The 115,343-nt window shown below is 41.8% G+C and carries 116 protein-coding genes and 1 other RNA gene (1 of these 117 cut by a window edge); 58 read left to right on the top strand and 59 right to left on the bottom strand.

All coding sequences use genetic code 11. The features are described from left to right. Positions 1-469 carry the 3' end of a permease-like cell division protein FtsX gene (gene ftsX / locus PROVRUST_RS08145; RefSeq protein WP_006814294.1) on the top strand. 509 nt of this gene lie to the left of the window's left edge, so only the last 469 of its 978 coding nucleotides appear in the window; its start codon lies off the left edge, out of view; the stop codon is at positions 467-469. A 229-nt stretch (positions 470-698) separates the two neighbouring features. Then, a complete protein-coding gene (gene rpoH, locus PROVRUST_RS08140; RefSeq protein WP_006814293.1) occupies positions 699-1,574 on the top strand; it encodes an RNA polymerase sigma factor RpoH in 876 nt (291 codons plus the stop codon). 76 nt (positions 1,575-1,650) lie between these two features. On the opposite strand, the gene gloA2 is transcribed toward rpoH, so the two are convergent. Both gloA2 and panM read right to left on the bottom strand, forming a co-directional pair. Continuing rightward, on the bottom strand, positions 1,651-2,037 hold the full coding sequence (gloA2, locus tag PROVRUST_RS08135; protein WP_006814292.1) for an SMU1112c/YaeR family gloxylase I-like metalloprotein: 387 nt from the start codon (positions 2,035-2,037) through the stop codon (positions 1,651-1,653). A 1-nt stretch (position 2,038) separates the two neighbouring features. Continuing rightward, complete coding sequence (panM, locus tag PROVRUST_RS08130; protein WP_006814291.1) at positions 2,039-2,449, bottom strand: aspartate 1-decarboxylase autocleavage activator PanM; 411 nt, start codon at positions 2,447-2,449, stop codon at positions 2,039-2,041. A gap of 380 nt (positions 2,450-2,829) precedes the next feature. On the opposite strand from panM, the gene PROVRUST_RS08125 reads away from it, so the two are divergent. The 5 genes from PROVRUST_RS08125 (at position 2,830) to livF (ending at position 7,721) form a co-directional block, all read left to right on the top strand. Further along, complete coding sequence (locus PROVRUST_RS08125) at positions 2,830-3,939, top strand: branched-chain amino acid ABC transporter substrate-binding protein (RefSeq protein WP_039854774.1); 1,110 nt, start codon at positions 2,830-2,832, stop codon at positions 3,937-3,939. A 110-nt stretch (positions 3,940-4,049) separates the two neighbouring features. Beyond that, on the top strand, positions 4,050-4,976 hold the full coding sequence (livH, locus tag PROVRUST_RS08120) for a high-affinity branched-chain amino acid ABC transporter permease LivH (protein ID WP_039854771.1): 927 nt from the start codon (positions 4,050-4,052) through the stop codon (positions 4,974-4,976). Then, a complete protein-coding gene (locus PROVRUST_RS08115) occupies positions 4,973-6,244 on the top strand; it encodes a high-affinity branched-chain amino acid ABC transporter permease LivM (protein WP_006814288.1) in 1,272 nt (423 codons plus the stop codon). Before livH ends, PROVRUST_RS08115 begins: the two co-directional genes overlap by 4 nt. Next, a complete protein-coding gene (livG, locus tag PROVRUST_RS08110; protein ID WP_006814287.1) occupies positions 6,241-7,020 on the top strand; it encodes a high-affinity branched-chain amino acid ABC transporter ATP-binding protein LivG in 780 nt (259 codons plus the stop codon). Before PROVRUST_RS08115 ends, livG begins: the two co-directional genes overlap by 4 nt. After that, positions 7,020-7,721 (top strand): high-affinity branched-chain amino acid ABC transporter ATP-binding protein LivF, encoded by a 702-nt coding sequence (gene livF, locus PROVRUST_RS08105; RefSeq protein WP_006814286.1) that lies wholly within the window; start codon positions 7,020-7,022, stop codon positions 7,719-7,721. Before livG ends, livF begins: the two co-directional genes overlap by 1 nt. A gap of 72 nt (positions 7,722-7,793) precedes the next feature. Here livF and PROVRUST_RS08100 read toward each other — a convergent pair whose 3' ends face one another. Beyond that, a complete protein-coding gene (locus PROVRUST_RS08100) occupies positions 7,794-8,612 on the bottom strand; it encodes a hypothetical protein (protein WP_006814285.1) in 819 nt (272 codons plus the stop codon). A gap of 595 nt (positions 8,613-9,207) precedes the next feature. On the opposite strand from PROVRUST_RS08100, the gene hutU reads away from it, so the two are divergent. The 7 genes from hutU to PROVRUST_RS08065 all read left to right on the top strand — a co-directional run bounded on the left by hutU (position 9,208) and on the right by PROVRUST_RS08065 (position 18,539). Continuing rightward, a complete protein-coding gene (hutU, locus tag PROVRUST_RS08095) occupies positions 9,208-10,875 on the top strand; it encodes a urocanate hydratase (RefSeq protein ID WP_039854769.1) in 1,668 nt (555 codons plus the stop codon). Between the two features lie 57 nt (positions 10,876-10,932). Further along, entirely contained in the window at positions 10,933-12,117 is a 1,185-nt protein-coding gene (locus PROVRUST_RS08090) for a CaiB/BaiF CoA transferase family protein (RefSeq protein WP_039854768.1), read from the top strand. Continuing rightward, positions 12,114-13,250, top strand: a complete 1,137-nt coding sequence (locus PROVRUST_RS08085; protein WP_006814281.1) for an acyl-CoA dehydrogenase family protein — start codon at positions 12,114-12,116, stop codon at positions 13,248-13,250. The genes PROVRUST_RS08090 and PROVRUST_RS08085 overlap by 4 nt, the downstream gene beginning before the upstream one ends. A 273-nt stretch (positions 13,251-13,523) precedes the next feature. Beyond that, complete coding sequence (locus PROVRUST_RS08080) at positions 13,524-14,963, top strand: purine-cytosine permease family protein (protein ID WP_006814280.1); 1,440 nt, start codon at positions 13,524-13,526, stop codon at positions 14,961-14,963. A 159-nt stretch (positions 14,964-15,122) separates the two neighbouring features. Next, positions 15,123-15,878, top strand: a complete 756-nt coding sequence (locus PROVRUST_RS08075) for an electron transfer flavoprotein subunit beta/FixA family protein (protein WP_006814279.1) — start codon at positions 15,123-15,125, stop codon at positions 15,876-15,878. Between the two features lie 15 nt (positions 15,879-15,893). Beyond that, the gene (locus PROVRUST_RS08070; RefSeq protein WP_006814278.1) at positions 15,894-16,844 is read left to right on the top strand and encodes an electron transfer flavoprotein subunit alpha/FixB family protein; all 951 of its coding nucleotides are present in this window, start codon (positions 15,894-15,896) and stop codon (positions 16,842-16,844) included. A 12-nt stretch (positions 16,845-16,856) separates the two neighbouring features. Further along, positions 16,857-18,539 carry an electron transfer flavoprotein-ubiquinone oxidoreductase gene (locus tag PROVRUST_RS08065; RefSeq protein WP_039854959.1) on the top strand — a complete coding sequence of 561 codons (1,683 nt, stop codon included), beginning with the start codon at positions 16,857-16,859 and terminating at the stop codon, positions 18,537-18,539. A 149-nt stretch (positions 18,540-18,688) separates the two neighbouring features. On the opposite strand, the gene PROVRUST_RS08060 is transcribed toward PROVRUST_RS08065, so the two are convergent. Continuing rightward, positions 18,689-19,402 (bottom strand): UTRA domain-containing protein, encoded by a 714-nt coding sequence (locus tag PROVRUST_RS08060; RefSeq protein WP_006814276.1) that lies wholly within the window; start codon positions 19,400-19,402, stop codon positions 18,689-18,691. 284 nt (positions 19,403-19,686) lie between these two features. On the opposite strand from PROVRUST_RS08060, the gene PROVRUST_RS08055 reads away from it, so the two are divergent. Then, positions 19,687-20,937, top strand: coding sequence for a hypothetical protein (locus PROVRUST_RS08055; RefSeq protein WP_006814275.1), 1,251 nt, complete (start codon positions 19,687-19,689; stop codon positions 20,935-20,937). Further along, a complete protein-coding gene (locus PROVRUST_RS08050) occupies positions 20,937-22,067 on the top strand; it encodes a hypothetical protein (protein ID WP_006814274.1) in 1,131 nt (376 codons plus the stop codon). The genes PROVRUST_RS08055 and PROVRUST_RS08050 overlap by 1 nt, the downstream gene beginning before the upstream one ends. 52 nt (positions 22,068-22,119) lie before the next feature. Here PROVRUST_RS08050 and PROVRUST_RS08045 read toward each other — a convergent pair whose 3' ends face one another. Continuing rightward, positions 22,120-23,412 (bottom strand): MFS transporter, encoded by a 1,293-nt coding sequence (locus PROVRUST_RS08045; protein ID WP_006814273.1) that lies wholly within the window; start codon positions 23,410-23,412, stop codon positions 22,120-22,122. Between the two features lie 245 nt (positions 23,413-23,657). Here PROVRUST_RS08045 and PROVRUST_RS08040 point away from each other — a divergent pair, with 245 nt between their 5' ends. The 6 genes from PROVRUST_RS08040 to PROVRUST_RS08015 all read left to right on the top strand — a co-directional run bounded on the left by PROVRUST_RS08040 (position 23,658) and on the right by PROVRUST_RS08015 (position 29,342). Continuing rightward, positions 23,658-24,014 (top strand): YcgJ family protein, encoded by a 357-nt coding sequence (locus PROVRUST_RS08040; protein ID WP_006814272.1) that lies wholly within the window; start codon positions 23,658-23,660, stop codon positions 24,012-24,014. Positions 24,015-24,396: 382 nt separating this feature from the next. Continuing rightward, positions 24,397-25,071, top strand: a complete 675-nt coding sequence (locus tag PROVRUST_RS08035) for a CsgG/HfaB family protein (RefSeq protein ID WP_006814271.1) — start codon at positions 24,397-24,399, stop codon at positions 25,069-25,071. Between the two features lie 6 nt (positions 25,072-25,077). Continuing rightward, the gene (locus tag PROVRUST_RS08030) at positions 25,078-25,434 is read left to right on the top strand and encodes a DUF4810 domain-containing protein (RefSeq protein ID WP_006814270.1); all 357 of its coding nucleotides are present in this window, start codon (positions 25,078-25,080) and stop codon (positions 25,432-25,434) included. Then, the gene (locus tag PROVRUST_RS08025; protein ID WP_006814269.1) at positions 25,431-26,087 is read left to right on the top strand and encodes a DUF799 domain-containing protein; all 657 of its coding nucleotides are present in this window, start codon (positions 25,431-25,433) and stop codon (positions 26,085-26,087) included. The genes PROVRUST_RS08030 and PROVRUST_RS08025 overlap by 4 nt, the downstream gene beginning before the upstream one ends. A 535-nt stretch (positions 26,088-26,622) precedes the next feature. After that, entirely contained in the window at positions 26,623-28,026 is a 1,404-nt protein-coding gene (locus tag PROVRUST_RS08020) for a tryptophanase (RefSeq protein ID WP_006814268.1), read from the top strand. Between the two features lie 149 nt (positions 28,027-28,175). Then, complete coding sequence (locus tag PROVRUST_RS08015; protein WP_230083566.1) at positions 28,176-29,342, top strand: aromatic amino acid transporter; 1,167 nt, start codon at positions 28,176-28,178, stop codon at positions 29,340-29,342. 75 nt (positions 29,343-29,417) lie between these two features. Here the strand turns inward: PROVRUST_RS08015 and PROVRUST_RS08010 are convergent, their stop codons facing one another. Continuing rightward, positions 29,418-29,855: a DUF411 domain-containing protein gene (locus PROVRUST_RS08010; RefSeq protein WP_006814266.1), complete on the bottom strand. Its 438-nt coding sequence runs from the start codon at positions 29,853-29,855 to the stop codon at positions 29,418-29,420. Positions 29,856-30,294: 439 nt separating this feature from the next. On the opposite strand from PROVRUST_RS08010, the gene PROVRUST_RS08005 reads away from it, so the two are divergent. Together PROVRUST_RS08005 and PROVRUST_RS08000 are read left to right on the top strand one after the other, a co-directional pair. Then, positions 30,295-31,875: a methyl-accepting chemotaxis protein gene (locus PROVRUST_RS08005; RefSeq protein WP_006814264.1), complete on the top strand. Its 1,581-nt coding sequence runs from the start codon at positions 30,295-30,297 to the stop codon at positions 31,873-31,875. 302 nt (positions 31,876-32,177) lie between these two features. Beyond that, positions 32,178-32,873, top strand: a complete 696-nt coding sequence (locus tag PROVRUST_RS08000) for a tryptophan 2,3-dioxygenase family protein (protein WP_006814263.1) — start codon at positions 32,178-32,180, stop codon at positions 32,871-32,873. Between the two features lie 112 nt (positions 32,874-32,985). Here the strand turns inward: PROVRUST_RS08000 and PROVRUST_RS07995 are convergent, their stop codons facing one another. The 12 genes from PROVRUST_RS07995 to acuI form a co-directional block, all read right to left on the bottom strand. Next, positions 32,986-34,206: an ATP-grasp domain-containing protein gene (locus PROVRUST_RS07995; RefSeq protein WP_006814262.1), complete on the bottom strand. Its 1,221-nt coding sequence runs from the start codon at positions 34,204-34,206 to the stop codon at positions 32,986-32,988. Further along, positions 34,178-35,344, bottom strand: a complete 1,167-nt coding sequence (locus tag PROVRUST_RS07990) for an MFS transporter (RefSeq protein ID WP_223844722.1) — start codon at positions 35,342-35,344, stop codon at positions 34,178-34,180. Before PROVRUST_RS07990 ends, PROVRUST_RS07995 begins: the two co-directional genes overlap by 29 nt. Position 35,345: 1 nt before the next feature. Beyond that, entirely contained in the window at positions 35,346-36,368 is a 1,023-nt protein-coding gene (locus PROVRUST_RS07985) for a threonine aldolase family protein (RefSeq protein WP_006814260.1), read from the bottom strand. A 306-nt stretch (positions 36,369-36,674) separates the two neighbouring features. Then, positions 36,675-36,971, bottom strand: a complete 297-nt coding sequence (gene fis / locus PROVRUST_RS07980; RefSeq protein WP_004258438.1) for a DNA-binding transcriptional regulator Fis — start codon at positions 36,969-36,971, stop codon at positions 36,675-36,677. A gap of 14 nt (positions 36,972-36,985) precedes the next feature. After that, positions 36,986-37,963, bottom strand: coding sequence for a tRNA dihydrouridine synthase DusB (gene dusB / locus PROVRUST_RS07975; protein ID WP_039854958.1), 978 nt, complete (start codon positions 37,961-37,963; stop codon positions 36,986-36,988). 330 nt (positions 37,964-38,293) lie between these two features. Next, complete coding sequence (prmA, locus tag PROVRUST_RS07970) at positions 38,294-39,178, bottom strand: 50S ribosomal protein L11 methyltransferase (RefSeq protein WP_006814258.1); 885 nt, start codon at positions 39,176-39,178, stop codon at positions 38,294-38,296. A gap of 23 nt (positions 39,179-39,201) precedes the next feature. Next, positions 39,202-40,656 carry a sodium/pantothenate symporter gene (gene panF / locus PROVRUST_RS07965; protein ID WP_006814257.1) on the bottom strand — a complete coding sequence of 485 codons (1,455 nt, stop codon included), beginning with the start codon at positions 40,654-40,656 and terminating at the stop codon, positions 39,202-39,204. Next, complete coding sequence (locus PROVRUST_RS07960) at positions 40,646-40,888, bottom strand: DUF997 family protein (RefSeq protein WP_006814256.1); 243 nt, start codon at positions 40,886-40,888, stop codon at positions 40,646-40,648. Before PROVRUST_RS07960 ends, panF begins: the two co-directional genes overlap by 11 nt. Before the next feature lie 177 nt (positions 40,889-41,065). Further along, positions 41,066-42,412: an acetyl-CoA carboxylase biotin carboxylase subunit gene (accC, locus tag PROVRUST_RS07955; RefSeq protein ID WP_006814255.1), complete on the bottom strand. Its 1,347-nt coding sequence runs from the start codon at positions 42,410-42,412 to the stop codon at positions 41,066-41,068. A gap of 12 nt (positions 42,413-42,424) precedes the next feature. Then, complete coding sequence (gene accB / locus PROVRUST_RS07950) at positions 42,425-42,895, bottom strand: acetyl-CoA carboxylase biotin carboxyl carrier protein (protein WP_006814254.1); 471 nt, start codon at positions 42,893-42,895, stop codon at positions 42,425-42,427. 18 nt (positions 42,896-42,913) lie between these two features. Beyond that, on the bottom strand, positions 42,914-43,378 hold the full coding sequence (aroQ, locus tag PROVRUST_RS07945) for a type II 3-dehydroquinate dehydratase (protein ID WP_006814253.1): 465 nt from the start codon (positions 43,376-43,378) through the stop codon (positions 42,914-42,916). Between the two features lie 234 nt (positions 43,379-43,612). Further along, entirely contained in the window at positions 43,613-44,593 is a 981-nt protein-coding gene (gene acuI, locus PROVRUST_RS07940; RefSeq protein ID WP_006814252.1) for an acrylyl-CoA reductase (NADPH), read from the bottom strand. Positions 44,594-45,203: 610 nt separating this feature from the next. On the opposite strand from acuI, the gene PROVRUST_RS07935 reads away from it, so the two are divergent. The 11 genes from PROVRUST_RS07935 to PROVRUST_RS07885 all read left to right on the top strand — a co-directional run bounded on the left by PROVRUST_RS07935 (position 45,204) and on the right by PROVRUST_RS07885 (position 57,581). Then, positions 45,204-46,247, top strand: a complete 1,044-nt coding sequence (locus tag PROVRUST_RS07935; RefSeq protein WP_039854762.1) for a rod shape-determining protein — start codon at positions 45,204-45,206, stop codon at positions 46,245-46,247. Between the two features lie 83 nt (positions 46,248-46,330). After that, positions 46,331-47,314, top strand: a complete 984-nt coding sequence (mreC, locus tag PROVRUST_RS07930) for a rod shape-determining protein MreC (protein ID WP_006814249.1) — start codon at positions 46,331-46,333, stop codon at positions 47,312-47,314. A 44-nt stretch (positions 47,315-47,358) separates the two neighbouring features. Next, on the top strand, positions 47,359-47,847 hold the full coding sequence (gene mreD / locus PROVRUST_RS07925; protein WP_006814248.1) for a rod shape-determining protein MreD: 489 nt from the start codon (positions 47,359-47,361) through the stop codon (positions 47,845-47,847). 35 nt (positions 47,848-47,882) lie between these two features. Then, positions 47,883-48,470, top strand: coding sequence for a Maf family protein (locus PROVRUST_RS07920; protein ID WP_006814247.1), 588 nt, complete (start codon positions 47,883-47,885; stop codon positions 48,468-48,470). Further along, positions 48,467-49,936 carry a ribonuclease G gene (gene rng / locus PROVRUST_RS07915; protein WP_006814246.1) on the top strand — a complete coding sequence of 490 codons (1,470 nt, stop codon included), beginning with the start codon at positions 48,467-48,469 and terminating at the stop codon, positions 49,934-49,936. The genes PROVRUST_RS07920 and rng overlap by 4 nt, the downstream gene beginning before the upstream one ends. A gap of 23 nt (positions 49,937-49,959) precedes the next feature. Further along, the gene (yhdP, locus tag PROVRUST_RS07910) at positions 49,960-53,754 is read left to right on the top strand and encodes an AsmA2 domain-containing protein YhdP (RefSeq protein ID WP_071599543.1); all 3,795 of its coding nucleotides are present in this window, start codon (positions 49,960-49,962) and stop codon (positions 53,752-53,754) included. Then, positions 53,754-54,593 carry a deaminated glutathione amidase gene (gene nit1, locus PROVRUST_RS07905; RefSeq protein WP_006814244.1) on the top strand — a complete coding sequence of 280 codons (840 nt, stop codon included), beginning with the start codon at positions 53,754-53,756 and terminating at the stop codon, positions 54,591-54,593. Before yhdP ends, nit1 begins: the two co-directional genes overlap by 1 nt. Before the next feature lie 21 nt (positions 54,594-54,614). Next, positions 54,615-56,060 (top strand): metalloprotease TldD, encoded by a 1,446-nt coding sequence (gene tldD / locus PROVRUST_RS07900; RefSeq protein ID WP_006814243.1) that lies wholly within the window; start codon positions 54,615-54,617, stop codon positions 56,058-56,060. 97 nt (positions 56,061-56,157) lie between these two features. After that, complete coding sequence (locus PROVRUST_RS07895; RefSeq protein ID WP_006814242.1) at positions 56,158-56,637, top strand: ribonuclease domain-containing protein; 480 nt, start codon at positions 56,158-56,160, stop codon at positions 56,635-56,637. Between the two features lie 11 nt (positions 56,638-56,648). Continuing rightward, complete coding sequence (locus PROVRUST_RS07890) at positions 56,649-56,930, top strand: barstar family protein (protein WP_039854760.1); 282 nt, start codon at positions 56,649-56,651, stop codon at positions 56,928-56,930. 87 nt (positions 56,931-57,017) lie between these two features. Continuing rightward, positions 57,018-57,581: an RBBP9/YdeN family alpha/beta hydrolase gene (locus PROVRUST_RS07885; protein ID WP_039854759.1), complete on the top strand. Its 564-nt coding sequence runs from the start codon at positions 57,018-57,020 to the stop codon at positions 57,579-57,581. A gap of 42 nt (positions 57,582-57,623) precedes the next feature. Here the strand turns inward: PROVRUST_RS07885 and yjgA are convergent, their stop codons facing one another. Then, the gene (yjgA, locus tag PROVRUST_RS07880; protein WP_006814239.1) at positions 57,624-58,169 is read right to left on the bottom strand and encodes a ribosome biogenesis factor YjgA; all 546 of its coding nucleotides are present in this window, start codon (positions 58,167-58,169) and stop codon (positions 57,624-57,626) included. 163 nt (positions 58,170-58,332) lie between these two features. Between yjgA and pmbA the strand changes: the two genes are divergently transcribed. Further along, positions 58,333-59,673, top strand: a complete 1,341-nt coding sequence (pmbA, locus tag PROVRUST_RS07875) for a metalloprotease PmbA (RefSeq protein ID WP_006814238.1) — start codon at positions 58,333-58,335, stop codon at positions 59,671-59,673. Between the two features lie 55 nt (positions 59,674-59,728). Here the strand turns inward: pmbA and PROVRUST_RS07870 are convergent, their stop codons facing one another. The 12 genes from PROVRUST_RS07870 to kdsD form a co-directional block, all read right to left on the bottom strand. Continuing rightward, positions 59,729-63,043: an autotransporter domain-containing protein gene (locus tag PROVRUST_RS07870; protein ID WP_006814237.1), complete on the bottom strand. Its 3,315-nt coding sequence runs from the start codon at positions 63,041-63,043 to the stop codon at positions 59,729-59,731. 201 nt (positions 63,044-63,244) lie between these two features. Beyond that, the gene (gene rnk, locus PROVRUST_RS07865; RefSeq protein WP_006814236.1) at positions 63,245-63,655 is read right to left on the bottom strand and encodes a nucleoside diphosphate kinase regulator; all 411 of its coding nucleotides are present in this window, start codon (positions 63,653-63,655) and stop codon (positions 63,245-63,247) included. A gap of 191 nt (positions 63,656-63,846) precedes the next feature. Further along, positions 63,847-64,119 carry a PTS phosphocarrier protein NPr gene (npr, locus tag PROVRUST_RS07860; protein ID WP_006814235.1) on the bottom strand — a complete coding sequence of 91 codons (273 nt, stop codon included), beginning with the start codon at positions 64,117-64,119 and terminating at the stop codon, positions 63,847-63,849. Beyond that, positions 64,119-64,970, bottom strand: coding sequence for an RNase adapter RapZ (gene rapZ, locus PROVRUST_RS07855; protein ID WP_006814234.1), 852 nt, complete (start codon positions 64,968-64,970; stop codon positions 64,119-64,121). Before rapZ ends, npr begins: the two co-directional genes overlap by 1 nt. 180 nt (positions 64,971-65,150) lie before the next feature. Further along, positions 65,151-65,618 (bottom strand): PTS IIA-like nitrogen regulatory protein PtsN, encoded by a 468-nt coding sequence (gene ptsN / locus PROVRUST_RS07850; protein WP_006814233.1) that lies wholly within the window; start codon positions 65,616-65,618, stop codon positions 65,151-65,153. A gap of 89 nt (positions 65,619-65,707) precedes the next feature. Further along, complete coding sequence (gene hpf, locus PROVRUST_RS07845; RefSeq protein WP_006814232.1) at positions 65,708-65,995, bottom strand: ribosome hibernation promoting factor; 288 nt, start codon at positions 65,993-65,995, stop codon at positions 65,708-65,710. A gap of 22 nt (positions 65,996-66,017) precedes the next feature. Continuing rightward, positions 66,018-67,463, bottom strand: coding sequence for an RNA polymerase factor sigma-54 (gene rpoN, locus PROVRUST_RS07840; protein WP_006814231.1), 1,446 nt, complete (start codon positions 67,461-67,463; stop codon positions 66,018-66,020). An 85-nt stretch (positions 67,464-67,548) separates the two neighbouring features. Beyond that, on the bottom strand, positions 67,549-68,274 hold the full coding sequence (lptB, locus tag PROVRUST_RS07835) for an LPS export ABC transporter ATP-binding protein (protein WP_006814230.1): 726 nt from the start codon (positions 68,272-68,274) through the stop codon (positions 67,549-67,551). Between the two features lie 5 nt (positions 68,275-68,279). After that, on the bottom strand, positions 68,280-68,837 hold the full coding sequence (gene lptA / locus PROVRUST_RS07830) for a lipopolysaccharide ABC transporter substrate-binding protein LptA (RefSeq protein WP_006814229.1): 558 nt from the start codon (positions 68,835-68,837) through the stop codon (positions 68,280-68,282). Then, positions 68,821-69,414: an LPS export ABC transporter periplasmic protein LptC gene (gene lptC / locus PROVRUST_RS07825; RefSeq protein WP_006814228.1), complete on the bottom strand. Its 594-nt coding sequence runs from the start codon at positions 69,412-69,414 to the stop codon at positions 68,821-68,823. Before lptC ends, lptA begins: the two co-directional genes overlap by 17 nt. 16 nt (positions 69,415-69,430) lie before the next feature. Continuing rightward, a complete protein-coding gene (gene kdsC, locus PROVRUST_RS07820) occupies positions 69,431-69,991 on the bottom strand; it encodes a 3-deoxy-manno-octulosonate-8-phosphatase KdsC (protein ID WP_006814227.1) in 561 nt (186 codons plus the stop codon). Positions 69,992-70,005: 14 nt separating this feature from the next. Further along, a complete protein-coding gene (gene kdsD / locus PROVRUST_RS07815) occupies positions 70,006-70,974 on the bottom strand; it encodes an arabinose-5-phosphate isomerase KdsD (protein ID WP_039854757.1) in 969 nt (322 codons plus the stop codon). Positions 70,975-71,441: 467 nt separating this feature from the next. Between kdsD and mlaF the strand changes: the two genes are divergently transcribed. The 7 genes from mlaF (at position 71,442) to murA (ending at position 76,216) form a co-directional block, all read left to right on the top strand. After that, positions 71,442-72,245: a phospholipid ABC transporter ATP-binding protein MlaF gene (gene mlaF, locus PROVRUST_RS07810; protein WP_006814225.1), complete on the top strand. Its 804-nt coding sequence runs from the start codon at positions 71,442-71,444 to the stop codon at positions 72,243-72,245. Positions 72,246-72,251: 6 nt separating this feature from the next. Continuing rightward, the gene (gene mlaE / locus PROVRUST_RS07805) at positions 72,252-73,034 is read left to right on the top strand and encodes a lipid asymmetry maintenance ABC transporter permease subunit MlaE (protein WP_006814224.1); all 783 of its coding nucleotides are present in this window, start codon (positions 72,252-72,254) and stop codon (positions 73,032-73,034) included. Between the two features lie 3 nt (positions 73,035-73,037). Further along, positions 73,038-73,550: an outer membrane lipid asymmetry maintenance protein MlaD gene (mlaD, locus tag PROVRUST_RS07800; protein WP_006814223.1), complete on the top strand. Its 513-nt coding sequence runs from the start codon at positions 73,038-73,040 to the stop codon at positions 73,548-73,550. 36 nt (positions 73,551-73,586) lie between these two features. Then, positions 73,587-74,216 carry a phospholipid-binding protein MlaC gene (mlaC, locus tag PROVRUST_RS07795; RefSeq protein ID WP_006814222.1) on the top strand — a complete coding sequence of 210 codons (630 nt, stop codon included), beginning with the start codon at positions 73,587-73,589 and terminating at the stop codon, positions 74,214-74,216. 1 nt (position 74,217) lies between these two features. Beyond that, positions 74,218-74,508 (top strand): lipid asymmetry maintenance protein MlaB, encoded by a 291-nt coding sequence (gene mlaB / locus PROVRUST_RS07790; protein ID WP_006814221.1) that lies wholly within the window; start codon positions 74,218-74,220, stop codon positions 74,506-74,508. A gap of 137 nt (positions 74,509-74,645) precedes the next feature. Then, a complete protein-coding gene (ibaG, locus tag PROVRUST_RS07785) occupies positions 74,646-74,900 on the top strand; it encodes a BolA family iron metabolism protein IbaG (protein WP_006814220.1) in 255 nt (84 codons plus the stop codon). Positions 74,901-74,953: 53 nt separating this feature from the next. Next, the gene (gene murA / locus PROVRUST_RS07780) at positions 74,954-76,216 is read left to right on the top strand and encodes a UDP-N-acetylglucosamine 1-carboxyvinyltransferase (RefSeq protein ID WP_006814219.1); all 1,263 of its coding nucleotides are present in this window, start codon (positions 74,954-74,956) and stop codon (positions 76,214-76,216) included. Positions 76,217-76,295: 79 nt separating this feature from the next. On the opposite strand, the gene degS is transcribed toward murA, so the two are convergent. The 3 genes from degS to zapG all read right to left on the bottom strand — a co-directional run bounded on the left by degS (position 76,296) and on the right by zapG (position 79,623). Then, positions 76,296-77,363, bottom strand: a complete 1,068-nt coding sequence (gene degS, locus PROVRUST_RS07775; RefSeq protein ID WP_039854754.1) for an outer membrane-stress sensor serine endopeptidase DegS — start codon at positions 77,361-77,363, stop codon at positions 76,296-76,298. A gap of 131 nt (positions 77,364-77,494) precedes the next feature. Further along, positions 77,495-78,889 carry a Do family serine endopeptidase gene (locus PROVRUST_RS07770; RefSeq protein ID WP_164717609.1) on the bottom strand — a complete coding sequence of 465 codons (1,395 nt, stop codon included), beginning with the start codon at positions 78,887-78,889 and terminating at the stop codon, positions 77,495-77,497. Between the two features lie 335 nt (positions 78,890-79,224). After that, positions 79,225-79,623 (bottom strand): Z-ring associated protein ZapG, encoded by a 399-nt coding sequence (gene zapG / locus PROVRUST_RS07765; protein WP_006814216.1) that lies wholly within the window; start codon positions 79,621-79,623, stop codon positions 79,225-79,227. Between the two features lie 251 nt (positions 79,624-79,874). Here zapG and zapE point away from each other — a divergent pair, with 251 nt between their 5' ends. The 5 genes from zapE to sspB all read left to right on the top strand — a co-directional run bounded on the left by zapE (position 79,875) and on the right by sspB (position 83,791). Further along, positions 79,875-81,005, top strand: coding sequence for a cell division protein ZapE (gene zapE, locus PROVRUST_RS07760; protein WP_039854751.1), 1,131 nt, complete (start codon positions 79,875-79,877; stop codon positions 81,003-81,005). A gap of 298 nt (positions 81,006-81,303) precedes the next feature. After that, entirely contained in the window at positions 81,304-81,732 is a 429-nt protein-coding gene (gene rplM, locus PROVRUST_RS07755; protein WP_006814213.1) for a 50S ribosomal protein L13, read from the top strand. Between the two features lie 14 nt (positions 81,733-81,746). Beyond that, positions 81,747-82,139, top strand: a complete 393-nt coding sequence (rpsI, locus tag PROVRUST_RS07750) for a 30S ribosomal protein S9 (protein WP_006814212.1) — start codon at positions 81,747-81,749, stop codon at positions 82,137-82,139. Between the two features lie 510 nt (positions 82,140-82,649). After that, on the top strand, positions 82,650-83,279 hold the full coding sequence (gene sspA, locus PROVRUST_RS07745) for a stringent starvation protein SspA (protein ID WP_006814210.1): 630 nt from the start codon (positions 82,650-82,652) through the stop codon (positions 83,277-83,279). A 17-nt stretch (positions 83,280-83,296) separates the two neighbouring features. Continuing rightward, a complete protein-coding gene (gene sspB, locus PROVRUST_RS07740; protein ID WP_006814209.1) occupies positions 83,297-83,791 on the top strand; it encodes a ClpXP protease specificity-enhancing factor in 495 nt (164 codons plus the stop codon). A 44-nt stretch (positions 83,792-83,835) separates the two neighbouring features. Here the strand turns inward: sspB and PROVRUST_RS07735 are convergent, their stop codons facing one another. Next, positions 83,836-85,212, bottom strand: coding sequence for an FAD-dependent oxidoreductase (locus PROVRUST_RS07735; RefSeq protein ID WP_006814208.1), 1,377 nt, complete (start codon positions 85,210-85,212; stop codon positions 83,836-83,838). Positions 85,213-85,440: 228 nt separating this feature from the next. Between PROVRUST_RS07735 and arcB the strand changes: the two genes are divergently transcribed. The 3 genes from arcB to mtgA all read left to right on the top strand — a co-directional run bounded on the left by arcB (position 85,441) and on the right by mtgA (position 89,397). Then, the gene (gene arcB / locus PROVRUST_RS07730; RefSeq protein ID WP_006814207.1) at positions 85,441-87,786 is read left to right on the top strand and encodes an aerobic respiration two-component sensor histidine kinase ArcB; all 2,346 of its coding nucleotides are present in this window, start codon (positions 85,441-85,443) and stop codon (positions 87,784-87,786) included. A 229-nt stretch (positions 87,787-88,015) separates the two neighbouring features. Next, complete coding sequence (gene elbB, locus PROVRUST_RS07725) at positions 88,016-88,666, top strand: isoprenoid biosynthesis glyoxalase ElbB (protein ID WP_006814206.1); 651 nt, start codon at positions 88,016-88,018, stop codon at positions 88,664-88,666. An 8-nt stretch (positions 88,667-88,674) separates the two neighbouring features. Then, the gene (gene mtgA / locus PROVRUST_RS07720) at positions 88,675-89,397 is read left to right on the top strand and encodes a monofunctional biosynthetic peptidoglycan transglycosylase (RefSeq protein WP_006814205.1); all 723 of its coding nucleotides are present in this window, start codon (positions 88,675-88,677) and stop codon (positions 89,395-89,397) included. A 63-nt stretch (positions 89,398-89,460) separates the two neighbouring features. Here mtgA and dolP read toward each other — a convergent pair whose 3' ends face one another. From dolP to PROVRUST_RS07700, 4 genes are read right to left on the bottom strand one after another with little or no spacing between them, the layout of a single operon-like run. Then, complete coding sequence (gene dolP / locus PROVRUST_RS07715; protein WP_006814204.1) at positions 89,461-90,036, bottom strand: division/outer membrane stress-associated lipid-binding lipoprotein; 576 nt, start codon at positions 90,034-90,036, stop codon at positions 89,461-89,463. 9 nt (positions 90,037-90,045) lie between these two features. Then, positions 90,046-90,636 (bottom strand): DnaA initiator-associating protein DiaA, encoded by a 591-nt coding sequence (diaA, locus tag PROVRUST_RS07710; protein WP_006814203.1) that lies wholly within the window; start codon positions 90,634-90,636, stop codon positions 90,046-90,048. Then, positions 90,637-91,023, bottom strand: a complete 387-nt coding sequence (locus PROVRUST_RS07705; protein WP_006814202.1) for a YraN family protein — start codon at positions 91,021-91,023, stop codon at positions 90,637-90,639. A 49-nt stretch (positions 91,024-91,072) separates the two neighbouring features. Next, the gene (locus PROVRUST_RS07700) at positions 91,073-92,746 is read right to left on the bottom strand and encodes a penicillin-binding protein activator (RefSeq protein ID WP_006814201.1); all 1,674 of its coding nucleotides are present in this window, start codon (positions 92,744-92,746) and stop codon (positions 91,073-91,075) included. A gap of 61 nt (positions 92,747-92,807) precedes the next feature. On the opposite strand from PROVRUST_RS07700, the gene rsmI reads away from it, so the two are divergent. Together rsmI and rnpB are read left to right on the top strand one after the other, a co-directional pair. Continuing rightward, a complete protein-coding gene (gene rsmI, locus PROVRUST_RS07695; RefSeq protein ID WP_006814200.1) occupies positions 92,808-93,680 on the top strand; it encodes a 16S rRNA (cytidine(1402)-2'-O)-methyltransferase in 873 nt (290 codons plus the stop codon). 83 nt (positions 93,681-93,763) lie between these two features. After that, positions 93,764-94,137, top strand: an RNA gene (gene rnpB / locus PROVRUST_RS19005) — RNase P RNA component class A. Between the two features lie 349 nt (positions 94,138-94,486). Here rnpB and PROVRUST_RS07690 read toward each other — a convergent pair. Continuing rightward, positions 94,487-95,416 (bottom strand): LysR family transcriptional regulator, encoded by a 930-nt coding sequence (locus PROVRUST_RS07690; protein ID WP_039854747.1) that lies wholly within the window; start codon positions 95,414-95,416, stop codon positions 94,487-94,489. 103 nt (positions 95,417-95,519) lie between these two features. Between PROVRUST_RS07690 and PROVRUST_RS07685 the strand changes: the two genes are divergently transcribed. From PROVRUST_RS07685 to PROVRUST_RS07675, 3 genes are all read left to right on the top strand, one after another. Then, complete coding sequence (locus PROVRUST_RS07685; protein WP_006814198.1) at positions 95,520-95,975, top strand: DMT family transporter; 456 nt, start codon at positions 95,520-95,522, stop codon at positions 95,973-95,975. A 2-nt stretch (positions 95,976-95,977) separates the two neighbouring features. Then, complete coding sequence (locus PROVRUST_RS07680) at positions 95,978-96,415, top strand: DMT family transporter (protein ID WP_006814197.1); 438 nt, start codon at positions 95,978-95,980, stop codon at positions 96,413-96,415. A gap of 83 nt (positions 96,416-96,498) precedes the next feature. Continuing rightward, complete coding sequence (locus PROVRUST_RS07675; protein ID WP_039854744.1) at positions 96,499-97,569, top strand: 4Fe-4S binding protein; 1,071 nt, start codon at positions 96,499-96,501, stop codon at positions 97,567-97,569. Positions 97,570-97,647: 78 nt separating this feature from the next. On the opposite strand, the gene dagF is transcribed toward PROVRUST_RS07675, so the two are convergent. From dagF to PROVRUST_RS07625, 10 genes are all read right to left on the bottom strand, one after another. After that, positions 97,648-98,388, bottom strand: coding sequence for a 2-dehydro-3-deoxy-phosphogluconate aldolase (dagF, locus tag PROVRUST_RS07670; protein ID WP_006814195.1), 741 nt, complete (start codon positions 98,386-98,388; stop codon positions 97,648-97,650). A gap of 1 nt (position 98,389) precedes the next feature. Continuing rightward, positions 98,390-99,502, bottom strand: a complete 1,113-nt coding sequence (locus PROVRUST_RS07665) for a DgaE family pyridoxal phosphate-dependent ammonia lyase (RefSeq protein ID WP_006814194.1) — start codon at positions 99,500-99,502, stop codon at positions 98,390-98,392. After that, a complete protein-coding gene (locus PROVRUST_RS07660) occupies positions 99,486-100,625 on the bottom strand; it encodes an amidohydrolase/deacetylase family metallohydrolase (protein ID WP_006814193.1) in 1,140 nt (379 codons plus the stop codon). Before PROVRUST_RS07660 ends, PROVRUST_RS07665 begins: the two co-directional genes overlap by 17 nt. 25 nt (positions 100,626-100,650) lie before the next feature. Beyond that, the gene (locus PROVRUST_RS07655; protein ID WP_006814192.1) at positions 100,651-101,301 is read right to left on the bottom strand and encodes a DUF4310 family protein; all 651 of its coding nucleotides are present in this window, start codon (positions 101,299-101,301) and stop codon (positions 100,651-100,653) included. Positions 101,302-101,303: 2 nt separating this feature from the next. Beyond that, positions 101,304-102,095, bottom strand: coding sequence for a DUF4311 domain-containing protein (locus tag PROVRUST_RS07650; protein WP_006814191.1), 792 nt, complete (start codon positions 102,093-102,095; stop codon positions 101,304-101,306). A 26-nt stretch (positions 102,096-102,121) separates the two neighbouring features. Then, positions 102,122-102,418, bottom strand: coding sequence for a DUF4312 family protein (locus PROVRUST_RS07645; protein WP_006814190.1), 297 nt, complete (start codon positions 102,416-102,418; stop codon positions 102,122-102,124). Beyond that, positions 102,418-102,783, bottom strand: a complete 366-nt coding sequence (locus PROVRUST_RS07640; RefSeq protein ID WP_006814189.1) for an SFCGS family glycine-rich protein — start codon at positions 102,781-102,783, stop codon at positions 102,418-102,420. Before PROVRUST_RS07640 ends, PROVRUST_RS07645 begins: the two co-directional genes overlap by 1 nt. A gap of 32 nt (positions 102,784-102,815) precedes the next feature. Next, positions 102,816-103,154 carry a transcriptional antiterminator gene (locus PROVRUST_RS07635; RefSeq protein ID WP_006814188.1) on the bottom strand — a complete coding sequence of 113 codons (339 nt, stop codon included), beginning with the start codon at positions 103,152-103,154 and terminating at the stop codon, positions 102,816-102,818. Between the two features lie 480 nt (positions 103,155-103,634). Further along, on the bottom strand, positions 103,635-105,572 hold the full coding sequence (locus tag PROVRUST_RS07630) for a BglG family transcription antiterminator (protein ID WP_006814186.1): 1,938 nt from the start codon (positions 105,570-105,572) through the stop codon (positions 103,635-103,637). A 188-nt stretch (positions 105,573-105,760) separates the two neighbouring features. Further along, a complete protein-coding gene (locus PROVRUST_RS07625) occupies positions 105,761-106,468 on the bottom strand; it encodes a pirin family protein (protein ID WP_006814185.1) in 708 nt (235 codons plus the stop codon). A gap of 121 nt (positions 106,469-106,589) precedes the next feature. Between PROVRUST_RS07625 and PROVRUST_RS07620 the strand changes: the two genes are divergently transcribed. Further along, complete coding sequence (locus PROVRUST_RS07620) at positions 106,590-107,483, top strand: LysR family transcriptional regulator (protein WP_006814184.1); 894 nt, start codon at positions 106,590-106,592, stop codon at positions 107,481-107,483. Positions 107,484-107,801: 318 nt separating this feature from the next. On the opposite strand, the gene PROVRUST_RS07615 is transcribed toward PROVRUST_RS07620, so the two are convergent. The 5 genes from PROVRUST_RS07615 to PROVRUST_RS07595 form a co-directional block, all read right to left on the bottom strand. Continuing rightward, positions 107,802-108,197 carry a DoxX family protein gene (locus tag PROVRUST_RS07615; protein WP_006814182.1) on the bottom strand — a complete coding sequence of 132 codons (396 nt, stop codon included), beginning with the start codon at positions 108,195-108,197 and terminating at the stop codon, positions 107,802-107,804. A gap of 265 nt (positions 108,198-108,462) precedes the next feature. Beyond that, on the bottom strand, positions 108,463-108,765 hold the full coding sequence (locus PROVRUST_RS07610; protein WP_039854741.1) for a YqjK-like family protein: 303 nt from the start codon (positions 108,763-108,765) through the stop codon (positions 108,463-108,465). Then, entirely contained in the window at positions 108,752-109,159 is a 408-nt protein-coding gene (locus PROVRUST_RS07605) for a phage holin family protein (RefSeq protein ID WP_006814180.1), read from the bottom strand. The genes PROVRUST_RS07610 and PROVRUST_RS07605 overlap by 14 nt, the downstream gene beginning before the upstream one ends. Positions 109,160-109,168: 9 nt before the next feature. Continuing rightward, a complete protein-coding gene (locus tag PROVRUST_RS07600) occupies positions 109,169-109,474 on the bottom strand; it encodes an ElaB/YgaM/YqjD family protein (protein WP_006814179.1) in 306 nt (101 codons plus the stop codon). A gap of 149 nt (positions 109,475-109,623) precedes the next feature. Beyond that, on the bottom strand, positions 109,624-110,283 hold the full coding sequence (locus PROVRUST_RS07595) for a DedA family protein (protein ID WP_006814178.1): 660 nt from the start codon (positions 110,281-110,283) through the stop codon (positions 109,624-109,626). A gap of 626 nt (positions 110,284-110,909) precedes the next feature. Between PROVRUST_RS07595 and PROVRUST_RS07590 the strand changes: the two genes are divergently transcribed. Further along, positions 110,910-111,881: a TerC family protein gene (locus tag PROVRUST_RS07590; protein ID WP_006814176.1), complete on the top strand. Its 972-nt coding sequence runs from the start codon at positions 110,910-110,912 to the stop codon at positions 111,879-111,881. A gap of 84 nt (positions 111,882-111,965) precedes the next feature. Here the strand turns inward: PROVRUST_RS07590 and PROVRUST_RS19570 are convergent, their stop codons facing one another. The 4 genes from PROVRUST_RS19570 to PROVRUST_RS18985 all read right to left on the bottom strand — a co-directional run bounded on the left by PROVRUST_RS19570 (position 111,966) and on the right by PROVRUST_RS18985 (position 115,259). Then, the gene (locus PROVRUST_RS19570) at positions 111,966-112,928 is read right to left on the bottom strand and encodes a DUF6708 domain-containing protein (RefSeq protein ID WP_050767617.1); all 963 of its coding nucleotides are present in this window, start codon (positions 112,926-112,928) and stop codon (positions 111,966-111,968) included. Between the two features lie 237 nt (positions 112,929-113,165). Next, positions 113,166-113,684 carry a DUF6708 domain-containing protein gene (locus PROVRUST_RS20155; protein WP_248696629.1) on the bottom strand — a complete coding sequence of 173 codons (519 nt, stop codon included), beginning with the start codon at positions 113,682-113,684 and terminating at the stop codon, positions 113,166-113,168. Further along, on the bottom strand, positions 113,614-114,117 hold the full coding sequence (locus tag PROVRUST_RS20150; RefSeq protein ID WP_006814173.1) for a hypothetical protein: 504 nt from the start codon (positions 114,115-114,117) through the stop codon (positions 113,614-113,616). Before PROVRUST_RS20150 ends, PROVRUST_RS20155 begins: the two co-directional genes overlap by 71 nt. Before the next feature lie 236 nt (positions 114,118-114,353). Beyond that, positions 114,354-115,259 (bottom strand): DUF6708 domain-containing protein, encoded by a 906-nt coding sequence (locus PROVRUST_RS18985; RefSeq protein ID WP_006814172.1) that lies wholly within the window; start codon positions 115,257-115,259, stop codon positions 114,354-114,356. Between the last annotated feature and the right edge of the window lie 84 nt (positions 115,260-115,343).

Here is a 115,343-nt window from a genome sequence, read left to right as displayed (position 1 = left end):
AGTGAATGGTATTGAAGAAGTTCGCATGGATGACAGTTGGTTCTCACGACTGGCGGCTTTAACACGATTAGTCGGGCAAGTGGCATCAGTGATCGGTATATTGATGATTGTTTCTCTATTCTTAGTGATAGGGAATAGCGTACGGCTGAATATCTTTGCTCGCCGTGACACTATCAATGTGATGAAACTGATTGGGGCAACCGATGGGTTTATTATGCGGCCATTTTTAAATGGCGGGGTAGTATTAGGCGCTTTGGGTGCCATTATCTCTCTCATCATGACGTACCTACTCGTGTGGAAAATGTCGGATTTGGTTGCTCAAGTTGCCAGCGTTTTTGGGACACAATTCCAGATTGAAGGGCTGTTGTGGGAAGAGGCGTTACTGATTTTGCTGATGTCGGCAATGATTGGTTGGGTTGCTGCTTGGTTAGCGACATTACAGCATTTACGCCACTTTAGGCCTGAATAATCTCACCGCATGTCATCGGTGCTATGTCAATTAGCACCGATGAAAAACCATTTTTGGCGAACTTATTTCGATAATACTTGTCTGACATTGACCTGCTGTTAACTATTCTTGTATATAATTTATTTAACGCAGTTAAGCTGATAGACTATCCATTAGCTATCTGTTTTACTGGTGCAGTTGACTAGTATCGAATTAACTCCATTTCTGTATATATTCATAGAGGATCTTAATGACCAAAGATATGCAATCATTAGCTCTTGTTCCACAAGGAAGTATTGAAGCTTACATCAGAGCCGCTAATACTTACCCAATGCTTAGTGCAGAGGAAGAAAAGGAACTTGCTGAACGGCTGCATTACGATGGTGACCTCGAGGCGGCCAAGCAACTGATTTTATCCCACTTACGCTTTGTTATTCACATTGCGCGTAGTTATGCGGGATATGGTTTACCGCAAGCGGACTTAATTCAGGAAGGTAACATCGGTCTGATGAAGGCGGTGCGCCGTTTTAACCCTGAAGTGGGTGTGCGTCTGGTTTCTTTCGCTGTGCATTGGATCAAAGCTGAAATCCATGAGTATGTTCTGCGCAACTGGCGTATCGTCAAAGTTGCCACTACAAAATCTCAGCGTAAATTATTCTTTAATTTAAGAAAAAATAAAAAGCGCTTGGGCTGGTTTAACCAAGATGAAGTGGATATGGTGGCTCAAGAGTTGGGCGTTAGCACCAAAGATGTGCTAGAGATGGAATCTCGCATGGCGGCTCAGGATATGGCATTTGATATGTCTGATGACGATGATAGTGGTGATTTCGGTGGCCCTATTGCACCTGTACTTTATTTACAGGATAAATCTTCGGACTTTGCTGGTTCCATTGAAGATGATAACTGGGAAAGCCATGCCACTGACCGTTTATCCGATGCTTTAGCTTCATTAGACGAGCGCAGCCAAGATATTATCCGTGCTCGCTGGTTAGATGATGACAGCAAAACCACGTTGCAAGAGCTGGCGGATAAATACGGCGTTTCTGCTGAGCGTGTCCGTCAACTCGAAAAAAATGCGATGAAAAAATTGCGTTTGGCAATGGAAGAGTCTGACGACGAGATGTAAGTTCTCATTTCAGCCATCTGCATTTATTGCTTGGGCCATTATCGGCTAGCAATAGATGCAGATAATCAATTAGCCTTTAGCGGGAATAAAGCTCTAAAGGTAACCCATCAGGATCGGCAAAGAAGGTAAAGCGTTTCTGAGTGTAAGGGTCCACTCTTGCCTCTTCACATCTCACTCCCTGCTGCGTCAAGTAAGCTATCCATTGATCTAAATCGTCCACTTCAAAAGCTAAATGCCTAAGCCCAGCGGCTTCGGGATAACTCACTCTTTTGGGGGGATTAGCAAAGCTAAACAACTCAATTTGATACATATCCCCAAAAGCTAAATCTGCTTTCCACGAGTCATTCTCTGGGCGGTAATGTTCCGCTAATAGGCTTAAACCAAGGATCCTACAGTAAAAATCTTTACTACGAACAAAATCCGATGAAATGATGGCAATATGATGAATTTTATTTAATTTCATACTAATAACTCGCGTTTAGCTCCCAACGGTCTGATTGGGTTACTTGGTGAAATCCACCGGCGGTAAGGAATTTTTCCATCGTGATTTTATGTTGTGGTTCTAAATTACCCAAGTTAAAAATCCACAGTGTAATTTTGGGTAACTGGTAGATAATTTCCTGTAATAAATATAAACCCACACCACGACGGCGTGTGACTTCGCGAACGCAAAAATCACTAATGACCCCTTGATGCTGATGAACAGTCACTTTGGCGGCAGCCAAGAGCCGATCATTAAAACGTGCCCCAAAAAACAATTGCCCTGATCCAAGTAACTGCGTGAGTTTCTCGCGGCTCTGGTCTATCCAGATCTTCGAGAGGTCAATGTATTGCTGCTCAGTAGGATTGACCAGAGGAATAATGGTGAGTCTCATCTTAATGTGATCCCTTTATTGGTGTGTGTTGCAGTCTATTTTATCCGCAGAGTGATCTGGAACTGATTTTTTAATTTTAGAGAGAAAAATGTCGCATGAGTGAATTTTCCGAGTTTAGCTCGGATTAAGGTAAATTTAACTGGAATATAACACTAGTATTTACAAAAAATACACTTTTTACCATTAGTTTTTTATTCTGTATCTGATGTAAATAGCTACTATATCCATTTGCTATTTAGCATAATTCTCTTGTTTAATGATATGAAATATATAGCCTTATTGGCTATGTTTTGAAATATCAGGCAATGAACCTGTCACCTATAATAACTGATTATAAATCAATCACAAACACTCATAACCACGATGGCGGGGACGCAAGAATGAAGAATATTAATAAAGCATTATTGGCCGGCTGTATCGCAATGGCATTAAGTCCAGCAGGATGGGCGAAAGAGATTAAAATCGCGGTTGTTGGTGCGATGTCCGGTCCTGTCGCTCAATATGGTGATATGGAGTTTACTGGCGCTCGCCAAGCGATCGCTGATATTAATGCGAAAGGTGGAATTAACGGAGACACATTAGTTGCTGTCGAATACGACGACGCGTGTGATCCAAAACAAGCGGTTGCGGTGGCAAACAAAGTCATTAACGACGGTATTCGCCATGTCATCGGGCATCTGTGTTCCTCTTCAACTCAGCCAGCATCCGATATTTATGAAGATGAAGGCATCATCATGATCACTCCAGCAGCGACAAATGCAGATTTAACCACCCGTGGTTATCAGTTGATCATGCGTACGACGGGCTTAGATTCTGACCAAGGGCCTACTGCGGCAAAATATATCCTCGAAAAAATTAAACCTAAACGCATTGCTGTGATTCATGACAAACAACAGTACGGTGAAGGTTTGGCTCGTTCAGTGCGTGAAAGTTTGAATAAGTCAGGCACTAAAGAAGTGATGTTTGAAGGGGTTACCGCTGGGGACAAAGATTTCTCTGCACTCGTGGCAAAACTGAAAAAAGAGAACGTCGATTTTGTTTACTTTGGGGGATATTACCCGGAAATGGGGCAAATTCTGCGTCAAGCTAAGCAATCTGGTCTAAATATTCGCTTTATGGGACCTGAAGGTGTGGGCAACTCTTCGTTATCGAATATCGCGGGTGATGCATCTGAAGGCATGTTAGTGACGCTACCAAAACGTTATGACCAACTGCCTGCCAACCAACCGATCGTCGATGCGCTCAAAAAGAAAAAAGAAGATCCTACGGGACCATTCGTCTGGACAACTTATGCTGCTATTCAAGGTTTAACCACCGCAATGCAGCGCACTGGAAGTTTAGAGCCTGAAGTGCTAGCGAAAGATTTGAAAGCGAATCCTGTGGATACCGTTATGGGGCAATTGAGCTGGCAGCCAAACGGTGATTTGAAAGGTTTTGAATTTGGTGTGTTCGAGTGGCACAAAGATGGAACCTCTACACCGATAGAGTAATTCCCTCGAGTTGAGAAATATTAAGTCGTCAAGCGATGAGCTGGGAGCCTAATAACGGGCTTCCGGCTTCTGCTCTCCATAGAGGGACAGTAGTTCGAAAGGATAATCTTATGTCAGACCAAATTCTGTATTTTATTCAGCAATTCCTCAACGGCTTAACATTAGGGAGCACCTACGCCCTGATAGCCATTGGCTATACCATGGTGTATGGCATCATCGGAATGATCAACTTTGCTCACGGCGAAGTTTACATGATTGGCAGTTACGTCTCTTTTATTGCGATTGCTGGCTTAATGATGCTGGGGATCGATGTGGGTTGGATCTTAATTGCGGCAGCGTTTATTGCGGCAATTGTGGTATCTAGCTCATATGGTTGGAGTATTGAGCGTGTTGCATATCGACCTGTTCGCCATTCTAAGCGTTTGATTGCGCTGATCTCTGCGATCGGGATGTCGATATTCTTGCAGAACTACGTCAGCCTATCCCAAGGTTCTCGTGATCTGGCTTTACCCAGTTTGATCACTGGGCAGTGGGTACTAGGTGAAAGTGACGGTTTTGAAGCCACAATATCCAAAATGCAGCTAGTTATCTGGATCGTAACATTTCTATCCATGTTGGCCTTAACGCTGTTTATCCGCTATTCCCGAATGGGTCGTGCTTGCCGTGCTTGTGCTGAAGATTTAAAAATGGCGAGTTTACTCGGGATCAATACAGATCGTGTTATTTCATTGACCTTTGTTATCGGTGCGGTAATGGCTGCGGTTGCGGGCGTTTTACTGGGTCAATTTTACGGTGTTATCAACCCTTACATTGGGTTTATGGCAGGAATGAAAGCTTTCACAGCGGCAGTGCTAGGCGGAATTGGCAGTATTCCGGGCGCAATGTTGGGCGGTTTGATCCTTGGTGTCTCTGAAGCCATGACGTCTGCTTATTTAAGTACAGAATATAAAGATGTTGTCTCATTCGGGCTATTGATTGGCGTTCTGTTAATCATGCCGACCGGTATTCTGGGCCGCCCGGAGGTCGAAAAAGTATGAGAAAAGAAAACTGGATCAGCGCCATTATTGCCTCTGTCACTTTTTTCATCTTAGCGGTATTTATGATGGGGCTGAAGTTAAGCCTTGATGGTACCAAACTAGTGGTTGAATCAGGGGACTCAGTTCGTTGGAATTGGATCTTTGCCGGTATTGGGATCATTTTTGTGTATCAATTGATCCGTCCCGCTCTGAGTAAAGTCTGGCAAGGCGTACCTAAGCAGTCTTGGGCTTTACCTGATTTTGATGGAGGTTCAGTTAGACAAAAAATTATCGGTATACTCATTATCGTTGCGGCGATCATTTGGCCATTTATAGTCTCTCGAGGCAGTGTGGATATTGCGACACTGACTTTAATCTACGTGATGCTGGGTTTGGGGCTGAACGTGGTTGTTGGGTTATCAGGCTTACTGGTTTTGGGTTATGCAGGCTTTTATGCCATCGGCGCGTATACCTTTGGTTTGCTAAACCACTATTATGATTTTGGTTTTTGGGAAAGCTTACCCATTGCAGGGATCACGGCGGCGTTAGCCGGATTCTTACTCGGTTTTCCTGTTTTGAGGCTAAGAGGTGACTATCTGGCGATAGTGACCCTCGGCTTTGGGGAAATCGTGCGTATTCTATTACTGAATAACACGGAGATTACAGGTGGCCCTAATGGGATCAGCCAGTTACCTAAACCAACATTTTTTGGATTAGAATTTAGCCGCACAGCCAAAGATGGCTGGGATACGTTTCATAATTTTTTCGGCTTAGATTATAACCCTGGTGACCGAATTATTTTCCTCTACTTTGTGGCGTTATTACTCGTCGTGCTCACTTTTATCGTGATCAATCGATTATTACGTATGCCTCTAGGGCGTGCGTGGGAAGCGCTACGCGAAGATGAAATCGCGTGCCGCTCTCTTGGTTTAAGTCCAACTCGAATTAAACTAACCGCCTTTACTATCAGTGCGGCATTTGCTGGGTTCGCAGGGGCATTATTTGCTGCACGGCAAGGATTTATTAGCCCAGAATCATTTACGTTTGCGGAATCCGCATTCGTGTTAGCGATTGTGGTGCTTGGGGGTATGGGTTCACAAACATCGGTGATATTAGCGGCGATTATTCTCGTCGTATCGCGGGAGATGATGCGAGATCTGAATGAGTACAGCATGTTATTGCTAGGTGCTCTAATGGTATTGATGATGATCTGGCGCCCACAAGGCTTATTACCGATGCAGCGTCGCCATATGAAACTGAAAAATGCGCAAGGAGGCGGAGCATCATGACAAATTTAGCGACGCCTCTGTTGCAAGTCACAGGCCTAACCATGCGGTTCGGTGGTTTGTTGGCGGTAAACAATGTTGAATTAACCTTAAACCAAGGGGAAATAGTCTCCTTGATTGGCCCTAACGGTGCGGGTAAGACGACGATATTCAACTGCTTAACGGGATTTTATAAACCGACTAGCGGCACGATTATGTATCGTGACAAACATTTAGAAGGCTTATCAGGTCAAGGCATTGCTCGTCTTGGCGTCATCCGTACTTTTCAGCATGTTCGCTTATTTAAAGAGATGACGGTGATTGAAAATCTATTAGTCGCTCAGCATCAACATTTGAAAAATGGGATTTTTTCCGGGTTATTGAAAACTCCTGCTTTTCGTCGTGCCGAGGCGGAAGCGGTAGATAATGCGGTTAAATGGCTTGAACGTGTCAATTTATTAGAATTTGCTAACCGCCAAGCAGGAAATTTAGCCTATGGGCAGCAGCGCCGACTCGAAATTGCGCGCTGCATGGTCACACGACCGGAAATTCTGATGTTAGATGAGCCGGCGGCAGGATTGAATCCAAAAGAAACCAATGATTTGGATGAGCTGATTGCGGAGTTACGTACACATCATAATGTATCAATCCTCTTGATTGAACACGACATGAAGTTGGTGATGGGAATCTCTGATCGTATTTATGTGGTGAACCAAGGCACGCCATTAGCCAATGGTTCACCGAGTGAAATACGTCAGCATCCTGATGTTATCAAAGCGTATTTGGGGGAGGCTTACTAATGCTAGAATTTAAACAAGTTTCCACCCATTATGGAAAAATTCAGGCTTTGCATAATGTCAGTTTGAACATTCAGAAGGGTGAGATCGTTACTCTGATAGGCGCTAACGGCGCAGGAAAAACGACATTGCTCAGTACATTATGCGGTGAGCCTCGGGCATCTTCAGGGCAAGTGTTATATCGCGGTATGGACATTACTCCGTTGCCTACGCCACAAATCATGCGCAAAGATATTGCTATCGTACCTGAAGGTCGGCGAGTTTTCTCTCGGATGACGGTAGAAGAAAACTTGGCGATGGGGGGATTCTTTGCAAATCGCCAACAATATCATGAGCGTATTGAACGTGTTTATACGCTATTTCCACGGTTACATGAACGTCGTCATCAGCGTTCTGGCACGATGTCTGGCGGTGAGCAGCAAATGCTTGCCATTGGACGTGCGCTGATGAGCCAGCCAGAATTACTCTTATTGGATGAACCCTCTCTGGGTTTAGCGCCGATAATTATTATGCAAATTTTCGATACTATTTTGCAGCTAAGGGAAGAGGGAATGACGATTTTCCTGGTTGAGCAAAACGCTAACCAAGCTCTGAAACTAGCTGATCGAGGCTATGTATTAGAAAATGGGCATATTGTTCTGGAAGATAGCGGTAAAGCATTACTCGCCAATGAAGCAGTACGTAGCGCTTATTTGGGTGGATAACTAAACATATTTTTATATCTAAACACTCCATAATTATTATTAATAACTATGGGGTGTTTTATTTCATGGATATTAATTATATTTTTGAGTGATTTTAAACGTAAGAAGATCTTTCTGATTTGGGTCTAAGGATAGCTGACCATTTTGATTAGTGATTAAATGGGTTTTTCTTTCAGTAAATAAAATAGTCTTATCTAAAATAATTTCTGGCTGAATTTGTTTTAAATAATATTCATTACTAGAGGTTATAATATATTTTTTATCTTCTGTTTTATCAATATTTACTTTTAATTTATTATTCTCTTTTGATTGAGGAATAATAAAGTCAAAATTTTTATTTTTCATAGTGAGTAAAATATAAGGCTCGGCGAGATGACCTTGATGAGCAATTTGGCACAATTTTTCAGCATGGGGAAGTGTGACAAATTCAGCGAAAAATTGCAGTCTATCTTCTTGAGAAAACTCGTTGCTAAACTCAGGCATATCATTACCTAAAAATGTCATGCTATAGTTTATTCTATTGAAATCTTTGATGAATTGCGATGGTAGTACACTCGAGTAGTCTTGATTTTTCGCTTCAATTCTCTGATCTGCTGCATTCGGAACATAGCTATCTAACGACTCATTCCAACAGTAAGTTATCTGTTCACCAGCAGATATCATGTGGGCATTTTCAGGGATGGAGAAAGTCTGTTTTAAGAATGTATTCGCGCTATTTTGTGTTACAGACTGTGCGGTATTATTTTTATCATTTTTGAATAATTGGCAGAATTTATTAAAAAACGAATCATTAGTTTGATTTATTTTTTTTATCTCTACATTTTTAGCATTGTTTTCTAAATGGGGTTTAACATGGAGTTGGCTGGTTGTTACTTGATTTATTTTGAACATAATTGGCTCGTAGTTTATTAGTTAATCATATATTGATTTTATTTTAAACGAGTCAACATGCTAAATATTGCAAAAAAGAATGATAATCAATGTTCTTATATGCATTGTGTATAGTGCTATTATTAATTATATCAAAGTAAAACTTTACGGCTATTAATCTGCAATGGCATGTATTGCCGCTCACTATCAAACTCAGATTACCCATACTAAATGTGAAGCTTCTCTCATTTTTGCTATTTGCTTGTTTCTTCATCGAAATTCAAATGTATATACAAGTTTTTGTGTAGAAACAGCTATCTAGTTATTGTTGTCTAACTTTTCTTCCTATCCCATCTTCACTGTTGGTACAAAAATTCAAATTTAAATGTATATACTTTGTGAAGCAAATGTATATATATTTAATCATCGAACAAGTAGATTTAACAGAAAAATCATCATGCGGCAGGTTCATTTAAATTTAACTTAATGATAAATATATCAAATTTAAAAGTTTACTTAGCAATGAATTAGCCGCAAGCAGCACACTTAACGATGACCTTACTGAATTTATTGTTAATTTTAAGTTAAACCAAATGGATGGATAGGGGACTGAATAATGTTAAACCGTACAGATTCAACGCGTGTGATCCGAGCGGCTCACGGTAGCCAAAAAACCTGTAAAAGCTGGCTAACAGAAGCGGTGTACCGCATGCTCCAAAATAACTTGGATCCTGATGTTGCTGAGCATCCACAAAGTCTCGTTGTGTACGGTGGCATTGGTCGCGCAGCTCGTGACTGGGAATGCTACGACAAAATTTTGGAAGTATTAAAAAACCTCGAAGATGACCAAACTTTGCTGGTTCAATCGGGCAAGCCAGTGGGTGTTTTCCCAACTCACGCAGATGCGCCGCGAGTTTTAATTGCTAACTCGAATATCGTTCCACATTGGGCTAACTGGGATCATTTTAATGAATTAGATCGCAAAGGTTTGATGATGTACGGACAAATGACCGCAGGATCATGGATCTACATCGGTTCTCAAGGCATTGTTCAGGGCACTTATGAAACCTTTATTTCTCTAGCAAAACAACACTTTAATGGTAACTCGGCGGGTCGTTGGATCTTAACGGGAGGCTTGGGAGGAATGGGCGGTGCACAGCCTCTGGCAGCAACCATGGCTGGTTTTAGCATGATTGCGGTTGAGTGTGATGAAAGCCGCATCGATTTCCGTTTAAGAACCCGCTATGTAGACAAAAAAGCCACCTCATTAGATGAAGCGTTGGGCTATATCGAAGAAGCGAAAGCTAGCGGTAAGCCAGTTTCCGTGGGCTTGTTAGGCAATGCTGCGGATGTGTATAGCGAGATGGTGAAGCGCAATATCACACCTGATTCAGTCACTGACCAAACCAGTGCTCATGACCCTATTCATGGCTATTTACCGCAAGGATGGACATTAGAACAATGGCGTGAAAAGCAACAAAGCGCCCCTGCTGAAGTGACTAAAGCCGCGAAGAAAAGCATGGCAGTGCAGGTAGATGCCATGCTGCAAATGCAAAAACGCGGCTCAGCGGCATTTGACTACGGCAATAATATTCGTCAAATGGCAAAAGATGAAGGCGTAACGAATGCATTTGATTTCCCAGGCTTTGTTCCTGCTTACATTCGCCCTCTGTTCTGTGAAGGTATTGGACCATTCCGCTGGGTAGCTCTTTCTGGCGACCCTGAAGACATCTATAAAACTGACCAAAAGGTGAAGGAGCTGCTCCCTGACGATAAGCATCTGCACAATTGGTTAGATATGGCGCGTGAGCGCATTGCATTCCAAGGTTTACCTGCGCGTATTTGCTGGGTCGGTCTTAAAGACAGAGAAAGACTCGGTCGTGCCTTTAACCAAATGGTCAAAAATGGCGAACTGAAAGGCCCTGTTGTCATCGGTCGTGACCACTTAGATTCAGGCTCAGTAGCGAGTCCACACCGTGAAACGGAAGCGATGAAAGATGGGTCTGATGCTGTATCTGATTGGCCATTACTGAATGCGCTGTTGAATACTGCTGGCGGCGCAACATGGGTCAGCTTACACCACGGCGGTGGGGTAGGAATGGGCTTCTCGCAACATGCGGGTGTGGTGATTGTATGTGATGGGACGGATGCCGCAGATAAACGTTTGGCTCGTGTTCTGCACAATGACCCAGCGACGGGGGTTATGCGCCATGCGGATGCGGGTTATGACATTGCCATTAACTGTGCGAAGCAGCAAGGGCTCAACTTGCCGATGGTGAAGTAATCTCGAATGCCGACTCGATGGGGTCGGCAACGTTTAGCCTTAAATAAGGAATTCAGTATGAATGCTGCATCCACTCAAAAAAGACAAGGGCCACTGGCGGGGATCAAAGTCATTGATTTAAGCCGTGTTCTAGCGGGACCGTATTGCACCGGCATGATGGCGGATCTTGGTGCGGAAGTGATCAAGATTGAAGTGCCTGATCATGGTGATGATAGCCGTCATTTGGGACCGTTTATTGATGGAGAAAGTGTCTATTACGGTTTGATCAACCGAGGAAAACGCAGCATTGAACTGGATCTGAAATCAGATAGCGACCGCGAGATCCTCTTTCAATTGATCAACGAGAGCGATGTGGTGGTCGAAAATTTTCGTCCCGGTGTAACCCAACGTCTTGGGATCGACTTTGACAGTCTGAAACAGCATAACCCACAGATTATTTATGCCAGTATTTCGGGTTTTGGACAAAATAGCCCTTTAGCTAGCTATCCCGCGTATGACATTGTCGCGCAAGCCATGTCAGGGTTAATGAGTGTGACGGGATTCCCTGAAACGGGTCCAACTCGCAGCGGCGAGTCTATCGGTGATGTATGTGCTGGCGTATTTGCTGCATGGGCGATTAGCAGTGCGTTATTTGCCAGAGAGCGCCATGGTGAAAGTGCTCAATATATCGATGTGGCGATGGTGGACGTGTTGCTTAGTATGCAACTGACGGGACTCTCTAATTTATTTGCCAACAATAAAGCACCGAGCTTAGTGGGAAATCGCCATCCGGTATCCACTCCGTTTGATACTTACCAAGCGAAAGATGGCTTGGTGGTCATTGCGATTGCCAGTGAAAAATTATTCCAGCGTCTTTGCGAATGCATGGAAAAACCGACGTTATCCCAAGACCATCGTTATCGGGATGATCCAACCCGTACTATCAACCAAGCAGCTTTACGCCAAGAAATTGAATGTTGGACAGAGCAAAAAAGTGTCGAGGAAGTGTGTGACTTACTGCTTAACGCTGGGGTTCCTGCTTCGCCCATCCACAATTTACAGCAAGCGACCGAAAGCGAGCATGCGCAAGTCCGCCAAGTACTTACTCATCTCCATGATGGCGGTACTCCATTGATTTCTCAGCCTGTTTTCTTTAATGGGACAAAACCCCATGTGACCCAAAGAGCGCCACAGCTTGGGGAAGGAAATGCGGAATATAAACCGACGACAATAACGACGAAAAGCGCGGAGACTATCCAATGAGTTTTAATATTAACGAAACAGAACACGCCATTGTTGATGCGGTAGAAAAAGTATGCCGCGACATCTTACAACCGAATGCTCAACGTTATGATGAAGAAGAAACTTTCTGTGCAGAAAGCTTAACTGCACTGGGTGAAATAGGCTGTTGGGGAATTAACTTACCAGAACAATACGGTGGGTTTGGTATCGGCAGTATCGCCATGAGTATGATTGTTGAAGCCGTTGCCGCGGCATGTGCCTCGACATCATCCTCATTAACCGCTCATTTTTTAGCGACCGATTCTATCCTAATTGGTGGAACGGAAGAGCAAAAGAATTATTGGCTACCGAAAGCCGCCAGTGGGGAATTATTAGGGGCATTCGGCTTAACGGAACCCGCAGCAGGCTCTAACCCTGCGGATATGCGAACTGTTGCGACTCGTGAAAATGGTGGCTGGCGTATTCGGGGGAATAAACACTATATTACTAATGCCAAAGAAGCTGATTTTATTGTGTTATACGCCAAAACGGATGTTGAGGCTGGAGCTCGTGGGATCAGTGCATTTATGATCCCAAAAGGCACTGAGGGCGTGGCATTCTCCCATCCAGAAAAAACCATGGGGCTTCGTGGCAGTACCATTTATGAGTTAGCGCTGAATTGTTGGTTACCTGAATCTGCACTATTGGGAGAGGAAAATAAAGGTTTTCATACCGCAATGGAAGTATTGGATAAAGGACGTGTCGAAGTTGCAGCGACCTCACTAGGTATTGCTCGTGCAGCGATGGAAAGTGCATTAGGCTGGGTCAAAGAGCGTCAAATTGGTAAAAAACCACTGGCGGCTTATCAAGGTACACAGTGGAAACTTGCCGATATGCATACTCAGCTGGAAGCGGCACGTTTACTGACATGGAATGCGGCAGAGTTACGAGATTCTGGTGAGCGTTTTAGCTTGCAATCCGCCACTGCAAAATTGTTTGCTGCTGAGTGCGCCGGTTTTGTCACCGATGCGGCATTACAGTTGCACGGCGGTTATGGCTATATTCGTGATTTACCCCTCGAGCGCTATGTTAGAGATGCCCGCATTTTACGTATTTTTGAAGGCACCTCCGAGATTCAAAAAATCATTATTTCTCGCGCAGTATTAGATGCGTAAAGATTTGCATGCGTTAGACCCAGTAGATAGGACAGGTATCTGCTGGGAGTTTCAAAATCATCAATAGGACGCAGTCCCTGACAACAGGATCATGGAATAAAAACACAACAACAATCAGGTTTTAAGAATGTATTTCAATTATTAATGACGGATAGATATAAAAATAAATTATCCGCGTAGCGCCGAATGGCTGTCTCTTGCAACACAGTGTATTCATTCGTGACGACTAATTGTCTCATTCTTTAGGCCAGCCTTGCTTAAAGAGGAATTACCATGACAGTTTCCAACGATATTATTGAGCAAAAAAAGCCTCGACAAGATAACGTTCCCCTTATCGAAGCTCGTTCCATCGACTATATTCCCGAATCAGAACGCCATGGCACGTTATCCAGCCAATTTACATTATGGTTTGGTGCTAACTTACAAATCACGGCAATTGTCACCGGAGCGCTGGCCGTAGTTCTGGGTGGCGATGTATTTTGGTCACTGATTGGCTTATTTATCGGCCAATTATTAGGTGGTGCAGTCATGGCACTGCATGCGGTTCAAGGGCCTAAACTGGGTCTACCACAAATGATCTCCAGCCGTGTTCAGTTTGGGGTCTATGGCGCCGTTATTCCTATTTTACTGGTTTGCTTAATGTATGTGGGGTTCTCAGCCAGTGGCACGGTATTAGCCGGTCAAGCGGTGGGGCAACTCTTGCATGTAAGTGACTGGGTGGGGATTATTATTTTTGGTTTAGTGATTATTGGGATCACTATCTGTGGTTATCGGATTATCCATATACTGGGTAAAGCGGCGAGTGTTATTGGCGTTATTGCCTTTTTCTACCTGTTTTTCCGTCTATTTTATATGAATGATGTTTCTGTACTATTGGAGAATCGTCATTTCAATTGGACTAATTTTCTGTTTGCGATGTCATTATCAGCTTCTTGGCAGATTGCATTTGGGCCTTATGTTGCTGACTATTCTCGTTACTTACCAACCAAAACCCCAACCATCAAAGCCTTTTTAGCCGTGGGTTCCGGGACTGTGATTGGGACTCAAGCATCGATGATCCTTGGCGTTTTTGCCGCTGCATTGGCGGGAAATCAGTTTGCTGGACATGAAGTCTCTTATATTGTTGGGTTGGGCAGTACAGGGCTGATTGCGGCTCTGCTGTATATCAGTATTTTCTTCGGCAAAGTGACCATTACTGCACTGAACGCATATGGCAGCTTTATGTCGATGGCGGCGATTTGGTGCGGTTTCAAAGGGAAGCATCAGATTACCCGCGGTCAACGACTGTTTTTCATCATCTTAATGGTTAGCTTCTCGACTCTACTCGGGTTGGCAGGGCAACATTCATTCCTGAAACTATTCTCGGCTTTCTTACTGTTCTTACTGGCGTTTTTCACACCGTGGAGTGCTATTAATTTAGTGGATTATTACTGGGTGACAAAAGGGCGCTATGACGTTCCGCAGTTGTCGAATCCAAATGGGCGTTATGGTCGTTGGAATAAAGTCGGCATCATCACCTACGTTATCGGCGTTCTGATTCAAATGCCATTTATTGCGACGGGATTCTATACTGGGCCTCTCGTTGAAAGCCTCGGTGGCGTGGATATTTCATGGATTATTGGGTTAGTTGCCACTGGCATTATTTACTATGCCGCTGTGAAGATTTGGCCTATGTCAGTGGCAGACCGCCTGATATTGCCAGAAGCCAAATAGGGTGTATTTACCTACCTAGAATCTGACTTACTGATAAATAAAACGATAAATCGAGTGTTGTCCTTAGTAGTGAATGATTCACTGCTATGGGCTTCCTCAACCTGAAAAACAGGTCGAACATCCAACAAATAGCAACAAAGTCCGTGATTAGGAGTGGTTATGAAAATTTTAGTCGCTGTGAAACGTGTTATTGACCATAACGTAAAAATTCGCGTCAAAGCAGACGGTTCAGGGGTTGAGCTCGCCAACGTCAAAATGGCGATCAATCCGTTTGATGAAATTGCAGTGGAAGAAGCGGTACGCCTTAAAGAAGCCGGAAAGGCGACGGAAGTGATCGCGGTTTCTATTGGCGATGCCACTGCTCAAGAGACATTACGCAGCGCCATGGCAATAGGGGCTGACCGTGCCATTTTGGTTCAAAGACCGACAGAAATGGTGCTGGAGCCCCTCGATATTGCTCGCCTATTACAGAAAATAGTCACCAAAGAACAACCCGATTTAATTTTATTAGGCAAGCAAGCGATTGATGATGACTGCAACCAAACGGGACAAATGTTATCGGCATTATTGGGATGTGCTCAAGCCACATTTGCTTCACAAATCGTGATTGAAGGTGAGCGTGTGCAAGTGACCCGTGAAATTGATGGAGGGCTAGAAACCTTATCCATGGGATTTCCGGCGATAGTGACGACGGATTTACGTTTAAACGAACCTCGCTATGCAACGCTCCCTAATATTATGAAAGCCAAGAAAAAACCATTGGAAATTATTGATGTCGCCACGTTGGATTTCTCGCCATTAGGGCAAGTCAAAATTCTAAATGTGGCGGAGCCGAAAAAACGAACAGGACAATGTACCTTGTTTAATGATGTATCGGCATTAGTGACTGAATTGCAAGCAAAAGAAGTGATTTAACGAGGGAGCCTGACCATGAGCCAATTATCCGTTTTAGTGGTTGTTGAACATGATAACCAAACAATAAAATCAGCAACCTATAACTGTATGACCGCCGCCCGTGAACTTGTATCCCAAGGGGGAAGTTTACATGTGTTAGTCGCTGGGAGAGATATTAGCCAAGTCGCTGAGTCAGCGGCCACTCTCGGTGGTGTTGATAAGGTCATTGCCATTGATGAAAGTGAATTAAAAAATCAGCTCGCTGAACCGATGACTAACGCCATCGTAGCGGTTGCCAAATCCTATAGCCACTTAGTGTTTCCTGCGACGACTTTTGGCAAAAATATTGCGCCGCGGGTTGCAGCAACACTCGGCATTTCTCAAATTTCAGATATTACCCAAATTATTGATGCTCAGACTTTTGTACGCCCTATTTATGCAGGGAATGCTCTAGCAACGGTACAAAATAATGGTAACCAAGTGGTGATAACCGTACGTAACTCCGCATTTTCTGGAAGCCAAGTACAGCAAGCACCAGCAGCGGTTGAACATATCGTTGTGGAGCCCATTGAGCCACTTTCTGAATTAACCAGCCAATCACTGACCCAAGTGAGTCGAGCTGAGCTCAGCTCTGCCAAGGTGGTGATTTCGGGGGGACGAGGATTAAGTTCCGGTGAGAATTTCGCGCTGCTCGAAACGATCGCTGACAAATTGGGGGCTGCGGTGGGGGCATCTCGTGCAGCGGTTGATGCGGGGTATGTTCCAAATGATTACCAAGTTGGGCAAACAGGTAAGATCGTGGCACCTGATCTGTATATCGCCGTGGGGATCTCCGGTGCGATCCAACATATTGCCGGAATGAAAGAAAGCAAAGTGATCGTCGCAATTAATAGTGATCCTGAAGCGCCAATTTTCCAAGTTGCTGACTATGGCATTGTGGGGGATTTATTCCAAATTTTGCCTGAATTCGACAAAGCATTGGCATAAGAGAGGGACATGATGACTATCGACAATAGTGTAAATATCAATGAGGCTCCAGAGCGAGAATCGATGGAATTTGATGTCCTGATTGTCGGTGGTGGACCTGCGGGATTATCTGCGGCAATACGTCTAAAACAGTTAGCCAGCCAGAATGGGCGAGATCTTTCGGTCTGCTTAATTGATAAAGGTGCAGAAATTGGGGCACACATTCTTTCGGGAGCGGTAATTGATCCTCGTGGGCTTGATGAATTATTCGCGGATTGGCAACAAAAAATATCTGTTCCACTGACCCCTGTCAGTGAGGATCGTTTTTTATGGCTGAAAGAAAATAAAGCGAATAAATTGCCTTTATCGCTGCTACCTGCATGTTTAAAAAATCATGGCAATTTGATTGGTAGTCTTGGACAAATTAGTGCGGCATTAGCAGCAGAAGCGGAGCAGCTTGGCGTTGATATTTTTCCCGGTTTTGCCGCGACCGAAATCGTGTTTGATGAAAATGGACACGTTATTGGTGTCACTACAGGGGACATGGGATTAGATAAACAAGGTCACCCAACCGCGATGTATCAGGCAGGAATGAATCTGATGGCCAAAATGACCTTCTTTGCAGAAGGTTGTCGCGGTCAGTTAGGTAAACAGCTTATTGAGCGATTTGATTTAGCCGCAAATAGCGGTAAACAAACCTATGGATTGGGGCTGAAAGAGATTTGGCAAATTCCTAAAGCACAGCATCAAGCGGGGCTCGTGATCCATTCGGTGGGCTGGCCGCTGAATAACCAAACTTATGGCGGCGGGTTTGCTTATCACTATGGGGAAGATTTAGTTGCTGTTGGATTAGTGGTTGGTCTGAATTATGAAAATCCCTATCTGTCGCCATTTGAAGAGTTTCAACGCTTGAAAACCCATCCTGCATTTAGTGCCTTTTTAGCGGGAGGCGAGCGGGTCAGTTACGGGGCAAGAACTATGGTCGCGGGAGGGCTACCCGCCTTACCTGAACTGAGTTTTCCGGGTGGTGCATTAATCGGGGATGATGCTGGGTTTCTCAATGCGGCACGGATTAAGGGCAGCCATTGTGCAGTGAAAAGCGGCATGGTAGCTGCTGAAGCCTTATTTGAATCTTGGGTTGATGAACAGATTGACCATCAAGAATTTAAACGCCAATACCAGTCTCAATTTGAAAATAGCTGGCTGTATCAGGAACTTTATCAGACGCGTAATTTTAAGCCATACATGAAAAAAGGGCTGGTGGTAGGTTCCATGTTATTTGGAACTGAGCAACTCCTGTTTAAAGGGCGAGTTCCGTGGACATTAAAGTTGAAAACCGAGGATCACCAAGGGTTAAGAGAAGCCAAATATTTCCAACCGATGAGTTATCCAAAACCTGATGGCAAATTAAGTTTTGATAAACCCTCGTCGGTATTTTTATCTAATACGAACCATGCAGAAGAGCAGCCTTGCCATTTACGCTTAAGTGACCCTGATGTAGCAATTCAGGTGAATTTTACTGAATATGCGGCACCAGAAACCCGATATTGTCCAGCGGGTGTTTATGAAATTGTGAATGATAAACAGCAAGAAAAACTGCAAATAAATGCGCAAAACTGCCTGCATTGTAAAGCCTGTGATATCAAAGATCCTCGGCAAAATATTACGTGGACAGCGCCGCAAGGTGGAGAAGGCCCTATTTATCAAGGTATGTAAGTGATTTGTTGTGATGTTGATGTGTTGATACCGGCCATATTTCTTGTTGAATGTTGTTGAGAATATTCAACAATATTTACAGGAATTATCGAAGGTATATTAAGGAGTTATCAGTCGTTTTGGGGCAAATTTGCCCCTTTTTTTATCGCTTAATTATCGATACGAGAATGTAGTTTTAATTTATAGCGGGAACCCGCACTGATCATATTAACGTAGCTAATTAAGGTATTTTCTGTCCAAGTACGGCGGCTTAGCTGTAAACAGGGAGCATTCTCTTTGATGGACAACGCATTGGCAATCGCTTTACTTGCCAAGATAGCCTCGATGGTATGCTCCATTTCACTGACAGGAAAATGACGTTGTAAATAGCCACTGGGCGTTTCGTTATCCCCATAGTGCTGCTGAGTAAATTCAGGGGCAATAGCATGGTTAACATAGCGTTCTTCAAGCATCAGAGGGATATCATTTTCGAAATGCAGCATTTTACAATAGCCAATTTCACTTCCTTCCGTCACCCCGAGTTGTAGGGCGATTTCTGAGGAGGCGGGGATCACTTTTAGCTGTAATTGGTGCCCACTGTATTTGTTGCCGCTTGTCGATATTTCATCAAAAATATCAAATGCTTTTGTGACAGGTAGTTCATGCTTCTGGGTCGCAACAAAAGTGCCTTTCCCTGCAATGCGATTCAAAATTCCTTTCTGGCTTAATTCAGAGATTGCTTTATTTACTGTCATGCGGCTCACATTAAATTGTGCGCATAACTCAAGTTCCGTGGGGATCTGAGTTTCAGGTTTAAAAATCCCTAAATCAATACTGCGTAAAATGTAAGATTGAATTTGCTTGTATGCAGGTTGTGATGTCATCGCTTTTATTCAAAGTTGTCGTTAACGGTAGGGATAAAATAATGCATTTATTTGAGATTTATTGCATTCAAAATAGCAATAGGCGCAAGTCTAGCAGCAATTATTTCCTTTACCAGAGTCTAGATGTGTTTTCAGAGTAAAATAGACTTTTATCAGGTAAAGAGAGTTCCATTACTGAACCTGTAATTATCTGAATTTGTCTATTATAAGGAAAGTTCCTCTAGGGCTGCATACCTTTATTTATTATCATAATATTAAATTAACTATAACAAATAGGCATCTTAATGGGTGTTCAATATTTTCACGTTAAGCTTGTTCAGTGCGATTACCAAAATGTAACTCCCGTGGGCATGGTGAGGTTAATTGCCTCGGATAAAGTGTTCTTTTTCAATGCTGAAGATTTTGAAAACAGCCAAATATTTTTGGAACGATTGAATAAAGACGACACTTTGATTATTTCTGCTGAACAGCTGAATGATGGGAGCTATTGGCTGAAATGGGTTTACCATCCCGAGCATGGACGTTTGGAACCCGATAGAAACCTTAAATTCGACAAAGGGTTAGTAAAACAGTACCTGCTATCATTTGGGCTTGTTGCCCTCTTTATCCCTGCGTTCTTTTGCGTGTTTAATGACGAAGAGAGTACATGGTTAATTGTTTTAGGGTCATTATTAGCAATGGCGGCTTTTGTGGGAGGCGTTCTGCTGTTTATGTGTATTTCACAAACTTTCACTATTTTTAGCCGAAAACGAAAAACCATCTTACGTGCATTAGATTTAGTGATAGCGGGCAAGTTTCAGGTAAATTCTGGTGAAAATCTGATTCAGATTGAGGGAATTAAAAACCCGCATTCCAAACCGCTCAAAATAGATCATCGAAAGCAGAAGCCTATCCCTGAAACCTCGTTACAGGTGACAAAAGGCAAAGTGAATCTTAAGAGTATCAAGACGATTGAATATTATTATCGCGGGGGCACATACACTCGCAATGAAATAGAGCTTCAAGTGAATAAAAGCCATTTGAATCTCAAGTTAGATGCCTCAAAGCCTTTCTTTAATAACCACAGTTTTTTTCTCGCTCAAGGGGATGAGGTAGAGGTCTATCACTCCAAAGTTGAAAATGGGTTTCCCGATAGCGTCGTATTTGGCATGTATAACCACCAAGATGATTTAGCTTATACGCTGTCTGCTCGAGGTATGGCGCAAGAACGTGGGCTGTATCTAGCGTTATGGGGGATCACCGGCATTATTTTGGCGCTATTTTTGGCAATGTTTGGCGCGATGGCGATTAGCGATGTTGTCGATCGAGGAAGCCACTGGGATTATTGGGATTGGCTGTACTTGCTCGATAATGACCTAATATTTATTGGTTTTGCCAGCTCGATAACCCTCGGTATCAGTTTTTTAATTGCCCTTGGTATGGCGGCTTATTATCGGTTTTCGAAACGGGGTAATGGCTATTACCAAACCCAAGCTATCTTGAGCTTATTACGATGCCAACAAGGTAAAGATGCTTATGTCATGGAGGTACGTTAATGAATCCATTTCTAAGTTGGCGTTTTCTGGTGACAGGTGCCGTTTTCTTGGTGTGTTTAGGCTCAACATTGATGCTGGTATTTGGTGGGAATGATACGTCATGGCAGTGGAAAGATAATAGCCAAGAGAACAATGCTTATATTGCAGATTATGATTACGCCAAAACTTACCCTGCAAAAGGCGGCACGCTGATTATTGCGCAGAAAAATGGCCGCTCATCCTACTATTACAATCGATCCGATTTGTTTTCGCCTGCACAGAAAGATAGTTATCAGGTGTTATTTGCCAATAAAGATGGTGTGCATTTTATCACGCAATTTAGCGACAGTTTTTATAACGCGGTGTGTGAAGACTCCCAGTGCCTTTTAATGGTGCGCGATGGGCATCGGACGGTGAATTTAGCGGACAATTCGATCACTGTGCTAACGCCCTGGAAAGACGGGTATGGTGAATACATTTATGCGGCAATTACCGGGAAAATGTACCAAAGTGGTCAGGGGGAGCCTTATGTCCTGATCGACAACCAAAAAATCTTCACCAGCGCGGATAAAGGGCTTACGTGGCAATATTTGATGGATCCCCGCGAACTCGTGAGGCGCTTTTATCCCGAAGAAATCGCGGATAATTCAACATTTTCTTATGCAGTCCATGATGGCAATGTAATTGTGTGGTACAGCTACGGTAATGAAATGGGGTCTCTTGAAGTGGTGGTGAACATCGCTCAGAAAAACGTGGTGAGCCATCGATGGTTGCCTATTCGTATTAATGAGGCGGTTCAGAATCAGAAAGGGGATATTTATCTGGCGGCTCAAGAGCCTTCTCGCCGATTATTTTCCCTTTATCAGTATCAAGACGGGAATTTTCAGCTGATCAAGGAAGCAGGTTATAACCATCTGCAAGATATGGTTATCTGGGACGATGGCTTGCTAGTGATGGAATCAGCGAGAAGTGGACAGAAATATTTGATATTAGATTTTGCCAGCAATCAATTGCACCGGCGTTCAGAGTTAGAGTGGTATCAAAAATTATACATTCCTGAATTATATGGGTTCATTGAATTACCAAGCAATTACAGTGATTCTCCAGAGTTGACCGCAGGCGAGAAGTTGCATTACCGTCTGGCGTATTAATTTCAAAAGCAAATAAGGGCGATAAGCCCCTATTTGCTAACTAGCCAGCTATCTATGGGCGGGTACGAGGCAGTAAAAAGACGGCGATAGCCGCAATCACGGCGACAATGGAGAATGCAATAAAATTCCAGCTAGTTGCAATGCCTAGGCTGGCAATATAAGCACCAAACATGGGGCCCGACATCGCGCCAATGCGTGAGAAACTCAGCGCCCATCCGGTTGCTGAAGCTCGAGCCTTGGATGGATAATAGTTGGCAATATAGCCCGTTAGGATTAATGCCGCTGAAATACTCCCGACACCGGCGAAAGCGACGAGGACATAGTTCACATAGATATTTTGTTTGAATACCATACAGCCAATCCCGATAGCCCCGAGTAAAAAGAAAAAGGCAACAGAACCGCGAACACCATATTTATCTGCAATTTTTCCTAAGAATAACCCGCCTAACGCAGACGCTAAACTGAACACAATTAAGAATGTCAGGCTAGAACCGAGGTTATATCCCTCTTTTCTCATAATCGATGGCAGCCAGGTATTTAAACCATAAACCAGTAGCATCCCACAGAATAGAGCAATCCAGAAACACGTCGTGGCTCGTAAATGGTTCCATGCAAAGACCACAGAGACAATCTGTTTTAGACTTTGTGGTTGATGCTTCTGCTGCTCAGGAGGTGCTTGATAATCCATGTCCAATTTTTGCGCGAGCTGTTTTGCTTCGGTATGAAGCCCTTTATGAGAGAGATATTCGAGGGATTCTGGCAGGAGTCGAGCCATTGGCCAGATCAGTAATAAAGGTAAAGCACCAAAGCCGATGACACTGCGCCAACCAAAGTGCTCAAGTAGCCACATGGCAACCGCGGCAGCACTTAAAATACCTAAAGAATACCCCGAGTACATGATGCCATAGTTGAATGATCGTTTTTCCGCGGGGGAGTATTCGATGGTGAGCGCTGCGGCTACGGGGATAACGCCACCAAGCCCAATACCACCGATAAAACGCATTAAACCAAAGAACCACGGTGTCGGTGCAAGAGCGGCAGCTAACATAGTTATTGAGAATAATGTCACACAGGCTAACAGCATACGACGACGACCATATAGTTCGCTCAGCGTGCCAATAATAAATGCGCCAAAAAACATACCAACCAGTGCATAACTGCTTAGCGCGCCTAATTCTAACGGACTGAGATCCCATTGTTTGTATTCTGCGAGGGTTGGCAGTACTGCGCCCATGACGCCTACGTCATAGCCTTCGAATAAGATACTCATCCAACAAATAAACAGTACCTTTGAAGTCGTTTTCGTTGAGCCGAATGAGGTTATTGCGGCTGTCTCTATTGTCATATTTCACTCTCTTATTTGGAGTATTATTGCAGGTGTTTTTTTATTGTTTAAATTGCCACCCACTACACTTATCTTTTCTACGGGAAAGCACAATCCGTTATGTTAATGAAAGGTTAAAATTGTGCAGGATTTGGATATTGTTTGCAGTAAAGATGAGATGGCTAGAAATTCATGGAATTAAAATGGGTTTTTATAGTCAAATCTGACGTTATCATTACGGTTATTACTCAGCTTGAAGGTGCCATATGAATTTAAACGTTATCTCAGTATTTGGACTCGCGATTGCACTATCTCCCATGCTGGCCAATGCTAAAACAGCGCCAGTATTAACATCACCAGAAAAAAATGTGTTATGCGATAAGTTTGTGTGTGTCAGTGGGAAAGAGGGCGTTTCTGTTGAGCTAACTCAGAAATATTTAGGTAGCAAGCAAGCCAAGGCGATTCAAAATGCGGGGGATTTTGATAAAACCGCCGTGACGTTTGCGAATGGTATTTTTTGCGATGTGAATGAGCAAAAGTGCCATGTGGATCGCTATTTTGAAGCGGATGGAAAAAGAAGTGCAATATCTGACAAATATACTAAAAAGTTATTTGGAAAATAAACATTAAGCATATTCAAATTGAGATAGAAACCACATAGAGACTATTGAATTATGTGGTTTCTATTGAGTAAATCGTTAGAGTGGTTAAATTTTACTCTTATCTAATTCAATTGAGATTATTCTCAAATATTCTTTAACGTAATGAACGAATAGCGTTACTTTTTTGTTATATTAAAAATAGACTAATCCTAAATAAATGAAATTAGATTAAATTATTTCATTGTGTTTAATTTATTCATAAATAAAGTATAAATATAAATATCTTAAACACATTCAAATTATCTCAGTGAGAGTGCTATTTGAACTGGAGTAATTTCTGCTATTGATGCAAAATAAAAAAGTAATAAATAATATAAATATGAAGTCTAATTGAGAGTGCTAAATGAATATATCTAAAATAAGTATTGCGTCTGTTTTTGTTGCAAGTGCATTAATAAGTGGTTGTGCTAGTGAGTCATCACGCTCGTTAGCGGTAGAGAAAGTCGCTACCTATAATACGAATTACTCTGGTCCTAAAAGCCCAATATCAATAGGAAAATTTGATAATCGTTCTAGTTATATGAATGGTATTTTTTCTGATGGCGTTGATCGTTTGGGTAATCAGTCAAAAACTATTCTGACAACACATTTGCAACAAACTGGGCGATTCAATGTATTAGACCGTACTAATATGCAGGAATTAAAAGAAGAAGCCGGAATTAAAGGTCAGACCCAACAATTAAAAGGGGCGACTTATGTTATTACTGGAGATGTCACTGAGTTTGGACGCAAAGAAGTCGGCGACCGCCAACTCTTTGGTATTTTAGGCCGCGGTAAATCACAAATAGCCTATGCCAAAGTAAATTTAAACGTTGTTAATGTTCAAACATCGGAAGTTGTATTCTCTGCTCAAGGTGCAGGGGAATATGAACTCTCTAACAGAGAGGTGATTGGCTTCGGTGGTACTGCAAGTTATGACTCTACTTTGAATGGTAAAGTTTTAGACTTAGCGATTAGGGAAGCGGTAAATAACTTAGTATCAGGCATTGAAAGTGGTACTTGGCAGCCTGCAAAATAAGGGAATATGATGAAAACTAAATTATTGCTCATTATCGCAAGTGCTATTTTATTAAATGGCTGTGCTAATGAACCAAAGCCGATATATAACTGGGATGGCTATCAAACAACGGTATATCAATATTACCAGCAAACTGAAACTAGCCCGCAAGAACAAATTGAAGTACTGAAAAAAAATATTGAGACAAGTAAAGCCAAAGGGCTCGCAGTCGCCCCAGGTTTACATGCGCATTTAGGATTACTGTATTCAACAACAGGTGCGATTGATTCAGCGATGGCTGAATTTAAAACAGAAAAAGCGTTGTATCCAGAATCTGCCGCTTACATGGATTTTCTAATGAAAAATAAAGGGAAAATAAAATGAAACGCTTAATGATTATGAGTAGTTTAATTATGGCGTGGCTGCTGGCTGGGTGTGCGCAACCAACTAAAGTAGATTACAGTGCATTTAAGCAAAGTAAGCCTAAAAGTATTTTGGTTTTATTGCCTCAAAATAGTACGCCTGAAGTACAAGCTAGCCATGGGTTATTAGCCCAAACAACCCTGCCATTAGCAGAAGCGGGTTATTATGTTTTCCCTGTTGCTGTTGTTGAAGAAACTTTCAAACAAAATGGGATGACAAACGCGGGTGATATTCAGGCGGTTCCTCCTGCAAAATTACGTGAAATTTTTGGTAATGATGCCATCTTGTATTTGAGCATTACTGAATATGGAACTAGCTATCAGGTCATTGCAAGTGATACCCGAGTCACGGCGAGTGCCAAATTAGTTGATGCGCGCACAGGCGCTTTACTCTGGAGTGGGTCGGCGACGGCATCAAGTACAGAAGGTAACTCATCATCTAATGGTATTGTCGGTATCTTAGTCTCTGCCGTTGTTAACCAAATCGCAGATACAATGACTGATAAGAGTTATGGCATTGCGGGCATTACGAGCGTGAGATTGTTATCTGCTGGTAAGCCGAATGGCATTCTGTATGGGCCAAGATCACCAAAATATGGCAAAGATGCCGAATAATTGTTAATCATTATTTTAATAAGTAAAGCCATTGTATCTGGCTTTACTTATATTTATTCCAACCTAAGTTAAATAGTCTTTTAGTTTTAGATGATTAAAGATTTTATTACGTAGAATTATTTCAATATAAAAACACTAATAATTAACTATTGTATAATAGCTAATAAACTTAATTAATATATAAATACTGTGATGCTAATCATAATGCGTAGGGGGATTTGATTCATTCTGTGATAGAGATACAAATAATAGACAATTACGATTAATTTTATCTGATAATTGTTATATACCATACTCATGGTTGTACTAATTCCTTGCTGATAGGAGTAATAGTATGTTCTTGTTAAGTGAGTCCCTCAAATCTAGGCATTTCTTCTATATGAAGAAATGGTTCAATGTTGACATTTCTTTAGCCTTTTTCTTTCCAAATAAATAACCTTTCTTTTTTCTCTCTCAAAAGACTTATTCGCTTATTTTTATAAGTTCGAATTGCTATTTTATTTTTATTATTTGATTAAAAATTAAAGGTATTATCATGGCTAAAAGAATCGTAGAACCGTTCCGCATTAAAATGGTAGAAAACATCCGTATTCCATCAAGAGAAGAACGTGAAGCTGCATTGAAAGAAGCAGGTTATAACCCATTCCTATTACCAAGTAGCGCGGTCTATATTGACTTACTGACTGACTCCGGTACTAACGCAATGAGTGACCGCCAATGGGCAGCGATGATCACGGGTGATGAGGCTTATGCCGGTTCTCGTAACTATTATGATTTGAAAGATAAAGTCAAAGAGATGTTTGACTATGACTATGTGATCCCAGCTCACCAAGGTCGTGGTGCGGAAAATATGTTGTTCCCTGTTTTACTCAAAGTAAAACAAGAGCAAGGTGGTGGGAAAAAGCCAGTATTTATTTCTAACTTCCACTTTGATACTACCGCTGCTCACGTTGAATTAAATGGTTGTAAAGCAATTAACATCGTTACCGAAAAAGCCTATGACTCAGAAACTTATGATGATTGGAAAGGTAACTTTGATATCCAAAAATTAAAAGATAATATTGCAAAACATGGTGCTGAAAACGTGGTTGCTATCGTTTCCACAGTAACGTGTAACAGTGCTGGTGGCCAGCCAGTCGCAATGGATAATTTGAAAGAAGTGTATGAAATTGCAAAACAACATAATATTTTTGTTGTTATGGACTCTGCTCGTTTCTGTGAAAACGCCTATTTCATTAAAGAGCGTGACCCTAAATATAAAAACGCGACGATCAAAGAAGTTATTCTGGATATGTACAAATATGCTGACGCATTAACCATGTCAGCGAAAAAAGACCCACTATTAAATATTGGTGGTCTGGTTGCGATTAGAAATGATGAAAAAATCTTTACCTTAGCAAGACAGCGTTGCGTACCAATGGAAGGCTTCGTAACTTATGGCGGTTTAGCCGGTCGTGATATGGCGGCAATGGTGCAAGGTTTAGAAGAAGGTGCTGGGGAAGATTATCTGCATTATCGTATCGGTCAAGTGAAGTATTTGGGCGATCGTTTACGTGAAGGCGGCATTCCGATTCAATATCCTACCGGTGGACATGCGGTATTCGTTGACTGTAAAAAATTGGTTCCGCAGATCCCTGGTGATCAATTCCCAGCTCAAGCAGTGATAAATGCATTGTATTTAGAGTCAGGGGTTCGTGCTGTTGAAATCGGTTCATTCTTATTAGGTCGTGACCCTGAAACAGGTAAACAAAAACATGCGGATATGGAGTTCATGCGTTTAACCATCGCAAGACGTGTTTATACCAACGACCATATGGATTATATTGCAGATGCTCTGATTGGCTTAAAAGATAAATTTGCCACACTGAAAGGCTTAGATTTCGAATATGAGCCACCAGTATTGAGACACTTTACTGCAAGATTAAAACCTATCAAATAATAAGTCGCTCTGTGGGTTCCCGTGCAATGCGGGAACCTTATCCCTTATTTCGTAAGGTGAACAACAACATGAACAATTCGATAGCCAAGAAAGAACCCTCCATTATGGTAGGGGGTTTTGTGCTAGGCGGTGCAATGATAGGGGCGGGTATGTTTAGCTTGCCAACTATTATGGCAGGAGCTTGGTTTATTAACTCGATTGTAATATTACTGATTGTTTGTTTTTTTATGTTTCATTCAGGGATTTATATTTTAGAATGCATTTCTAAATATGGAGCAGGCACTAACTACTTTTATATATCTAAAGAATTATTACCTAAGTGGGCTTGCTATGTAGCCAATGCAGCATTGATATTTGTTTTATATATATTGATATACGCCTATATTTCTGCGGCTGGATCAGTGATAAAAGAAGCTTCAGCAATATATGGATTTAAAGTTAATTTAAATATTGTATTTATTTGTTTTACCTTAGTATTAGGTGCCAGTATTTGGTGGAGCGGAATAGCAGCTAGTCGCTTAACTTCACTGTTCTTATTTATTAAAATTGTTTTGTTTATTCTTGCATTTTCAGGGCTATTTTTAATTGTCAAAACTGATTTATTATTGAAATCTCCAGTCGGAGATAGTCAGTTATCTTTGTTACCATTTGTCTTTATTATTATTCCTTATGCGATTACATCGTTTGGGTATCATGGAAACGTCTGTAGTTTGTATAAGTTGTACCATGAAAATGAAAGAAAGGTTGTGAAAAGCTGCGTGATTGGCTGCGTGTTGGCATTAGTACTCTACTTCCTTTGGATATTGGGAACGATGGGTAATTTACCAAGAACGGAGTTTTTAACTATTATCAATAAAGGGGGGAATCTTGATGCATTCATTGAATCTCTGTATGCAGTATTAAGTAGCCCTCATATTGCAACCTTCCTATTATGGTTTTCTATCAGTGCAGTATTTTGTTCTTTCTTAGGTGTGGCAATTGGCTTATTTGATTACATTCTTGCCTCTTTAAATCTTAACGATAATTCATCAGGCAGAATGAAAGCTGCACTATTATGTTTCTTACCACCACTGATTTTGTGCATGTTATTTCCTAATGGCTTTTTAATTGCGATTGCTTATGCGGGAATGGCAGCCTGTATCTGGGCAATTATTTGTCCAGCAGTTATGGCACTAAAAGTGAGAGAGCGCTTCCCTGAATCACGGTTTAAAGTCTGGGGAGGCAAGGGGCTAATCTATGCCGTTATAGCCTTTGGTGTAGTTGGCATTATTTGTCAGTTGTTAGCGCAGTTTAATTTGTTACCGATATACCGTTAATTTTTCAAATCTCGTTGTAAAAATAACTGTCAAAGGTACAGCAGGGTTTGCTGTACCTTTTTTTAGGAGAAAGGATTAATAGGTTTGGAAAACGGCTTGGCTGCCATCCTTTTTAAAACTCATTACAGAATAAGGTTGTTTAAATCCACTAGGCTGTTCCATGCCTAAACTACCAGCAGGCATACCGCCTACCGCGATACCTACAACATCAGCAGGAAGTGTGCTTATTTTTGCTAAACTATCGAGTGGCACATGCCCAACGATCAATTTCCCATTAATTTTAGCGGTATGGCAGCTACGTAAAGACAGCGGTAAGTTAGCTTCTTGGTTAATCTTATCGATTTCTTCGTAAGAGACATCATTCACTTTGACATCATATCCTGCTGCTTTAACAGCTTCCCCCCAAAGATGGCAGCAGCCACAATTTTCATCTTTATATAGCTCAATCGTATTGATCGCTGCCATCGATGAGAAAGAGGTGGCTAGCAGGGCGGTTAATAATAGCTTTTTCATAAGTTACCTATCACTCCAGAGAAATTAAATAATGTCCATTCCATGTGGGTGGAAATGGCAATCTATCAATATAACAGCAGGTTATTTTTGCAGTTTTTCTAATATTTAGTTGTCTTAATACGCTAGCTACCATATAGCTTCCTGTAGGGGGAAGCTCAAGAGAGAAAACAGATTTTTGCTTTAATTTACAGAAACTGATGTTTGGGATACCAATCACAAACTGGGTAGTTTGTTTAAGTGGAATTAATTTGCTGTGTATCTTAAAGCAAATAAAAAAGAGTGTTTAAAAATCAAACACTAAGCCATATTTAAAGTAAGGGTATTGTGAGGGATTTATTCAATAAAAAGAGAAAGAAGTGATTGTAAATTATTAAAATTTTTCGTTATGAAGCCGATAAATTAAACAATTACCATTTTATCTCACCAAAAGAGAAATTCCATGCAGAAACTCCGTAACTATTCAATACGTGCTGTGATGCTCGTACTGTTAGGCATTCTATGTCTAAATTTAGGTGGAATCAGTCTATTTACCGGCTGGTCCCTTTCCCGTATTTCCGATGGTATTCATGTTGACCGGCAATTGGTAAAACAGATGACCGTACTGAGTCAGGGAAATGACCAGTATTTTCGTTTTGTTACCCGTTTAACCCGAGTCATGGAAACTAAAAATGAAGGAAAAGAGGGTGACTATACCCTAGTTAAAGACGCGTTGGTTAACATGGAGAAATATCTGGAAGAAATGAAATCTATTTCTCCGGGGCCCATGGATAAAGAGATTGCAGACCAAGTGATTAATTCATGGCAGGCGTTACTTGATGAGGGCGTGAAACCTCAACTGGCTATCTCTATGGGAGATGATAAAAATGCCTATCTTGCCCATGCACATAATGTGACCCCTGTTTTAAGTCGTGCTTTTGGCTCTGCTATCACTCAATTCAATCAAAGCGCCGATGTTATGATTGAACACACGCGGGAGACAGTTGATGGGCTAATGAGCATCACTCGTATTGTTATTGTCGTTGCTGCCATTTTTGGTTTATTCATTCTGATTTTTACAGACCGCTATCTGGTTCATATGATGCAGCGACCATTGGATAGGATCCGCCAGTATTTTACGCAAATTGCCAAAGGAGATCTGAGCCAACCAATAGAACCTTTTGGGCGTAACTGTGCTGGGCGTTTATTTCCATTATTAGATGAGATGCAAAATAGTTTACGCGAGGCTGTACTCACTATTCGCAATGGCAGTGAAAGTATTTATCGAGGCGCGACAGAAATTTCTAATGGGAATAGTGATTTATCATCAAGAACGGAGCAACAGGCTGCAGCGTTAGAAGAAACGGCTGCGAGTATGGAAGAGATCACCGCCGCAGTACAGCTCAATGTTGAAAATACCCATCAAGCGAATCAGCTGGCAGCAGATGCATTTGTGGTGGCGAATCAAGGGGATTCTATCGTTGAGTCGGTTGTGAGCACTATGGGCGAAATTTCGCAAAGTTCGAAGAAGATTTCAGACATTATTAGCATGATGAATGATATCAGTTTTCAAACCAATATCTTGGCATTAAATGCCTCGATTGAAGCCGCGAGAGCTGGGGTTCATGGTCGCGGGTTTATGGTGGTTGCCGCCGAGGTTCGTAAGTTGGCCAGTCATAGTGCCGATGCCGCAATGGAAATTGAAAAATTGATTGCCGAGTCGAGTACATGTGTAGAAAAAGGGACGCATTTAGTTCATGAAATGGGTTCAACGATGACCAATATTCTGCAAGGTATTAATCAAGTGACCGCAATTATGAAGCAGATCACGACGGCTTCAGAAGAACAGAGTAAAGGTATTGCTCAAGTCGGTGTTGCTATCACTCAGATGGACAGTGTGACGCAGCAGAACGCATCTTTAGTTGAACAAGTTGCCACGGCCGCTAGCTCTTTAGAGCACCAAACTGAAGAGTTACAACAGTCGGTGAGTAAGTTTCAGCTAACGAGTGATACCCGAGTGTTAGCTGAACCTAAAGTTGCCTAATTGAGCAAGATTGATTGAGTCACAATTAAAAATAAAAACTCAGTATAGGCTTAGGGCTTATATTGGGTTTTCTTGGGTTACCATCAGAGTTTTTAATGCTTTATTTTATTCTTAAATTTAAGGTTCCAATAATTTATTTTTTGATTTTTATACGTGTTTATTAGCTAGTGTTAAACTTTATTATGATGCTTAAATTAATATTTAAAATTTAATTGATTTTTTTTGCTATTGTTATTCTGGCTATATTAATTATAAATCAGTGATTTTTTATTCTATAAGCTAAATTATTATAAGGACTAACTATGAATAAAAATTATTCTAAATCATTACTTTCAGGTGATGGGAATAATGATTATGAAAAATATATAAAATCAAAAATATTGTTATCTTTGCAAAAAAATAGTGAACAATGGTTAGACCGCGATGAGTTGCTATTTCAAATAACCCACCAATCTACAGAGTTATGGCTAAAACTGCATAATGAGGAGCTCAAAGAAGCCTTAAATCAGCTAAAAGATATGAAGCTATCAAAAGTGATCGCATTAGTCACACGTGCTCTTGAGTGTATTCGTTTAATAATCGGACAACTCGAAATTTTAACATTTATGACCCCTTGGGATTTTTTAAAAATTCGCCCTGCATTTGGAAATGGTTCAGGAATGGAATCACCGGGCTGGAAAAATTTAGGTATACAAGGACGATTTCTAGCCGAGCAATTTGAACAATATATAAAAGAAAATGAAATTGATCTTATACAGATATATATTCATCAAGCACACAGTGAATTATATAATCTATGTGAGATTTTGGTTCAATGGGATGACATGATATCGACATGGAGAGTTCGTCATTATAAAATTGCAGTTAGAACCCTTGGGCATGGAAGTATTGGGACTAAGGGTGATAATCTAGATAAACTTTCTGAAAAATTAAATATAAAGTATTTTCCTAGGTTATGGGAGTTAAGAGCTAGGCTTACAGAAATTTCAACAAATTAATATTATTATTTATCCAAATAAATTTCAGCTAACGGGAAATAAAAACTGTTAGCTGAAGATAAAGTCGATAAATGTTCGAATACGGAATAAAAATTTAGTATAGGCTTAGGGTTTATATTGGTTTTTCTTGGTATTGAATTTCTACGCTTTTTAACCATTTTTCTGCGAATTGAGCGGCTAACTCAGCTTCTTGAGCTTCAGTGATGACATAGCCGAGACGGCTGTAACTGTCTTTTAGTGCATTAACTTGTATTGGTGTTGGTACAAAATTGAATAATAAAGGCGTCGAGGATAATGAATTGACTTGGATCTTTGTTATAACGCCTAATTTTTCGGAGGTTAAAAAACGAATTGCAGTATATTTAGGAACATGATGCCGCGGTGGTGTATACGCCATGTTTTTGACATGCAAAGAAAGATAACATTCGATTAAATCGAAGCCTGTAGCTCTTTCACAAAGCTTATCAATCATCCCTCCGGCGACTCGAGGGTTAATTTCAATCAGTTTTATATCATTGTTATGCAGCTTAAATTCAACATGGGCGACGGTATGGGATAAATTAACGTGAGTTAGCCAGAGAATAACCGTCTGTATTATCTTTGCAGATAATGGTGATTCATAAGGGAAGTCATGACCAATTTCGACGGAATATTTTCCTGATGTCGTATATTTTTTTGTGATCCCTAAAATTTGCCAGCACGCTAATGTTGTGTCCCAATAAGCCTCTGCGCTATATTCATCACCTTCAATAAACTCTTCAACGAGATAGGTTGACGAAAGTTTATATCCTCGATGATTCGTTCTGAATTCGGTTAATTCTTTTATAGCTAAATCGAGATCTTCCATTGAATGGCAAACCGTCACTTTACTGCTGCCACTGTCATCACAAGGTTTAACGACTAAAGGAAAACACATTTTTGAGATATCTAATGTGTTATTGATATTACACACTTTATAGCGACAATTGGCATCAAGGTGATGTAGCTGCTGTCGAGTTTGATGTTTATATCGACAAGTTGCAAGTGAAGTTAAGTTTGGTGCAGGCAGCCCTAGAGCATGGGATACAGCGGCAGCATTGATGAGTCGGTAGTCATCAAAAGCCACGATACCATGGGTATCAAGCTCCATTGCATGACTAAGAATGGAGGCAATACAGTCTGTATTTAGCTCAACGAGGGTATCAACATAGAGCGTTGGGTTATCTGCTAATAGGTTATAAAAATCATTTTCTTTAGTAAAAAGTACAGTGTGATACCCTCTTTCTTTGGCTATCTTAATGGCCCTGACGCCAGTGCCTGAGATATTACATTCCAGAAATATGATGGTTTTCATGTTGTTTCCTCATGCTGATAATATATTCAATTCCAAATAAGAGAATCAGTAGTGAAAGCAATGTCACTGGGATAAAAATATGTATTTGATCTTGATTAGCGATAATCCCGACATATGCCCCAAAGGATTCTGCGAGCCCCCAAAAGAAAATACAGATCGAAAGTGACAATTTTTGGTTGTTAAATGGGCACTTTTCAATCGCGAGGCTATTGTTGTATGGACTCCAAATGAGCTCGCTGAAGGTAAATAAGATGATGAGTAAATAGATTTGCATCAATGCACTAAAGTTTAGAAATAACAACAGTGCCGCTATTAAGATTATGCTAAATTTATAAATAATGGATTGGGTAATTTTTATTTGTTTATCAATTAATTGCGTGATTTTTATTTGGAGGGATATGATCATGAACGCATTCAAAATAAACAAATAAGAGACACTAATATAGTCTCTAGCACCTTGATAATTTATTTCAAATAAGTAAGCCAGATTTCGAAAAACTAAGCCCAACATAAAAAAGGGAATAGCGCTATAACCCAAAAAAATGATCCATTCAAAAAAACTAACAGCGATTTTGTTTTGTTGGTTTTGGGCTGGTTTAGCGTGTTTTACATCAATTATGGTTAGTGAGTATAGAGCAGCAAAAAACATGATGCCGGCAGGGAGAAAGATCACTCCAGAATAAAAACTATTATAAAACCACTCGCCTACTGCACCACCCACAGCAGATGAAATATTGACTATGACATTTAATAACGAAAAATTTTTCACTCTATCAGAGTGACTGTTACTTTCAGCGATGAATAAACTACAACAGACATTAGCAATAGAAAACCCTGCACCGATAAAAGCAGTTGATAAAAATATAAAGTAAAAATTTGAAATGAAATAGATAGAAAGAATCGATAAACAAGAAATTAAGTAACTTAAAAACAGTGTTGTTTTATAGTTCAGATAGCTAATAATAAAGTGTGTGAAAAGAGAAAAGGCTCGGCTAATGAATAAGAATGTAAATATAATAATAGCAATATGGCTCTCGTTTATATTTTTATAATGAAGAAGGTATAAAGAAAAAAATGGAAGGAAACTGTAAAATGAGATACCCGATAAAAATCGAGTTTTCATGATTTTATTTATCATATTAAAAAAATTCTATTTTTTGAAATAGGGAGTCTATCTGCATTATCATAGACTCTGAAATATTACTGCTAGTAACAAAACGTACAATATCGGATGTCCAAGCAGTCGATAATATTCCATGGCTTTTTAGTGAGTGCACAAAATTATTTGCATCTTGAGTTTTTACCATGACAATATTGGTTTCCACAGGGTAAGCTAATTGAAAATACTTTGATGCAATAGACGCAAGATGAACCGCATTTTTATGGTCAGTGCGTAGCCTTGATTCATAATGCTCAAGTTTATTTAAGGCAATCGCCGCCAGTAACCCTGATTGGTGTAATGCTCCGCCGTACCACTTTCTGAAGCGTTTCGCTTTTTCTATATGATGTTTTTCGCCCACTAGCACTGACCCAAATGGCGCCCCAATGCCTTTTGACAAGCAGATATTGAGAAGGTCAACATCTTTAACATATTCCTGTGGAGGGATACCAAGAGAGATGCAGCTATTTAATACTCGCGCACCATCCAAAAATAGTGACATATTTTTTTCAATGCATAGCTGCTTGAGTTTTTTTATTTCGGCTAATGGGAATGTGATTCCACCGTAGGTACTTATGCTGCTTTCTATCGCTATGATTTTGGGCGAGGCGTATAAATTGGACCAACGGGCCTTATTATTAATAGCTTGAATAACGTCTTTTTCAGTTAAAATACCATTTTTAGTTTTAACATTATTAATAATTAAACCACTGAGTATCGAAGTTTGGGCTGATTCAAAAAAACAAATATGGTAGCCAACTTCAGTAATAACTTCATCGCCTAAAGAGGATAAAACTTTTAAACCAATTTGATTGCTCATCGTACCGGATGGCATAAATAAGGCACTTTCTTTATTAAAAAGTTGAGAGATATAAGATTCTAATTCTTTCACGTAAATATCTTCATTGTAACAATCATCACTAATATAATTGTAATTTATATTATTCAAGTCTTCTTTATTTATTCTTGTCAGCGTATCACTTCTTAAATCAATAGTTATCATTCAAATCCTTTTAATTTCCATGGCCAATTTTTATTGGTGAGTGTAATAAGATTTTTGAATTTATAAATCTAGCTGGAAAATAGCAAGGGTTAAAAAATAGGATTTTATTAATTGTGATGATGCTCATGAATAAAGCATAGGATTAAAATAAGATTGATTTATTTGTAAAATAAATAATTATCGTATTAGAAAGGCGAGTGATTATTTCGAAGGAACGACATAGGGGGTGAGGTAATCATTAAGTACAAAAAAGCCCTTTCTAACATCAGAAAGGGCTTCTAAAAACACTGCATTAACCGACTAGGATTAGTTCATGCCGTATTTTTTCAGTTTCTTACGCAGAGTTCCGCGGTTGATACCCATCATTAGGGCTGCACGGGTCTGGTTTCCACGGGTATATTGCATAACCATGTCCAACAAAGGCTGTTCTACTTCAGCCAATACTAGCTCATATAAATCGTTAACATCTTGGTTATTTAATTGAGCAAAATAGTTCTTCAGTGCTTGCTTAACTGAATCACGCAACGGTTTTTGTGTTACTTGATCTTGTGAATTTACAGTTGCAACGGTTAGTACGTCAGAATTTACGCGTTGTTCGAACATAGTTCTGTCAGCTCTTATCTTTTAATTACGCAAAAATTTTCAAAAAATGCTTCCAACACCTCCAGCTGTTCGCTGGCATCCTCAATGGCGTTGAAGGAGCGCCTAAACTGGTCATCAGGTGCATGTTCTTGTAAGTACCAAGAAACATGTTTGCGCGCTATACGGGCTCCCTTGCCTTGACCATAAAAGTCGTGCAATTCCCGTACATGCCCTAACATAGTGCTTTTCACCTCTGCCATAGGCATTGGTGGCAATATTTCACCTGTGTCCAGATAATGCTGGATTTCCCGAAAGATCCAGGGTCTTCCCTGAGCTGCTCTGCCTACCATCAAGGCATCCGCCCCTGTGTAGTCTAAAACAGCTCTGGCTTTTAGCGGGTCAGTAATGTCGCCATTGGCAATAACCGGAATGGAAACAGTCTGCTTAACTGCCCGAATATTGTCATATTCAGCTTCACCATTAAATAAACAGGCTCTAGTTCTGCCATGAATGGTGAGAGCTTGAATGCCACAATCTTCGGCCAACTTGGCAATCTCTATGCAGTTACGCTCTTCAGGTGACCAGCCTGTGCGGATTTTCAGTGTTACTGGAACATCCACAGATTTTACAACGGTCTCTAGGATTGATTTAACAATCTCCGGATAACGCAGTAATGCTGAGCCTGCAAGCTTACGATTCACTTTCTTAGCTGGGCAACCCATATTGATATCAATGATTTGAGCGCCGCTCTCAACGTTAATTTGAGCTGCTGCGGCCATTTCATCAGGATCATTGCCAGCTATTTGAACGGAACGCACCCCGAGTTCATCACGGTGAACCATTCTGAGCTTAGATTTGTCTGTCTTCCATACTTGAGGATTAGAAGAAAGCATCTCCGATACTGTCATTCCAGCACCCATCGCATAACAGAGAGTCCTAAAAGGTTTATCTGTAATGCCTGCCATGGGGGCAGCAATAAGACAGTTTCTCAACTGATATTGTCCGATTCGCATAACTAAAATGGGGGCCATACTGTGACTGCAAGGGCGCGTATATTACGCATTTTTTACGAGATATGAAAGGACAAACTTTGAGCAAACGCGTATTTATCACTAACTTTTTTATCTTGATTTTTTAAAAATCATGAAATTAGTGTTATTTAACAATCCGTTAGATGGTTTCTAACAGCAAATCATTAAAAGAACGATTACTTTGATTATTGCCTGTTCAGTTCTCGAGCAGAACAGATTACCATCAATTGCTGAGCAATATTTGAGCTATAAGATAATCCATTCCGCAATTAATTACAAAGAAATTATTCTTCGATTTTTATCGCAAACCCTTTAAAAATGCTTGACACCAGTGATCCGGCACCATTCATCTTTCTCTGCGACAGGGTCAATTTCGAAGTCAGCACGATAAGCATCCGCCACACTTTCAGCTTGTGTCGCCAGAACACCAGAAAGGCCTAATAATCCCCCAGCACGAGGTAGAACACTAATCATTGGAGCCAGTTCGCGTAATGGGCCAGCAAGGATGTTAGCAACCACCACATCGGCTTGTAAGTCTTGAGGTTGGTCTTTCGCTAGATAGAGGGATAAACGCTCTGAGACGCCGTTACGTTCAGCATTATCTCGACTTGCGGTTATCGCTTGAGGATCAATATCGATCCCGATGGCATGGGCGGCACCTAATTTTAGTGCGGCAATGGCCAAAATACCGGATCCACAGCCAAAGTCGATCACGGTTTTACCTTCAAGATCAATCCCATCAAGCCATTCAAGACACAAAGATGTTGTTGGGTGGGTACCAGTACCGAATGCCAATCCCGGATCTAGCATCACGTTGACGGCGGTTGGGTCTGGTACATCGCGCCAGCTTGGGCAGATCCATAAACGTTGACCAAAACGCATTGGGTGGAAGTTATCCATCCATTCACGTTCCCAGTCTTTATCTTCAATCTGTTCAATTTTATGAACGAAACCTGCACCCAGCAAAGGACTATTTTCTAGCTGTGCTATCACGAGTTTCATGTCAGTTTCAGCATCATACAGCGCAATAACATCGGTATCGCCCCATAAACGTGTTTCGCCCGGTAGTGGCTCAAATACTGGGGTGTCATGGCTATCTTGAAAAGTAACAGAAACAGCGCCGGTTTCCATTAATTCATCGCCAAGTGCTTCTGCATTGCTTGCATTTGAATTTAGTCTGATTTGTATCCAAGGCATATTCGTTTCTCTTATCTTAAATTCTAATTTGTTGATAGTTCATTTGCTGCCGATTGTACGGGGTTTTTACCAAAAAGGTTACCCACCAAAAATGCAGCTAAACTGAGGAGCAGCGACGGAACGATGGCGTGGAAGCCCATAATTTCAATCTTGAATGAGGCGAAAATGGCGTAGCAAACGCCGCCTACGATCATTCCACTCAAGGCGCCTGTTCCATTGGCTTTTTCCCAATACAGTCCTAGGACTAATGGCCAGAGGAATACCGCCTCTAAACCACCAAAGGCTAATAAATTTAACCAGATGATCATCTGTGGTGGGTTCCAAGCGGCAATCAGCAATAACGCTCCTAAAATTAAGGTTGAGAAACTGGAAATACGCGCCAGTCTTTTCTCATTAGTAATCTGTTTAGGCACCGTATTGAGATAAATATCTTTCACAATCGTTGCTGATGACTGCAATAACTGGGCGTTAATGGTCGACATGATAGCGGCCATTGGGGCCGCTAAGAAAATACCCGCAGCAAATGGTGGCAATACTTGTACCATTAAGGTTGGGATTACTTGGTCAGGAATAGTTAAATCCGGCAATATTGCGCGACCTAAAGCCCCCGCAAAGTGCATACCAAACATCAAGATTGCCATGACGATGGTGCCCAAGATAATTCCTTTATGGACAGCTTTACTGTCTTTGTACGAAATACAACGTACCGCAGTATGGGGCAAGCCAATTACGCCGAAACAGACTAAAACCCAAAATGACGCTAAGAATGGACCACTTAATATGTCGTCAGCACCTTCTGGAGAAACCAATTTTGGATCAATGGAATGCAGTTTTTCTACGGCAGCAGGTAATCCTCCTGCATGATAGATAATGGCGACTAATAAAATTACGGTACCCAGCAGCATAACTAGCCCTTGGAGGGCATCGTTCAGCACACTGGCACGGAAACCACCAATGGCGGTATACAGTGCAATTGAGATACCAAAAATGAGCAGCCCATACGTGTAAGGAATGCCTGCGGCGGTTTCTAATAACCGCGCACCACCGATAAATTGCACAGTCATCGCCCCAAAGAAAGCGATCAATAAGCTGACACTGGCAAACCAGACTAAAAAGCGGCTTTGATAGCGGGCATATAGCATGTCATTTAAGGTAACGGCATTATAACGTCGTGCCAAAATTGCGAATTTTTTACCTAGAACGCCGAGGGAAAGCCAAATTGCAGGTAACTGGATCATGGAGAGAAGCACCCAGCCTAGCCCGTATTTGTATGCAGCTCCCGGTCCGCCAATAAATGAACTGGCGCTGATATAGGTTGCCGTAATGGTCATGGCGAGCACAAAGCCGCCCATGGAACGGTTACCTAAGAAATACTCGTTAAGAAACTCCCCTTTAGTGCGTTTTTTGTACGCATAGAGTGAAAGGAGAAAGACGAGGATGAGATAACCAATTAAGGGTAGGAGAACTTCAGTCTGCATCTTTCTCCTCCAGAGGGATATCTTTGAAAATGAGTTTAACCATCATGATGCACAGTAAAATAAAAATGATGGGAAGAATCAGACATGACCATTCAAACCATAATGGTAGTCCAGTAACACCAATGGCATTACTGGGTAAGTAAGCACTGATTATCCAGCCGATCATATAGGCAATTGTGAGATACAGTGCCCAGCGAGCTTCCCTGTTTGATTGAAGAAAACGTTTATCCATCCGTTTTTCCTCCTCATGGTGACAAAAATAATCGGGGATTGTACGACAATCTAATGATTGAGTGTGAAAAATAGCGAAACAAAAGCAATAATCTGATGAATTCAAAACAAAAAAATACCGGAAATGTACTTTCCGGTATTCATGTTTTTTGATGATAAATCTCAATGATTCAAGTAATTATTCTTGAATACCGAGTTTTTTCTCCAAATAGTGGATGTTAGTCCCACCTTTGGCGAAGTTTTCATCATTCATGATCATTTGTTGCAGTTCGATATTGGTTTTAATGCCATCGATGATCAGCTCGTTCAGCGCATTCTTCATACGAGCAATAGCGATTTCACGAGTTTCACCGTAGGTGATTAATTTACCAATCATGGAATCATAGTACGGAGGTACAGTGTAGCCCGCGTAAATATGTGATTCCCAACGAACACCGAAGCCACCTGGAGAGTGGAAACGGGTGATTTTACCTGGACTTGGCAGAAATGTGTTCGCGTCTTCTGCGTTGATACGACATTCAATCGCATGACCGTGAACATTGATTTGATCCTGAGTCACAGACAGGGGTAATCCAGATGCAACACGCAGTTGTTCTTTGATTAAGTCAATGCCAGTGATCATTTCTGTTACTGGATGCTCAACCTGAATACGGGTATTCATTTCAATGAAATAAAATTCACCGTTTTCATATAAGAACTCAAAGGTACCTGCACCACGGTAACCAATTTCAATACATGCGTTGGCACAGCGCTCACCGATATTACGGCGAATTTCCGGTGTAATTCCCGGTGCTGGTGCCTCTTCAACCACTTTTTGGTGGCGACGTTGCATTGAACAGTCACGCTCTGCTAAGTAGACCGCATGGCCTTGACCATCGGCCATGACTTGAATTTCAACGTGACGTGGGTTTTCAAGGTATTTCTCCATGTAAACCATGTCATTGTTGAATGCGGCTTTTGCTTCAGCGCGAGTCAGGTTAATCGATGATTCTAAATCTTTTGCATTGCGAACGACGCGCATACCACGACCACCACCACCACCAGATGCTTTGATGATGACAGGGAAACCGATGCGTTTAGCAATTTCTTTGTTTTTTTCTGTGTCGTTGCCTAATGGGCCGTCAGAACCCGGTACGCAAGGAACACCGGCTTTTTTCATCGCGCTAATTGCCGAAACTTTGTCACCCATTAGGCGGATAGTTTCAGCTCTTGGGCCGATAAAAATAAAGCCTGATTGCTCTACTTGTTCTGCAAAATCCGCATTTTCAGACAGGAAGCCGTATCCTGGGTGAATAGCTTGTGCGCCTGAAATTTCAGCCGCCGCAATGATTGCTGGAACATTTAAGTAGCTTTTGGCTGATGCTGCTGGACCGATGCAGATTGTTTCATCTGCCAGCAACACGTGTTTTAAATCTCTATCTGCCGTGGAGTGAACCGCAACAGTTTTAATGCCGAGTTCTTTACATGCACGCAGAATACGCAGTGCAATTTCCCCACGGTTCGCGATAACAATTTTTTCCAACATGGAAACGCCTCGTTATTCGATGACAACTAATGGCTCGTCAAATTCTATTGCATCACCGTTTTGCAACAAAATAGCTTTAACAACACCAGCTTTATCTGCTTCGATTTGGTTCATCATTTTCATCGCTTCAACGATGCAAAGAGGATCACCAACATTCACTGTTTGACCAACTTCAACGAATGGTTTGGCTTCTGGGCTCGGAGAACGGTAGAAAGTACCAACCATTGGTGAGCGAACTTGGTGACCAGAAACTGCCGCTGTAGCGACTGGTGTTACAGCATCTTGTGCAGGCGCAACGGCATTAGATAATGCGGGTTGTTGTGCAGTAGGTGCTGAGTAAAACTGCTGAGGAGCGGCCATCATTTGAGGCGCTGCTGACATGCGACTGATACGTACTGACTCTTCACCTTCAGAAATTTCCAGTTCAGAAATGCCAGACTCTTCAACTAGCTCGATCAGCTTTTTAATCTTACGAATATCCATGGATATGATTCCGTACTCTTATATTTGGATTGAATTAATTTGTCGCACACGGTTAACCGCGGCTTGCAATGCAAAACTGTAACCCTCTGCGCCAAGACCACAAATAACTCCATTTGACATATCGGAGAAATAAGAATGATGGCGAAAGAGTTCTCTAGCATAAATATTAGACAGATGAATTTCGATAAACGGAATACAAACTGCTAATAGCGCATCACGCAAAGCAACACTCGTATGCGTAAATGCGGCCGGATTGATTAGAATATAATCAGTGTTATCTTTTGCAGCATGGACTCTATCGATTAGCTCATGCTCTGCGTTTGACTGAAAATGGCTCAACTTCACCCCTAAATTCTCTGCTTCTTGCATCAGGTTCGATACAATTTCAGAAAGAGGACGAGGTCCATACTTGTCTGGTTCTCTCGAACCCAGCATATTTAGGTTCGGTCCGTTAAGGAGCAAAATATGAATATCTTCTGTCATTGTGTTGCTAACTCCGACGATATGTCAATAATCCGACAACATAACTCTATGTCACCGGTTTGTCATCTTTTATCATAAAAATAAATAGATTTTCTACTGACAAGGACGGTCATTATAATTATTTCGTCGCATATAGCAGCAAAATACTGGTCTTATCAGAGAAATTACCTGAATTTATTTTATAAATTGTGGGGTAATCCACATAGTTACAGCACTATTTCAAAAGTAGATGATTTAAATTTGAAGGTTAACTAGGGTACGCCCTGTAATCTGATTTTTTAAGAGTTTTTTGGCGCACTCTACGGTTTCTTCTAGTGTAATTTCACGGCTAACTTGGCCATAGAAGCTTTCAGGAAGTAATTGTGTGAGTCGCTCCCAGACTTTTTGACGTTTAGCCGCAGGGTAGTAGACAGAATCTACGCCTTGTAAGCGAATATTGCGTAAGATAAACGGCATAACGGTAGTTGGTAATGCTATCCCGCCAGCTAATCCGCACGCGGCAACGGCACCATTATAATTGATTTGCGCTAAAATATTGGCGAGAACGTCTCCGCCGACAGTATCAACAGCACCAGCCCAACGTTGTTTGTCGAGAGGCTTCGCGGGGTTAGTGAAATCATGGCGAGGAAGCACACTTTTTGCGCCAATTTGTTGAAGATAGTCGTAATTTTCAGGTCGTCCTGAAATGGCAACCACGTGATAGCCTAATATTGATAACAGTTGGGTAGCAATACTTCCGACACCGCCGCTGGCACCACTGACAATAATTTCACCACTTTCTGGGGTGATGCCAGCGTCTTCGAGAGCATTGACACAGAGCATTGCCGTAAATCCTGCGGTTCCAATAATCATTGCGTGTTTCAGTGATAAAGCTTCAGGTAGGGGAGTTAAATAGTCTGCTGGCACTCTAGCTTGGCTTGCTAATCCACCCCAATGATTTTCGCCAACACCCCATCCGGTTAAGAGTACATGCTGCCCAATACGAAAACGAGGATCTTCGCTATGGTGAACAATACCAGAGAAATCTATGCCTGGAATCATCGGATATTGGCGAACGACTCCCGCTTTTCCGTTGATAGCTAACGCGTCTTTATAGTTAATTGTTGACCAGTGAATATCAACAATCACATCACCCGCAGGTAAATCTTCAGTGGAGATGTGGCTAATTTCCGGAGTAATACTGTCGTTTTGTCGATGCAAAATAAGCGCTTTCATGATCTACCCCTAATTGATGAATTAAAAATATTTTTTAATTTACACATAGGCAAAATTGTTTTCCTTGACCCCATTATGGTGTTTGCATTTTTACTTGTGTAATTAATTTGTAAAAATGCATTTTTTTACTGGCATAACTAGGCTTTTATCATGCAAAATGTCCTACTCTGACTTATACATCGGCATATAGATATATTTAAGCCTTATTTTTGGTTGATAATAGAATTCACTAGATTTAAGTTCACTTATTTTGTTGGTAAAAAGCGGGTTGTATAGCAATAATTAAAATAGATAAATTATATTTGAACTTGTAGGCGTTAAAGCTTGTCACACTGGGAAGACCATAAAGATGGAGTATATAACAACCAGATGGCTGTCCTTGATTTGTGCGTGAATAGTTTTCGATAACAGTAACGTATGAATTAGCGGTCGCTTTCGAGGTTTTTATCTGCTTCGTTTAGTATAGAAGCATGTACAATATTAGTATGTGAAAATAAATGAATTAACCATATTTATGAAGTGATTGATTTACGCCTTGAGGCAACTTCAAGTGGTTGGTAGAGTAGACGGGTTTTTATTCGTCCCCAGCTTGCAGGATAACCCTTTCGTTATGTTTAAAAAATTTCGTGGCATGTTTTCTAATGACCTGTCGATTGACTTGGGTACTGCCAATACCCTCATTTATGTCAAAGGACAAGGCGTCAAATTAAATGAACCTTCTGTTGTCGCTATTCGCCAAGACCGTTCCGGTTCGGCAAAAAGTGTTGCTGCGGTTGGTGGTGAAGCTAAGCAGATGCTGGGGCGTACACCGGGTAACATTTCAGCTATTCGCCCAATGAAAGATGGGGTGATTGCAGACTTTTTCCTAACCGAAAAAATGTTACAACACTTCATTAAGCAAGTTCACAGCAACAGTTTCTTACGCCCAAGCCCACGCGTGTTAGTTTGTGTGCCTGTCGGTGCAACGCAAGTTGAGCGTAAAGCCATCCGCGAATCAGCATTAAGTGCTGGTGCTCGCGAAGTCTTCTTAATTGAAGAGCCTATGGCGGCTGCAATCGGAGCTGGCTTACCAGTATCTGAAGCAACGGGTTCTATGGTGGTGGATATCGGCGGTGGTACAACTGAAGTTGCCGTTATCTCCCTGAATGGTGTTGTTTACTCTTCTTCTGTACGTATTGGTGGTGACCGTTTTGACGAGTCAATTATCAATTACGTGCGCCGTAACTATGGTTCTCTGATTGGTGAAGCGACTGCTGAGCGAATCAAACACGGAATCGGCTCGGCTTTCCCAACTGATGAAGTTTATGAAATTGAAGTTCGTGGTCGTAACCTTGCTGAAGGTGTACCTCGCGGTTTCAAAATGAACTCCAACGAAATCTTAGAAGCGTTACAAGAACCGTTAACCGGTATTGTTAGCGCGGTTATGTTAGCGTTAGAACAGTGTCCACCAGAATTAGCCTCTGATATTTCAGAGCGCGGAATGGTATTGACGGGCGGTGGTGCTCTCCTGCGTAATTTAGATCGTTTATTAATGGAAGAGACTGGTATCCCAGTTATCGTTGCTGAAGATCCTTTAACCTGTGTTGCCCGTGGTGGCGGTAAAGCGTTAGAGATGATCGATATGCACGGTGGTGACTTGTTTAGCGAAGACTAAATCACGCCATAGGCAACTGGGGTTTTGCTCCAGTTGCTTTGACTATTTTTTTATTCTCCGACATTAGCGAAACGTAGCCATACATGAAGCCAATTTTTAGGCGAGGTCCTTCCCTACAGTTACGCATTTTTATTGCAGTTATAATTGCATTAGTGCTGGTGGTGATTGACCATCGTTTTGAGCCTTTCAATAAAATCCGTAATTATTTAGACACGGCGGTTAGCCCATTCTATTTTTTAGCCAACGGACCTCGTCAGTTTCTTGATAATATCTCCGAGAACTTTTCAACTCGAGACCAACTTCAATTTGAAAATAAAGCGCTACGCCAAGAATTACTGCTGAAAAAAGCAGATAACTTACTTCTTGAGCAATTGAAGCAAGAAAATGCCCGTCTGCGTGAATTACTGGGTTCTCCACTACGCCAAGATGAACACATGATGGTGACCCAAGTCATTTCAGGCGCAAATACGCCTTACCGAGATCAAGTTGTGATCGATAAAGGGAGTAATGACGGTGTTTATGATGGGCAACCTGTTATCAGTGATAAAGGGGTTGTTGGGCAAGTCGTCGGAACCAGTAATTTCAATAGTCGCGTATTATTAATTTGCGACACTGCGCATGCGCTGCCAGTACAAGTCCTACGCAATGATATCCGAGTCATCGCTGCGGGTTCCGGTTGTGCCGATGATCTACAGTTGGAGCCTCTGCCAGAAAATACGGATATCCGTGTTGGTGATGTGTTAGTGACGTCAGGATTAGGGGGACGTTTCCCTGAAGGTTATCCAGTTGCGGTTGTTTCGGCGGTCAAACACGATACACAACGTGCGTATACCATTATTTCAGCAAGACCAAGTGCTGAGTTACAACGTCTACGTTATTTGCTCCTTTTATGGGGTAATGAAAGTGATCCTAATACGGCATTGCGGCCTTCGGATGTTTACCGTGCTGCAAATGAGCGCTTGATGAAAGTCTTGCCTCAAGTTCTCCCAACGCCGAGCGAAATTCAGGGGCCACCATTACCATCATCCATGCAACCCGCTGAGCAAGCGGCGCCTCAACCACAATAAGGAATGGGCGAATTGTATGGTATTGGGTAGGAGGATTAACAACAATGGATGAGTACCGCGGTAATGGTCGCGCCATTATTTGGTTATCATTTTTTATCGCACTGATTTTGCAGGTGATGCCTTGGCCTGAGCAGCTAGCATTTTATCGACCAACATGGCTGCTATTGATTTTAATCTACTGGGTGATGGCATTACCGCATAGAGTCAGTGTGGGAACCAGCTTCATCTTAGGGATCATTGTCGACTCTATTCAAGGCTCTGCGTTGGGCGTTCATGCCCTGTCATTCAGTATCATTTGCTATTTAGTTGCCTATAAACATCAATTACTACGTAATATGGCACTTTGGCAGCAAGCTTTAGTGATTGTTTTACTGACCGCAGTACAAGATTTGGCTGTTTTTTGGGCTGAATTTATCTCTTCGCAGGTATTATTCCATCCTCAAGTATTCTGGAATAGTTTAGTGAATGGTATTCTGTGGCCATGGTTATTTTTGCTATTACGAAAAATTCGTCGCCAGTTTTCAGTATGTTAAGATGTGGCTGTTGACGATAACTGGAAAGACGATTTATGAGCTTAATTTATCTGGCATCAGGTTCACCTAGACGGCGTGAATTAGTGCAACTCCTTGGTTACCCATTTGAAATTCTACGCCCTGACGTAGAAGAAAAATGGCAAGTTGGAGAATCACCGCAAGAGTATGTACAGCGCTTAGCGCGAGATAAATCATTAGCTGGCGTTGCGATTGCTCCAGAAGATCACCCTGTTCTAGGGGCTGATACCATTGTCGTGCTTGATGGGAAAATATTAGAAAAACCCAGAGATTCCGCTCATGCCCAACAAATTCTCAGTGACCTTTCTGGTAAGACGCATCAGGTGATGACAGCGATTGCATTGTCGAACTCTCATGAAACATTGACCGCATTGATTACGACAGATGTGACATTCCGCGAGTTATCTTTAACTGAAATACAGGATTATATAGATTCCGGTGAACCGATGGATAAAGCGGGCGCTTATGGAATTCAAGGCCTTGGTGGACGCTTTATACGCCGAATCAATGGTAGTTATCATGCAGTAGTGGGTTTACCACTTGTGGAAACGGAAGAGTTAATACAACGATTTTTAGCGTTAGGTGATGGGAAGGGGAAGTCATGACTACGGAACTATTAGTAAACGTAACACCATCTGAAACGCGCGTTGCTTACATTGATGGTGGGATCTTACAAGAAATACATGTTGAGCGAGAAGCGAAAAGAGGACTGGTAGGGAATATTTACAAAGGTCGCGTGAGTCGCGTATTGCCTGGCATGCAGGCGGCCTTTGTTGATATTGGTCTGGATAAAGCCGCCTTTTTGCACGCCTCTGATATTATGCCGCACACAGAATGTATTGCGGGTGATGAACAGAAAAATTTCCATGTAAGAGACATTGCGGAGCTGGTTAAGCAAGGTCAAGATTTGATTGTTCAAGTGGTCAAAGATCCTCTAGGAACTAAAGGGGCTAGACTCACAACGGATATCACGCTTCCTTCTCGCTACTTAGTGTTTATGCCCGGAGCTTCTCATGTCGGTGTTTCTCAGCGTATTGAAAGTGAAGCAGAACGTGAGCGCTTAAAAGCGTGTGTCGCTCAGTATTGTGACGAAAATGGCGGTTTTATCATTCGTACAGCAGCAGAAGGCGTAGCTGAAGACGATGTGAAACAAGATGCGGCGTTTTTAAAACGCCTGTGGGCAAAAGTCATCGAGCGTAAAAAGCGTAATGTTACTCGAACTAAAATTTACGGGGAGCTTTCATTAGCCTATCGGATCATTCGTGACTTTGCTGGGGCATCATTAGACCGTATTCGTGTCGATTCCCGCTTAACCTATTCAGAATTAAAAGAGTTTATTGCTGAGTATGTTCCTGAAATGACAGCGAAACTGGAACTCTATCAAGGCAATCAGCCAATCTTTGACTTGTTCGATGTGGAAAATGAAATTCAACGAGCGATGGAGCGAAAAGTTGAATTGAAATCGGGTGGCTATCTGATAATTGATCAAACTGAAGCCATGACGACCATTGATATTAATACCGGCGCTTTTGTTGGTCATCGTAATTTGGAAGAGACGATTTTCAATACCAACATCGAAGCAACCCAAGCCATTGCTCGTCAGTTACGATTGAGAAATTTAGGGGGCATTATCATTATCGACTTTATCGATATGATTGATGTAGAGCATCGCCGCCGAGTTTTAGCCTCGCTCGAACAGGCATTGAGTAAAGATAAAGTCAAAACCACCATCAATGGTTTTTCTCAGCTAGGATTAGTTGAGATGACACGTAAGCGTACCCGTGAAAGTCTTGAGCATGTTCTCTGTGATGATTGCCCGACTTGCCAAGGACGCGGTACCGTTAAATCAGTCGAAACCGTGTGCTACGAAATCTTGCGCGAAATCGTGCGAGTACATCGTACCATTGATGCTGACCGATTCTTAGTCTACGCTTCGCAAGCCGTGGTTGATGTGCTCACTGGAGACGAATCCCACGCATTAGCGGAAGTGGAAATTTTTGTAGGGAAACAAGTTAAAGTGCAGATTGAGCCGTTATATAGCCAAGAGCGCTTTGATGTTGTCATGATGTAGTATTTCGCTTTAAGGAGAAACTGGTGAAACGACTGCCACGTGTAGTTCTCGTGACAACTGCTGCTGTATTGTTGCTGTGTGCGTTGGTACTCACCAGTTTGCGTTTCCTATTACCTAATATTAATAATTATCGTCCAGAAATTATCAGTTACATTGAAAAAAAGGGCGATATCAAGCTACAGATTGGGGAGATTGCAGGAGCATGGCGCTATTATGGTCCTGAAATTATCATTCACAATGTCTCTCTAAAGAGTGCCTCTACTGATGTCGACGTGAATAAAGTCACGGTAGAATTAGACATTTGGAACTCCTTATTTTCTCTTCGTTGGCGCTTTCGTGACCTCACTTTTTATCAACTCAATGTGGATCATAAAGTTCCTCTCAGTCTTGACGGGTCTGAAGAAGAAACCAATTATGATGCGATTGATGACTTATTTTTACGTCAGTTCGACCATTTCATTTTAAAAGATAGCCAGTTAACGTTTCTGACCCCATCAGAACAGAAAATGACGTTATTGCTACCTGAACTCTCTTGGTTAAACGAGAGTGAGCGCCACCGAGCTCAGGGCTTTGTTAGCCTTGAAACACTGAATAAACAGAATAGTTACCTGCAAGTAAAGTTGTATGTCTCTGATAAAAATGGCGTTTTAAGTGACGGTGTTTTTTATCTACAGGCCGATAACATTGATATGCAGCCATGGCTCAGTCAGTGGCTGCGTGAAAATACTGGTCTTCGTGATGCTAACTTCAGCCTCTCATCTTGGGTCACCCTTAAAAATAACCGTATTGATATGGGGCTGATCCAGCTACGTCAAGGAGAGGCAAACTGGGGTGAGAAAGACTCAGTGCAAAACCTGCAAGTCAATGATTTATTAGTTCGAATGAAGCGTCAGGGCAATGGCTGGTTATTCAATATTCCGGAGCTGGATACTCTGAAAACCAATGAATATATCTGGCCTCAGGGCAGTGTTTCTGTGCTCTATCTACCTTCATCAGCTAAGTATCAAAATAAAGATCACTGGCGAATTCGTGCCAAAAATATTGAATTAGAACGTCTCAGTGAAGTTCTCCCCACATTCTCATTTGTCACCCCTGAAATGGTACAAGATTGGCAACATCGCCAGCCAACAGGGGTCGTCACTGAATTTTCTCTCGATCTCACTCAAGATCTGCAAGATCATATGCAAATCAGTATGGATTGGCAGGATGTGAGCTGGAAAAAATGGAAAGAATTACCCTCTGTGAACCATTTTTCAGGGGTTTTAATGGGGAATTCTCAGGAAGGAAATCTCTCTTTTAGCCTGAAAGATAGCATTGTCGATTATCGTGATGAATTTAAAGCGCCTTTTGAAATTAGCAGCGCTAAAGGTAAATTACATTGGGTCAACAATGACAGTGAATTCAAGTTATGGGGGCCTTCCATTGATTTACAAGCCAACTCTGTCTGGGCCAATGGATCATTCAGCTACGCTCAAGCAAAGAAATCGGATGTTACGGATTTAGCCATTTTACTGGGAATTAGTACGGATGATGCGGGGAATGCATGGCGTTATTTCCCTCAAAAATTGATGGGACAAGAGGTTGCGGATTATCTGACGAAAGCGATTATTGCTGGGCATGTCGATAATGCAACGTTGGTGTACAAAGGCAATCCAGAGCATTTCCCTTATTACAAAAATGATGGTCAATTCCAAGTGTATGTCCCTCTACGTGAGGGAACTTTTGAGTATGATGACCAATGGCCTGCGCTACTAAATTTAGACCTCGACCTTGATTTTAGCCGTGCTGGGTTGGCGATGCATACCGACTCCGTGAAATTAGGGGACGCCACCGCCACCAACCTGAATGCGGTGATCCGTGACTACAGTGATGGCATGCTGCATATAGATTCAGGCGTGACGGGTACAGGCAAACAGATCCAAGAGTATTTCACTCATACTCCACTGAAACACTCTATCGGGGATACTCTTGACGAGTTGCAAATTGATGGCACCGTCACGGGTAATTTAGATCTGGCAATCCCTCTGGTTGCTGGTAAAGATGTAGTGGCTAAAGGGCAAGTCAATCTAAATAAAAATAATGTATTTGTTCGCCCCATCGACAGCACTCTTCATGGGCTTACTGGTAGCTTTAAATTCACTAATGGGGATTTAGTGAGTGATAAAATTACCGGGCAGTGGATCGGTCAGCCGGTATCTCTAGATTTTACGACCTTAACACGCGCCAAAGATTACTTAGTGGACATTAATCTAGGTGGTAGCTGGGAATTCGCCAAGTTACCGATAGAGTCTCAGGAATTGAAAGGAAAAGTCACTGGGATCAGTGATTGGAAAAGCCATATTAATATTACTATTCCTGAATCCAGCAAACAGGCTACAGGATTACAAATTGAAATTACCGCCGGTCTTAATAAGCTAAAAAGCCAATTGCCAGCACTTAATACGGCGTTATTAACGCAGCTTGGTAGCGTGAATGTTGAAGCCAAAGGTTCCACGGAACAACTGGTTATTGGCGGTGATATCGGTCAACGTCTTGGCTTTAATACCGAATGGCGTCTCGCGAGTGAGCCATTGAAGTTATTAAAGGCTCATATCTCAGCGTGGAATAATAAAATACCTGAGTTACCGGCTAACTCTGTCATTTTAGTGGATTTACCTGCGGTGAATGATGTGAACTGGGAAAATTTAGCCAGTGGTTTCCTCGCTTCTCCTGCTAGCGATAAAGTCGCCAAAGTGGCTTTACCTGACATGCTCGAAGTCAAAGTACCGTCCATCTACCTTGCTGGACAGTATTGGAAAAACCTAAGTTTTTCATACGATTTACATCGTAATGAACAATTAATCCGTGTTGATAGTGAGAACTTAAAAGGTACCCTACAAACGTACAGTAAACAGTATTGGGCACTAAATATTGATTATCTCTATTACAACCCTGAATCTTCAACTACCGCAAAAGACGATAAGGTTAAACCTGAAACGTTCAATTTTAGTGACTGGCCACGAGTCAATATTTATTGTGCAGATTGTTGGGTCGGGGGGCAAAAATTGGGCGAAATTAGTGCCAAAGTGATCCCTGAAGACCTCCATACATTGAAGCTCACTGGAGGATCGTTAAAAAATAGTGCCTCTGATCTGAAACTGGATGCAATATGGCGTAGTGGGCAAGAAAATAAAACCGAAATTGCGGGCTCACTAACGGGAGACGCTTTCGATGAAACGGCAGCTTATTTTGGTGTATTGGTTCCGATCATTGACTCTCCTTATGTCGTCGAGTTTGACTTGAATTGGATAGACGTTCCTTGGTCGCCAGATTTGCCAACACTAAACGGTAAAATGTCGGCCCAGTTAGGCAAAGGGGCGATTGCTCACATGGGCGGGGGACGTGCGGGTCAACTTCTCCGTTTAGTCAGCTTTGATGCTTTATTACGTAAATTACAGCTCGATTTTCGCGACACGTTCAGTAACGACTTTGATTTTGATTCCATCAAAGGTGACGCGACCATTAAAAATGGTACTCTAACCTCGAAAAATTTATATATCGATGGATTATTGGCAGATATTGCACTGAATGGGGACATTGATCTGGTTAACCGCCAATTAAATATTGAGGCGGTTATCACCCCTGAAATTTCTGCTACAGTAGGTGTAGCCACCGCATTCGTGATTAACCCATTTGCTGGGGCAGCAGTGTTTGCGGCATCGAAAGTCCTTGGCCCGCTATGGAGCAAAATTTCGGTCATTCGTTATCGTGTCACCGGCAGTGTGGATGAACCAAAAATTGATGAAGTATTACGTCAGCTTAAGGAGACTCAAGAGTAATGAAAACGGGTAATGTTGCACTTTTGCAGTTATGCAGTGGAGATAATACGAAGCACAACTTGGCACAGATCGAGCAACAAATTAAACAGTTGCCTGATACCGTGCAGTTAGTACTAACTCCCGAAAACGCATTGCTATTTGCCGATGCTGCAACCTATCGTAAAAAGGCTGAAACAGAAGGCAAAGGCCCATTACAAGACGCTATTCGCGCGATGGCTATCCGCTATAAAGTTTGGATCCTGATTGGGTCGATGCCATTGATTAGTCGTGAAGATCCGACACGTATTACTAGCAGCAGTTTACTGTTTGATGCCGAAGGCAATATCACCGCACGCTACGATAAAATTCACATGTTTGATGTGAATATTGAAGATGAGCAAGGTGAATATAACGAATCTGTGATTTATCAACGGGGTGAGCATATCACGGTTGTGGATACCCCCGTGGGACGTTTAGGTTTAACTATCTGTTATGACCTACGTTTCCCTGGTTTATTTCAAGCATTGCGTGAGCAAGGTGCGGAAATTATTTCAGTTCCCGCTGCATTTACTCGCTATACAGGGCAAGCCCACTGGGAGCCACTGTTAAGAGCCCGTGCAATTGAGAACCAATGTTATGTATTAGCACCAGCCCAAGTGGGAGTTCATGGAACTCGTCGTACATGGGGACACTCTTTAGCCGTCGATGGTTGGGGTAAAGTGATGAAAAAAAATGTCGATGCAGTATCGGCATTGGTTGTGAATATTCAACCGGAAAGTTTAAATGTCATGCGTCAACAAATTCGAGTGGTAAAACATAACCGCTTTAGACCGCAATTGACGTCATTAATTAAAAAATAAACGACAACAAGAGTAACGAATATGAGTTTAGCTTCTGTCAGCGAACATTTGCTGACTGCCAATGGTCTTAAACAAGATAATCTGTACGATATTTTAACGCTTTTATCTGAGCGTCGTGTGGATTATGGGGATCTGTTTTTTCAGTCTAGTTACCATGAGTCATGGGTATTAGAAGACCGAATTATCAAAGATGGTTCCTACAATATTGACCAAGGTGTGGGTGTTCGAGCGATCACAGGTGAAAAAACGGGGTTTGCATATGCAGACCAAATTTCCTTGTTAGCACTGACCCAAAGCGCAACCGCAGCACGTAGCATCGTGACTGAACAGGGTTCTGGAAAGTCACAGATCTTAACCAATGTTGACTACAAAAAACTCTATTCAGAAGCGGATCCTTTACAAAGTTTACCACGTGAGCAGAAAATTGAACTGTTACATCGTGTGGATCAAGTCGCGCGAGCAGAAGACCCGCGTGTTATTGAAGTCAATGCCAGCTTAACCGGTGTCTATGAGCAAGTCTTAGTCGCTGCCACTGATGGAACGTTAGCCTCGGATATTCGTCCTCTGGTGCGTTTATCCGTTAGTGTGCTGGTGGAACATGATGGTAAACGTGAGCGTGGCGCAAGTGGTGGCGGTGGTCGCTATGGTTACGAATACTTCCTCGAGATTCATCAAGGGCAGGTTGTCGCGGAACAATATGCTCGCGAAGCCGTGCGTATGGCGCTGGTAAATCTTTCTGCGATTGCGGCTCCTGCGGGAATGATGCCCGTGGTATTAGGTGCAGGCTGGCCGGGTGTTTTACTGCATGAAGCGGTAGGTCACGGACTTGAAGGGGACTTCAATCGCCGTGGTACTTCAGTATTCTCCGGCAAAGTTGGCGAGCAGGTGGCATCTTCACTTTGTACTGTCGTGGATGATGGCACGATTGTTGGGCGCCGAGGTTCATTAGCAGTGGATGATGAAGGCGTTCCTGGTCAATATAATATCTTGATTGAAAACGGTATTTTACGGAATTACATCCAAGATAAACATAATGCTCGCTTGATGGGCGTTGCTCCAACGGGAAATGCACGTCGTGAATCTTATGCACACTTGCCAATGCCACGCATGACCAACACCTACATGTTGGCAGGGCAGTCCACACCGGAAGAGATCATTGCGAGTGTTGAAAAAGGTCTGTATGCACCGAACTTTGGTGGCGGACAAGTGGATATCACCTCGGGTAAATTTGTATTCTCAACGTCAGAAGCTTACTTAATTGAGAACGGTAAAATTACCTCGCCAGTGAAAGGCGCAACCTTAATTGGTTCTGGTGTAGAAGCGATGCAACAGATCTCCATGGTTGGTAATGACCTTGCACTAGATAAAGGCGTTGGTGTGTGCGGTAAAGAGGGACAGAGTGTGCCTGTTGGTGTTGGGCAACCTACATTGAAACTCGATAAAATGACTGTCGGCGGCACGGCGTAATTACGGATATATTAAGCTTTTCTATTTAATCGCCCTAGTTGCCTGTGCCACTAGGGCGATTGCTTATCAGCTTATAATCCAAATAAGGTAGAAAAAGATGAATAAACGCGTTATTTCATTAGTTTTAATGGCAATTTTAATTGCGGTTAGCCTCTATTTTAAAGGTGGAGAGCAACCTGCGACGGAGCCAGCGGCGAATTCGCCATCCCATGAAGTTGCCGCATCAAAAGAGATGCCGAAAACGATTGACCAACTGACCGCACAAAATAATGTGGTCAGCTTTATGGAGAAATACCAAAAGTTACCGGCATTCTATATCACTAAAAAACAGGCACGAGAAGCAGGCTGGGATGCAAAAAAAGGCAATCTTTGTGATGTATTGCCGGGCAGAGCTATTGGTGGCGACCGTTTTTCTAATCGTGAAAAACGCTTGCCGATGACAGACAGTCGCCAATGGTATGAAGCGGATATCAACTATCGCTGCGGGCATCGCGGTGCTGACCGTTTACTCTATTCATCGGATGGCATGATTTTTGTCACGACCGACCACTATAAAAGCTTCCAGCAAGTCAAATAATGGACATTCCGATGAACAATAACGTTATTTTTGATTTTTGCCAGATAAGGGATCTCGAGGATTTTTATTGTCAATTCCAGCAAAAATTCTCGCTACCTTCTTGGTTTGGGCATAACCTCGATGCATTATGGGATATGATTTCCGGTGAGATTGAGTTACCGATGACAATAATTTTTAGTCATTTGAGCCTAGCGCAGCAGCACCAATTTGCGGAAATTATTGATCTGATGAACGAGGCTGAGGATGAATTAGAAGGGCGTTTTATCTTTCTGTTAGATATCCCTGAAAGCTGAAATAGTGTGGTTTATCTCTTTTAACGTAGGTAATACACAATGCCGAGTAGTAATCTTTTCCATGAAAATGATGTTGAGGAGCCGGTAATGAAAGGCAAAAAAATTATTATTGTTCATGGCTATACAGCATCACCTGAGAAAAATTGGTTTCCTTGGCTAAAAGAAGAATTAGAGTCTTTAGGGGCGATAGTGACTGTGCCTGCCATGCCAGAGTCTAATTTTCCAGACCCTCAAAAATGGCAACAGCATTTGCTCAATTCTCATATTCAGTTTGATGAAGATACTATCCTGATTGGCCATAGCCTTGGTTGTGTTACCGTTTTACGCTTTCTTGAACAACAAGTACCTCAAGGCGTTAAAATCGGGGGATATGTATTAGTGGCAGGCTTTGACCATAACCTTGAAACATTACCTAGCTTAGAGTCTCATACTGAGGTTTTATTGGATTATCGTAAGTTAACCCATATCGCAAATAAACGAATATCACTGATTTCATCCAATGATCGGGTGGTGGAGCCGCAAGCATCAAAAGATTTAGCTTGTGCACTACAAGCAGATATAGTGATTGAAGAAAATGCAGGGCATTTTTTAGATAGAGAAGGGTATACCGAATTCCAAACATTACTGAATATCTTGAAAACGCAGTTTTAAAGATAACCCCCCTATAATCATCGCGATATAGGGGAGTATTCGCTAGATACTGTCAGAAAGCTCTTTCAAATATTGAAAGATTTGACGGAATGCTTTCGGTGGTTTGTTCGCATCACGCTCTTTTTTCGCATTACGTACTAGTGCACGTAACTGCTGACGGTCAGTGTGTGGGAATAGCGCAACAACCTCTTCAATCACCTCATCACCACCTGCCAGCAAGCGAGTGCGCAGATCTTCCAATTTGTGGAAAATCACGATTTGCTGGTTATGGCGGTTCTTCAGTTTATCTAGAGCTTCTGTGATCGGTTCAACTTCACGAGAACGTAGCAGTTTACCGATAAGTTGTAACTGACGACGACGTCCTTCTCGTTTTATTTTCTGGGCTAGCTCTACCGCTTCAAGCAATTGAGGATCTAATGGGATACGCTCAAGTTCATTTTTACTTAAGTCGACAAGCTCGGCCCCTAATTTTTTGAGGATCTCAGCATCGCGTTTAATTTCGCTTTTACTGACCCAAATAATCTCATCGTCCTCGTCTTCTTCGGGCGCTGGGATATCATCCAGCCAGTCATCAGGCTGTTTGGCCATAGGGATTTTCCTTTTTACTAAACGCAGAGATGATCTACGGCGTTATGAGTGTTAACATTCTTACTATTAACGCTATTGTAACTGGGAAAGCCCCCTTATGACTACTTAACATTGATATGTCTAGGTAGAAAATTACTTTTCCCCACTTTATTGGACTAAATGCATGAGTGTCACTGAACAAGTTACCGAACAACGTAAAAAATTAGAAGAAGCCGTCGCCCACGCATTGGAGTATGCCAAAAGTCGTTGTGACGCTGCTGAAGTTGCTGTTAATAAAAGCACTGGAATTAGCGTTAGTACTCGCCAAGGTGAAGTGGAAAATGTTGAATTTAATAGTGATGGTGCATTAGGCATTACGGTTTATCACAAACAACGTAAAGGTAGTGCCTCTTCAACCGATTTGAGTCATGAGGCTATTGAACGCACGGTGCAAGCTGCTATCGATATTGCATGCTATACCTCAGAAGATCCTTATGCCGGTCCCGCAGAAAAATCTTTATTGGCATTCGATGCCCCAGATTTGAATTTATTCCAAGCCAGTGAATTGTCTCCAGAAGACGCCATTAAATATGCATCCATCGCTGAAATGACGGCTTTGAAAGCAGACTCTCGGATTATTAATACCGAAGGCGGCAGCTTTAATGGTCATTATGGTATCCGTGTTTTTGGTAACTCACATGGCCTACTGAAAAGCTACAGTTCCAGCCGCTATTCTATGTCGAGCTGCGTAATCGCCGAGGAAAATGGTCAAATGGAGCGCGATTATGCCTATACCATTGGCCGTAGCATTGATGCGCTGAAATCCCCTGAATGGGTCGGTCAAGAATGTGCTCGTCGTACATTATCGCGCTTATCACCACGTAAGTTACCAACCATGAAAGCTCCTGTAATTTTTGCCTCAGAAGTGGCGACAGGGTTATTTGGTCACTTGGTGGGGGCGATTAGCGGCAGCAGTATTTATCGAAAATCATCATTTTTACTCGATAGCTTAGGAAAACAAATTTTACCGAGTTGGTTGACCATCAACGAGCAGCCACATTTAATGGGAGGGCTTGCGTCTTCACCGTTTGATAGCGAAGGCGTTCGTACCACTGAGCGTAATATTGTAGAAAATGGTATTCTGCAAACATGGTTAATGACCAGCTACTCAGCAAGAAAGTTAGGACTGCAAAGTACCGGTCATGCGGGTGGCATTCATAACTGGCGCATCGCCGGCCAAGGGTTATCATTTGATGCATTATTAAAGCAGATGGGAACAGGGTTGGTTGTGACTGAGCTAATGGGGCAGGGTGTTAGTGGCATTACGGGGGATTATTCTCGCGGCGCATCGGGTTTTTGGGTTGAGAACGGTGAAATCCAATACCCTGTTAGCGAAATTACGATTGCGGGTAATCTAAAGGATATGTGGATGAATATGGTCACTATCGCAGATGATATTGAAACCCGTAGCAATATTCAGTGTGGTTCTGTATTAATCCCTGAAATGAGTATTGCAGGGGAATAGAGTTTTTATGGATAGGAGCCTCGAAAGAGAGGCTCCATCATAATATGAGTTAAAATTAAAAGTGCCAGCCGATATTTAAAGTTCCTCCGTGTTCTTGGTATTTTTTCGAAAGTACACCGCTATAATTAACCGACATTTCTGCATTTTCCATAAGAGGTATAGAAGCTCCAACGTTTAACTGAGTTCCATTTTTAATCATTGGAATGACACTTTTCGCTCCATCAACTTGATTATTGATCAGCGGATTATTGGTGTTGTATTGGAAACTCCCACCATTTTGAGCATCTCCATAAGTATGAAGCCATGCTGCACCCACGTAAGTTTTTATCGCTAATTTGTCGTCGAACTTCCATGTTTTAGCTATCTTGCTACCTAATGATGAACTCAGAATATGATTACGTGTTTTGGCGCTTTCTAATTGATAGAAACCATTACTTTGTTTTATTGCAGGGCTCCAAATAGAGGTGTAAGACAGACTTCCTGTCGGTTCAATTTGAATAGTATTCCAGTTAAACTGTTTGGATAACGTAGTAAATATTTGCGTGGAATGTGAGTGATAATCAGCATTAAATTGACCATCATATGTATCAGCAACGAGAGTCTTGTATTGATCAAATGAGTAAGTTGCCCCATTCACAAATGCCCAATTATCTTTTGAATACTCAGTATAACCACCAATATGATGGCTAGATTGATGAGCCGAATTATGGTTTTGGTCCCTTAAATTTCCATCAATATAGGCACCAATCATACCGATAGACCAATTATTAATGGTTTTATTGCTACCGATGATTAAACCATGATGGCGATGAGTATAATTTTCGGCATAACTTGAGTTATGCAAAATAGAAGCCCATGTGTGTATACCGTCTGTTTGCGGTTCTCTCTCGTTTAAATGTTCTGTGATTTGATCGCGAACTCGGCGATGATTATTAAACTGTTCAGCAATAATACTCGAGTGAATCTCACTGGCTTTTTTAGCTTTTTGTTGGATTGCTTTTGCATAAGGTTTGAAGGTAGTGTGATGTAACGTCATTTTATTATCTAAATCAGTTAATGTACTCTCTGATTTATTTTTGTTATCAAAAATCAAGTGATAAGCATTGGTGTCTTTTGATTTGAAAATCTCAGGCGTCACATTATCGGTTTTTAATACATTGATAGTATCGTTTGAAAACTCCCCTTCAATTCCTTGTTCTGCAGTAATAAAGGTATAGTACTTTCCTTGATAAGTTTGCATATCGGACGCAGTCAGGGATTGACTTGACTCTTGGCTGTATAGATTAATGGCGGCATTATCGATATAAACTTTGCCCGTTACGGCTAATTGATCTATTTGGTTTGTTGTTGGAGCTAATTGAGCAGAAAAAGTTGAGTTACGGTCAAAAGTGATATCACCATCGATGGTAAAAGTGCTTAGTTGGCCGTATTGAGTTGGTGCAAACGTTCCGCCTTGATAAATATGTATATTACTGGCTGAGCCACTTCCTGATAAAATGCCCGTGTTATACACATTAATATCTGAACGTGTGGAGCCGGAAATAATGAGCTGTCCTGCTTCTATTTCCGTCGTACCTGTATAAGAGTTATTTTTTCCAGCAAGCTCCAGTGTTCCGGTGCCTCGCTTGATTAAGCCCCCACTACCAGAAATATCATTTTCCCATTTATCGTATAGGCACTCTGTTGTATTACAAGAGCGCTCCCTTGGTGTTCCTTTATCGTAGATGGCACCTTGCTGAATATTCGCAATAAACATGCCGCTTCCAAAACTTTCCGTAAGTAATTTTAAGTCATCACCGAGCTCTGTTTTTAGGTCATCGGCAAGCATTACTTCTACATCATTGGCAGAGGCAAACATTGACGGGCCTTTAATTGCGTTTGCTAAATTAATTTCTCCCCAGCCAAAATAGCGATCAATGATTTTGGGGTTATTAGCCACAACACCGTGTTCATCGAGATCAGTGGCTGTTGTTTTTAAAACTAGGCTAATATCGGCAGAATCCATATAGGGAAAACGTTGCATCAATACGGCAGCTGCGCCAGAGGTATGTGCAGCGGACAGTGACGATCCAGTCGAATAGCCATAATCTTCGTGTAATAGATTCATTTGGTCATCAATTTTACTGGTACGTAATGTTGAACTGTATATTTCTGTTCCTGGTGCGGAGACACACCATAGTGCGGCATAGCCACATTGTGATGAGGTTGTGTGCAAAGTTTTTTTTGTAAACTCATCATTGAGAATAACATTTGTACGAATTAGCTGGTTGTTTTTTAGCTCCCACAAATAATCTATTTCACCAACAGCTAAATCCACTTCACGTAAATAGGGTTTATCAAGATAAGATATATGTTGGTATTTATCACCTGAACTTGTAATAAATATATTATCAGGGTTAGTGATATTAAGGCCCTGTGACCTAACCGGTGTAATATTTGATACAGCTAATGTGTTTTTTATTAATTCAGGGTAGACGATAGGTAAGCCAGCTAAAATTCCAGGTTGGTTATAATGATTAAAATCACCTACAGGAAACACATTCAAAATATTTTTTTTACTAGAAGATTTTATTGAGTGTAGTTGCCCCATAATACCTAATTGAGCATCACGCATATTAATAGGTATTTTTTTGCCATTAATTAATGAAATTGAATCATTTTCAACATCAACAAAATTTTTTATGGTTAATCCTGGTGCGATTTTTGTCGATGTTAAAAATAGTAATGGCGTGGCTTTATTGGTTTTTTCTTTATAATTTAAGCTGTCTATACTACTGTGGGAATTATCAATATTATTAATGCTAATTAATTGAACATTTTTTTTGGATACATCGTAATCCTGATCTTTTTCTAAAGTTCCATTATGATTGATAACTCTTACTGGGTAATTATCAATAAGACCATATAAGCTATTTCGGTCATCTTGAGCGTATATTTTTGATTTTGAAGCAATACCTATAATACCTTTTCCATTCTGTAGTCCAGAGATAATTACAGCATGTTTTACACCGAATGCATAATCAGATATATGAAAATTTGATGGGATCTGGTCGTTAATCATAAATGCATCAGTGTGCGAGTAGATATTATTTTTATCATTTACATAAATAAGTTTATTATTAAGATCACTAATTCCGGATGGGAAATCTGCATCAACGAGTCCAACTGAAATGTTTTCGCCAGTATAGCCAAGATCATAGGCATTTTTTGATGAAATAGAATTGAATCCCCAGTTTAAATAAAATTCAGGATTGTATTTCTTTGATATACCATAGACATAAGATGGCGAAAAAAGAATACTAGTGATTATTAATTTAGCTAATGATTTTTTTTCGGTTTTAAATATTTTTTTAGGGAATGCTTTTATCATTTAATATTAACCTTTATTATTTTAAACAAAGGCTGATGTTAGCTTTTTTTTGATTTTCTGATTTTAAAAAACGATGATGAAAATTAAAATAAGACAGTATTTATAAGATGTTTAAATAGGATGGGTAAGCTGCAAATGAAAATATTTTAAATATATAGTATTAGGCATCTATGATGCCTAATACGAAATAACCATCTATGACTAACGATGGAATTCGCCAGCCGCTTCAGGTTGATAAACAATCTCTAACACACGAACGCGGGTTTCTACGCCATTAGGCAGTGCCCAGCTAATTTCATCATTGACGTGTAAGCCTAACAGCGCTGCACCGATCGGTGCCATGACAGACAGTTGTTCTGCGCTGTCTTTGAGTGACGCGGGATAAACTAGCGTACGAGTACGCTCTTCATTACTAATCAGATCCAAGAAACGAATGGTGCTGTTCATTGTGACAACATCCGCGGGGATCTCTTGCGGAGATACAATATCCGCACGATCTAATTCATCGTTAAGGGCTTCTGCAACAGGAGTACCGGCATAAGCAGGTTGCTCCATCAGTGCATCTAAGCGTTCAGCATCTAAATCATTGATAATAATTGTTGGCTTTGTCATACCACACTCCAATAGAAACGTACAAAGCAAACACCCCCCACCCAGAAGGTAGGGGGTGTTTGCTAGAAATAAATTATTTTAAAATATTAGGCGCTATGGGTGTTAAAGGGAAGAGATCGCGATCACGAACTCGGCGCCTATGCGTGTAAAACCTTGTATATTGTTAGTTCTAGAGGGATTAGCTGATAAGATTACTCTTCGTCAAACCCACTCTCGAACAGCTTAATGATTGCAGATAATGCCGATTCTTCATCGGGTCCACTAACCTCAATATCAATTTTACTACCCTGTTCTGAGTCTAACATCAACATAGCAATAACGCTATCCGCCTCCGCCTCAATTTGACTGTCATTTTTTAAAATAACCCTAGAGTTAAATTTTTTAACTAAATCATAGAGAAGCATTGCAGGCCTAGCATGCATGCCCAAGCGATTTTTAAGCGTGATAGTCGCTTTGGCTGTCATTACTTACGTTTTTCTAATGTTCTGTGGCGAGACTGCACATTTTTCCCTCTTGAGCGGAAATAGTCAGCCAGTTGTTCTGCCACATACACCGAACGGTGCTTTCCTCCCGTACAGCCAATGGCGACAGTGAGGTAACTACGATTATTGGTTTCTAACATCGGTAGCCACAATTCAAGGTAGCTACGCGTCTGATAAATAAAGTTATGCACTTCAGTGTGTCGGTCTAAGAATGCCGCCACAGGACGGTCAAGACCAGTCATTGGACGTAATTTAGGATCCCAGTGTGGGTTAGGTAAAAAACGTACGTCAAACACGTAGTCGGCATCAATAGGAATACCATGTTTGAAACCAAAGGATTCAAACACCATGGTAAGCTCACGTTCTCGTTTGCCCATTAAGCGAGTTCTTAGCATCTCTGCTAACTCGTGTACCGACATTTCAGAGGTATCAATAACTAAATCGGCACGGGAGCGCAGTGGCTCTAACAGCTCGTTTTCTTCATCAATCGCACTTTCTAATGATAAGTTTTTGCTAGAAAGTGGGTGTAATCTGCGTGTATCACTATAACGGCGAATTAAGGTGTTGCGATCCGCATCCAGAAATAATAATTGCGGCGAGAAGCTTGATGGTAGTCTATCAATCGCTTCTTCGAAAACCTCTGGGTTATCCGGCATGTTACGCACGTCAATGCTCACCGCCGCTGAAATATTACGATCAGCGAGTGAATTAGCTAACTCCGGCAGTAGTACAACCGGTAGGTTATCCACACAATAGAAACCCATATCTTCCAGCGCGCGTAAGGCAACGGATTTTCCCGAACCGGAACGGCCGCTGACAATCATCAGCACCATGAGCTAACTCCCTTCTGTATCTTTAGGATCTGTATCTTAATGATCGATTTCTAACTGATCACCCAATTGTGATTATCGAGCACATCGAATTCTTTTTTGTATTTCGCCGTGTTTATGATGCCTAAGATGGGAAATCATAACAATTTCATCATCCTAGCACCAACACATATAAACAATAACCTACTCTACAATTATATTATATAACTCGTCATCACTTTGTGCTGAACGCAGACGTTTACATAATGTTTTATCCGCTAACTTTTTAGCGATTAAGGATAATGTATGCAAATGTGTTTTACACTGATCTGATGGAACGAGTAATGCAAAAAGTAGATCGACAGGTTGGTTATCAATAGCATCGAAAGAGATTGGCTCTTCTAAATGCAAAAATACGCCAACAGCGCGAGCATTTTCGCCTTCATTTAGCTTTCCATGAGGAATCGCAATTCCCCCGCCAATCCCCGTGGTTCCTACTTTTTCTCTGGTTAATAACGCTTCAAATACCGTATTTTCCGGCAATTCCAATTCAGCGGCAGCCAGTTCACTAATAATCTCTAGTGCTCTTTTCTTGCTCGTGCAGATGAGATTATTACGAGTACAACTTGCAGATAAAACATCGCTTAATTGGATTTCTATATCACTGTTCATTTTATTGTTCACTTAGGACTACAAAACCAGATGATGTATGCCATCATCTGGTTTAGAACATTAATCAATCAATAGATTGAAAATATGTATTAGTGTTGTCTCAGTTTTTCTTTATGTTTGGTTAATTGGCGGGAAAGTTTATCCACCAGTAAGTCGATTGCAGCGTACATGTCATTCTCTTCCGCCGTTGCGTGGAGTTCTGCACCATTGACTTGCACGGTAGCCTCAGCAATTTGCTGAACTTTCTCAACTTTCAGAACAACTTGGATACTGTTAATACGGTCAAACAATTGCTCTAATTTCTTGAGTTTTTTATCAACAATTTCGCGCAATGCAGGTGTAACTTCAATATTGTGCCCAGTAATCTGAAATTCCATACAATCTTCCTTATATTATCAATTAAACCAACTGCTTACGTTGATTTGATGGCGGAATAGATAACGACTCACGATACTTAGCAACAGTTCGACGGGCAACTTGAATACCTTGTTCAGCCAGCATACTCGTCAATTTACTGTCACTCAATGGTTTTGCTGGGTTTTCAGCAGCAACCAGTTTTTTCACCAGCGCACGAATGGCGGTTGAGGAGGCTTCTCCTCCGGTGTCGGTACTCACATGGCTGGAGAAAAAATACTTCAACTCAAAAATTCCCCGTGGACTATGGAGAAACTTTTGAGTTGTCACTCTTGAGATAGTCGATTCGTGCATATCCACTTGATAGGCTATATCTGCCAAAATCATCGGTTTCATATGCTCTTCGCCTAACTCAAAGAATTCTTGTTGTTGTTCTACAATACAAGTCGCCACTTTTAGCAGAGTCTCATGACGGCTCTCTAAGCTCTTAATCAGCCATTTTGCATCTTGTAAGTGACTGCGAATATACTGGGAATCACTTTCATTGGCTGAATTATTAACCATTGATGCATAATGATTATTGATACTTAGTTTAGGAATGCTATCTGTATTTAACTCAACTTGCCAGTGCCCACTGACTTTTTTCACCAGCACATCAGGAATAACATATTCCGATTCACCCGTATTGATGGATTGACCCGGTTTGGGATTGAGTGTCAGAATCAGGTCAATTGCTGTTTTTAAAGCGTCTTCTTTGAGGCGAGTGAGCTTACTTAGTTGCCTAAAATCACGGTTGGCGAGCAAATCAATATGATCGCTAATAATCACACGAGCTTCTTGTAACCCAGCGGTTTCCTTAGGATATAAAGATAGCTGGATCAACAAACACTCTTTGAGATCTTGAGCCGCCACACCAAGGGGATCAAAGTGCTGGATACGTTTTAAGACAGCCACGACTTCTTCTAAGCTAATGTCGGGATCATCGATACCTTCATGGATTTCACTAATGGTATTGGTGAGGTAGCCCGATTCGTCGATGGAATCAATGATGGACGTCGCGATGGCTCGGTCGGTATCAGTAAATGGTGTTAAATTTGCCTGCCAAATTAAGTAATCTTGCAGGGTTTGCGTCGTTTCCCCTTGATAAACAGGAAGCTCATCAAAACTGTAGTCATTACTGGTTCCCGATGGTGTGCCAGCGGTATAAATCTCATCCCAATCGGCGTCTAAAGGAAGTTCATCGGGGATATCATTTTTTTCGAGGGCATCTTTGGTATCGATTTCGCTGCTGTCAGTATGACTACTTAAGATATCGAGGTTGTCCAGCTCAGGGGATTGTTCTTCTTGTTCAAGTAGCGGATTTGTTTCAAGAGCAAGTTGGATTTCTTGTTGCAGCTCGAGTGTAGACAGTTGCAACAGACGAATGGCCTGCTGCAATTGCGGTGTCATTGCAAGTTGTTGACTGACTCTGAGCTGTAAACTTTGCTTCATGAATGTGCTTTATTCTCCATTACAACCCACACAACCAATATCATAGCAATCAACGATACGGCTAAAGACGAAAAGACTTTCTGGACTACAGTCTGAAACCTTCCCCTAAATACACACGTTTAACCTGTTCATTTTCAAGGATCATCTCTGGAGTACCATGGGCAATCAGGTGTCCTTGACTCACAATATAAGCTCTTTCACAAACATCGAGAGTTTCACGAACATTATGGTCGGTGATTAATACGCCTAATCCATAATCTCGTAAATGCTGGATAATTTTTTTGATATCCAACACTGAAATTGGGTCAACCCCTGCAAATGGCTCATCCAATAAAATAAACTTTGGATTAGCAGCCAGTGCTCGTGCGATTTCTACTCGGCGGCGTTCACCACCAGAAAGTGACTGACCAATATTGTCACGCAAGTGAGTAATACTGAACTCTTCCATTAGCTCTTCAGCGCGATCTTTTCGTTGCTGAGAATCTAAATCAGAGCGGATCTCTAATACCGCCATCAGATTGTCATAGACACTTAGGCGACGAAAGATAGAGGCTTCTTGAGGAAGGTAACCAATCCCGCGACGCGCACGTTCGTGCAGAGGCAGCAAACTAATATCTTCCCCATCGATTAAAATTTTACCTGCATCCCGCTGAACAATCCCGACGACCATATAAAAGGTAGTGGTTTTACCTGCACCGTTTGGGCCTAATAGACCAACGATTTCACCTGATTTAACTTCCAGGCTAACATCTTCAACAACGTTGCGTTTTTTATAGGATTTAGCCAGATGCTCTGCGGTTAATGTTGCCATGACAATTATTTACTCTTACTGGTTGATGAACCTTGTGCGGCCGGACCTTTTTCTTGTAACTGTGCAGGTAACAAGACGGTGGTTACGCGCTTACCTTTATCACTGAATGCTTCCATTTTTTGAGTTGGAACCACATAGGTAATTTTATCGCCTTTAATATTGCTATCGAGCTGCTCGAGATAAGCGTCGCCAGTTAACGTTACAAGTTGCTGATCAACTTCATAGCGTGCTTTTGATGCGTGACCTTTAATTGGCTTACCATCATCTTGTAGCTGAAAGAATGTGACTGGCGTACCGAAAGCTTCAATGACAATTTTATCTGAATCGCTACTTGGGCGAGTGACAACCACTTTATTTGCACGGATATCAATAGAGCCCTGTTTGATCACCACGTCATCAGTAAATGTGGTGACATTTTTTTCTAAATCAAGGGATTGCTTAACCGAGTTGATTGTCATCGGTTGCTGAGTATCAGTTTTCAGTGCCATTGCCGGCAGACTTAGAGCTAACATTGCGCTAGCAATAGCTCCTTGAATAAAACGTTTCTTAGTGACTGGATTCATTTTGTTGCTCTTTCGGTTGTAACTCATATTGAGTTTTAACATCTTCAATTAATTCAGCGGTTCGACTGCGAAGATTCCCGCGCATTTTTAAGCCCGTTGAATTTAGCCCTTGCCCGATAATGGTGACTTTATCGTCAGATGAAACATCTTGTGTCACGAGGTTGACGACGGCATTATCCGTTAGAACACGCTGGATTTGTGACTCCTGAGTCAAGCTATCAACCTGAACATCACTATAAAGATAGAGTACACGCTCTTTGGTTAATCTTGCTTTTATCGACTTAACGGTCCAAGTCGGAACCCCTGCATCGTTATAGGTTGTTAATACTGGGTTCGTAAACCAAGTAATTTTCCCACTGGTATAATTATCTACTTTCTTGGCGGCGAGTTTATACGCTAAATCACCCATCGGATTATAGACGAAAGTTACTGAATCATCAGTTTGATAATTAGGTTGCCCGTCATTTATTTCGGTACCTGCTACTTGGAGGTCATCTTGCCCGGTAAAGTTCCAGCCAATAAGCCCTAAAGCTATCAGGGATAAAATAAGGATTAACCACTTCTTCGCGTTACTCATGAATGATATCTATTCTTTAAATCGATAAGCCTTTAGCTTCGTCTAGTTTATTTTGAGCTAGCAAGATCAGGTCGCATAGTTCACGTACAGCGCCTTTTCCGCCACCAATACGAGTGACATAGTCTGCTTTAGGTAACAATAGGGGATGCGCATCAGCTACAGCCACAGATAACCCAACTTTTGCCATCACAGGCCAGTCAATTAAGTCATCGCCGATATACGCCGTTTGCTCTTCAGTTAACTGTAGTGTATCTAACAGTTCACGATACGCCAAAAGCTTATCGCTTTGTCCTTGGTAAAGATATGTAATACCCAATGTTTTGGCTCTATCTTCAAGGAGTTTAGCTTTGCGTCCAGTGATAATCGCAACCTCGATTCCCGAGGTTAATAAGCAGCGGATACCATAGCCATCACGCACATTAAAGGCTTTCAGCTCTTCACCATTATTACCCATAAAAATTAAGCCATCGGACATCACGCCATCGACGTCACAAATTAACAGTTTAATTTTGGCTGCTTTTTCTATCACAGAATTGGCCACTGCCCCATAGCAAGTATTCTGATAATTAGCGTTCATATCATTTCCTTTATTTATACAACCCCTGCTTGCAGCAGATCGTGCATATGAAGAACACCCACTAATTTGTTGCCGTCAGCGACTAACAGTGAAGTAACATGTCGAGATTGCATAAGATTTAGTGCTTCAACAGCCAGCATACCCGGGGCAACTCGAATACCACCTGGAGTCATTAAATCGGCAATTTTGGCGTTATTGAGGTCAATGCCCATATCAAAGATACGGCGTAAATCCCCATCGGTGAAAATACCTTCAATATTCATGTCATCGCCACAAATAACGGTCATACCTAGTTTTTTGCGAGTGATTTCAATTAAGGCTTCACGTAAAGAAGCACTTTTAGAAATATGCGGGATATCATCACCAGTACTCATTAAATCACGAACTAATAATAAAAGTTTGCGTCCAAGTGCGCCCCCTGGATGTGACAGGGCAAAATCATCTGCTGTAAAGCCTCGTGCAGTTAATAATGCAATGGCTAATGCATCTCCCATTACTAGGGTTGCAGTGGTGCTGGTGGTCGGTGCTAAACCTAACGGACAAGCTTCTTGTGGTACTTTGATGCACAGATGAATATCCGCATATTTTCCCATGCTGCTTTCTGGGTTATTGGTCATGCAGATTAATGGCACTTTAATGCGTTTAAGTACTGGAAGCAGAGCTAAAATTTCCCCTGATTCCCCTGAATTTGAGATCGCTAATACAATATCTTTATCGGTGACCATACCAAGATCACCATGACTTGCTTCTCCGGGATGAACAAAAAATGAAGGTGTTCCTGTACTCGCAAGTGTTGCTGCGATTTTTGTTCCAATATGCCCTGATTTTCCCATCCCCATAACGACAACTTTGCCTTGGCAAGAAAAAATTTTCTGACAAGCGAGGTCAAAATCATGATTGATATATTGTTCTAGGTTTTTTAGACCTTCGCGTTCGATATGGAGAACTTCTTTACCTACTTTCTGAAAATCGATATTTGACATTTCTAGTTCCATGGGTAGTTTCGGTTGGATCAAATTAGCAAAATTGGATTGTATAACGAATACTTAGTATCAGTAAGTATTTTGTCTGCTAAGCTTTCATTAATCCTGTCAGTACAGCTAGTTATTATCTAATAAAGAGAAAAAACGTCCGAATAAATACCTAGCAGCACCGATGTCCAAAAAAATATTTTCTAGTTCGCATACTCTTGTGTTGGATAGGTAAATTTCTAAGAGCTATCTTCTATTAATTAGGTAAAATATTCGTTAACTATAGTGAAATTTAACTCATATTCATCCGAATAGTGGTTTATCTCTATTTATAGTCACATCCACCGTCATATTTTCGGCGATATAGTACTATAAATAATAGGTTGATGTGATATAGGACGATTTTGGGTTTATTTTTCTGTAAAATCCCGACTTAATTTTAAAAATCTAAGTTTGGCATATAACCGAGTTATTAAACGATGCAAGCACAGACAGACAACTTAATCGAAGTCAAAAATATGTCATTTACGCGGGGAAATAGGAAAATATTTGAGAATATTAATCTAACAGTACCTCGCGGTAAGATCACGGCGATTATGGGGCCTTCAGGGATCGGTAAAACGACATTATTACGCCTGATTGGTGGTCAGTTACGTCCTGAAGAAGGTGAAATATGGTTTGATGGCGACAATATTCCTGCGTTGTCTCGTTCTAAATTGTATCAATCACGTAAGAAAATGAGCATGCTGTTTCAATCCGGTGCGTTGTTTACGGATATGGACGTGTTTAATAATGTGGCTTTTCCATTGCGCGAGCATACGAACTTACCAGAATCATTGATTCATACGACAGTGATGATGAAATTAGAAGCGGTTGGGCTACGTGGTGCGGCACAGTTGATGCCGTCTGAATTATCGGGTGGAATGGCTCGCCGTGCAGCACTAGCCAGAGCGATTGCACTGGATCCAGATTTAATTATGTTTGATGAGCCTTTTGTTGGGCAAGACCCGATTACAATGGGTGTTTTGGTCAAGCTAATCGATGAACTCAATCAAGCACTTGGGGTTACCTGTGTCGTGGTTTCCCATGATGTTCCTGAAGTTTTGAGCATTGCTGATAAAGCTTATATTGTAGCGCAGCAGCATGTGATTGCGAAAGGAACGGGAGAAGAGCTACGGGAAAATCAAGACCCGCGAGTGAGACAGTTTATGGATGGTATTGCTGATGGTCCGGTGCCGTTTCGGTTCCCGGCTAATGACTACTCAGCTGATTTATTAGGGTAAATAAAGATGATAATAAAGGCGATAGCTGCCTTCGGACGTCGGTGGATTGAGACTTTTGCAGCGTTTGGTCGTGCGGGCTATATGCTGTTTCGTGCATTATTCGGTAAGCCTGAATTTGCGAAACAGTGGCCGCTATTAATGCAGCAGCTTTATTCAGTGGGCGTTCAGTCGCTCCTGATTGTTGCGGTATCGGGTTTATTTATTGGCATGGTTTTGGGACTTCAAGGTTATTTGGTATTAACCACATTTAGTGCTGAAGCTAGTCTTGGCATGATGGTGGCGTTATCACTGTTGCGTGAATTAGGCCCCGTTGTCACTGCCTTGCTGTTTGCGGGGCGAGCGGGATCAGCCTTAACAGCCGAAATTGGTTTAATGAAAGCAACGGAGCAAATTTCGAGTTTAGAAATGATGGCCGTCGATCCTCTAAGACGCGTAATTGCACCAAGATTTTGGGCCGGTTTTATTAGCATGCCATTATTATCCCTAATTTTTGTTGCCGTCGGTATTATTGGCGGTGCGATTGTTGGGGTGGATTGGAAAGGCATTGATCCCGGCTTCTTTTGGTCATCAATGCAGTCTTCCATTGAATGGCGATTAGATATAGTGAACTGCTTTATCAAGAGTTTAGTCTTCGCGATAACGGTGACTTGGATTGCACTCTTTAATGGTTATGATGCAATTCCAACTTCAGAAGGGATTAGCCGAGCGACAACTAAAACGGTTGTTCATGCATCGTTATCGGTTTTGGGGTTAGATTTCGTACTGACAGCACTGATGTTTGGGAACTAAGTCATGCAAAGTAAAAAAAGTGAAATATGGGTTGGTTGTTTTATGTTGTTGGCGATCGCCGCAATTGTATTCTTATGCTTAAAAGTCGCTGATTTAAAATCGATTGGGAGTCAATCAACCTATCAAGTTTCAGCTCCCTTCGAAAATGTGGGAGGCTTAAAGGTCGGTTCTCCCGTCAAGGTCGGTGGTGTGGTTATTGGGCGTGTTGCGAGTATCTCGTTAGACAAAAAGAACTATGTTCCCGAAGTGAAAATCGACTTATTGAGTGAGTACGATAATATTCCGGATTCCAGTTCTTTGTCGATTCGTACCTCAGGTTTGCTGGGCGAGCAATATATTGCGATGAATATTGGACCTGATGATGAAGATATGGGAATTGCGATTTTGAAAGATGGAGGGCGTTTAGAAGATACTAAGCCAGCCATGGTGTTAGAAGATTTAATCGGTCAGTTCTTATATAAGAGTGGCGATAGCCAAGGTACAGAGCCTGCTCAAGCCCCTGCACCGGCACATTAATTTTGGTGTTCCCTGTGAATTTAAAAGGAATAAATTATGTTTAAACGTTTATTGATGGTTGCGATGCTTGCGATTGCCCCATTTGCGATGGCAATCGACCAAACCAATCCTTATAAATTAATGGATGAGGCGGCAGATAAAACTTTTAATCGATTAAAGTCAGAGCAGCCTAAAATTAGACAGAATCCTGATTATTTGCGTACTATTGTGCGTGAAGAATTACTGCCATATGTACAGATTAAATATGCAGGGGCATTGGTATTAGGGACCTATTATAAAGGTGCAACTCCTGCACAGCGCGATGCTTATTTTAAAGCATTCGAAGCCTATCTTGAGCAAGTTTATGGTCAAGCATTAGCTATGTATCATGGTCAAACTTATAGCATTGCCCCAGAACAACCGTTAGGGGATAAAAATATTGTTGCAATCCGTGTGACGATCAATGATACCAATGGTCGCCCGCCTGTACGTCTAGATTTTCAATGGCGTAAAAACAGTAAAACGGGTTACTGGCAAGCTTATGACATGATCGCTGAAGGTGTCAGCATGATCACCACAAAACAGAATGAGTGGGGCGATATTCTACGTAAGCAAGGTATTGATGGCTTAACTCAACAGTTAGAGCGCAGTGCTCAAATCCCTATTACTTTAGAAGAGAACAGGTAATATGAGCGGTCAGCTGTCATGGGCGCAGAATGAAACAACATTAGTTATTTCAGGGATTTTGGATCGAGATTCAATATTAGGGTTTTGGGAAAAACGCCAGTCGTTACTCAGCCATATAGAGTCTATTGATGTTTCCAATTTATCCCATGTGGATTCAACAGGCTTAGCGATGTTAGTCCGCCTTAAAGGCGAATATCAATCCCAGCAGCGTCCACTGAAATTTGTGGGTATCAGCGATAACCTGAATACCTTGATTGAGCTGTATGGTGTGAAAGCTTTTCTCATCAATTAGGTCAAGTTATGTAAAAAAGAGCGCCTCTGTGTGTTTTTGTGTACCAGAGGCGTTTTCTATGGTTTAAGTGTTGTGCTGGATCTATTAGGATAGGCACCTATATTTACTATCATGAATAATCATAAGATTGAGTTATTATGGAAACCAACGAAATAAAGCAAGTATTGATGGAAAAGCTGTCTCTGGATGAAGCGATCGTGACTGGCGATGGCAGCCACTTTCAAGTCATTGCTGTGGGCAGCCTATTTGACGGCATGAGCCGTGTTAAGCAGCAGCAGGCTATTTATGCTCCGTTAATGGAATATATTGCGGACAACCGGATTCATGCGCTTTCAATCAAAGCTTATACGCCAGCACAGTGGGAGCGAGACCGTAAACTGAGTGGGCTATAAGCATTAAAATGTAAGCGAACAGTTTGTAATATTTGACACACGAGAATATCAGAATGGATAAATTTTTAGTCAAAGGACCAACCCGCCTGTCGGGGGAAGTTTCTATCTCAGGCGCTAAAAACGCCGCACTCCCAATCCTGTTCGCTGCTTTATTAGCTGAAGAGCCTGTAGAAATACAGAATGTCCCTAAGCTGAAAGATATCGATACAACGATTAAGTTACTGAGCCAACTTGGTGTCAAAATTGAACGTAATGGTTCTATTTTTGTTGATGCTAGCAATGTGACTGAATATTGTGCCCCCTATGACCTAGTGAAAACCATGCGTGCATCTATTTGGGCATTAGCTCCGCTGGTGGCACGTTTTGGTCATGGTGAAGTTTCTTTACCGGGTGGCTGTGCTATCGGCGCACGTCCTGTTGACTTGCACATTAGTGGCTTAGCACAATTAGGCGCACATATCGTTTTAGAAGACGGCTATGTGAAAGCGACCGTTGATGGTCGTTTAAAAGGCGCAGATATCGTGATGGATAAAGTGAGTGTAGGTGCAACCATCAGCATCATGACGGCAGCCACACTCGCTGAAGGTACCACGACTATTGAAAATGCAGCTCGTGAACCTGAAATTGAAGATACTGCGAATTTCTTAAACACACTCGGCGCTAAAATTACAGGTGCAGGAACTGACCGCATTGTGATTGAAGGCGTGCTGCGCTTAGGTGGCGGAGTGTATCGAGTTCTTCCTGACCGTATTGAAACAGGTACCTTTTTAATTGCTGCGGCAGTTTCTCGCGGTAAAGTTATTTGTCGCAACGCATGTCCAGATACGTTGGATGCGGTGTTAGCCAAATTACGTGAAGCAGGTGCTAAGATTGAAGTGGGTGACGATTGGATCAGTCTTGATATGGAAGGCAAACGTCCTAAAGCAGTGACTTTACGTACAGCGCCACATCCTGGTTTCCCTACTGATATGCAAGCCCAGTTCAGTTTACTGAATTTAGTCGCCGAAGGTGCAGGTATGATCACGGAGACTATCTTTGAAAACCGTTTCATGCACATTCCAGAGCTGATTCGTATGGGGGCTCACGCAGATATCGAAAGTAATACGGTATTATGTCACGGAGTTGAAAAACTGACAGGGGCACAGGTTATGGCAACTGACTTACGTGCATCAGCAAGTTTAGTGATTGCGGGCTGTATTGCGGAAGGAACCACGACGGTTGACCGTATTTATCATATCGACCGTGGATATGAAAATATTGAAGATAAATTACGTGGTTTAGGTGCAAATATTCAACGAGTTCACTCTGAAGAATAATTGAGCATAGAGCGGGTTGAATCGCTAAATTAAGAAAAGGTTGTTCTGTAGCGGAACAGCCTTTTTTATTAGAAAAATTTTAGTTGGCTGCTTGCCCTTCAGGTAATTCTTCAATGACGACATCAATATTTTTTATTTCACCATCTCGTAGGATTTGAACTGGAATTTTACTGCCAGGACGAATTTCAGCCACGTAATCCATAGTTTCTGCGGCAGAGACAGCCGGTTTACCATCTAAGGACAAAATGATATCCCCTTGAATAATACCAGATTTACCCGCAGGTCCATTTGGTGATACTTGGAAGATACGTAAACCTTGAATCTGATTAATATTGTTATTGTTTGAACGAATTTGTGGCAATTCGCGGGCAGTAATACCGATATAACCGCGGATCACTCGGCCATCACGGATTAATTTCTCCATGATCTTAGTGGCTAGAGGCGTTGGAATGGCAAAGCTTAACCCTTCGGAGTTAAGACCTTGTCCCGCGCTAAAGGAGAGGGTGTTGATCCCAACTAATTCACCTTCAGTATTAATCAGCGCACCGCCGGAGTTACCGGAGTTTATCGAGGCATCGGTTTGTAGAAAATTTTGCCTACGTGTAGAACTTAATCCAACACGCCCAGTGGCGCTGATAATACCTTGAGTGACTGTTTGTCCAAGGTTATACGGATTACCAATGGCTAAAACCACATCTCCTACATGAGTAACTCGACGCGTATTAATTGGGATCACTGGAAGATTTTCCGCATCAATTTTCAATACAGCAAGATCAGTGAGGGGATCAGAACCCACCAATAAGGCATCAAAAATAGCGCCATCCTGTAATGCGACGAGGATTTGGTCAGGGTTATCAACGACATGTTTGTTGGTAATAATATAGCCATTGGTGCTAAGGATCACTCCAGAACCCAGTGATTGTAACTCCCGCCCGGACTGGGAGAAACTGCCTTTAGAGCTACTATAAACATACACAACCGCTGGCGCGGCACGGCGCACAGCTTTATTGTAACTAACTGGCTCGCTATTGGTTTTGCCATACAGTAAGTTGGCTAACCCTTGTGGGCGCAAGGAAGGGACCGCAATAATGATAATCGAGGCGGTAACTAAACCTAGCACGACAGACAAAAGTAGCTTTTTGACCATATTAAAGGTTACCAAGGTTAGCTTGATTAGATTTATTTTATAGGTAGATACTTTGAGCATAACATAAAAAAACAGGTACAGCAGAGTGTACTGTACCTGTTTTATTGATTTAAATAGTTTTTATTAATGAATTAGTTTTTCATCAATAAATAGAGGGTTTCACCACCACGTAAGACTTTCATTGCCAGTACTGGAGGTTTGCTCTCTATGATTTTGCGGAACTGTTCGATGTTTTCGACTCGAGCATCATTCACACCAAAGATCAGGTCACCTTTCACTAAGCCAACTAATGCCGCTGGTGATTTCGGTGCTACATTGTCAATTTGAACCCCTTTAGTATTGCTAACAATCGCATTTGAGATTGTTGCACCTAATAATGATTCACTGAGTTTTTCCGCTTTTGTCGCAGAACCTTCATCGCTGTCTAGGACGACTTTCACTTCCATTGGCTTACCTGAGCGGATCAGGCCAAGGGTGATTTCTTTACCTAGTTGACTCGTTCCAATTTTGGCTCTTAATTCTGCAAAGCTATTGATTCGTTTACCATCAACAGAAACTAATACGTCACCAGATTTAATACCGGCCTTCGCTGCCGATGACTTAGGAATGACTTCGCTGACGAATGCACCACGTTGAGCATCGATATTGAACGCTTTAGCGATGTCAGAGTTCATTTCAGTACCTTTGATACCTAAGATACCGCGTTTGACTTCACCGTGTTTAATCAGTTGCTCACTCAGGCTTTTCGCCATGTTGCTAGGGATAGCAAAGCCAATACCGATGTTACCGCCGCCTGGCGCTAAAATAGCAGTGTTAATACCAATCAATTCGCCGTTTAAGTTAACCAGAGCACCCCCTGAGTTACCACGGTTAATTGAGGCGTCAGTCTGGATAAAGTTTTCTAAACCTTCCAGATTTAAACCACTACGACCAAGTGCAGAAATAATCCCTGATGTTGCAGTTTGTCCTAAACCGAATGGGTTGCCGACAGCAACAGCAAAATCTCCAACACGCAGCTTATCTGAGTCAGCGATAGAGACGGCAGTTAAGTTTTTGATATCTTTAGCATTAGATATTTTTAATAACGCAATATCTGTTTGGGGATCTTTACCGATCAGTTTGACATCAATTTCTCGACCATCGTTAAGTTGGATTTGGATTTTGTCCGCACCATCAATAACGTGGTTATTGGTTAGCACATAACCTTGAGTGGCATCGATAATGACACCAGAACCTAACCCTTCAAATGGACGTACGCTTTGTTGTTGCGATGGTGTATTTGGCCCAAAGAAGAATTTCAATTCATCTGGAATCTGTTGTGTTTGAACGCGAGTACCTGAAACGTGAATGTTAACCACTGCCGGCAGTACTTTTTCCAGCATAGGTGCCAAGCTTGGCATATTTTGACTTTGTGCAGACGTCGGTAACGTTGCAGGCAACGCAGCACTACTAATTGCAGGGATAGTTGCTAGAGTTAACCCTAAGCTCATTGCGACAGCCGTTAGAAAAAAATTTTTTCTTTTCATCATTCCGTAGATTCTCTCAAAAATAAAATATCAACTCACGATAGAAACCTCGATTAAAACATCATGAATTGAGATATTTGTTGGTCTCAAATTTAACTTAACTGAGTACTATGACTACAGATTATGCTCAAAAGTTCCCAATGCGGATAGTACTTATCCACTATTTTACATCTGTTTACATGATATTTAAGTGAAACTCGAACTTCTATACAGTTATTAAATTAACTATAAGATTTTATTCATAATTGGATGGGATATGAATGTACTGAGGGGAATCGACTGAAATATTGAATAGCCACCCGTAATGTAGGATTACGGGTAGCTGAATAGCGTAATTACTTCTCTTTTTCTTCAACTGGGCGGAATAACCCTGAAGCGCCTTCAGAATAATCTCTTGGTGGCATTTTTACCGGAGCTTGATCGTTATCAGCTTCAGATTCAGTCAAACGGTAGTTGAACGGATTATCTTGCATATCAGGCATTAACTCTGATGAGCTTTGAGCCATATGTTGATACAGCTGGCGATAGTCACGTGCCATTTTATCCAGTAATTCTGCGCTGCGAGCAAAGTGGCTGACAAGTTCTTTACGATACTCTTCGAGTTCAGTACTTTTCTTGTCTAATTCAGCCTGTGCTGTTTTTTGTTGACGAAGTTTTGGATTGCCATAACGCACAACCAATGCGCCGATGATAAAACCAACAACTAATCCTATTAGTGCATACTCCCAAGTCATGCTAACTCCTTCGTTTACTTCAATCAAAATTCACAGAAAATATTCGCCAAAAATTTAGCTCGATTACCCTAACTATACCCGTTAATGGCCAATCTGTTAATGACTAAAGAGTGGAATAATAAAGCAAAATTCCTTACTCTATGCCGAATGGTTAATCGAAAGTTAAATGATAACAGAATCTGGTTATAATAAAGGCAGTGTATATCATATAACGGTAAAAAAAACCGAAAATTTTAAGGATTATTCAGTTGATGTCGCCGATGACCCCTACTATGCGTTACCAGCAGGCAATTGCTCAAGGCAATTTTCAGCCGGACGATGTTCAAAAGCAAGCAGTCGAGCGTTTAGATAAAATTTATCAACAACTTTGCAGTGCAACACCTTGTTTTCCCAATGAGAAACCGAAAGGCTTAAAACAACGTTTTGGTCGTTTGCTCGGCAAACCATCAACAAAAAGCTGCGAGCCTGTACAAGGGTTATATATGTGGGGGGGAGTTGGTCGAGGAAAAACATGGCTGATGGATATGTTTTATGACAGCCTGCCTGGCGATCGAAAATTGCGCTTACATTTCCACCGCTTTATGAAGAAAGTGCAGGAAGATTTAATGGCATTACAAGGGCAAGAAAACCCATTAGAAACTATCGCCGATGAGTTTAAAAAACAGACGGATGTATTGTGTTTTGATGAGTTTTTCGTGTCTGATATTACCGATGCCATGATCTTAGGGACTTTGCTTGAAGGTCTATTCGCTCGTGGAATTACGTTAGTTGCTACATCGAATATTACTCCAGACAACCTTTATCGTAATGGACTACAACGGGCACGTTTCTTACCTGCCATTGAGCAAATTAAAAAGTATTGCGATGTCATGAATGTGGATGCTGGAATTGATTATCGCCTGCGTACATTGACACAAGCACATCTATTTTTATCACCAATTAATGAGCAAAACCGTCAGCACCTCGATGAAACGTTCATTAAATTAGCTGGTAAAGAGGGGCACAAAACCCCTGTATTGGAAGTAAATCATCGCCAAATGCAGGCAATTCGCTCCGCAGAAGGTGTACTTGCCATTAGTTTTAAAGTGTTGTGTGAAGAGCCTCGTAGTCAAAATGACTATATCTACCTCTCTAACTGCTATCACACTGTACTTCTGTACGATGTGCCTGTAATGGGAATGGCGGATGAGAATCCAGCTAGACGTTTCCTCGCGCTTATTGATGAGTTCTACGAGCGTAAGGTAAAATTAATGATTAATGCGCAAGTGCCGATGGAGTCACTCTATCAAGGGCAACTTTTAGCATTTGAGTACCAACGTTGCTTTTCTCGCCTACAAGAAATGCAGAGCGAAGAATATTTAAAGATCCCGCATTTATCATAGGTTTTTATCAGTACGATAAAAACAGCGTAAGTTTGGGCGTTTAATGAGCATATAACGCTGATTATCGATTCGAATGTAAAAAAAATGCATTTGGGGTCGATTTTTGTCGCTGACTTCTCTATAATCTTGCGACCCCACGTTACAGCGTTATTTTTTATTTCCCAAAAAATAACGCATTAATGCCGGCTAGGCTGCTCGAAGGGGTAGGTTTGCTGGACAATGAGTCGCGTGAACCTCTAGTAACTTTATGAACATGAGTGTTCACTCAACGTGTAACTTCAATATTGGGTAAGTTTTAATGAAAACTTTTACAGCTAAACCAGAGACCGTAAAACGTGACTGGTATGTTGTTGATGCAGATGGCAAAACTTTAGGCCGTCTTGCAACTGAAATTGCTAGCCGTCTGCGCGGTAAGCATAAAGCGGAATATACTCCGCACGTGGACACTGGTGATTACATCATCGTTCTGAATGCAGAAAAAATTGCTGTTACCGGCAAAAAACGCGAAGACAAAATCTACTATCGCCACACTGGCCATGTAGGTGGAATCAAGCAAGCAACTTTCGAAGAGATGATTGCTCGTAGTCCTGAGCGTGTGCTTGAAATCGCGGTTAAAGGCATGTTGCCAAAAGGACCTCTGGGTCGTGCAATGTACCGTAAACTGAAAGTTTACGCAGGTAATGAGCACAACCACGCGGCTCAACAACCGCAAGTTCTTGACATTTAATCGGGATTATAGCAATGGCTGAAAATCAATACTACGGCACTGGTCGCCGCAAAAGCTCATCTGCTCGTGTCTTTATTAAGCCGGGTAGCGGTAACATCACAATCAATCAACGTACACTGGAACAATACTTTGGTCGCGAAACTGCGCGCATGGTTGTTCGTCAGCCGTTAGAACTGATTGAAATGTTGGAAAAATTTGACCTATACATCACTGTTAAAGGTGGTGGTATCTCTGGTCAGGCAGGCGCAATCCGTCACGGTATTACTCGTGCACTGATGGCTTATGACGAGACTCTTCGTTCTGATCTGCGTAAAGCTGGTTTTGTTACCCGTGATGCGCGTTCTGTTGAACGTAAGAAAGTGGGTCTGCGTAAAGCACGTCGTCGTCCACAATTCTCCAAACGTTAATTTATTGCCCTCTGGGCATGAAGTTAATGAAAAAACCCGTCTTTATGGCGGGTTTTTTATTATCTATAGAAAATGGAATATTGAGTTACGAGTGAGTTTAATTAAGAATAAAAGACAAAGATGATTAATTCCACTACAGTTATGCATAGTCTTTTAATGTCATTCACATTTATTATTAATATTTAACACACTAACGCTGGAGTTAACTCTAGGTTTTTTATTCTTTGATTTATGCCTTAATTGAGTATTTAATTCTGATTTTTGATTATTCCCCCTCGAAAAACAAAATTAACCGATGATTTTCTCTGGGTTAGCCCCCTAAACTGTACAAAATCTGTTAGAATATGTCCCAGTTTTTTTATTCAATTATTTCTCGCTTTTATTTCGCGGGATGGTTGTGCTGGCTTTCAATCTGGGTAGTGAAGGTTAAGCGCAGGGGATTTTAAAAAATAAAAATGATGAAGCCGGTCTTTAGCTTGTGCGAGTCATTTTTATAATTTGGAGGTTTTAATGGCTGTTGCTCCTAATAAACGTTCGGTAATGACATTGTTTTCAGGTCCAACTGATATTTTTAGCCATCAAGTACGTATTGTTTTGGCTGAAAAAGGCGTGAGTGTTGAAGTTGAAAATGTCGAGCCTGGTCATATACCTCAAGACCTTATTGATTTAAACCCGTATAGAACTGTACCAACACTGGTTGATCGTGACTTAACACTCTATGACCCACTGATTATCATGGAATACCTCGATGAGCGTTTCCCGCATCCACCATTAATGCCAGTATATCCAGTGGCTCGTGGTACTAGTCGTCAAATGATGTACCGTATTCAGAAAAACTGGTATTCACTAATGAATCAAATAGAGAAAGGTAGTGCTCAGGAAGCTGAAAGCGCGCGTCGACAATTAGCTGAAGAGCTGATTGCAATCTCTCCTGCATTTGAACACATGCAATTCTTCATGAGTGATGAGTTTAGCTTAGTCGATTGCTACTTAGCGCCGCTATTATGGCGTTTACCTGTATTGGGTATTGAATTAAAGCCATCTAGCAGCAAGTTTTTACAGCTGTACATGCAGCGTGTATTTGACCGTGGTTCATTCTTTGCATCTTTAACTGAATTAGAGCGCGAAATGCGTAAGTAAAATCGAGGCTAAGTCGTATGATGGAAATGGCACCAATGACACCACGTCGACCTTATCTACTGCGAGCTCACTATGAGTGGTTGTTGGATAACGATATGACCCCGCATTTGGTGGTTGATGTCACACTTCCCGCAGTCAATGTCCCGATGGAATTTGCCCGAGATGGGCAAATTGTATTAAATGTAGCGCCTCGTGCCGTGGGTAATTTTGAAATTACCAACGAAGAGGTTCGCTTCAATGCTCGATTTGGTGGAGTGCCTCGTCAGGTATACGTTCCAATGGCTGCAATTATGGCTGTGTATGCTCGTGAAAATGGTGCTGGTATGATGTTTGAACCTGAAGCGGCTTATGATGAGCATTTTTCAGAAGAAAACGACATAACAGACGAAACACCGGCAGACAATATTATTTTGGTTCATGACGAGTCAGCTCAAACTGACGAATCATCTACACCAGACGATGAACCGCCAAGACCACCGAAAGGGCGCCCGACTCTGCGAGTTGTTAAATAGATAAAAAAGAGGGATTTATTCCTCTTTTTTTTATCAAAAATAAATTAAATACCTAAATACAGTAATATACCTTCAGCTGCACCTCGACCATCGGCAATGGCAGTCACAACTAAATCAGAGCCATGAACGACATCCCCACCAGCAAAAACCTTATGATGTGAAGTCTGATATGGAAATTCGCTATGGCGTTGAGCCTTGATTCGTCCTTGAGGATCACGCTGAATCTCACATGATGGAAGCCATGGCATAGGATCAGATTCAAAGCCAAACGCAATGATGATGATATCTGCGGGGAGTTCAACAGTATTTTTTTCATTAACACTGGGTTGAGTGTTCGTGGTGTTAATTCCTACAACGTGATGATTTTTATTAACTTTAATGCTCACTGGTTGTAAGTTAAAATAAAAATCTACGCCCTCCTCTTCGGCATGCAAAACTTCCCGTTTTGCTGCGGGCATGTCTGTTTTTTTTCGGCGATAGAGGCAGCTAACGTGTTGAGCTCCTTGTCGAATAGCGGTTCGTACACAATCCATCGCTGTATCTCCGCCACCTAATACCACAACACGCTGATGTGCCACATTGATGTAAGGAAAATCGGTATTTTCAGGGTAGTGCATTAAATGCCGAGTATTGGCGACTAAATAGGGGAGTGCGTTATAGACTCCTATAGCCTTTAGGTTAGTAAGTTGTCCATCGATAGGCTGATGGGTTCCCGTTGCAATAAAAACCGCGTCAAACCCATTCAGTAGGCTTTCAAAGGGAACATCATGCCCAACTTGGCAATCTAATTTGAATTTGATCCCCATCTCTTCAAAAATCCGTCGACGATGTTGCATGATGGTTTTTTCAAGTTTAAACGCGGGAATACCAAAAGTGAGTAAGCCACCAATTTCCGGGTGTCGATCAAACACGGTGACTTGTACGCCATTGCGAGCAAGCACATCAGCACAGCCCAAACCTGCCGGACCCGCTCCAATAATGGCGACGCGTTTATTTGTCGCTGTGACATGGGAAATATCAGGACGCCAGCCCAACTCAAAAGCTTTATCGGTAATCTCACGTTCAAGATGCCCAATAGTGACTGAACCAAAGGTTTCATTCAGCACGCACACCGCTTCACATAATTTTTCTTGAGGACATACTCGACCACAGACTTCGGGCAGGCTATTGGTATGATGGCAAAGCTCCGCAGCTTCAAGTATTTTGCCTTCCGCCGCTAATTTTAACCAGTTAGGAATGTGATTATGTAGCGGGCATTTCCATTCACAGTAAGGACTCCCACAAGACAAACAGCGCTGTGCTTGATTCTGCACTTCGATACCACTGATTGGCTGGTAAATTTCAATGAACTCAATTTTACGGATGTTGAGACCTTTGGTTTTTGGCTCAACACGTTGTGAACCGTCATGCGATGCAGACATGTTGATCCTTATTGCGTAATTTGTTTCATGGGTATGACGTGAATTAAAGTTTACTTTGATAAAGTTGATTTAAATAGTGATTATCATAATAAAGTCACCAATTGAGCTGATGATAATCTATCGATGATGAGGTGATTTAATGAGCAGGATCGACATTTCGTATGAATCTACATTCGAAACATCCTTGTTTGATATATGATTCATAGAGAATTTAACTAAGGGGTGGTTATGAAAGTACTTCGCGGTCTAGCACAATATTATGTCGACCTGATGATGAAACTGGGGTTAGTACGTTTCTCTTTGCTACTAGCATCAGCGTTGATTGTGCTTGCGATGATAATGCAAATGGCAGTGGCAATTTTCTTACGTGGACACGTGGATAGCCTCGATATGGTAGGTTCAATCCTATTTGGATTAATCATTACGCCATTGGCCGTTTATTTTCTTTCCGTCGTGGTCGAACAATTGGAAGAGTCACGTCAGCGCTTAACGCGTATGGTCGATAAACTTGAGGTTATGAGACATCGGGATGCGGAGCTAAATACCCAACTTCAAGGCAATATTGAGCAACTGAATCTAGAAATTATTGAACGAGAAAAAGCAGAAAGTGCCCACCTCGAATTATTAGAACAATTAAAACAAGAAATGAAATTTCGGGAACAAACCCAAATTGAGTTCGAACAGCAATCCGTGTTGTTACGCTCGTTTTTGGATGCCTCTCCTGACCTCGTTTATTACCGAAATGAAAATAACGAATTTTCGGGGTGTAACCGCGCCATGGAGTTACTCACAGGTAAAAGTGAGAAACAACTGGTGGGGCTAACACCATTAGATATTTATGATGCCGAAATAGCGGCAAAAGTAATGGAGACTGACGAAAAAGTCTTCAGACATAACGTTGCACTTACTTACGAACAGTGGCTGGTGTATCCCGACGGACGCAAGGCCTGTTTTGAATTACGTAAAGTACCATTTTACGATCGTGTTGGTAAACGACATGGGCTAATGGGCTTTGGTCGCGATATAACCGAGCGTAAACGTTATCAGGAGGCGTTAGAGAACGCTAGTAGGGATAAGACCACCTTCATTTCAACGATCAGCCACGAGCTTCGTACGCCGCTTAATGGCATTGTGGGGCTTAGCCGCATACTTCTGGATACCAAACTTAGTAAGGAGCAAGCCAGCTACCTGAAAACTATCCATGTCAGCGCTATCACGTTGGGCAATATCTTTAATGACGTTATCGAGATGGACAAGATTGAACGTCGTAAAGTGCAATTGGATAACCAACCCGTCGTACTACCTGAATTTGTCAATGATCTCGAAAACTTGAGTGGACTACTTGTTCAGCCAAAGGGGCTGAAATTTGTTCTGGATGTCGCTCGAGGGCTACCAAAAACTATTCTGACGGATGGCACTCGCTTACGCCAAATTTTGTGGAATCTCATTGGTAACGCAGTGAAGTTTACTCAAAAAGGGGAAGTGAAGCTGAGTATATGGCGAGAAGCAGATAACAAACTATTTTTCCAAGTGAAAGACAGTGGTATTGGTATTCCACAGGATGAACTCGATAAAATTTTCGCGATGTATTACCAAGTTCGAGATTCTGCGGGTGGACGCCCTGCAACCGGAACGGGGATTGGGCTTTCTGTATCTCGTAGGCTAGCACAAAGTATGGGTGGAGATATTCAGGTTGAAAGCAAAATTGGTCAGGGTTCAACATTCACATTATCCATTACAGCCCCTGTTGTTGAAGATCAAATTGAGGAGCAACAAGAAAATGAAGATGATTATCCGCTCCCCGCTCTCCATATCTTACTAGTCGAAGATATCGAACTTAACGTGGTTGTGGCGTGTTCTGTGCTAGAGAACCTTGGCAATACGGTTGACGTCGCCATGACAGGTAAAGATGCATTGGAAATGTTCGCACCAGGTGAGTATGACCTTGTTCTACTAGATATCCAATTACCAGATATGACAGGCTTGGATATTTCTAGACAACTAAAACAGCAGTACGACAAGGAAGATTTACCACCATTAATTGCATTAACTGCCAATGTATTGAAAGACAAGAAAGAGTACTTTGATGCGGGAATGGATGGTGTTCTAAGCAAACCTTTATCCGTTCCAGCCTTGACTCAAGTTATTGAGCAATTCTGGGGCGACAATGCCTCCGCTAACCATGAACATACGGAGAATATCTCAATGTCTGAAGTTGATGAATCCATTCTAGATTGTGACATGCTTGAGCAATATATTGATTTAGTGGGACCAAAGCTGATTTACGACGGGTTGGCGGTATTCGAGAAGATGATCCCTGGTTATCTCGCTATTCTTGATACCAATATGGTGGCTAAAGATCAAAAAGGGATTGTTGAAGAAGCTCACAAAATCAAAGGGGCAGCGGGTTCCATTGGACTGAAAAATTTACAGAAACTTGCTCAGCAAATTCAATCACCGGAATTACCTGCTTGGTGGGATAATGTTCAAGAGTGGGTAGATGAGCTAAAACAGGATTGGAAGTCAGATATAGAAACTTTGAGAAACTGGGTTGATAACCGTACAAAAAAATAACCCCAACCGAAGTCGGGGTGCGCGAATACTGCGCCAACACCAGGGAAATCATTGATTCGCTTATGATTTTATTGTAGGCGAATCATTAAAATACATTTGTCGTGACTCAGACATTACCACGATACCAAAATTTAGTGAACCTGTTACAAGATTCATTAAAATCTGTGATGAAGATTGATGTTTGTCTGTTTGGTGTCTGAGGAGTAATTTACTACAAAAGGCGGAAGATATGAAATCAATTGCGGTAATTTTAAGTGGCTGTGGTGTTTTTGATGGGAGTGAAGTTCATGAGACAGTATTAACTATGCTGGCTTTAAGTGAAAATAATGCTGAAGTCTATTTTTTTGCTCCAAATGAAGATCAAGCTACTGTAATTAATCACATTAATGGTAGTTTAAAAACAGAAAAACGCAATCAAATGGAAGAATCTGCACGTATTTCTCGTGGTAAAATAGCCACTTTATCATCAGCTGATGCGAATAAGCTGGATGCCCTTATAATTCCAGGTGGTTTTGGTGTGGCAAAAAATCTATGTAATTTCGCAGTGAAAGGAAGTGACTGTGAAATTAATAAAGAACTATTAAGTTTAGTTCAGGCAATGTACCAGCAGAAAAAGCCACTAGGACTGATGTGCATTGCTCCTGTCATGCTACCAAAGATGCTTAATACATCAGTGAAACTAACAATTGGTGATGATGCTGAAACGATTGCTCAAATTGAAAAAATGGGCGGTCAGCATGTTGTCTGTTCTGTTGATGATATTGTTGTGGATGAAACTCACAAGGTTGTTACAACTCCTGCTTATATGCTGGCTCAATCTATTGCAGAGGCGAATAGTGGGATCAGTAAGCTTGTGAAGAAAGTACTGGAAATGGCGTAATTAACGGAATGCAAAAGATTGTTTTCCGATTAGGGCACTGGCTTAAGAGAATTATAATCTCATTGCTTTCTTTATGGTTATTCTCTGTCATCATTTTTAAGTTTGTGCCCGTTCCCTTTTCCGCAGTGATGGTCGAAAGACAGCTATCCGCGTGGATTAACTTTAATTTTTCTTATGTTTCTCATTCGACGTGGGTCAATGAAAAGCAGATTTCCCCCTATGTTTATCTTGCTGTTATTGCTTCAGAAGATCAAAATTTTCCCCATCATTGGGGATTTGATCTCGATGCAATTGAGCGTGCTTATAAGCATAATTTGGATGATAAACGACCGGTTAGAGGCGCCTCGACGATCTCTCAACAAACAGTAAAAAACTTATGGTTATGGGATGGTCGAAGCTGGTTAAGAAAAGGGATTGAGACAGTAATGACGCCAGTAATGGAAGTTATGTGGTCAAAAACAAGAATACTAACTATTTATCTCAATATTGCGGAGTTTGGTGAGGGGGTTTTTGGTGTTGAAGAAGCAGCAAATAAATTCTTTAATAAGCCTGCCAGCAAGCTTTCTAGAGAAGAGTCTGCGCTTTTGGCTGCTGTTCTTCCAAATCCACATCGATTCAGTGTAAAAAAGCCATCTTCCTATGTTTTAAAAAGGCAGGCCTGGATACTTAATCAGATGAACCTTTTAGGAGATAGGAATTATCTGAAAAATAACCAAATTGGTGAGGATTAAAAAAAAAGCCATGATTTTGAGTTCATGGCTTGGCTTTTTATAACAATTGATTATCGTTTATGATTAATTAAGATAAGTGAAAGCGGTCGTAACTCGACGGACACCATCGGTTTCGCTTGCAATTTTGGCGGCTGCATCACCTTCTTGTCGAGTCAGTACTCCTAATAAGAAAACTTCCCCATTCTCGGTAATTACTTTTACGCTACCTGATTTAACGCCATCACTGGTTAATATCTTAGATTTCACTTTGGTTGTTAACCAAGTATCTTTTGATGCTGTACCTAAATCGACAGGTTCACCTTGACGAACTTCATTGTAGACCGCGGTCGTTCCATCCACTTTGCTGGCGATTTGTTTTGCTCGCTCAGCCCACGCCATATCTGGAGACTGACCGGTTAATAGAACCTGTCCTTTATACGCAGTTGCCACGATGCGAGCTTTGCTTGTGATATCTTTATCTTTATTCAGTTGACCACTGACACGCGCTTCTAGTGTGCCATCATCAACTTGCTGACCCACCGAGCGAGGGTCTGAAACGCTCTTCGTTGCGACTGCAGCAGTACCGACTACCGCAGCACCAATACAGCCCTGTAGAAGAACCGAACTCAAAACTATGGCAAAAATTGGAAGTAATCGCATTTTGTCTCCTTACTCGTCCTGATGTGGGAACAGCGTGTTATCAATTAAATCACACAAACAATTGACGGTTAATAAATGAACTTCTTGAATTCTGACACTGTGCTGGGATGGGATTCGAACCTCAACATCTTGTGGACCAAGAAGCCCTGCCAGTTCACCACCATCATAGCCAGTCAGAGCCACAATCGTCATATCACGGGTTACTGCGGCTTCAACTGCTTTAATGATATCAGCGCTATTACCATGAGTGGAGATAGCCATTAAAACATCACCATGTTGACCAAGTGCTCGGACTTGTTTGGCATAAATTTCAGTAGGTTGTTTGCTTCCGGATATCGCAGTCAACACTGTATTATCGGTATTTAGCGCCAATGCAGGTAAACTTGGGCGCTCTGTCTCAAAACGATGGATCATACTGGCAGCAAAACGCTGTGCTGTTGCGGCTGATGCACCATTACCACAACACAGAATTTTATTACCATTCAGCAATGACTGGACCATCATTACCGCTGCGCGAGAAATCGCATCGGGCAGTGCTTCTGCCGCAGCAATTTGAGTTTGAATACTTTCGGTAAAACAAACTTTTATTCTATCTAGCACTTACTTGTTTTCCTGTTCACTAAGATTAAACGCGTTTTGAACCCACTCAAACTGTTTGCCGGTGATTGCATAGATATCGAAGCGGCAGGGGGTTGTTTCAAAACTTTGTTGTCGCTGAGCAAGCCAATATTGGGCAGTTGCCAATATTTTTCTGCGTTTGTGCCAGTTTACTGATAAAAGAGCGTTTCCGTAATCACTATTCTTGCGAAAACGCACTTCGACAAAGACCAAAACCGTCCCATCACGCATAATCAGGTCGATTTCGCCCATTCGACAGCGAACATTACGGGCAATTAACGTCAACCCTTGTTGTTGCAAATAGGCGAGTGCTTGGTTTTCGTAATGCCTACCAGTTAACCATTTTAATGATTTTTTTATTGTTTGCATGACATCCTAGTCTGAAAAATAGGCAATCATCCTGATTGCCTTGTAAATATTATTGCACGGGTTTTATTTGACCCTGCTGGAATTGTAACCAAGGCAATTCACGATAAACGACACAATTTTCATGAACCGTTAATGTGCCTGATGCCCCATGAATACGGAATTGAGCATTCTTTTGCAAATTATCGTAGTTATTTGCGAGTGACCATGCATCAATGCCCATGGCATAGAGGCGGAATAATGAATAGTCATTATTCACTTTACCTTGGGCTTGCTTACGAAGATTACTGTTCGCCCCTGCTAATAATGGGACTTCACTAAACTTCACGCCTTCCATTTCAAAACGGTAATCCGCATTGGAGCTACCTTGGTTACTACGAGAACTTGCATATAAAGCAGGACGCTGACGTGAACTAATAGCCATGTCGATCATTGGCTTAACTAACGTTAGCTCATCACGGGTTGCCACGATGTATACAGCGTCAACACCACCTTCAGTTTGTACCATTGGCTGGGCATCAACGTTGATAGGCGTACCCGTCATACGGATCCCTTGCCCACGGTTAATCGATTCTTTTAGCGAACCTACTGAACCAAATGTTTGTACTAATGCCGTTCCGCCCCCTTTTGCCTGCCATTCTTGTGCAAAAGCTTTGGCAATTCTATCGCCAAATGGATTTGCAGGAACTAACACCAACGGCATCTGTTTCCCATCAGCTCGCATTTGGTTAGCGGCATTTTTCGCTTCATCTTCAGGGGATAAAGAGAAATAACATAGATTTGGGCTAGGTTTTAACTGATTTGCATCTAATTCATTTAAAGCCAGAACACTGATTGGTGCATTCATTTGAGCTATTGTTTGAACTTCAGCTTTCAACAGTGGGCCCACAATCAAGTTATAGCCTTCGGCAGTTGCTTGTTGGACTAACTGAGGGATCGCTTTACCTTGAGTATCAAAGACTTTGACGCTTTGTGCATTAGTCGGTACAGCATCAATCGTTAAGCTTGAAGCGACGACATCGCCATTAGCATTTTCATTCACTGTCGCAGCAACTTCTTGATAAATTTGGTCTAAAACATCATTACCAGTACTTTGGGGAGCTGCTGGCTCAGTGACTGAAGGGGCTGATGACTGAGGAAGCCCTTTTTGCGCATCGGTAAAGCCTTGCAGGATAGCTTGACCAAACACTTGCCCTTGACCACTCATTGGTAAGAATAGTGCAATACGTGGAGCATCGCCTACTTTTGCGACAGTACCTTGAACTAATGCAGTTGGGAGATTTTTTGCCCCTGGATTATGTGGATAACGGGTTTTCCAATCGGCAATGCCCACTCGTAGGGCTTCTGGATCATCTTTATTATTTTGATAGATATCGAGAAGGTCGACCCAGCCTAATAAAATATTTTCATCTGCCGCGATCCCTTGAATCTGTTCTGGCTGCATCTGTGTTAACATTTGCCACAGAGAATCAATATTAGCTTGATGTTGTGCAGGGTCGGTAAGCAGAGGTTCTTGGCTTATATAAGCGCGTAGCACTTCCATTGAGGGCTTACCTTGAGCCGCGTCGATGATAGACTGATAATGACTGGCATCAGAAACACTTTGCTGCTGTGTGGTTGTCGAGGTTGTCGATTGTTCGAGTTGGCACCCCGTTAATGCGAGAGTGGACAACATCGCAGTGCAGAGTAACTTTTTTTTCAAATGCAAAAAAATTGAAGGACGCATACTGTATCCAATGGTGTATTTTTCAATTGCTTAATTTTAAACCGGCTATTCGGATGAAACAATGAACCAACCTAATCAAGCAGTGGTTATGGCATCCACGCTATACATCGTGCCAACCCCAATTGGTAATATGGGAGATATCACGCAACGCGCGTTGGATGTGCTTAAACATGTTGACCTAATTGCTGCGGAAGACACAAGGCATTCGGGAATTCTATTACAGAATTTTGCCATTAATGCACGTATGTTTGCGCTACATGATCATAATGAGCAGCAAAAGGCAGATCTGTTAATTAGCAAACTTCAACAAGGGGATAGTATCGCATTAGTCTCTGATGCAGGTACACCTTTAATTAACGATCCTGGTTATCATTTAGTCAATCGCTGCCGTGAAGCGGGCATTCGAGTTGTCCCATTACCGGGTGCATGCGCTGCGATAACAGCATTATCAGCCGCGGGATTACCATCCGACCGTTTCTGCTATGAGGGTTTTCTTCCAGCGAAAACTAAAGGTCGTAAAGATGTACTGAAGTCCCTTGAGCAAGAAACACGAACATTAATTATTTATGAATCGACTCACCGTTTGTTAGACAGTTTAGCGGATATGGTTGAAGTTTGGGGGCCTGACCGCCGAGTGGTTCTTGCGCGTGAATTGACAAAAACCTGGGAGTCCATTGAAGGTCGTCCGGTTGGAGAACTACTTGAGTGGGTTAAAGAAGATGAAAATCGCCATCGTGGAGAAATGGTTCTGATTGTTGAAGGTTATAAGCCTCAAGATGAAGAATCCGCTATCACGCCGGATGTGATGCGCACGTTGAATTTATTACAAAAAGAATTACCGCCGAAAAAAGCCGCGGCAATTACTGCTGAAATCTACGGCTTGAAAAAAAATCAGCTATATAAACTGATGCTGGATCAGCAAGACAGCGAGTGATTTTCGTCCAAGTACAGGCTTTGTGGTAAATAGACTGCCTTTGAGCCTGTACAAGCTACCGTAAAGTGCCTATAATTCGCCGCGGAGTTGGCTAGACAACCGCTGCTTTATCGTAGTCCCTTCGGGAGACGGGTAGAGGGGAGGAAAGTCCGGGCTCCATAGGGCAGGGTGCCAGATAACGTCTGGGAGGCGCGAGCCTACGACAAGTGCAACAGAGAGCAAACCGCCGATGGCCTGTTTACAGGATCAGGTAAGGGTGAAAGGGTGCGGTAAGAGCGCACCGCGCGACTGGCAACAGTTCGTGGCATGGTAAACTCCACCCGGAGCAAGACCAAATAGGGGTTCATATGGTGCGGCCCGCATTGAACTCGGGTAGGTTGCTGGAGCCAGTGCGCAAGTGCTGGCCTAGATGAATGGTTGTCCACGACAGAACCCGGCTTATCGGCCAACTCCCATTTTTTCGTCATATTTCAAGTTGTGACTGCGTTGGCTTCACTCGTCAACCCTAGTCACATACTTGTGTATGCTCCTAGGGATTTCCTCATTTTGCCGCCTTGGCACATCTCGAACTATCTAGAAAAATTTTTTTCGTCATATTTAGTGGTGCAACTGCGTTGACTACACTTGGCTACTCTGGTCACATACTTGTGTATGCTCCTAGGGATTTCCTCATTTTGCCGCCTTGGCACACCTCGAACTATCTAGAAAAAATCTTAAATTGTTTAGAAAAAAATCTAATTAATTGATAATACTACACTTAATTGTTTTTTTATTTCTCGCCATTCGGTTACATCAAGTCATAAATATCAATAGAGAACTCGTTCATAATCATTTTGATAATCACTTGATTTGTAGAATTTTTCTTGTAAGAAATCTAAAAAGGCGCTGACTTTCTTTGGTAAAAACTCTTTGTCTGGATACACCGCATAAATGTGATGGAGTGGCAGGTGATAATCAGGGAGCAATGGAATTAAACGCCCAGCGAGAATGTCTGGTGCAACAATGAATTGTGGCAGTTGGCAGACCCCTAACCCTTGTAACGCAGCCTGATGTAAAGATAGGCTATTATTGGCACGAAAGTTCCCTTTTGGAGTAAATCTCACTTTCTCACCAAGATGAGTAAAACTCCATGTCTGTCCAGCCTGAAAGTAACTGTACAATAAGCAATTATGTTCCGCTAATTCTTGAAGATTTTTTGGTATTCCGCGTTCTTCTAGCCAAGCAGGAGAGGCGCACAACACACTTCGACATGGTGACAGTGTTCGAGATATCAACGATGAATCCTGCAATTCACCTATTCGTATCGCTATATCAAAACCCTCACCGATAAGATCGACCAGCTTATCGTCAAAAATAATTTCAGTGCGTAATTGTGGCCACCGCTTTAAAAATTCAGGTAATAGCTTATTAAGGTGCAACGTACCAAAAATCATCGGTGCGCTGATCTTCAATATACCGTCTACCGTATCTGCATAACGGGCAATAGCCTCTCTTCCATCATTGATGGTTTCATGTGCTTTTTTGAGCCAAGAATAATAGATTTCGCCAGCTTCAGTTAGTTGTAGGTGGCGAGTTGAACGTGTTATTAGACGTATCCCGGTTTGCGTTTCAAACGCCATTAGCTTCTTACTGACCGCGGATTTGGTCATATGTAGCGTATCAGCTGCCTTCGTTAAGCTACCTTGTTCTACAACAGTGATAAAAATCGGAATTAGCGAATAATCTATATCAATCATTTTATTGTCAACCAATAGGAAACAGACTTTTTCTTTTATATGCCTTTTTTGACTTCCTATCAATCTTTATACTTTTAAGATTATTAGCAAAGAAATAAAGAAAATGAAAAAAGAAATAACGCTGTCCATGATCGCTGTTTTATCCGGCGTATTGCTGACATTAATGATTATGAGCAATAGCTATTTATCCACGTTTACTTCTCCACTACATGCATCTTGGTTGACCCACGGGATTGGCAGTCTCATTGCTTTTTTGATTTGGATAATGGTGAGAAGAAAAACAGTTCGAACCCATAAACCAGATATCAAAATACCTGTTTGGTGCTACTTAGGTGGTATTCCCGGTGCTTTTACTGTCCTGCTTGCCGCCATTACCGTCAATAGCCCGCTTTCACTTTCAGGCTCGATAGTCCTAATGTTGACAGGACAAATTGTGACGGGGCTGTTGATTGACCATGCTGGGCTATTGGGATTAGCCAAACGAAGAATTACCCTGCGGGATGGCTTAACGGTGTTGTTACTGCTTTTGGGTTCTGTATTGATTGTGATGGGGAGATAACCATGCTGCTTTTTTTTGTCATGATTGCATTGAGCAATGGGATTTTTATTATATTAAGCCGAAGTGTTAATGGCGCGCTTTCTCAAGTCACCAGTGCTTTTTATGCTTCATTGGTAAACCATGTTATTGGGTTTTTATTTCTAAGTATCATCATTTTATTTACGTCCTCTCTATTTACTCTAGATTTAACCCATATTCCGTTGATGGCTTTTTGTGGTGGAATTATTGGCGCTTTTTTTGTGGTGATCAACAGTTATGTATTACCACTACTTGGCGCAACACTCACGACGATTTTGGCCATAGGTGGTCAGGTTCTTTCCAGTTTTGTGATCGATATTATTCAGCACGGCCTACCAGAACATTTTTACCTTCAATCGTTGGGTGTTATTTTGATTCTTGCCGCAATTGGAATACGCCATATCAAACCAGCAACATCATAGCCCCCTGATGCAAATCAATATGCATTTTGAATATTCAAATACAATAATGGTATTTAAAATGCATGTTAAAGAGATATGCGGTCATGATAAAGAAACCCTCAGTACGATACCCACGTCGTCCTGGCACTGTTGGCGGAAAACTTCCTTGGAATGATTGGCGAAATGCCTCCACATGGAGAAAAGTCGTACAGATAACGTTATTGGCAATCAATATTTATATTGGAATTACCTTCTATTACTGGGTTCGCTATTACGAAACAGGCGGTGCGACGTTTTATCTTCCTCGTCCGGGAGGAATAGAAGGGTGGCTGCCTATCGCTGGGCTAATGAATTTAAAATACACCCTCGAAACTGGCGCTTTCCCACCGATCCATGCAGCATCGATGTTTCTATTAGCTTCTTTTATTATCATCAGTTTATTACTGAAAAAATCCTTTTGCTCATGGCTGTGCCCAATAGGCACCATATCTGAATACATAGGAAAAATAGGTCAGAAACTGTTTCGTTTCCAAATCAAAGTCCCTAAATGGCTCGATATCCCCTTAAGAGGATTAAAATACCTACTATTAGCCTTCTTCCTCTATATTGCGTTATCCATGCCAGCACAAATGATCCAATACTTTATGATGTCGCCTTATGGGATCATCATCGACGTGAAAATGCTGGATTTCTTTCGTTATATTAGTGGTGTTTCACTCATTAGCGTGTGTGTTCTCGTGGTAGCTAGTTTATTTATTCGCAATGCTTGGTGCCGTTATCTTTGCCCTTATGGTGCTCTGTTGGGGATATTCTCTCTATTCTCACCCGTTAAAATTCGCCGTAATGTGGAAAGCTGCATTGATTGTGGTAAGTGCGCCAAAAACTGCCCGTCACGAATTCCAGTCGATAAGCTAATTAACGTTAGAACGGTAGAATGTACGGGATGCATGACTTGCGTTGAATCTTGCCCAGTTGCGTCAACATTGGCTTTCTCATTACAAGCCCCGACGAAAAAACGCCAAATAGCCTTATCGGGAATAATGATGGCCATTTTGACCCTAGGTATTTTATTCATCACTATTGCGGTTGCAGCTTACATAGGCGTTTGGGATAGCCCTGTCCCTGATAATTATTGGTTCCATATTATCCCGAATGCCAAAATGATCGGTCATTAGTACGTAATGAAAAAAGCCCCACAGCATTGGGCTATGCGTGGGGCAAAGGTCTTGCTTCTATTTTCTTAGGTATAGCGATTAATTAACCGCTTGTTTGACCATTTCCAATAATTGACGAACATCTTCTGGGCGAGTATCCCCCGTCGCTGAGTCGATAATTGAACTGTAAATATGCGGAATGATTTTCTTCACGCCTGCATCGAGGGTGATTTGCAAAATTTCAGTGAAATTATCCAAATCAATGCCGCCGGTTGGTTCTAAGGAAAAATCGAATTTGGCACAGGCTTTAGCAATGGCGGTATATTCTTCGATATGCTTCAAGCCTTGCATATTGAAAAATTTCACCGAATCCGCGCCCATATCTTTCAACATCATAATTGCTGTTTCGATGGGAACGATGCCATCAGGAGCTTGGGAACTTAATGGACCCGTTGAAATTTTTACCATACCCACTGTACCCGTTGGGGATACCACCGCATTCACAAAAGTCTCATTTTGACCCAATAATGCACGGCTGATCGGTGCCCCCGTAAATACTTGGTTGACGTGCTGTGGCTGAACCTCTTTAGAGATCAATGACACCATAGTGGATTGTTTTGGATCGCCAGCACCTAGACCGACAGATAGCGCATTATCAACTTCTTTTGCGTAGATTTTCATATCCGCAATCGCGCTTTCAAGGTCGGGATAGTTTTTGGATAACACCCCGACGACGACAAAACTCTCGGCTGCGGCATAGATATCTTTCGCGTTCTGATGGCTTCCCGCTAAGACATTCAAACACACACGGTCATGGTAAAAATTAGGTGACAACTTCATGTTAAATTCCTTCTACTAATCGACGAATCTGCTGCGAAATAACCTCAAGCTGCTCAGTACTGACGCTACGAATATCGGCTTCGACCTTACCTTCATTGGCTTTGTATTCACGGAAATAAATCGCGGTATCTCCTTGTTTTAATTCAGCCATAATTTGATAGGTCGTTTTGCCAATCGCTTTTTCATCAAAGCTAATTTCTGTTCTGGCAATATCCCGACCAGCTGCATCCCAAACCACTTTGGCTGAAATACCTGCAATCGTATTTAAATCAGCAATGAATTTACTCATGCGATTAACCATCTCGTCGCCCGTTTCTTTGGTCGCGGTTAGATACTGTTCGATAGCCAGTGTTAAGCCCAAAATACCTTCTTTACCCACTTTCATGGCACGACCAATCCCTTGAGATTGGCGTTTTACCCACTCTACATACTGTTTTTTACCCATCACTAAACCGCTGGTGGGCCCTTCAATCGCTTTGGCACCGCTGTAAATCACTAAGTCGCCACCAGACTGATAATAGGTCGTTAAATCTTCTTCAGCGGCGGCATCGACAATCAACGGTAATTGATGTGCATGGGCTACTTGGGCGGCTTCGGCAACGGTCAGCATACTTTTTTGCACGGTATGATGAGATTTGATGTATAAAATAGCCGCCGTTTGTGGGGTGATTTTGGCAGCTAGCTGAGCGGCATTACATTCGTTGGCAAAACCAGCTTCAATCACTTTTCCGCCACCTAGCGCAACCATGGTATCCACGGGAGCACCAAAGTTAACATTGTGCCCTTTGGGTAGAATAATCTCCCGAGGAACAGATTTGGTGGATGAGTGTAAATTCAGTAATAAATCATCGTCATCTTTAACGATGACTGCGGCAACTGCCTGAGCAATTCCTGCAGATGCACAAGAAACGACAACCGCTGATTCGACGTTTAATAACTCAGCAATATAGTCGCCCGTTTTATTCACTAAATCTTTAATTTCAAAATAGTGATTCAGTCCATAAGCAACCCGTTCAACCACTTCAGGCGTTGGCGTAGAAACGCCTAACATTGTCATTCGACCAGAGGCATTAATCACGTGTCTTAGCTGATATTTCTCATAAATTGATTTCATGTTCAGATTCGCCTTGTGCAGGAATAATGTGTTTTCCACCGACAATGGCAGTAACGGGAACAAAACGCTGTGTTCCAATGCGGCGTTCTCCTTCTGCATCCGTTAGCTCAGTCGGCTCTTCTTTCAGGTCAAATAGGGTAATGTCTGCATCAAAGCCGGGTCTCAAATAACCTTTGGCTGGTAGCGCCAGTAAGTCGGCAGCTTTTTCTGTCACACAACGTAGGATTTGCTCTGCGCTAAAGCCCATACACAAGAATTTAGTCATCACGAATGCGAGGCTATAAACGGGGCCATTCACGCGGTTACGGTGATAGATATCAGAGCTAATAATGTCGGGATACGTTCCAATACGCATGGCTTGTTCAGCGACTTTAAAGCTAAAACTTTCACCGCCATGACCCACATCGAGGATCACGCCACGCGCTAACGCGCGAGCGATAGACGGCTTGAGATAGCCATCGTCACCAAGAATTTTGTTGGGTTTACCATTAAAGCAGTGGGTAATAATATCCCCGCGAGTCAGCAAATCTGCGACTTCATCAATGTTTGGTGGGTTATTTCCAATATGTACCATTAATGGTAAACGGTGTTTTTTCTGCATCTCTTTGGCACGGAGCAGCGGGGCAATTCCGTTTTCGCCAACCACACTTTTACTCATGCGAGCTTTTAATCCCACGACAAAACCGGGATGGCGCTCAATGGCTTGTTGGAAGCAAACATCGTCAATATTGCTCATATCGGACAGTTCGTTTTGCGCGATGATGCCAATACGCGAAATATTCAGTAGCGAGAAGACGTTGGTTTTAGATTGTGTGGTGAGCTGATAAAACTTGTCGATATCATCGGCACCGACACTTCCAGCATCAACCAGTGAGGTAACTCCGCCCGCAGCGCCTGCAAGATCTGGTTCATCGAAGTAGATGGGGGATTCGACAAAACAGTGAGCATGAGAATCAATCCATCCGGCACTAACATAAATCTTACCTTCAAGATCAATCACTTTCTCAGCTTGCTGGTGGTGAGCCAACTCCGGACCCGCCGCCTCGATTTTGCCGTTTTTAATCAGAATATCGATTATCTCGCCATCGATACGTTTACCATTTTTGATTATCAGAGAATACATAACTGCCCTCTTAGTTCTCAGACGATTAGGCTGCGAGCGGGAAGAAATACCCGAACAGCATTGCACCTAGGATCGCGCCACCCGCTACGGGTTTTTGCCATATATAGAAAATCAGAGCACCAATCAGAGCGCCGATACCAATCGGAATCGAGGCCGCCATGGCTGCCAGAATAATCAATGGACCGAGAAAACGACCTGAAGTATTACCGGCACCCATCATGACATCGGCACCAAATGTAGAGTTGGCTTGTGCAATAGTGAATTTACGCGCAAAAACAATGATTAAGCCGATTAAAACCCCAAGGAATAATCCAGTAATTAACGAAATCCAAAAGTTAGTGACTAAAATATCCCAGCCAGCGGCAAGAAATAGCGCTGGAACACCTAAGCCAATCCCCGTTTGTAGGGCGCCACCGATATCCAGAATCCCCACGAGGGAGCCCTCAATGATTCGGGCGAATAAGAAACTTGCGCCGAATGCGGCAACTGCGCCATAAACGCCGGTATCCAGACCTGCACGTAACATGGCGACGAAAGCCACTTCGTTAAATGCCCCAAATCCATAAACCACGTACATATGGGTACCCGCAAAGATCCCCGAAGAGAGCAGCCCAACAAAGATGGGGAAAGACCACTCTGCGTACCAAAAGTCTTGTTTGTTGATTTCAGTTGTCATGATTATTTCCCGCTCAGCAGACCGTGGACGTATTCAAGCCACAATGGTTTATCTAGGTTGAAGGAGGTGATCATCTTCAGGTCAAACTCACGGAAGAAGCCACTCAGAACAAACAGCAGAACAACGGTAATCATCATGGTACGCGTAATACGGTTCCAGCCATTATCATCAACGCCTTTCCCGATCAGGATACCGAGTACCAAACCTGGAATAGCGTTACCCATAATTAACTGTGCACAACCACCGAACAGGGTTGCCCAGAAGCCTGAACGGCGACCGGCATCCATCGCAGCTAACCAGAAAATAACTGGCATCACGGTGTTAACCAGTAAGTTTGCCGCAGGAACTAACACATTAATTGCTGTCGTTTGCAGTGCAGCCGGTACCGCAGATGCCGTGGTATTTAAGAAAGCGACTACAAAGGCCCCGATAATCGCACAGGCTATCGCCATTTTTTTCGGATTATGTAATGTGTCTGCCACACTACGGTTCTTGGTAAGTAGCGCTGCCGCACCCCAGTTTGGAATGATGCGGTGATCAACGTCTTGGGTAAATGCCCCAGCCGCAACGGAGGATGCCCATGCGTTGAAGAAAAATCCTAAGCCGAATGAGAAGTGGGATGCAGGATCGCCCTCACAAGCATTTAACTCACCTAATGTACGGAATGCTCCCATACCTTGAATGGTGGGGGCATGGAACATACGTGCCGCCCCTGCGCCTAAACCAAAGCCGCAGAGACCGCCGATAATCAGGGACATGCCCAATATTTCTAAGAAAGATGCAGTTTCACTCATGGAATTAACTCCAGACCTGATTGCTTTTATTGTTCTGTAAATGGAATTTCGTTAACAGAAAGTAAGGTGACATCTAGTGAAACGTCGAGCACGACACGAAAATGCTCACGTTTACGTGGCAAAAAGAGAAATAGAAATTTTTCTGTCCGCGACTGATAGTGAGCACTAACAATCTCAACATCCCGAGGCTCTATCCGTAGAATGATGTCTGTGCTGTCTTTAAGTACGGTTTTTTGAATCGAATTTAAGGCGTCAGCAATGGCTTTTTGCTTGGTATCGCCTTGCCCTGTCACCCGTACCACCGTTTCGATAGATTTTTTCATTAAGCGTTGCCGTATTTTTTATTAAATGCTTTAACTAAGCGCTCGCCTAACTCTTCCTTGTCCATAAAACCGAAACCTAAAACATTGCAACCATCTGCAATCGCGGTTTCTCCCTCTTCAATAGAGCGCATCCCATAACGAGCTTTGTAGCCATATTTAGTTTGAGCGGTGATAGCACCGGCGCCACCGCTGCCACAGAATGAAATTCCAAGGTCAGCTTGTTCTTGATGCATGACATCGCCCAGTTTCATATCTGCTGCAACACCGGGAACTACAATGGCTTTTCCACCGGCAGTTTCAACGCCCACTGCAACTTTCTGACCTTTACCTAAACGATCGCCGATAACAATAACGATTTGTTTCATAATGAATTCTCCAAACTTTATCTTGCTAAAAATTAATCATTAGAACGGGCAACTTCAAAGTGAACCGAGAGCAAGTAAGTCTCTTCAGGTGCCAAGCCCGGCAGTGTGTCGACAACTCTTTGTGCCAACGCGATAGAATGCGGTGATATTTCGTCAAATAAACTGATATCCACTTCAGGTAATGCTTCACCCGTTTTTGCTCTGGCAACCATGGCTTTTAGATGAGACTCCAACATTTGTTGTTGTACATCGGTGGTGTAGCACGCCTCCTGTTTTAGCCAGTCAGTAATCACTGCCAGCAGTTTTTGAGTGACCTCATCGATATCAAGGTCGTCGTCTAACATCTTAAAAACTACAACTGATTCACTCATAACTGTTTAAAATCCAAAGTAATATTAAAAATCAAATGACGAGGTTTCTTTATGTCTAATACCTTAATCGGTTCCTACGTGTTTTTGCAGACAGTGAATTTCCATTTCAAAGTGGAAATAAGCTGGAAATATTGAGAGATGAAAATAGGGTGATTTTTGGTCTAAAAGGAAGGCAAGTGGAAAAATAACGTATTTAGATAGGATGTAAATAAAGTATTTTCTAATAAATAAATTAAAAATTTTTAAAATTCAATATGTTAATTTTATTTTTAATTTATGGAAGTGACACCCACGGAAGGACGGAAAAGTGGAAATGAGCAAAGTGGAAATCGGATATCCGCTGGATTTCTATTTCCACTTGGTCAATTTACGCATCAACGGATGCATTTTGACGGGAAACTAATTGATGGAGTTGTGGTTAGGATCACGTAAAGATGCGTAACTTCCTTTTTTCCGTGGAAAAGTGGAAGCTACGCTATGCTAAAGAATTCGCGCGAGACTATCTTTAGCAATAGCTTGAAATTCATTGAAATTTTTGACGTTGACTAAGCGGCGAGTGGTTTTTTCTTTGACAAAAGTGACAAATAAATCATAAATCGCCATGGCTTCCTCGTAATCCGTTTTACTGATTGCCAGCAGAAAAATGACATACGCATTCTCTTTCGTTTCTTTATTCCACTCAATACCTTTGGGGGCAAGGATCGTGACAACGACGGTTTTATTGGCTAACAAGCCCAATGAATGTGGCAGGGCGATCCCTTCGCCAAGCAGCGTCGAAACAATGGATTCACGTTCTTGTAATGAGGGATAAAACTCAGCGGTGACATAACCTTCTTGTTGCAATTTACTGCATACCGTTTGGAAAAGTGCCTCTTGGCTAATTTTTTCGTTGATGACCATAAAAAATCGCTCATCAAAAAAACGCTCAATAATGTATGGGCGAGTTTGGTCTACCATGGCTAAGCGGCCGACTTGCTCCAACTGGTAAGGCGTGGGGAATGGCGCGATTTTAATCACAGGTTTATTTTTTTCAGAAATACGTACCGTCGTGATAACAAAATCTTCGCTGACTTCACTTAAGGACTCATATTCTTGCAGGGTTAATCCACGGCTGAATTTAAGCTGTGGAAATTCACGCATAATTTTGGATTCGACCACTCGAAAGGTTGAGTTACCCGCATCGGTCACGACCAAAACCTCAGTCTGACGCATGGAGCCTGCCCCATAGTTGCGCTCAAGGCTAACGCCAATATGTACCGCTAAATAACCCAACTCATCTTCATTCACGGGATAGGGTAATAGATGCTTACTGGCGCTGGTTAATGCACTTAAGGTGACATCGTAGGCAAATGGATAATATTGTTTTATATCTGATAGCAATGGATTTGGGGTGGAAATATGATACTGAAGCCGCGTGATTAGTGAGGAAAGGTGGGTATTTAAATCTTTTTTCAGTTTTTCATCACTGCGTAAATCATAGTTATAGCGATCATTGATGTAATTTAAAATATGTTCAGAGAGTGCATTGTGGCTGCCACTTTTTTGTGTGGTGGAATCCTGGTTATTAATGCGTTGGGCAATGATTTGGTCATGCAAAAAGTTGAGTTCTGCATGGGACAGATCATTTCCAAGGAAGTAAATTAGCCCTTTAGAAATTTCATCGCAGGCTTTGTTAATCACCTCTTCAACAGCATTATTTTTGGTATTCACTGTAAGTTCGTGACCGCGAGTAATGCGTAAAATGGTTACGGCACAGTTAAAGACTAAGTACAGATGCCCTTCATTACTAATACGAATATCAAAGCGATTCATACTATTATGAATAACTTTATCTATATAAGTTAAATCCAAATTATCAATGCAATCAGGATGGAACGTTGCTAAGTCTGGCGTAATTTGTTCGATAAATTGTCGCCATAGCGCTTCAGTCATACAAGCTCGGATCGCCCATTCACTGCCACTCAAACGAATGCCTTGATGAGGAATACTTTCTAATTGAACTTGGTATTTGTGAAGATGTTCCCTCACCGCGCCCATATCTTGTTGAATGGTGCTACGGCTGACAAACCACTCTTCAGCAATATCATCCAGTTTAACTGGCAGTGACAACATTAGGAGTTTCAACAATAGTGCATCAATACGTTCTTTACTGGTACGGGGAATATTGCTGTTGTTATCATTCTGCTGAGTAAATGCGGAAAATTGCTCTGCATTCTCGATTTTTAAGCGATAGCCACGTCCTCGCTCATACACAATATGGGCGCTGTGAGCTTCAATTAGTTCGTTGATTTCATTGATATCAGATCGGATTGTTCGCGTAGAAACAGAAAACAGTTTGGCTAATTCATCTTGAGGCACAACCTCATTGAGAATTCTCGAAAAAATTTGGTTGTGTCGCTGTTGAATGAATAATGCCACAAGAACACCTTTAAAATCAGAAAGTAAAAGTTTTAGTTAAAAAATGGGGGTTTTTAACTCTCTCATGGCTGGACTCTAACACAGGGTGATCGGTATATAGGAGGTATAAATGATTAGATTTGCGGCTTTATTTGCAAATTTTGATGTATATCTCCCGTTAACTGTCACCCTGTGAGGAATATTGATACCTAGAATTGCTCACCTATATCAATCAATAAACCACGAAATGCTTTTTCAGATTTTAGGGTTAATTGGTTTTCTTCTTGAACAAATACGCCGTCATTACAATTCATGGTTAATAGTGTTGGTTCCTTCCCGATAACGTGTAAACCACCATAAATAGACTGTAAATAAGCATGTTTCCCTCTCAATGAGATAGTTTTTGATTGATTAGGTGCTAAATAAATTTGGCTGATCCAAATTTTTTGGCGAAGTTGTAAGCTTTGTTCTTCACCATCTGGAGAGGCGATTAACCAGTTTTCTTGCTCTGACAATGACAGTTTTTGTGGCGGCAATGATTCTTGCTCTGGACAGGCATTTAACCACAGTTGTAACCGTGTTAATGGCGTTTTGGAGCAGATATTATGCTCGCTATAGCTCAAATCAGGTCTTGGGGAGAAGCTGACACACTCACCTTGCTTGGCACTGATGACATTACCTAAATTATCACGGTATTCAGCATGCCCTTGCAGAATAATATTCAGAATATCCACATGTGGGTAAACCCGTGGTTGGAAGGCATTATCCGGTGCGATGATTTCTTGATTCAGTACTTTTAATGTTTTGAATCCCATCAACTCAGGATCAAAATAGTGACCAAATGAAAAGGTATAGCGAGCTTGTAGCCAACCATAGTCTGCTTTTCCACAATGGTTAGCTGATCTTAATTTCATCATAGTGGTTAACCCTCACTCAAAAATAGTGGTAATAATATATTGTCATAATAAATATCTGGACGTTGAATTGTTAGCCAGTTAATCTGTTTCCTTCATTCAAATTTCCTGAAAGAGATACATCATGAGCAAAGAGAGAGCATTAACACTTGAGTCATTACGGGTGATGGATGCAATCGATCGTCGTGGAAGTTTTGCCGCAGCGGCTGAGGAATTAGGGCGAGTTCCCTCCGCGCTAAGCTACACCATGCAGAAGCTAGAAGAAGAGCTTGATGTTATTTTGTTTGACCGTTCAGGACATCGCACTAAATTTACCAATGTAGGGCGCATGCTATTAGAGCGCGGCAGAGTGCTCCTTGAAGCCGCGGATAAGCTGACTTCAGATGCGGAAGCCTTAGCAAAAGGTTGGGAAACCCACTTAACTATCGTGTGTGAAGCATTAGTGCCTGCCGAATTGTTATTTCCCCTTGTCGATAAGCTGGCTGAAAAATCAGAAACTCAGTTGTCACTGATTACTGAAGTACTAGCAGGCGCATGGGAACGTTTAGAAAATGGGCGTGCGGATATTGTTATCGCCCCTGATATGCATTTTCGTTCATCATCGGAAGTGAACTCAAAGGTTCTATATACGCTTAATCATATTTATGTGGCGAGCCCAAATCATCCTATCCATCAAGAACCTGAACCTCTATCCGAAACAACGCGGGTGAAATACCGTGGGATTGCCGTGGCGGATACCGCCCGTGAGCGCCCAGTGATCACCGTGCAACTGTTAGACAAACAGCAGCGATTAACGGTATCGAGTATTCAAGATAAGCGTAAGGCACTCATTGCCGGGCTAGGCGTGGCAACGATGCCATACCCGCTGGTGGAACAGGATATTAAAGAAGGTCGACTGAAAGTGGTGGGGGCGGAATTTAGCCATGAATCGAATATGATTATGGCGTGGCGTCGCGATAGTATGGGGGAGGCGAAGTCTTGGTGTCTCCGTGAAATCCCTAAATTATTTAGATCTTGATCTCGTCATACTTCAAGCCGTAGCTGTGTTGGCTTCATAAAGTTACCCTAGTCACATACTTGTGTATGCTCCTAGGGATAACTTCACTTGCCGCCTTGCTACAACTCGAATTATTTAGAGATCACTCGTGGAGCTACTCGGAAAAGCAAAAATAAAAAAGAAAGCAAAGACAGAAGCAAAAAGCAAAGACAGAAGTGAGAACGGAAGCAAAAAAAGCACCTCCGAGGAGGTGCAAAGGTATTGGACAAATAGGATGAAGATGTCTAATTGAGGGTAACGCTAATGTCTACTGGCTCGATAGTGACTAAAAAATCGAGATTACCATTTCTTGTTTAATAAATGGTCAATACTGAATTTACCTGGGCCAGTGACCGCTAACAGAATATAGCCGCCTGCGATGGTCAGGTTTTTCATAAACATCAAACTGTTTGGATCAACGCTGAAATTCGTATGGAACAGCAGCGCGGTTAATGCAGTGAATAATGCGGTAAAAATTGCGGTTGTACGGGTTAATAGACCCAGTAAAATTGCAATTCCACCACCCAGCTCAAGTAAAATGGTCAGAGGCAGTAAAAAGCCCGGGACACCCATCGCTTGCATATATTGTTGAGTTCCTGCGTAGGCATCACCTAACTTGCCGTAGCCAGCAACAATAAACAGAATTGGCATCAAAATACGTGCTAATAAAATAGCTCCACTTTCTAAATTTTTCATTGAATCTCTCCAGATAAAACGGTCATTAAATTTTAACTAATTGCGATAATTATCGCGTTATAAGCTAAGTTTCAGCACGAAAGGGCTAGAAATCTTTGATGCGCTTATCTTATGGCTTAACTCATTCAATAAAAAGCTAAGCTTATTAACAAAGATAGACAAAAAAATTGAATGTGTTTAGTTAGGCGTGAAAAAGAGAGTAAATAGAGATAGTTAACTCTATCTAATTGACAAATAGTGACTATTTTTGTCTGGATGGGATAGGCTATTTCTGATTAATGCTATTTAAGCTGCTTTTTAGTGTGCGAATTAAACCCCATGTCGCAATCGCTTTTTTGCTTAATGAGATAAATCGATTGGGATGTCTTAGAGAGATAATCGAAATAAGCCCTGTCGCTGCGATAAATATTGGGCGGAATGTCATCAAGGTTTGCCATGCACGATCATAAGGGGCAGTGGCTTGTAACCAATCTTGTTTATTGGCCGATAACTCGGCTCGTTGCTGTTCAATATCAGCAACCAGCCTGAGTTTTTTTTCTGCGAGCAATTGGCGTTTACTTTTGCTCATCATCAACTCCCGTTAACGCTTGAGTATCTTTACGTAATTGTTCGCGAGTTGACCCTAACAGTGTCGATTGTTTGGCTTTTTTTAGCGTCCAAATAGCAAAGATAATCGCCAGTAACACCAAGGTGCCAGTGGTGATAGCTAAAGCTTGATAACGGTATATTGGATCCACGGACCAAAAAATCAACCCAATAAGACACATCAGACCAAATGCAGTAAATAGAAGTGTCAGCCCTGCTAATAATAATAAATGAACAAGGTTAAGTTTTTCTTCTTCGAGTTCAACCGCAATCAGTTGGATACGTGTCTCCACCATTTTCACGGTAAGACCCAATATTCTTTGCAGTGAATCTAGGACCCTTTTACCGGGTCCTTGACGTGGTGATGGCTGTTCCATAGTGACCAATTAACGTTTAGAGAGCAACATGCCAAGAACAACACCGACAGCGGCACCGATTCCGACACTCTTCCATGGGTTTTCGTGGACGTAGTTATCAGCCTGACCCGCAATTTCTTTTGTTTGCGCGGTGATTTTTTCGCTGGCTTGCCCTAATTTTGCTCTTGAAGAGGAAAGGGCTTCACGCGCTTTGGCCTTTAAGCCTTCAATTTCTTCTTTTGATTTATCTTGGGTAGTGTTAAGCATCGATTCTAGAGAATCTGCGAGTGATTTAAGTTCTGCACGTAGATCTTCGGATGAATGGTTAGATGACATAGTCGAATCTCCTATCAATAGAAAAAAGTTGCCGTAATAATACCTACAATAGCTTTTTTTGAATTAAGTGCAATCAGTAATTGAGAGAGTTGAAAAGGAAGGAGGCAGGAATAACAAAATTATTCCTGCATAAAATCCGAGAAGGTTATTTATTTACGAGAAAACTTTTTCTTAACCACAACTGCGATACTACCGACAAGACCCAATACTAATAAACAGACTGGAATTAGCATCAGGACATTCATGATTCGGTGTTCATATTGTTGGAAAATAGGACTTTTACCAAACCCATAACCAATAGCGGTTAAAATCAGTACCCATAATAGACCGCTTAACCAGTTGAATAGCTGAAAACGACCATTTTTTAAACCAGCAAGACCCGCGATGGTTGGGAGTAATGTTCTAACGAACGCTAAGAAGCGACCAATCAATAACGCAGCAAGCCCATGGCGGTGAAACAGACCATAGGCACGTTGATGGTAGTGCTCAGGAAGATGGTCTAACCATCCTTTAACTATTTTGGTATTACTTAGCCAGCGCCCCTGTATATAACCAATCCAACAGCCAATACTTGCACCAGCGGTTAAAATAACAATGGTTAAGGGGTAGCTTAACGTGCCTTTAGCGATTAATACGCCAACCAGAATCAGTAGGCTATCTCCCGGTAGAAAAGCTGCGGGTAAGACCCCGTTTTCTAATAGCAGGATAGCAAAAAGCATGAAGTAAATGGACCATATCAACGAGGGGTTAGATAAGGTTTCGTAATCTTGGTGCCAAAGGGCGAAAAAAAGTTCTCTAACTAATTCCATTAATGTTTCCTAAACGGCAATAACAGCAACAAACTTGTTGTTGGGCAGGGATAAATGGATTAAGTAAATGCCTGAATGAACGAGTTGTTTCTTCAGACTGTTAGTGTAAAACCCGACCACTTTAACAAAACAAAAAATAACTAAACAGCAAATTTTAAGCTTATTTTGAGGATCCATTTAATTTGAGGGGGATTCTTACAATTTACTCATCATTTGTTAAACCATTAAAGATAATCAAAATACGTGGATGCCACTATAGATAGTTAGAAATTCCCATAATTAGTCAGTTAATTTCCGTTTAGTTAATAAAAAATAGTATTAAATCATTGTTAGCTAATTATTGCATTTTAAGACTAATTACCTTATCGTATGCGCATAGCAAAGGGGAGTAACTTCTTCTGTCGGATTATCGTCATTACGGTACACACATTGTACCCGGTAACCGAGCACCACAAATTCCTAATCTTAGGTTATCTGTGTTGTAAGTGAGACCTTGCCAGAAGGCGAGGTTTGCTCATCGTTTACAACCAAAAGTGATAACTTGAGGGAAAAACATTTAAGCGGCTGATGTCTTCTGGATATCAGCCGTTTTTTTGCGTCATTTTTTTGTTTGGTAAGGGTATAAAATGAACTCTGTGGGTAATCCAATTTTGTGGGGCAGCTTCGCTGTCATGATCCTAGTTATGTTGCTGGTCGATATGTTTTGGCAAGGAAAACATAAAGGTCAGGCTATGTCGATGAAACAAGCGGCTGGCTGGAGCATCTTGTGGGTAACGTTATCGCTAATTTTTGCGGGTGGTTTGTGGTGGTATTTCAATGACACGGTTGGACGTGAATTTGCCGATACGCAAACTATGGCATTCTTAACAGGCTACCTGTTAGAAAAAGCGTTAGCGGTCGATAACGTGTTTGTTTGGTTAATGTTGTTTGGCTATTTTGCAATCCCAGCAAATTTACAGCGCCGCGTATTAGTTTACGGTGTACTTGGGGCTATCGTGCTGCGTACGATTATGATCTTCGCGGGTAGCTGGTTAGTGTCGCAATTTAGTTGGATCCTGTATGTCTTCGGTGCGTTCTTATTATTCACGGGTATAAAAATGGCGTTTGCCAAAGAAGATGATTCCCCGATCAATGATAAGCCACTGGTGAAATGGGTTCGCTCGCATCTGCGTATGACGGATGAGCTGCACGGTGAGAAATTTTTCATTAAACGCAATGGGGTATTGTTCGCGACTCCACTGATTTTAGTGTTAATTTTAGTGGAAATTAGTGACGTCATTTTTGCGGTAGACAGTATCCCAGCAATTTTTGCTGTCACCACTGACCCGTTCATTGTCTTAACGTCGAACTTATTTGCTATCTTAGGTCTGCGTGCAATGTACTTCTTATTAGCAGGTGTGGCTGAGAAGTTCTCGATGCTGAAATATGGTTTAGCCATTATTCTGACCTTTATCGGTGTGAAGATGCTGCTAATCGATATTTACCATATTCCAACAGCAATTTCGTTAAGCACCGTTGCTGCTATTCTGATTCTGACATTAGTGATTAATGCGATTGTGAATAAGCGCAACGAAGCAAAAAATCTGATAAACGAATAATGTTTTTGTGGTGAGTTTTGATATGAATTAACCACCTTGAACCTTAAAACACCCAATGAAACTCATTGGGTGTTTTATTTTTCATCATGGTTTTTGTGTTTTTCCGAAAAAAGTGCCCCACAAACTTTTAGGGTTCATGGAGGCATCCAACCGATAAGGGTCGTCTTTTTCTGTACGGCATTGCGCTTGAATCTCATCCGACCAAACGGGGCGCCGGCTGGTAAGGATGCCAATATAACGAGGAATGCTGAATAAAAATGCCAGTGGGGCAAGAAAAGGCAACAATAAAATGGGGGCGCCGTTATAGAGTGTCATCAGATAAAAAAAGCTAAACCCATAGCTTTCTTTTTTCTCAGCTATTGGCAAGCAAAAAGAGATACGCGATTGCATGCCTTCCGGACCTTCTTCCATATACCGACGTACAAATTCCCAATGGGCTTTTAAGGCGGGGATACTGTTATGGGATGCCGGTAAACAAAAGGTATCCACAATCGTCACCCTATCTTCAGCGAGGACATGGCCGCTAATGTAGCAATCACTGCCATACATTGCTGCGGTGGTAAAAAAAATTTCATCCCATCGCGCACTAAAAACCGAGCCATCATGGCGATGAGCATGGACAAGTTGGTTCTTACGATCAAATCGGATGGGGTAATGTGTCCAAGCAAACCACTCTTTTTTTAATAAAAATAACATCCATATTCCTGTGGGAACAAAAATAATTCCTAAAACTAAAAGTCCTAATATTTCCTCTAATATATTTTCATTAGATGAAATAGTTAAAATACTTGAAGTTATCATTTTTAGATACGCACCTAGCATCATAAATCCTATCACCGAAGCAATAAAACTTAAGTAACCTTTTGACGAATAGTATTTATCCACCGTTTCTAAATAGTGTGAGTTTATTTCAATCACTTTTAAGTCAGGCATTAATTGGTCAGTCTCAAAATCCAGCCGTACTTTTTGGTCTAATTGTGTGGCGCGTTCACGCTCATTCAATGGGCGATTGAGTTTAAAATGGGGGAATAATCCGTAAATATCCATAATTGTTATCCTAATGCGCGTTGAAAGGCATCCATTTCCATTGACATGGTCGGGTAAATCTCTGGCCATTCACTTTGAGGAATATGTGTGGGCACTTTCCGCCACAGGCATTGCTCTAACCATTTTTGGATCTTATTTTGTCCTTCGATGGCGATGTAAATTGCCGCACGAATAATAACCTCAGCCTTCTATACATCAAAAACCAACACGTTATTGTATTGGTTCATGCGGGCGTGATTATTTTTTTGCTTTTCCGAAAAAAGTGCCCCACAAACTTTTAGGGTTCATGGAGGCATCCAACCGATAAGGGTCATTGTCTTCCACACGGCATTGTGCTTGAATCTTATCCGACCAAACGGGGCGCCGGCTGGTAAGGATGCCAATATAACGAGGAATGCTGAATAAAAATGCCAGTGGGGCAAGAAAAGGCAACAATAAAATGGGGGCGCCGTTATAGAGTGTCATCAGATAAAAAAAGCTAAACCCATAGCTTTCTTTTTTCTCAGCTATTGGCAAGCAAAAAGAGATACGCGATTGCATGCCTTCCGGACCTTCTTCCATATACCGACGTACAAATTCCCAATGGGCTTTTAAGGCGGGGATACTGTTATGGGATGCCGGTAAACAAAAGGTATCCACAATGGTCACGCCATCGTCGGCAAGGACATGGCCGCTAATGTAGCAATCACTGCCATGCATTGCGGCGGTGGTAAAAAAAACAATCATCCCATCGCGCACTAAACACGGAACCATCATGACGATGCGCATGGACAAGTTGGTTTTTACGATCAAATCGGATTGGGTAATGTGTCCAAGCAAACCACTCTTTTTTTAATAAAAACAACATCCCGAATGCTGTAGGGATAAAAATAGCCCCTACAAATAAAAGTGCTAGCCATTCCTCTAATGAATATTGCTGATAGACAATAGTTGTTACTATCATTGAAAAATAACCAATAATCGTCATAAAAGCCCCTGCCGAGGCAATAAAGCTCAAATAGCCTTTTGACGAATAGTATTTATCTACCGTTTCTAAATAATGTGAGTTTATCTCAATCACTTTCAAGTCAGGCATTAATTGGTCAGTCTCAAAATCCAGCCGTACTTTTTGGTCTAATTGTGTGGTGCGTTCACGCTCATTCAATGGGCGATTGAGTTTAAAATGGGGGAATAATCCGTAAATATCCATATTTTTATCCTAGTGCGCGTTCAAAGGCGTCCATTTCCATGGCCATGGTTGGGTAAATGTTTGGCCATTCACTTTGAGGGATATGCGCGGGCACTTGACGCCACAGGCATTGCTCTAACCATTTTTGGATCTTATTTTGCCCTTCGATGGCAATGTAAATTGCCGCACGAATAATAACCTCAGCCTTCTATACATCAGAAACCAACACGTTATTGTATTGGTTCATGCGGGGGTGATTATTTTTTTGCTTTTCCGAAAAAAGTGCCCCACAAACTTTTAGGGTTCATGGAGGCATCCAACCGATAAGGGTCATTGGCTTCCACACGGCATTGTGCTTGAATCTTATCCGACCAAACGGGGCGCCGGCTGGTAAGGATGCCAATATAACGAGGAATACTGAATAAAAATGCCAGTGGGGCAAGAAAAGGCAACAATAAAATGGGGGCGCCGTTATAGAGTGTCATCAGATAAAAAAAGCTAAACCCATAGCTTTCTTTTTTCTCAGCTATTGGCAAGCAAAAAGAGATACGCGATTGCATGCCTTCCGGACCTTCTTCCATATACCGACGTACAAATTCCCAATGGGCTTTTAAGGCGGGGATACTGTTATGGGATGCCGGTAAACAAAAGGTATCCACAATGGTCACGCCATCGTCGGCAAGGACATGGCCGCTAATGTAGCAATCACTGCCATACATTGCTGCGGTGGTAAAAAAAACATCATCCCACCGCGCACTAAATACGGAGCCATCATGACGATGGGCATGAACGAGTTGGTTTTTACGATCAAAGCGGATGGGGTAATGTGTCCAAGCAAACCACTCTTTTTTTAATAAAAACAACATGCCGAATGCTGTAGGGATAAAAATAGCCCCTAGAAATAAAAGTGCTAACCATTCCTCTAATGAATATTGCTGATAGACAATGGTTGTTACTATCATTGAAAAATAAGTAATAATCGGCATAAAAGCCCCTGCCGAGGCAATAAAACTCAGATACCCTTTTGATGAATAGTATTTATCCACCGTTTCTAAATAGTGCGAGTTCATTTCAATCACTTTCAAGTCAGGCATTAATTGGTCAGTCTCAAAATCCAGCCGTACTTTTTGGTCTAATTGTGTGGCGCGTTCACGCTCATTCAATGGGCGATTGAGTTTAAAAGTGGGGGGAATAATCCGTAAATCTCCATAATTGTTATCCTAATGCGCGTTGAAAGGCATCCATTT

It is taken from the genome of Providencia rustigianii DSM 4541 (assembly GCF_000156395.1).
Lineage (GTDB): Bacteria > Pseudomonadota > Gammaproteobacteria > Enterobacterales > Enterobacteriaceae > Providencia > Providencia rustigianii.
Note: the sequence above shows the minus strand (reverse complement) of the source record. Positions and strands in the feature narration are given on the sequence as shown.

What these genes read in the sequence shown, in the direction of transcription:
- rpoH (WP_006814293.1), top strand. Translation starts at nt 699, where the DNA reads ATGACCAAAGATATGCAATCATTAGCTCTTGTTCCACAAGGAAGTATT.
- gloA2 (WP_006814292.1), bottom strand. Translation starts at nt 2,037, where the DNA reads ATGAAATTAAATAAAATTCATCATATTGCCATCATTTCATCGGATTTT.
- panM (WP_006814291.1), bottom strand. Translation starts at nt 2,449, where the DNA reads ATGAGACTCACCATTATTCCTCTGGTCAATCCTACTGAGCAGCAATAC.
- PROVRUST_RS08125 (WP_039854774.1), top strand. Translation starts at nt 2,830, where the DNA reads ATGAAGAATATTAATAAAGCATTATTGGCCGGCTGTATCGCAATGGCA.
- livH (WP_039854771.1), top strand. Translation starts at nt 4,050, where the DNA reads ATGTCAGACCAAATTCTGTATTTTATTCAGCAATTCCTCAACGGCTTA.
- PROVRUST_RS08115 (WP_006814288.1), top strand. Translation starts at nt 4,973, where the DNA reads ATGAGAAAAGAAAACTGGATCAGCGCCATTATTGCCTCTGTCACTTTT.
- livG (WP_006814287.1), top strand. Translation starts at nt 6,241, where the DNA reads ATGACAAATTTAGCGACGCCTCTGTTGCAAGTCACAGGCCTAACCATG.
- livF (WP_006814286.1), top strand. Translation starts at nt 7,020, where the DNA reads ATGCTAGAATTTAAACAAGTTTCCACCCATTATGGAAAAATTCAGGCT.
- PROVRUST_RS08100 (WP_006814285.1), bottom strand. Translation starts at nt 8,612, where the DNA reads ATGTTCAAAATAAATCAAGTAACAACCAGCCAACTCCATGTTAAACCC.
- hutU (WP_039854769.1), top strand. Translation starts at nt 9,208, where the DNA reads ATGTTAAACCGTACAGATTCAACGCGTGTGATCCGAGCGGCTCACGGT.
- PROVRUST_RS08090 (WP_039854768.1), top strand. Translation starts at nt 10,933, where the DNA reads ATGAATGCTGCATCCACTCAAAAAAGACAAGGGCCACTGGCGGGGATC.
- PROVRUST_RS08085 (WP_006814281.1), top strand. Translation starts at nt 12,114, where the DNA reads ATGAGTTTTAATATTAACGAAACAGAACACGCCATTGTTGATGCGGTA.
- PROVRUST_RS08080 (WP_006814280.1), top strand. Translation starts at nt 13,524, where the DNA reads ATGACAGTTTCCAACGATATTATTGAGCAAAAAAAGCCTCGACAAGAT.
- PROVRUST_RS08075 (WP_006814279.1), top strand. Translation starts at nt 15,123, where the DNA reads ATGAAAATTTTAGTCGCTGTGAAACGTGTTATTGACCATAACGTAAAA.
- PROVRUST_RS08070 (WP_006814278.1), top strand. Translation starts at nt 15,894, where the DNA reads ATGAGCCAATTATCCGTTTTAGTGGTTGTTGAACATGATAACCAAACA.
- PROVRUST_RS08065 (WP_039854959.1), top strand. Translation starts at nt 16,857, where the DNA reads ATGACTATCGACAATAGTGTAAATATCAATGAGGCTCCAGAGCGAGAA.
- PROVRUST_RS08060 (WP_006814276.1), bottom strand. Translation starts at nt 19,402, where the DNA reads ATGACATCACAACCTGCATACAAGCAAATTCAATCTTACATTTTACGC.
- PROVRUST_RS08055 (WP_006814275.1), top strand. Translation starts at nt 19,687, where the DNA reads ATGGGTGTTCAATATTTTCACGTTAAGCTTGTTCAGTGCGATTACCAA.
- PROVRUST_RS08050 (WP_006814274.1), top strand. Translation starts at nt 20,937, where the DNA reads ATGAATCCATTTCTAAGTTGGCGTTTTCTGGTGACAGGTGCCGTTTTC.
- PROVRUST_RS08045 (WP_006814273.1), bottom strand. Translation starts at nt 23,412, where the DNA reads ATGACAATAGAGACAGCCGCAATAACCTCATTCGGCTCAACGAAAACG.
- PROVRUST_RS08040 (WP_006814272.1), top strand. Translation starts at nt 23,658, where the DNA reads ATGAATTTAAACGTTATCTCAGTATTTGGACTCGCGATTGCACTATCT.
- PROVRUST_RS08035 (WP_006814271.1), top strand. Translation starts at nt 24,397, where the DNA reads ATGAATATATCTAAAATAAGTATTGCGTCTGTTTTTGTTGCAAGTGCA.
- PROVRUST_RS08030 (WP_006814270.1), top strand. Translation starts at nt 25,078, where the DNA reads ATGATGAAAACTAAATTATTGCTCATTATCGCAAGTGCTATTTTATTA.
- PROVRUST_RS08025 (WP_006814269.1), top strand. Translation starts at nt 25,431, where the DNA reads ATGAAACGCTTAATGATTATGAGTAGTTTAATTATGGCGTGGCTGCTG.
- PROVRUST_RS08020 (WP_006814268.1), top strand. Translation starts at nt 26,623, where the DNA reads ATGGCTAAAAGAATCGTAGAACCGTTCCGCATTAAAATGGTAGAAAAC.
- PROVRUST_RS08015 (WP_230083566.1), top strand. Translation starts at nt 28,176, where the DNA reads ATGTTTAGCTTGCCAACTATTATGGCAGGAGCTTGGTTTATTAACTCG.
- PROVRUST_RS08010 (WP_006814266.1), bottom strand. Translation starts at nt 29,855, where the DNA reads ATGAAAAAGCTATTATTAACCGCCCTGCTAGCCACCTCTTTCTCATCG.
- PROVRUST_RS08005 (WP_006814264.1), top strand. Translation starts at nt 30,295, where the DNA reads ATGCAGAAACTCCGTAACTATTCAATACGTGCTGTGATGCTCGTACTG.
- PROVRUST_RS08000 (WP_006814263.1), top strand. Translation starts at nt 32,178, where the DNA reads ATGAATAAAAATTATTCTAAATCATTACTTTCAGGTGATGGGAATAAT.
- PROVRUST_RS07995 (WP_006814262.1), bottom strand. Translation starts at nt 34,206, where the DNA reads ATGAAAACCATCATATTTCTGGAATGTAATATCTCAGGCACTGGCGTC.
- PROVRUST_RS07990 (WP_223844722.1), bottom strand. Translation starts at nt 35,344, where the DNA reads ATGATAAATAAAATCATGAAAACTCGATTTTTATCGGGTATCTCATTT.
- PROVRUST_RS07985 (WP_006814260.1), bottom strand. Translation starts at nt 36,368, where the DNA reads ATGATAACTATTGATTTAAGAAGTGATACGCTGACAAGAATAAATAAA.
- fis (WP_004258438.1), bottom strand. Translation starts at nt 36,971, where the DNA reads ATGTTCGAACAACGCGTAAATTCTGACGTACTAACCGTTGCAACTGTA.
- dusB (WP_039854958.1), bottom strand. Translation starts at nt 37,963, where the DNA reads ATGCGAATCGGACAATATCAGTTGAGAAACTGTCTTATTGCTGCCCCC.
- prmA (WP_006814258.1), bottom strand. Translation starts at nt 39,178, where the DNA reads ATGCCTTGGATACAAATCAGACTAAATTCAAATGCAAGCAATGCAGAA.
- panF (WP_006814257.1), bottom strand. Translation starts at nt 40,656, where the DNA reads ATGCAGACTGAAGTTCTCCTACCCTTAATTGGTTATCTCATCCTCGTC.
- PROVRUST_RS07960 (WP_006814256.1), bottom strand. Translation starts at nt 40,888, where the DNA reads ATGGATAAACGTTTTCTTCAATCAAACAGGGAAGCTCGCTGGGCACTG.
- accC (WP_006814255.1), bottom strand. Translation starts at nt 42,412, where the DNA reads ATGTTGGAAAAAATTGTTATCGCGAACCGTGGGGAAATTGCACTGCGT.
- accB (WP_006814254.1), bottom strand. Translation starts at nt 42,895, where the DNA reads ATGGATATTCGTAAGATTAAAAAGCTGATCGAGCTAGTTGAAGAGTCT.
- aroQ (WP_006814253.1), bottom strand. Translation starts at nt 43,378, where the DNA reads ATGACAGAAGATATTCATATTTTGCTCCTTAACGGACCGAACCTAAAT.
- acuI (WP_006814252.1), bottom strand. Translation starts at nt 44,593, where the DNA reads ATGAAAGCGCTTATTTTGCATCGACAAAACGACAGTATTACTCCGGAA.
- PROVRUST_RS07935 (WP_039854762.1), top strand. Translation starts at nt 45,204, where the DNA reads ATGTTTAAAAAATTTCGTGGCATGTTTTCTAATGACCTGTCGATTGAC.
- mreC (WP_006814249.1), top strand. Translation starts at nt 46,331, where the DNA reads ATGAAGCCAATTTTTAGGCGAGGTCCTTCCCTACAGTTACGCATTTTT.
- mreD (WP_006814248.1), top strand. Translation starts at nt 47,359, where the DNA reads ATGGATGAGTACCGCGGTAATGGTCGCGCCATTATTTGGTTATCATTT.
- PROVRUST_RS07920 (WP_006814247.1), top strand. Translation starts at nt 47,883, where the DNA reads ATGAGCTTAATTTATCTGGCATCAGGTTCACCTAGACGGCGTGAATTA.
- rng (WP_006814246.1), top strand. Translation starts at nt 48,467, where the DNA reads ATGACTACGGAACTATTAGTAAACGTAACACCATCTGAAACGCGCGTT.
- nit1 (WP_006814244.1), top strand. Translation starts at nt 53,754, where the DNA reads ATGAAAACGGGTAATGTTGCACTTTTGCAGTTATGCAGTGGAGATAAT.
- tldD (WP_006814243.1), top strand. Translation starts at nt 54,615, where the DNA reads ATGAGTTTAGCTTCTGTCAGCGAACATTTGCTGACTGCCAATGGTCTT.
- PROVRUST_RS07895 (WP_006814242.1), top strand. Translation starts at nt 56,158, where the DNA reads ATGAATAAACGCGTTATTTCATTAGTTTTAATGGCAATTTTAATTGCG.
- PROVRUST_RS07890 (WP_039854760.1), top strand. Translation starts at nt 56,649, where the DNA reads ATGAACAATAACGTTATTTTTGATTTTTGCCAGATAAGGGATCTCGAG.
- PROVRUST_RS07885 (WP_039854759.1), top strand. Translation starts at nt 57,018, where the DNA reads ATGAAAGGCAAAAAAATTATTATTGTTCATGGCTATACAGCATCACCT.
- yjgA (WP_006814239.1), bottom strand. Translation starts at nt 58,169, where the DNA reads ATGGCCAAACAGCCTGATGACTGGCTGGATGATATCCCAGCGCCCGAA.
- pmbA (WP_006814238.1), top strand. Translation starts at nt 58,333, where the DNA reads ATGAGTGTCACTGAACAAGTTACCGAACAACGTAAAAAATTAGAAGAA.
- PROVRUST_RS07870 (WP_006814237.1), bottom strand. Translation starts at nt 63,043, where the DNA reads ATGATAAAAGCATTCCCTAAAAAAATATTTAAAACCGAAAAAAAATCA.
- rnk (WP_006814236.1), bottom strand. Translation starts at nt 63,655, where the DNA reads ATGACAAAGCCAACAATTATTATCAATGATTTAGATGCTGAACGCTTA.
- npr (WP_006814235.1), bottom strand. Translation starts at nt 64,119, where the DNA reads ATGACAGCCAAAGCGACTATCACGCTTAAAAATCGCTTGGGCATGCAT.
- rapZ (WP_006814234.1), bottom strand. Translation starts at nt 64,970, where the DNA reads ATGGTGCTGATGATTGTCAGCGGCCGTTCCGGTTCGGGAAAATCCGTT.
- ptsN (WP_006814233.1), bottom strand. Translation starts at nt 65,618, where the DNA reads ATGAACAGTGATATAGAAATCCAATTAAGCGATGTTTTATCTGCAAGT.
- hpf (WP_006814232.1), bottom strand. Translation starts at nt 65,995, where the DNA reads ATGGAATTTCAGATTACTGGGCACAATATTGAAGTTACACCTGCATTG.
- rpoN (WP_006814231.1), bottom strand. Translation starts at nt 67,463, where the DNA reads ATGAAGCAAAGTTTACAGCTCAGAGTCAGTCAACAACTTGCAATGACA.
- lptB (WP_006814230.1), bottom strand. Translation starts at nt 68,274, where the DNA reads ATGGCAACATTAACCGCAGAGCATCTGGCTAAATCCTATAAAAAACGC.
- lptA (WP_006814229.1), bottom strand. Translation starts at nt 68,837, where the DNA reads ATGAATCCAGTCACTAAGAAACGTTTTATTCAAGGAGCTATTGCTAGC.
- lptC (WP_006814228.1), bottom strand. Translation starts at nt 69,414, where the DNA reads ATGAGTAACGCGAAGAAGTGGTTAATCCTTATTTTATCCCTGATAGCT.
- kdsC (WP_006814227.1), bottom strand. Translation starts at nt 69,991, where the DNA reads ATGAACGCTAATTATCAGAATACTTGCTATGGGGCAGTGGCCAATTCT.
- kdsD (WP_039854757.1), bottom strand. Translation starts at nt 70,974, where the DNA reads ATGTCAAATATCGATTTTCAGAAAGTAGGTAAAGAAGTTCTCCATATC.
- mlaF (WP_006814225.1), top strand. Translation starts at nt 71,442, where the DNA reads ATGCAAGCACAGACAGACAACTTAATCGAAGTCAAAAATATGTCATTT.
- mlaE (WP_006814224.1), top strand. Translation starts at nt 72,252, where the DNA reads ATGATAATAAAGGCGATAGCTGCCTTCGGACGTCGGTGGATTGAGACT.
- mlaD (WP_006814223.1), top strand. Translation starts at nt 73,038, where the DNA reads ATGCAAAGTAAAAAAAGTGAAATATGGGTTGGTTGTTTTATGTTGTTG.
- mlaC (WP_006814222.1), top strand. Translation starts at nt 73,587, where the DNA reads ATGTTTAAACGTTTATTGATGGTTGCGATGCTTGCGATTGCCCCATTT.
- mlaB (WP_006814221.1), top strand. Translation starts at nt 74,218, where the DNA reads ATGAGCGGTCAGCTGTCATGGGCGCAGAATGAAACAACATTAGTTATT.
- ibaG (WP_006814220.1), top strand. Translation starts at nt 74,646, where the DNA reads ATGGAAACCAACGAAATAAAGCAAGTATTGATGGAAAAGCTGTCTCTG.
- murA (WP_006814219.1), top strand. Translation starts at nt 74,954, where the DNA reads ATGGATAAATTTTTAGTCAAAGGACCAACCCGCCTGTCGGGGGAAGTT.
- degS (WP_039854754.1), bottom strand. Translation starts at nt 77,363, where the DNA reads ATGGTCAAAAAGCTACTTTTGTCTGTCGTGCTAGGTTTAGTTACCGCC.
- PROVRUST_RS07770 (WP_164717609.1), bottom strand. Translation starts at nt 78,889, where the DNA reads ATGAAAAGAAAAAATTTTTTTCTAACGGCTGTCGCAATGAGCTTAGGG.
- zapG (WP_006814216.1), bottom strand. Translation starts at nt 79,623, where the DNA reads ATGACTTGGGAGTATGCACTAATAGGATTAGTTGTTGGTTTTATCATC.
- zapE (WP_039854751.1), top strand. Translation starts at nt 79,875, where the DNA reads ATGTCGCCGATGACCCCTACTATGCGTTACCAGCAGGCAATTGCTCAA.
- rplM (WP_006814213.1), top strand. Translation starts at nt 81,304, where the DNA reads ATGAAAACTTTTACAGCTAAACCAGAGACCGTAAAACGTGACTGGTAT.
- rpsI (WP_006814212.1), top strand. Translation starts at nt 81,747, where the DNA reads ATGGCTGAAAATCAATACTACGGCACTGGTCGCCGCAAAAGCTCATCT.
- sspA (WP_006814210.1), top strand. Translation starts at nt 82,650, where the DNA reads ATGGCTGTTGCTCCTAATAAACGTTCGGTAATGACATTGTTTTCAGGT.
- sspB (WP_006814209.1), top strand. Translation starts at nt 83,297, where the DNA reads ATGATGGAAATGGCACCAATGACACCACGTCGACCTTATCTACTGCGA.
- PROVRUST_RS07735 (WP_006814208.1), bottom strand. Translation starts at nt 85,212, where the DNA reads ATGTCTGCATCGCATGACGGTTCACAACGTGTTGAGCCAAAAACCAAA.
- arcB (WP_006814207.1), top strand. Translation starts at nt 85,441, where the DNA reads ATGAAAGTACTTCGCGGTCTAGCACAATATTATGTCGACCTGATGATG.
- elbB (WP_006814206.1), top strand. Translation starts at nt 88,016, where the DNA reads ATGAAATCAATTGCGGTAATTTTAAGTGGCTGTGGTGTTTTTGATGGG.
- mtgA (WP_006814205.1), top strand. Translation starts at nt 88,675, where the DNA reads ATGCAAAAGATTGTTTTCCGATTAGGGCACTGGCTTAAGAGAATTATA.
- dolP (WP_006814204.1), bottom strand. Translation starts at nt 90,036, where the DNA reads ATGCGATTACTTCCAATTTTTGCCATAGTTTTGAGTTCGGTTCTTCTA.
- PROVRUST_RS07705 (WP_006814202.1), bottom strand. Translation starts at nt 91,023, where the DNA reads ATGCAAACAATAAAAAAATCATTAAAATGGTTAACTGGTAGGCATTAC.
- PROVRUST_RS07700 (WP_006814201.1), bottom strand. Translation starts at nt 92,746, where the DNA reads ATGCGTCCTTCAATTTTTTTGCATTTGAAAAAAAAGTTACTCTGCACT.
- rsmI (WP_006814200.1), top strand. Translation starts at nt 92,808, where the DNA reads ATGAACCAACCTAATCAAGCAGTGGTTATGGCATCCACGCTATACATC.
- PROVRUST_RS07690 (WP_039854747.1), bottom strand. Translation starts at nt 95,416, where the DNA reads ATGATTGATATAGATTATTCGCTAATTCCGATTTTTATCACTGTTGTA.
- PROVRUST_RS07685 (WP_006814198.1), top strand. Translation starts at nt 95,520, where the DNA reads ATGAAAAAAGAAATAACGCTGTCCATGATCGCTGTTTTATCCGGCGTA.
- PROVRUST_RS07680 (WP_006814197.1), top strand. Translation starts at nt 95,978, where the DNA reads ATGCTGCTTTTTTTTGTCATGATTGCATTGAGCAATGGGATTTTTATT.
- PROVRUST_RS07675 (WP_039854744.1), top strand. Translation starts at nt 96,499, where the DNA reads ATGATAAAGAAACCCTCAGTACGATACCCACGTCGTCCTGGCACTGTT.
- dagF (WP_006814195.1), bottom strand. Translation starts at nt 98,388, where the DNA reads ATGAAGTTGTCACCTAATTTTTACCATGACCGTGTGTGTTTGAATGTC.
- PROVRUST_RS07665 (WP_006814194.1), bottom strand. Translation starts at nt 99,502, where the DNA reads ATGAAATCAATTTATGAGAAATATCAGCTAAGACACGTGATTAATGCC.
- PROVRUST_RS07660 (WP_006814193.1), bottom strand. Translation starts at nt 100,625, where the DNA reads ATGTATTCTCTGATAATCAAAAATGGTAAACGTATCGATGGCGAGATA.
- PROVRUST_RS07655 (WP_006814192.1), bottom strand. Translation starts at nt 101,301, where the DNA reads ATGACAACTGAAATCAACAAACAAGACTTTTGGTACGCAGAGTGGTCT.
- PROVRUST_RS07650 (WP_006814191.1), bottom strand. Translation starts at nt 102,095, where the DNA reads ATGAGTGAAACTGCATCTTTCTTAGAAATATTGGGCATGTCCCTGATT.
- PROVRUST_RS07645 (WP_006814190.1), bottom strand. Translation starts at nt 102,418, where the DNA reads ATGAAAAAATCTATCGAAACGGTGGTACGGGTGACAGGGCAAGGCGAT.
- PROVRUST_RS07640 (WP_006814189.1), bottom strand. Translation starts at nt 102,783, where the DNA reads ATGAAACAAATCGTTATTGTTATCGGCGATCGTTTAGGTAAAGGTCAG.
- PROVRUST_RS07635 (WP_006814188.1), bottom strand. Translation starts at nt 103,154, where the DNA reads ATGAGTGAATCAGTTGTAGTTTTTAAGATGTTAGACGACGACCTTGAT.
- PROVRUST_RS07625 (WP_006814185.1), bottom strand. Translation starts at nt 106,468, where the DNA reads ATGATGAAATTAAGATCAGCTAACCATTGTGGAAAAGCAGACTATGGT.
- PROVRUST_RS07620 (WP_006814184.1), top strand. Translation starts at nt 106,590, where the DNA reads ATGAGCAAAGAGAGAGCATTAACACTTGAGTCATTACGGGTGATGGAT.
- PROVRUST_RS07615 (WP_006814182.1), bottom strand. Translation starts at nt 108,197, where the DNA reads ATGAAAAATTTAGAAAGTGGAGCTATTTTATTAGCACGTATTTTGATG.
- PROVRUST_RS07610 (WP_039854741.1), bottom strand. Translation starts at nt 108,765, where the DNA reads ATGAGCAAAAGTAAACGCCAATTGCTCGCAGAAAAAAAACTCAGGCTG.
- PROVRUST_RS07605 (WP_006814180.1), bottom strand. Translation starts at nt 109,159, where the DNA reads ATGGAACAGCCATCACCACGTCAAGGACCCGGTAAAAGGGTCCTAGAT.
- PROVRUST_RS07600 (WP_006814179.1), bottom strand. Translation starts at nt 109,474, where the DNA reads ATGTCATCTAACCATTCATCCGAAGATCTACGTGCAGAACTTAAATCA.
- PROVRUST_RS07595 (WP_006814178.1), bottom strand. Translation starts at nt 110,283, where the DNA reads ATGGAATTAGTTAGAGAACTTTTTTTCGCCCTTTGGCACCAAGATTAC.
- PROVRUST_RS07590 (WP_006814176.1), top strand. Translation starts at nt 110,910, where the DNA reads ATGAACTCTGTGGGTAATCCAATTTTGTGGGGCAGCTTCGCTGTCATG.
- PROVRUST_RS19570 (WP_050767617.1), bottom strand. Translation starts at nt 112,928, where the DNA reads ATGGATATTTACGGATTATTCCCCCATTTTAAACTCAATCGCCCATTG.
- PROVRUST_RS20155 (WP_248696629.1), bottom strand. Translation starts at nt 113,684, where the DNA reads ATGATGGTTCCGTGTTTAGTGCGCGATGGGATGATTGTTTTTTTTACC.
- PROVRUST_RS20150 (WP_006814173.1), bottom strand. Translation starts at nt 114,117, where the DNA reads ATGGATATTTACGGATTATTCCCCCATTTTAAACTCAATCGCCCATTG.